General features: G+C 40.7%; 143 protein-coding genes, 1 tRNA gene and 7 pseudogenes. 133 read left to right on the top strand and 18 right to left on the bottom strand.

The window, feature by feature from the left end; translation table 11 throughout:
• Positions 1 to 10: 10 nt before the first annotated feature.
• From DXB15_RS07890 to DXB15_RS07815, 15 genes and pseudogenes are all read left to right on the top strand, one after another.
• Positions 11 to 1,198, top strand: coding sequence for a hypothetical protein (locus tag DXB15_RS07890; protein ID WP_118702562.1), 1,188 nt, complete (start codon positions 11 to 13; stop codon positions 1,196 to 1,198).
• Between the two features lie 17 nt (positions 1,199 to 1,215).
• Positions 1,216 to 1,416: a hypothetical protein gene (locus tag DXB15_RS07885; RefSeq protein ID WP_118702561.1), complete on the top strand. Its 201-nt coding sequence runs from the start codon at positions 1,216 to 1,218 to the stop codon at positions 1,414 to 1,416.
• Between the two features lie 282 nt (positions 1,417 to 1,698).
• Complete coding sequence (locus DXB15_RS07875; protein WP_118702559.1) at positions 1,699 to 1,962, top strand: hypothetical protein; 264 nt, start codon at positions 1,699 to 1,701, stop codon at positions 1,960 to 1,962.
• Between the two features lie 10 nt (positions 1,963 to 1,972).
• Entirely contained in the window at positions 1,973 to 2,359 is a 387-nt protein-coding gene (locus tag DXB15_RS07870) for a hypothetical protein (protein ID WP_118702558.1), read from the top strand.
• Entirely contained in the window at positions 2,359 to 2,871 is a 513-nt protein-coding gene (locus DXB15_RS07865) for a hypothetical protein (RefSeq protein ID WP_118702557.1), read from the top strand. The genes DXB15_RS07870 and DXB15_RS07865 overlap by 1 nt, the downstream gene beginning before the upstream one ends.
• A gap of 1 nt (position 2,872) precedes the next feature.
• Positions 2,873 to 3,136: a hypothetical protein gene (locus tag DXB15_RS07860; RefSeq protein WP_118702556.1), complete on the top strand. Its 264-nt coding sequence runs from the start codon at positions 2,873 to 2,875 to the stop codon at positions 3,134 to 3,136.
• A gap of 130 nt (positions 3,137 to 3,266) precedes the next feature.
• A complete protein-coding gene (locus tag DXB15_RS07855) occupies positions 3,267 to 5,606 on the top strand; it encodes a DEAD/DEAH box helicase (RefSeq protein ID WP_118702555.1) in 2,340 nt (779 codons plus the stop codon).
• 44 nt (positions 5,607 to 5,650) lie between these two features.
• Complete coding sequence (locus DXB15_RS07850) at positions 5,651 to 6,178, top strand: hypothetical protein (RefSeq protein WP_147404782.1); 528 nt, start codon at positions 5,651 to 5,653, stop codon at positions 6,176 to 6,178.
• A gap of 535 nt (positions 6,179 to 6,713) precedes the next feature.
• Positions 6,714 to 7,019, top strand: a complete 306-nt coding sequence (locus tag DXB15_RS07845; RefSeq protein ID WP_118702553.1) for a hypothetical protein — start codon at positions 6,714 to 6,716, stop codon at positions 7,017 to 7,019.
• A gap of 158 nt (positions 7,020 to 7,177) precedes the next feature.
• Positions 7,178 to 7,447, top strand: a complete 270-nt coding sequence (locus DXB15_RS07840) for a hypothetical protein (protein WP_118702552.1) — start codon at positions 7,178 to 7,180, stop codon at positions 7,445 to 7,447.
• Positions 7,422 to 7,559, top strand: coding sequence for a hypothetical protein (locus DXB15_RS16925; RefSeq protein WP_158582214.1), 138 nt, complete (start codon positions 7,422 to 7,424; stop codon positions 7,557 to 7,559). Before DXB15_RS07840 ends, DXB15_RS16925 begins: the two co-directional genes overlap by 26 nt.
• A gap of 36 nt (positions 7,560 to 7,595) precedes the next feature.
• Complete coding sequence (locus DXB15_RS07835) at positions 7,596 to 7,796, top strand: hypothetical protein (protein WP_118702551.1); 201 nt, start codon at positions 7,596 to 7,598, stop codon at positions 7,794 to 7,796.
• A 56-nt stretch (positions 7,797 to 7,852) separates the two neighbouring features.
• The gene (locus DXB15_RS07830; RefSeq protein ID WP_118702550.1) at positions 7,853 to 8,335 is read left to right on the top strand and encodes a GNAT family N-acetyltransferase; all 483 of its coding nucleotides are present in this window, start codon (positions 7,853 to 7,855) and stop codon (positions 8,333 to 8,335) included.
• A 210-nt stretch (positions 8,336 to 8,545) separates the two neighbouring features.
• Entirely contained in the window at positions 8,546 to 8,797 is a 252-nt protein-coding gene (locus DXB15_RS07825; RefSeq protein WP_243115615.1) for a helix-turn-helix domain-containing protein, read from the top strand.
• A 465-nt stretch (positions 8,798 to 9,262) separates the two neighbouring features.
• Positions 9,263 to 9,352: pseudogene (locus tag DXB15_RS07815) on the top strand (GGGtGRT protein); the annotation flags it as partial.
• 150 nt (positions 9,353 to 9,502) lie between these two features.
• Here DXB15_RS07815 and DXB15_RS07810 read toward each other — a convergent pair.
• A complete protein-coding gene (locus DXB15_RS07810; RefSeq protein WP_118702549.1) occupies positions 9,503 to 10,693 on the bottom strand; it encodes a tyrosine-type recombinase/integrase in 1,191 nt (396 codons plus the stop codon).
• Between the two features lie 158 nt (positions 10,694 to 10,851).
• Positions 10,852 to 11,295 carry a hypothetical protein gene (locus DXB15_RS07805; RefSeq protein WP_118702548.1) on the bottom strand — a complete coding sequence of 148 codons (444 nt, stop codon included), beginning with the start codon at positions 11,293 to 11,295 and terminating at the stop codon, positions 10,852 to 10,854.
• A gap of 59 nt (positions 11,296 to 11,354) precedes the next feature.
• On the opposite strand from DXB15_RS07805, the gene DXB15_RS07800 reads away from it, so the two are divergent.
• On the top strand, positions 11,355 to 11,555 hold the full coding sequence (locus tag DXB15_RS07800; protein ID WP_118510271.1) for a helix-turn-helix domain-containing protein: 201 nt from the start codon (positions 11,355 to 11,357) through the stop codon (positions 11,553 to 11,555).
• Positions 11,556 to 11,794: 239 nt separating this feature from the next.
• Here the strand turns inward: DXB15_RS07800 and DXB15_RS07795 are convergent, their stop codons facing one another.
• Positions 11,795 to 12,154, bottom strand: a complete 360-nt coding sequence (locus tag DXB15_RS07795; RefSeq protein WP_158582213.1) for a helix-turn-helix domain-containing protein — start codon at positions 12,152 to 12,154, stop codon at positions 11,795 to 11,797.
• Positions 12,155 to 12,431: 277 nt separating this feature from the next.
• Here DXB15_RS07795 and DXB15_RS07790 point away from each other — a divergent pair, with 277 nt between their 5' ends.
• The 3 genes from DXB15_RS07790 (at position 12,432) to DXB15_RS07780 (ending at position 13,084) form a co-directional block, all read left to right on the top strand.
• A complete protein-coding gene (locus DXB15_RS07790) occupies positions 12,432 to 12,665 on the top strand; it encodes a hypothetical protein (protein ID WP_118702546.1) in 234 nt (77 codons plus the stop codon).
• Positions 12,666 to 12,702: 37 nt separating this feature from the next.
• Positions 12,703 to 12,981 carry a DUF6874 family protein gene (locus DXB15_RS07785; protein WP_118510277.1) on the top strand — a complete coding sequence of 93 codons (279 nt, stop codon included), beginning with the start codon at positions 12,703 to 12,705 and terminating at the stop codon, positions 12,979 to 12,981.
• Positions 12,982 to 13,011: 30 nt separating this feature from the next.
• Positions 13,012 to 13,084: transfer RNA gene (locus DXB15_RS07780), tRNA-Ile, on the top strand.
• 272 nt (positions 13,085 to 13,356) lie between these two features.
• Here DXB15_RS07780 and DXB15_RS07775 read toward each other — a convergent pair.
• Positions 13,357 to 13,683 carry a hypothetical protein gene (locus DXB15_RS07775; RefSeq protein ID WP_118702545.1) on the bottom strand — a complete coding sequence of 109 codons (327 nt, stop codon included), beginning with the start codon at positions 13,681 to 13,683 and terminating at the stop codon, positions 13,357 to 13,359.
• A gap of 137 nt (positions 13,684 to 13,820) precedes the next feature.
• Between DXB15_RS07775 and DXB15_RS07770 the strand changes: the two genes are divergently transcribed.
• From DXB15_RS07770 to DXB15_RS07460, 65 genes are all read left to right on the top strand, one after another.
• Positions 13,821 to 14,042 (top strand): hypothetical protein, encoded by a 222-nt coding sequence (locus DXB15_RS07770; protein WP_154314712.1) that lies wholly within the window; start codon positions 13,821 to 13,823, stop codon positions 14,040 to 14,042.
• A gap of 49 nt (positions 14,043 to 14,091) precedes the next feature.
• Positions 14,092 to 14,253, top strand: coding sequence for a hypothetical protein (locus DXB15_RS16920; RefSeq protein WP_158582212.1), 162 nt, complete (start codon positions 14,092 to 14,094; stop codon positions 14,251 to 14,253).
• 226 nt (positions 14,254 to 14,479) lie between these two features.
• Complete coding sequence (locus tag DXB15_RS07765) at positions 14,480 to 14,710, top strand: hypothetical protein (RefSeq protein WP_118510285.1); 231 nt, start codon at positions 14,480 to 14,482, stop codon at positions 14,708 to 14,710.
• A gap of 1 nt (position 14,711) precedes the next feature.
• Positions 14,712 to 14,876 (top strand): hypothetical protein, encoded by a 165-nt coding sequence (locus DXB15_RS16915; protein ID WP_154314714.1) that lies wholly within the window; start codon positions 14,712 to 14,714, stop codon positions 14,874 to 14,876.
• Complete coding sequence (locus DXB15_RS07760) at positions 14,873 to 15,166, top strand: hypothetical protein (protein ID WP_118702543.1); 294 nt, start codon at positions 14,873 to 14,875, stop codon at positions 15,164 to 15,166. Before DXB15_RS16915 ends, DXB15_RS07760 begins: the two co-directional genes overlap by 4 nt.
• A 2-nt stretch (positions 15,167 to 15,168) precedes the next feature.
• A complete protein-coding gene (locus DXB15_RS07755; protein WP_118538821.1) occupies positions 15,169 to 15,459 on the top strand; it encodes a hypothetical protein in 291 nt (96 codons plus the stop codon).
• A gap of 6 nt (positions 15,460 to 15,465) precedes the next feature.
• Entirely contained in the window at positions 15,466 to 16,107 is a 642-nt protein-coding gene (locus DXB15_RS07750) for a single-stranded DNA-binding protein (protein ID WP_118702542.1), read from the top strand.
• Between the two features lie 222 nt (positions 16,108 to 16,329).
• Entirely contained in the window at positions 16,330 to 17,121 is a 792-nt protein-coding gene (locus DXB15_RS07745) for a rolling circle replication-associated protein (RefSeq protein ID WP_118702541.1), read from the top strand.
• Entirely contained in the window at positions 17,106 to 17,438 is a 333-nt protein-coding gene (locus DXB15_RS07740; RefSeq protein WP_118702540.1) for a hypothetical protein, read from the top strand. Before DXB15_RS07745 ends, DXB15_RS07740 begins: the two co-directional genes overlap by 16 nt.
• Before the next feature lie 61 nt (positions 17,439 to 17,499).
• Positions 17,500 to 17,700, top strand: coding sequence for a hypothetical protein (locus tag DXB15_RS07735; protein ID WP_147404781.1), 201 nt, complete (start codon positions 17,500 to 17,502; stop codon positions 17,698 to 17,700).
• Complete coding sequence (locus DXB15_RS07730; protein WP_118702538.1) at positions 17,687 to 17,875, top strand: hypothetical protein; 189 nt, start codon at positions 17,687 to 17,689, stop codon at positions 17,873 to 17,875. Before DXB15_RS07735 ends, DXB15_RS07730 begins: the two co-directional genes overlap by 14 nt.
• The gene (locus tag DXB15_RS07725; RefSeq protein WP_118702537.1) at positions 17,865 to 18,374 is read left to right on the top strand and encodes a VRR-NUC domain-containing protein; all 510 of its coding nucleotides are present in this window, start codon (positions 17,865 to 17,867) and stop codon (positions 18,372 to 18,374) included. The genes DXB15_RS07730 and DXB15_RS07725 overlap by 11 nt, the downstream gene beginning before the upstream one ends.
• A gap of 126 nt (positions 18,375 to 18,500) precedes the next feature.
• Positions 18,501 to 18,830, top strand: a complete 330-nt coding sequence (locus tag DXB15_RS07720) for a DUF3850 domain-containing protein (RefSeq protein ID WP_118702536.1) — start codon at positions 18,501 to 18,503, stop codon at positions 18,828 to 18,830.
• Positions 18,831 to 18,851: 21 nt separating this feature from the next.
• Entirely contained in the window at positions 18,852 to 19,625 is a 774-nt protein-coding gene (locus DXB15_RS07715; RefSeq protein ID WP_118702535.1) for a ParA family protein, read from the top strand.
• A 3-nt stretch (positions 19,626 to 19,628) separates the two neighbouring features.
• Positions 19,629 to 21,350 (top strand): ParB/RepB/Spo0J family partition protein, encoded by a 1,722-nt coding sequence (locus DXB15_RS07710; protein WP_118702534.1) that lies wholly within the window; start codon positions 19,629 to 19,631, stop codon positions 21,348 to 21,350.
• Positions 21,331 to 21,594 (top strand): hypothetical protein, encoded by a 264-nt coding sequence (locus tag DXB15_RS07705; protein ID WP_118510305.1) that lies wholly within the window; start codon positions 21,331 to 21,333, stop codon positions 21,592 to 21,594. Before DXB15_RS07710 ends, DXB15_RS07705 begins: the two co-directional genes overlap by 20 nt.
• A 123-nt stretch (positions 21,595 to 21,717) precedes the next feature.
• Positions 21,718 to 21,996: a hypothetical protein gene (locus tag DXB15_RS07700; RefSeq protein ID WP_118702533.1), complete on the top strand. Its 279-nt coding sequence runs from the start codon at positions 21,718 to 21,720 to the stop codon at positions 21,994 to 21,996.
• Complete coding sequence (locus DXB15_RS07695; RefSeq protein ID WP_118702532.1) at positions 21,996 to 22,331, top strand: hypothetical protein; 336 nt, start codon at positions 21,996 to 21,998, stop codon at positions 22,329 to 22,331. The genes DXB15_RS07700 and DXB15_RS07695 overlap by 1 nt, the downstream gene beginning before the upstream one ends.
• Positions 22,332 to 22,380: 49 nt before the next feature.
• The gene (locus DXB15_RS07690; protein WP_118702531.1) at positions 22,381 to 22,608 is read left to right on the top strand and encodes a type II toxin-antitoxin system HicA family toxin; all 228 of its coding nucleotides are present in this window, start codon (positions 22,381 to 22,383) and stop codon (positions 22,606 to 22,608) included.
• A 52-nt stretch (positions 22,609 to 22,660) separates the two neighbouring features.
• Entirely contained in the window at positions 22,661 to 23,005 is a 345-nt protein-coding gene (locus tag DXB15_RS07685; protein WP_118702530.1) for a type II toxin-antitoxin system HicB family antitoxin, read from the top strand.
• Positions 23,006 to 23,246: 241 nt separating this feature from the next.
• Positions 23,247 to 23,711, top strand: coding sequence for a hypothetical protein (locus tag DXB15_RS07680; RefSeq protein WP_118702529.1), 465 nt, complete (start codon positions 23,247 to 23,249; stop codon positions 23,709 to 23,711).
• A gap of 94 nt (positions 23,712 to 23,805) precedes the next feature.
• Positions 23,806 to 24,219, top strand: a complete 414-nt coding sequence (locus tag DXB15_RS07675) for a phage terminase small subunit P27 family (RefSeq protein ID WP_118109490.1) — start codon at positions 23,806 to 23,808, stop codon at positions 24,217 to 24,219.
• Positions 24,212 to 25,831, top strand: coding sequence for a terminase large subunit (locus DXB15_RS07670; protein ID WP_118702528.1), 1,620 nt, complete (start codon positions 24,212 to 24,214; stop codon positions 25,829 to 25,831). Before DXB15_RS07675 ends, DXB15_RS07670 begins: the two co-directional genes overlap by 8 nt.
• A gap of 12 nt (positions 25,832 to 25,843) precedes the next feature.
• Entirely contained in the window at positions 25,844 to 26,026 is a 183-nt protein-coding gene (locus tag DXB15_RS07665; protein ID WP_118702527.1) for a hypothetical protein, read from the top strand.
• Complete coding sequence (locus DXB15_RS07660; RefSeq protein WP_118702526.1) at positions 26,026 to 27,264, top strand: phage portal protein; 1,239 nt, start codon at positions 26,026 to 26,028, stop codon at positions 27,262 to 27,264. The genes DXB15_RS07665 and DXB15_RS07660 overlap by 1 nt, the downstream gene beginning before the upstream one ends.
• On the top strand, positions 27,251 to 27,931 hold the full coding sequence (locus DXB15_RS07655) for an HK97 family phage prohead protease (protein ID WP_118702525.1): 681 nt from the start codon (positions 27,251 to 27,253) through the stop codon (positions 27,929 to 27,931). The genes DXB15_RS07660 and DXB15_RS07655 overlap by 14 nt, the downstream gene beginning before the upstream one ends.
• Before the next feature lie 3 nt (positions 27,932 to 27,934).
• A complete protein-coding gene (locus DXB15_RS07650) occupies positions 27,935 to 29,044 on the top strand; it encodes a phage major capsid protein (protein WP_118702524.1) in 1,110 nt (369 codons plus the stop codon).
• A gap of 22 nt (positions 29,045 to 29,066) precedes the next feature.
• Positions 29,067 to 29,384: a head-tail connector protein gene (locus tag DXB15_RS07645; RefSeq protein WP_118702523.1), complete on the top strand. Its 318-nt coding sequence runs from the start codon at positions 29,067 to 29,069 to the stop codon at positions 29,382 to 29,384.
• Between the two features lie 2 nt (positions 29,385 to 29,386).
• Positions 29,387 to 29,692, top strand: a complete 306-nt coding sequence (locus tag DXB15_RS07640) for a phage head closure protein (protein WP_118702522.1) — start codon at positions 29,387 to 29,389, stop codon at positions 29,690 to 29,692.
• Positions 29,689 to 30,144: an HK97-gp10 family putative phage morphogenesis protein gene (locus DXB15_RS07635; protein ID WP_118109505.1), complete on the top strand. Its 456-nt coding sequence runs from the start codon at positions 29,689 to 29,691 to the stop codon at positions 30,142 to 30,144. The genes DXB15_RS07640 and DXB15_RS07635 overlap by 4 nt, the downstream gene beginning before the upstream one ends.
• 2 nt (positions 30,145 to 30,146) lie before the next feature.
• A complete protein-coding gene (locus DXB15_RS07630) occupies positions 30,147 to 30,563 on the top strand; it encodes a hypothetical protein (RefSeq protein ID WP_118702521.1) in 417 nt (138 codons plus the stop codon).
• Between the two features lie 3 nt (positions 30,564 to 30,566).
• Positions 30,567 to 31,232, top strand: coding sequence for a major tail protein (locus DXB15_RS07625; RefSeq protein ID WP_118702520.1), 666 nt, complete (start codon positions 30,567 to 30,569; stop codon positions 31,230 to 31,232).
• Between the two features lie 50 nt (positions 31,233 to 31,282).
• The gene (gene gpG / locus DXB15_RS07620; RefSeq protein ID WP_118702519.1) at positions 31,283 to 31,903 is read left to right on the top strand and encodes a phage tail assembly chaperone G; all 621 of its coding nucleotides are present in this window, start codon (positions 31,283 to 31,285) and stop codon (positions 31,901 to 31,903) included.
• A gap of 83 nt (positions 31,904 to 31,986) precedes the next feature.
• Complete coding sequence (locus DXB15_RS07615) at positions 31,987 to 32,442, top strand: hypothetical protein (RefSeq protein WP_118702518.1); 456 nt, start codon at positions 31,987 to 31,989, stop codon at positions 32,440 to 32,442.
• Positions 32,443 to 32,451: 9 nt separating this feature from the next.
• On the top strand, positions 32,452 to 35,853 hold the full coding sequence (locus DXB15_RS07610) for a phage tail tape measure protein (RefSeq protein ID WP_199670981.1): 3,402 nt from the start codon (positions 32,452 to 32,454) through the stop codon (positions 35,851 to 35,853).
• Positions 35,853 to 36,563, top strand: coding sequence for a distal tail protein Dit (locus DXB15_RS07605; RefSeq protein WP_118702517.1), 711 nt, complete (start codon positions 35,853 to 35,855; stop codon positions 36,561 to 36,563). Before DXB15_RS07610 ends, DXB15_RS07605 begins: the two co-directional genes overlap by 1 nt.
• Positions 36,560 to 39,010, top strand: coding sequence for a phage tail spike protein (locus DXB15_RS07600; protein WP_118702516.1), 2,451 nt, complete (start codon positions 36,560 to 36,562; stop codon positions 39,008 to 39,010). The genes DXB15_RS07605 and DXB15_RS07600 overlap by 4 nt, the downstream gene beginning before the upstream one ends.
• Before the next feature lie 12 nt (positions 39,011 to 39,022).
• Positions 39,023 to 39,724, top strand: coding sequence for a BppU family phage baseplate upper protein (locus DXB15_RS07595; protein WP_118702515.1), 702 nt, complete (start codon positions 39,023 to 39,025; stop codon positions 39,722 to 39,724).
• 24 nt (positions 39,725 to 39,748) lie between these two features.
• Entirely contained in the window at positions 39,749 to 40,198 is a 450-nt protein-coding gene (locus DXB15_RS07590; protein WP_147404780.1) for a hypothetical protein, read from the top strand.
• Positions 40,191 to 41,288, top strand: a complete 1,098-nt coding sequence (locus DXB15_RS07585; RefSeq protein WP_118702513.1) for a phage major tropism determinant — start codon at positions 40,191 to 40,193, stop codon at positions 41,286 to 41,288. Before DXB15_RS07590 ends, DXB15_RS07585 begins: the two co-directional genes overlap by 8 nt.
• 71 nt (positions 41,289 to 41,359) lie before the next feature.
• A complete protein-coding gene (gene avd, locus DXB15_RS17880; protein WP_118510343.1) occupies positions 41,360 to 41,764 on the top strand; it encodes a diversity-generating retroelement protein Avd in 405 nt (134 codons plus the stop codon).
• 297 nt (positions 41,765 to 42,061) lie between these two features.
• Positions 42,062 to 43,114, top strand: a complete 1,053-nt coding sequence (locus DXB15_RS07575) for a reverse transcriptase/maturase family protein (RefSeq protein ID WP_118702512.1) — start codon at positions 42,062 to 42,064, stop codon at positions 43,112 to 43,114.
• A complete protein-coding gene (locus tag DXB15_RS07570; protein WP_118702511.1) occupies positions 43,089 to 43,352 on the top strand; it encodes a hypothetical protein in 264 nt (87 codons plus the stop codon). The genes DXB15_RS07575 and DXB15_RS07570 overlap by 26 nt, the downstream gene beginning before the upstream one ends.
• A gap of 17 nt (positions 43,353 to 43,369) precedes the next feature.
• Positions 43,370 to 43,606 carry a hypothetical protein gene (locus DXB15_RS07565; protein ID WP_154314738.1) on the top strand — a complete coding sequence of 79 codons (237 nt, stop codon included), beginning with the start codon at positions 43,370 to 43,372 and terminating at the stop codon, positions 43,604 to 43,606.
• On the top strand, positions 43,603 to 43,959 hold the full coding sequence (locus tag DXB15_RS07560; protein ID WP_118510351.1) for a hypothetical protein: 357 nt from the start codon (positions 43,603 to 43,605) through the stop codon (positions 43,957 to 43,959). The genes DXB15_RS07565 and DXB15_RS07560 overlap by 4 nt, the downstream gene beginning before the upstream one ends.
• An 11-nt stretch (positions 43,960 to 43,970) precedes the next feature.
• Positions 43,971 to 44,387, top strand: a complete 417-nt coding sequence (locus DXB15_RS07555) for a phage holin, LLH family (protein WP_118702510.1) — start codon at positions 43,971 to 43,973, stop codon at positions 44,385 to 44,387.
• Positions 44,388 to 44,392: 5 nt separating this feature from the next.
• A complete protein-coding gene (locus DXB15_RS07550) occupies positions 44,393 to 45,193 on the top strand; it encodes an N-acetylmuramoyl-L-alanine amidase (protein ID WP_118702509.1) in 801 nt (266 codons plus the stop codon).
• A gap of 12 nt (positions 45,194 to 45,205) precedes the next feature.
• Entirely contained in the window at positions 45,206 to 45,943 is a 738-nt protein-coding gene (locus tag DXB15_RS07545) for a glucosaminidase domain-containing protein (protein ID WP_118702508.1), read from the top strand.
• 292 nt (positions 45,944 to 46,235) lie between these two features.
• Positions 46,236 to 46,820, top strand: coding sequence for a hypothetical protein (locus DXB15_RS07540; RefSeq protein ID WP_118702507.1), 585 nt, complete (start codon positions 46,236 to 46,238; stop codon positions 46,818 to 46,820).
• 182 nt (positions 46,821 to 47,002) lie between these two features.
• Entirely contained in the window at positions 47,003 to 48,418 is a 1,416-nt protein-coding gene (locus DXB15_RS07535) for an AAA family ATPase (protein ID WP_243115613.1), read from the top strand.
• Between the two features lie 3 nt (positions 48,419 to 48,421).
• The gene (locus DXB15_RS07530) at positions 48,422 to 49,045 is read left to right on the top strand and encodes a hypothetical protein (RefSeq protein WP_118702506.1); all 624 of its coding nucleotides are present in this window, start codon (positions 48,422 to 48,424) and stop codon (positions 49,043 to 49,045) included.
• 222 nt (positions 49,046 to 49,267) lie between these two features.
• Positions 49,268 to 49,660: a hypothetical protein gene (locus DXB15_RS07525; RefSeq protein ID WP_147404779.1), complete on the top strand. Its 393-nt coding sequence runs from the start codon at positions 49,268 to 49,270 to the stop codon at positions 49,658 to 49,660.
• A gap of 109 nt (positions 49,661 to 49,769) precedes the next feature.
• Positions 49,770 to 50,144, top strand: a complete 375-nt coding sequence (locus DXB15_RS07520) for a hypothetical protein (protein WP_242831190.1) — start codon at positions 49,770 to 49,772, stop codon at positions 50,142 to 50,144.
• 15 nt (positions 50,145 to 50,159) lie between these two features.
• A complete protein-coding gene (locus DXB15_RS07515; RefSeq protein ID WP_118702504.1) occupies positions 50,160 to 50,870 on the top strand; it encodes a hypothetical protein in 711 nt (236 codons plus the stop codon).
• A gap of 62 nt (positions 50,871 to 50,932) precedes the next feature.
• Positions 50,933 to 51,547: an SMI1/KNR4 family protein gene (locus DXB15_RS07510; RefSeq protein ID WP_118702503.1), complete on the top strand. Its 615-nt coding sequence runs from the start codon at positions 50,933 to 50,935 to the stop codon at positions 51,545 to 51,547.
• 56 nt (positions 51,548 to 51,603) lie between these two features.
• The gene (locus tag DXB15_RS07505; RefSeq protein ID WP_118702502.1) at positions 51,604 to 52,089 is read left to right on the top strand and encodes an SMI1/KNR4 family protein; all 486 of its coding nucleotides are present in this window, start codon (positions 51,604 to 51,606) and stop codon (positions 52,087 to 52,089) included.
• 156 nt (positions 52,090 to 52,245) lie between these two features.
• Positions 52,246 to 52,872, top strand: coding sequence for a hypothetical protein (locus DXB15_RS07500; RefSeq protein WP_109215217.1), 627 nt, complete (start codon positions 52,246 to 52,248; stop codon positions 52,870 to 52,872).
• Positions 52,873 to 52,891: 19 nt separating this feature from the next.
• The gene (locus DXB15_RS07495) at positions 52,892 to 53,329 is read left to right on the top strand and encodes a hypothetical protein (RefSeq protein WP_109215216.1); all 438 of its coding nucleotides are present in this window, start codon (positions 52,892 to 52,894) and stop codon (positions 53,327 to 53,329) included.
• A gap of 36 nt (positions 53,330 to 53,365) precedes the next feature.
• Positions 53,366 to 53,743 carry a hypothetical protein gene (locus tag DXB15_RS07490; RefSeq protein ID WP_118702501.1) on the top strand — a complete coding sequence of 126 codons (378 nt, stop codon included), beginning with the start codon at positions 53,366 to 53,368 and terminating at the stop codon, positions 53,741 to 53,743.
• A gap of 91 nt (positions 53,744 to 53,834) precedes the next feature.
• Positions 53,835 to 54,242, top strand: coding sequence for a hypothetical protein (locus DXB15_RS07485; RefSeq protein WP_118702500.1), 408 nt, complete (start codon positions 53,835 to 53,837; stop codon positions 54,240 to 54,242).
• 574 nt (positions 54,243 to 54,816) lie between these two features.
• A complete protein-coding gene (locus DXB15_RS07480) occupies positions 54,817 to 55,152 on the top strand; it encodes a DUF3784 domain-containing protein (RefSeq protein ID WP_040646272.1) in 336 nt (111 codons plus the stop codon).
• Positions 55,153 to 55,191: 39 nt separating this feature from the next.
• Positions 55,192 to 55,533 (top strand): hypothetical protein, encoded by a 342-nt coding sequence (locus DXB15_RS07475; RefSeq protein WP_109215213.1) that lies wholly within the window; start codon positions 55,192 to 55,194, stop codon positions 55,531 to 55,533.
• Between the two features lie 47 nt (positions 55,534 to 55,580).
• Positions 55,581 to 56,342 carry an ABC transporter ATP-binding protein gene (locus DXB15_RS07470; protein ID WP_109215212.1) on the top strand — a complete coding sequence of 254 codons (762 nt, stop codon included), beginning with the start codon at positions 55,581 to 55,583 and terminating at the stop codon, positions 56,340 to 56,342.
• Complete coding sequence (locus tag DXB15_RS07465; protein WP_118702499.1) at positions 56,329 to 58,098, top strand: ABC transporter permease; 1,770 nt, start codon at positions 56,329 to 56,331, stop codon at positions 58,096 to 58,098. Before DXB15_RS07470 ends, DXB15_RS07465 begins: the two co-directional genes overlap by 14 nt.
• 78 nt (positions 58,099 to 58,176) lie before the next feature.
• Entirely contained in the window at positions 58,177 to 58,554 is a 378-nt protein-coding gene (locus DXB15_RS07460) for a translation elongation factor Tu domain protein (protein ID WP_021748087.1), read from the top strand.
• Between the two features lie 627 nt (positions 58,555 to 59,181).
• On the opposite strand, the gene DXB15_RS07450 is transcribed toward DXB15_RS07460, so the two are convergent.
• Positions 59,182 to 59,937 carry a 4Fe-4S binding protein gene (locus DXB15_RS07450; protein ID WP_109215209.1) on the bottom strand — a complete coding sequence of 252 codons (756 nt, stop codon included), beginning with the start codon at positions 59,935 to 59,937 and terminating at the stop codon, positions 59,182 to 59,184.
• 103 nt (positions 59,938 to 60,040) lie between these two features.
• On the opposite strand from DXB15_RS07450, the gene DXB15_RS07445 reads away from it, so the two are divergent.
• The 8 genes from DXB15_RS07445 to DXB15_RS07410 all read left to right on the top strand — a co-directional run bounded on the left by DXB15_RS07445 (position 60,041) and on the right by DXB15_RS07410 (position 67,301).
• Positions 60,041 to 60,511 (top strand): RrF2 family transcriptional regulator, encoded by a 471-nt coding sequence (locus DXB15_RS07445; RefSeq protein ID WP_242979811.1) that lies wholly within the window; start codon positions 60,041 to 60,043, stop codon positions 60,509 to 60,511.
• A gap of 248 nt (positions 60,512 to 60,759) precedes the next feature.
• Positions 60,760 to 61,119 (top strand): ArsR/SmtB family transcription factor, encoded by a 360-nt coding sequence (locus DXB15_RS07440; protein WP_015512809.1) that lies wholly within the window; start codon positions 60,760 to 60,762, stop codon positions 61,117 to 61,119.
• Positions 61,120 to 61,178: 59 nt separating this feature from the next.
• Positions 61,179 to 63,533: a heavy metal translocating P-type ATPase gene (locus DXB15_RS07435; protein ID WP_118702498.1), complete on the top strand. Its 2,355-nt coding sequence runs from the start codon at positions 61,179 to 61,181 to the stop codon at positions 63,531 to 63,533.
• Positions 63,534 to 63,549: 16 nt separating this feature from the next.
• The gene (locus DXB15_RS07430) at positions 63,550 to 64,068 is read left to right on the top strand and encodes a DUF6921 family protein (RefSeq protein ID WP_008703789.1); all 519 of its coding nucleotides are present in this window, start codon (positions 63,550 to 63,552) and stop codon (positions 64,066 to 64,068) included.
• A 10-nt stretch (positions 64,069 to 64,078) separates the two neighbouring features.
• Complete coding sequence (locus DXB15_RS07425; RefSeq protein ID WP_009203875.1) at positions 64,079 to 64,618, top strand: hypothetical protein; 540 nt, start codon at positions 64,079 to 64,081, stop codon at positions 64,616 to 64,618.
• Positions 64,615 to 66,159 (top strand): FAD-binding protein, encoded by a 1,545-nt coding sequence (locus tag DXB15_RS07420; protein ID WP_118702497.1) that lies wholly within the window; start codon positions 64,615 to 64,617, stop codon positions 66,157 to 66,159. The genes DXB15_RS07425 and DXB15_RS07420 overlap by 4 nt, the downstream gene beginning before the upstream one ends.
• The gene (locus tag DXB15_RS07415; protein WP_330427487.1) at positions 66,156 to 66,866 is read left to right on the top strand and encodes a succinate dehydrogenase/fumarate reductase iron-sulfur subunit; all 711 of its coding nucleotides are present in this window, start codon (positions 66,156 to 66,158) and stop codon (positions 66,864 to 66,866) included. The genes DXB15_RS07420 and DXB15_RS07415 overlap by 4 nt, the downstream gene beginning before the upstream one ends.
• A 135-nt stretch (positions 66,867 to 67,001) precedes the next feature.
• On the top strand, positions 67,002 to 67,301 hold the full coding sequence (locus DXB15_RS07410) for an ArsR/SmtB family transcription factor (protein WP_118702495.1): 300 nt from the start codon (positions 67,002 to 67,004) through the stop codon (positions 67,299 to 67,301).
• 96 nt (positions 67,302 to 67,397) lie between these two features.
• Here DXB15_RS07410 and DXB15_RS17875 read toward each other — a convergent pair.
• From DXB15_RS17875 to DXB15_RS17245, 3 genes and pseudogenes are all read right to left on the bottom strand, one after another.
• A pseudogene (locus tag DXB15_RS17875) lies at positions 67,398 to 67,463 on the bottom strand (DUF3847 domain-containing protein); the annotation flags it as partial.
• A 185-nt stretch (positions 67,464 to 67,648) separates the two neighbouring features.
• A complete protein-coding gene (locus DXB15_RS07400) occupies positions 67,649 to 68,329 on the bottom strand; it encodes a DUF6619 domain-containing protein (RefSeq protein WP_118702494.1) in 681 nt (226 codons plus the stop codon).
• 71 nt (positions 68,330 to 68,400) lie between these two features.
• Positions 68,401 to 68,675, bottom strand: a pseudogene (locus DXB15_RS17245) (DUF6061 family protein).
• Between the two features lie 56 nt (positions 68,676 to 68,731).
• Here DXB15_RS17245 and DXB15_RS07390 point away from each other — a divergent pair.
• The 26 genes and pseudogenes from DXB15_RS07390 to DXB15_RS07265 all read left to right on the top strand — a co-directional run bounded on the left by DXB15_RS07390 (position 68,732) and on the right by DXB15_RS07265 (position 92,390).
• The gene (locus tag DXB15_RS07390) at positions 68,732 to 69,127 is read left to right on the top strand and encodes a hypothetical protein (protein WP_147404778.1); all 396 of its coding nucleotides are present in this window, start codon (positions 68,732 to 68,734) and stop codon (positions 69,125 to 69,127) included.
• A gap of 324 nt (positions 69,128 to 69,451) precedes the next feature.
• Positions 69,452 to 70,354 (top strand): annotated as a pseudogene (dnaN, locus tag DXB15_RS07385) (DNA polymerase III subunit beta); the annotation flags it as partial.
• A gap of 14 nt (positions 70,355 to 70,368) precedes the next feature.
• Positions 70,369 to 72,090: pseudogene (locus DXB15_RS07380) on the top strand (VirB4-like conjugal transfer ATPase, CD1110 family); the annotation flags it as partial.
• Positions 72,090 to 72,440 (top strand): hypothetical protein, encoded by a 351-nt coding sequence (locus DXB15_RS07375; RefSeq protein WP_118702491.1) that lies wholly within the window; start codon positions 72,090 to 72,092, stop codon positions 72,438 to 72,440. The pseudogene DXB15_RS07380 and the gene DXB15_RS07375, both read left to right, overlap by 1 nt.
• Positions 72,441 to 72,469: 29 nt before the next feature.
• Positions 72,470 to 74,161 (top strand): annotated as a pseudogene (locus DXB15_RS07370) (lysozyme family protein).
• Between the two features lie 92 nt (positions 74,162 to 74,253).
• Positions 74,254 to 74,595, top strand: coding sequence for an MmcQ/YjbR family DNA-binding protein (locus DXB15_RS07365; protein WP_118702490.1), 342 nt, complete (start codon positions 74,254 to 74,256; stop codon positions 74,593 to 74,595).
• Between the two features lie 75 nt (positions 74,596 to 74,670).
• The gene (locus tag DXB15_RS07360; protein WP_004614497.1) at positions 74,671 to 75,051 is read left to right on the top strand and encodes a hypothetical protein; all 381 of its coding nucleotides are present in this window, start codon (positions 74,671 to 74,673) and stop codon (positions 75,049 to 75,051) included.
• A 216-nt stretch (positions 75,052 to 75,267) separates the two neighbouring features.
• Positions 75,268 to 75,684, top strand: a complete 417-nt coding sequence (locus DXB15_RS07355) for a YjdF family protein (protein WP_118702489.1) — start codon at positions 75,268 to 75,270, stop codon at positions 75,682 to 75,684.
• Between the two features lie 55 nt (positions 75,685 to 75,739).
• A pseudogene (locus tag DXB15_RS07350) lies at positions 75,740 to 75,949 on the top strand (DUF6440 family protein).
• Positions 75,950 to 75,981: 32 nt separating this feature from the next.
• Positions 75,982 to 76,311 (top strand): cupin domain-containing protein, encoded by a 330-nt coding sequence (locus DXB15_RS07345; RefSeq protein ID WP_118702488.1) that lies wholly within the window; start codon positions 75,982 to 75,984, stop codon positions 76,309 to 76,311.
• Positions 76,312 to 76,436: 125 nt separating this feature from the next.
• Positions 76,437 to 76,574, top strand: coding sequence for a helix-turn-helix domain-containing protein (locus tag DXB15_RS07340; protein ID WP_243101056.1), 138 nt, complete (start codon positions 76,437 to 76,439; stop codon positions 76,572 to 76,574).
• Between the two features lie 208 nt (positions 76,575 to 76,782).
• Positions 76,783 to 77,475 (top strand): response regulator transcription factor, encoded by a 693-nt coding sequence (locus tag DXB15_RS07335; RefSeq protein ID WP_118512979.1) that lies wholly within the window; start codon positions 76,783 to 76,785, stop codon positions 77,473 to 77,475.
• Positions 77,472 to 78,503 carry a sensor histidine kinase gene (locus tag DXB15_RS07330; RefSeq protein WP_118512907.1) on the top strand — a complete coding sequence of 344 codons (1,032 nt, stop codon included), beginning with the start codon at positions 77,472 to 77,474 and terminating at the stop codon, positions 78,501 to 78,503. The genes DXB15_RS07335 and DXB15_RS07330 overlap by 4 nt, the downstream gene beginning before the upstream one ends.
• Positions 78,504 to 78,680: 177 nt before the next feature.
• The gene (locus DXB15_RS07325; protein WP_118512906.1) at positions 78,681 to 79,346 is read left to right on the top strand and encodes an ABC transporter ATP-binding protein; all 666 of its coding nucleotides are present in this window, start codon (positions 78,681 to 78,683) and stop codon (positions 79,344 to 79,346) included.
• A 14-nt stretch (positions 79,347 to 79,360) separates the two neighbouring features.
• Positions 79,361 to 81,775, top strand: coding sequence for an ABC transporter permease (locus DXB15_RS07320; RefSeq protein ID WP_118702487.1), 2,415 nt, complete (start codon positions 79,361 to 79,363; stop codon positions 81,773 to 81,775).
• Between the two features lie 281 nt (positions 81,776 to 82,056).
• Positions 82,057 to 82,491 carry a LuxR C-terminal-related transcriptional regulator gene (locus tag DXB15_RS07315; protein ID WP_022319836.1) on the top strand — a complete coding sequence of 145 codons (435 nt, stop codon included), beginning with the start codon at positions 82,057 to 82,059 and terminating at the stop codon, positions 82,489 to 82,491.
• 519 nt (positions 82,492 to 83,010) lie between these two features.
• Positions 83,011 to 84,978, top strand: a complete 1,968-nt coding sequence (locus DXB15_RS07310) for an ATP-dependent DNA helicase (protein WP_118702486.1) — start codon at positions 83,011 to 83,013, stop codon at positions 84,976 to 84,978.
• 155 nt (positions 84,979 to 85,133) lie between these two features.
• Entirely contained in the window at positions 85,134 to 86,258 is a 1,125-nt protein-coding gene (locus DXB15_RS07305) for a tyrosine-type recombinase/integrase (RefSeq protein WP_118702485.1), read from the top strand.
• A 28-nt stretch (positions 86,259 to 86,286) separates the two neighbouring features.
• The gene (locus tag DXB15_RS17870) at positions 86,287 to 87,804 is read left to right on the top strand and encodes a tyrosine-type recombinase/integrase (RefSeq protein WP_330427485.1); all 1,518 of its coding nucleotides are present in this window, start codon (positions 86,287 to 86,289) and stop codon (positions 87,802 to 87,804) included.
• Positions 87,795 to 88,112, top strand: a complete 318-nt coding sequence (locus DXB15_RS17865) for a tyrosine-type recombinase/integrase (RefSeq protein WP_420104714.1) — start codon at positions 87,795 to 87,797, stop codon at positions 88,110 to 88,112. The genes DXB15_RS17870 and DXB15_RS17865 overlap by 10 nt, the downstream gene beginning before the upstream one ends.
• Entirely contained in the window at positions 88,087 to 88,470 is a 384-nt protein-coding gene (locus tag DXB15_RS07290) for a DUF6262 family protein (protein WP_182466158.1), read from the top strand. The genes DXB15_RS17865 and DXB15_RS07290 overlap by 26 nt, the downstream gene beginning before the upstream one ends.
• A gap of 140 nt (positions 88,471 to 88,610) precedes the next feature.
• A complete protein-coding gene (locus tag DXB15_RS07285; RefSeq protein ID WP_006426953.1) occupies positions 88,611 to 89,354 on the top strand; it encodes a hypothetical protein in 744 nt (247 codons plus the stop codon).
• Positions 89,355 to 89,410: 56 nt separating this feature from the next.
• Positions 89,411 to 90,835: a hypothetical protein gene (locus DXB15_RS07280; protein ID WP_147404777.1), complete on the top strand. Its 1,425-nt coding sequence runs from the start codon at positions 89,411 to 89,413 to the stop codon at positions 90,833 to 90,835.
• Positions 90,836 to 90,894: 59 nt separating this feature from the next.
• Positions 90,895 to 91,506: a phage tail tip lysozyme gene (locus tag DXB15_RS07275; protein WP_118702482.1), complete on the top strand. Its 612-nt coding sequence runs from the start codon at positions 90,895 to 90,897 to the stop codon at positions 91,504 to 91,506.
• 171 nt (positions 91,507 to 91,677) lie between these two features.
• Positions 91,678 to 91,971 (top strand): type II toxin-antitoxin system RelB/DinJ family antitoxin, encoded by a 294-nt coding sequence (locus DXB15_RS07270; RefSeq protein ID WP_118702481.1) that lies wholly within the window; start codon positions 91,678 to 91,680, stop codon positions 91,969 to 91,971.
• 11 nt (positions 91,972 to 91,982) lie between these two features.
• Complete coding sequence (locus tag DXB15_RS07265; protein WP_118702480.1) at positions 91,983 to 92,390, top strand: putative toxin-antitoxin system toxin component, PIN family; 408 nt, start codon at positions 91,983 to 91,985, stop codon at positions 92,388 to 92,390.
• 138 nt (positions 92,391 to 92,528) lie between these two features.
• On the opposite strand, the gene DXB15_RS07260 is transcribed toward DXB15_RS07265, so the two are convergent.
• The 8 genes from DXB15_RS07260 to DXB15_RS07225 all read right to left on the bottom strand — a co-directional run bounded on the left by DXB15_RS07260 (position 92,529) and on the right by DXB15_RS07225 (position 98,810).
• Positions 92,529 to 93,164: an SdpI family protein gene (locus DXB15_RS07260; RefSeq protein WP_118702479.1), complete on the bottom strand. Its 636-nt coding sequence runs from the start codon at positions 93,162 to 93,164 to the stop codon at positions 92,529 to 92,531.
• Complete coding sequence (locus tag DXB15_RS07255; protein ID WP_181369303.1) at positions 93,148 to 93,426, bottom strand: autorepressor SdpR family transcription factor; 279 nt, start codon at positions 93,424 to 93,426, stop codon at positions 93,148 to 93,150. The genes DXB15_RS07260 and DXB15_RS07255 overlap by 17 nt, the downstream gene beginning before the upstream one ends.
• Positions 93,427 to 93,845: 419 nt before the next feature.
• Positions 93,846 to 95,021: an IS91 family transposase gene (locus DXB15_RS07250; RefSeq protein WP_118702478.1), complete on the bottom strand. Its 1,176-nt coding sequence runs from the start codon at positions 95,019 to 95,021 to the stop codon at positions 93,846 to 93,848.
• Between the two features lie 2 nt (positions 95,022 to 95,023).
• A complete protein-coding gene (locus DXB15_RS07245) occupies positions 95,024 to 95,866 on the bottom strand; it encodes a tyrosine-type recombinase/integrase (protein WP_118702477.1) in 843 nt (280 codons plus the stop codon).
• A 270-nt stretch (positions 95,867 to 96,136) separates the two neighbouring features.
• Complete coding sequence (locus tag DXB15_RS07240) at positions 96,137 to 97,045, bottom strand: radical SAM mobile pair protein B (RefSeq protein WP_118702476.1); 909 nt, start codon at positions 97,043 to 97,045, stop codon at positions 96,137 to 96,139.
• Complete coding sequence (locus DXB15_RS07235; RefSeq protein ID WP_118702475.1) at positions 97,033 to 97,722, bottom strand: radical SAM mobile pair protein A; 690 nt, start codon at positions 97,720 to 97,722, stop codon at positions 97,033 to 97,035. Before DXB15_RS07235 ends, DXB15_RS07240 begins: the two co-directional genes overlap by 13 nt.
• Positions 97,719 to 98,156 carry a radical SAM mobile pair system MarR family transcriptional regulator gene (locus DXB15_RS07230; RefSeq protein WP_005608550.1) on the bottom strand — a complete coding sequence of 146 codons (438 nt, stop codon included), beginning with the start codon at positions 98,154 to 98,156 and terminating at the stop codon, positions 97,719 to 97,721. Before DXB15_RS07230 ends, DXB15_RS07235 begins: the two co-directional genes overlap by 4 nt.
• A 117-nt stretch (positions 98,157 to 98,273) precedes the next feature.
• The gene (locus tag DXB15_RS07225) at positions 98,274 to 98,810 is read right to left on the bottom strand and encodes a hypothetical protein (protein ID WP_118702474.1); all 537 of its coding nucleotides are present in this window, start codon (positions 98,808 to 98,810) and stop codon (positions 98,274 to 98,276) included.
• Between the two features lie 185 nt (positions 98,811 to 98,995).
• Here DXB15_RS07225 and DXB15_RS07220 point away from each other — a divergent pair, with 185 nt between their 5' ends.
• From DXB15_RS07220 to DXB15_RS07175, 9 genes are all read left to right on the top strand, one after another.
• Positions 98,996 to 99,412 (top strand): hypothetical protein, encoded by a 417-nt coding sequence (locus tag DXB15_RS07220; RefSeq protein WP_118702473.1) that lies wholly within the window; start codon positions 98,996 to 98,998, stop codon positions 99,410 to 99,412.
• 233 nt (positions 99,413 to 99,645) lie between these two features.
• On the top strand, positions 99,646 to 100,002 hold the full coding sequence (locus tag DXB15_RS07215) for a hypothetical protein (protein WP_118702472.1): 357 nt from the start codon (positions 99,646 to 99,648) through the stop codon (positions 100,000 to 100,002).
• Positions 99,986 to 100,846: a DUF4300 family protein gene (locus DXB15_RS07210; RefSeq protein WP_243115612.1), complete on the top strand. Its 861-nt coding sequence runs from the start codon at positions 99,986 to 99,988 to the stop codon at positions 100,844 to 100,846. Before DXB15_RS07215 ends, DXB15_RS07210 begins: the two co-directional genes overlap by 17 nt.
• 90 nt (positions 100,847 to 100,936) lie before the next feature.
• Complete coding sequence (locus tag DXB15_RS07205) at positions 100,937 to 101,581, top strand: nitroreductase family protein (RefSeq protein WP_118702471.1); 645 nt, start codon at positions 100,937 to 100,939, stop codon at positions 101,579 to 101,581.
• 237 nt (positions 101,582 to 101,818) lie between these two features.
• On the top strand, positions 101,819 to 102,256 hold the full coding sequence (locus DXB15_RS07200) for a thymidine kinase (RefSeq protein WP_243115611.1): 438 nt from the start codon (positions 101,819 to 101,821) through the stop codon (positions 102,254 to 102,256).
• A 218-nt stretch (positions 102,257 to 102,474) separates the two neighbouring features.
• Entirely contained in the window at positions 102,475 to 102,735 is a 261-nt protein-coding gene (locus tag DXB15_RS07195) for a type II toxin-antitoxin system Phd/YefM family antitoxin (RefSeq protein ID WP_109215197.1), read from the top strand.
• Positions 102,725 to 103,039: a type II toxin-antitoxin system RelE/ParE family toxin gene (locus DXB15_RS07190; protein WP_118702470.1), complete on the top strand. Its 315-nt coding sequence runs from the start codon at positions 102,725 to 102,727 to the stop codon at positions 103,037 to 103,039. Before DXB15_RS07195 ends, DXB15_RS07190 begins: the two co-directional genes overlap by 11 nt.
• 405 nt (positions 103,040 to 103,444) lie before the next feature.
• Complete coding sequence (locus tag DXB15_RS07180; protein WP_147404775.1) at positions 103,445 to 103,693, top strand: hypothetical protein; 249 nt, start codon at positions 103,445 to 103,447, stop codon at positions 103,691 to 103,693.
• Between the two features lie 255 nt (positions 103,694 to 103,948).
• Positions 103,949 to 104,191, top strand: coding sequence for a polya polymerase (locus DXB15_RS07175; RefSeq protein ID WP_109215194.1), 243 nt, complete (start codon positions 103,949 to 103,951; stop codon positions 104,189 to 104,191).
• Between the two features lie 144 nt (positions 104,192 to 104,335).
• Here DXB15_RS07175 and DXB15_RS07170 read toward each other — a convergent pair whose 3' ends face one another.
• Together DXB15_RS07170 and DXB15_RS07165 are read right to left on the bottom strand one after the other, a co-directional pair.
• Positions 104,336 to 105,643: a sensor histidine kinase gene (locus tag DXB15_RS07170; protein ID WP_158582210.1), complete on the bottom strand. Its 1,308-nt coding sequence runs from the start codon at positions 105,641 to 105,643 to the stop codon at positions 104,336 to 104,338.
• Positions 105,640 to 106,359 (bottom strand): LytR/AlgR family response regulator transcription factor, encoded by a 720-nt coding sequence (locus DXB15_RS07165; RefSeq protein ID WP_118702466.1) that lies wholly within the window; start codon positions 106,357 to 106,359, stop codon positions 105,640 to 105,642. Before DXB15_RS07165 ends, DXB15_RS07170 begins: the two co-directional genes overlap by 4 nt.
• Before the next feature lie 658 nt (positions 106,360 to 107,017).
• On the opposite strand from DXB15_RS07165, the gene DXB15_RS07160 reads away from it, so the two are divergent.
• The 6 genes from DXB15_RS07160 (at position 107,018) to DXB15_RS07135 (ending at position 112,088) form a co-directional block, all read left to right on the top strand.
• The gene (locus tag DXB15_RS07160) at positions 107,018 to 107,818 is read left to right on the top strand and encodes a DUF6273 domain-containing protein (protein WP_118702465.1); all 801 of its coding nucleotides are present in this window, start codon (positions 107,018 to 107,020) and stop codon (positions 107,816 to 107,818) included.
• Between the two features lie 90 nt (positions 107,819 to 107,908).
• Entirely contained in the window at positions 107,909 to 108,964 is a 1,056-nt protein-coding gene (locus DXB15_RS07155; RefSeq protein ID WP_118702464.1) for a hypothetical protein, read from the top strand.
• A gap of 130 nt (positions 108,965 to 109,094) precedes the next feature.
• Positions 109,095 to 109,502, top strand: coding sequence for a hypothetical protein (locus tag DXB15_RS07150; protein WP_118702463.1), 408 nt, complete (start codon positions 109,095 to 109,097; stop codon positions 109,500 to 109,502).
• Between the two features lie 37 nt (positions 109,503 to 109,539).
• Positions 109,540 to 110,187 (top strand): hypothetical protein, encoded by a 648-nt coding sequence (locus DXB15_RS07145; protein WP_118702462.1) that lies wholly within the window; start codon positions 109,540 to 109,542, stop codon positions 110,185 to 110,187.
• 223 nt (positions 110,188 to 110,410) lie between these two features.
• On the top strand, positions 110,411 to 110,908 hold the full coding sequence (locus tag DXB15_RS07140; RefSeq protein WP_109215187.1) for an RNA polymerase sigma factor: 498 nt from the start codon (positions 110,411 to 110,413) through the stop codon (positions 110,906 to 110,908).
• Positions 110,895 to 112,088, top strand: coding sequence for a hypothetical protein (locus tag DXB15_RS07135; RefSeq protein WP_118702461.1), 1,194 nt, complete (start codon positions 110,895 to 110,897; stop codon positions 112,086 to 112,088). Before DXB15_RS07140 ends, DXB15_RS07135 begins: the two co-directional genes overlap by 14 nt.
• Positions 112,089 to 112,203: the final 115 nt, after the last annotated feature.

The raw sequence follows: 112,203 nt of genomic DNA, 5'->3' as shown, positions 1-112,203 counted from the left end.
TGAAAGGAAAATGGAAGAGGAGAAATATAACCTTTTAACGCAAAAGCTGTTGAAAATGGGGTATACGAAAGAATATCATCCAGATTATGTCAGGATTAATTCTTCTGCTTATGGCGAAGAACTCTGGCAGAATTTATCGAGTGGTTTTGAGTATGAACCTTCGTATCTGGCACAGCTTGTCTTTGAAACAGGATGCGGATTATGCATACAGGGATCGCATTTCATTACAGGACAACTAAGCTATCGGCAAATTGACTGGATTCCAGAAAATAATAATCCGGTAATTACCTGTCCTTATCGTTGCAGAGAATGTAAGAAAAGGAATCCTCTGCTGATCAATGATACTGGTTCTGTATCAGACATCATTTTTTGTGACTGCCATCAGACAACCAAAGGATATGATTACTACCACAGCGTAGATTATGTTCTCGATCAGAAGTCAAAAGAAAAGCAAAGACTTTTTGAGCAATTTTGTCAGCAACATCATAATCACGTATGCCATTGGCATATGAGATTTAATGAACAGATGAAGTCGTGGAAAATTCAGTATGATCCAATGACATGTGCTATGAACTGTCAGAATATCGGTGGTGTGTGTTCACTTACCGAAAAACCTGTCACCAGCAAACGCGGTAATGTTTTTTACGATGTATATATTGAATATGAACGTAAAGATGGAACCTTGTTTGATGGAGAAATAGTAAGATCTGCCAAAAAAGGTGTTCGTCTGTTTGATACTAACAAGTCATTATCAATCTGTGAAAGTGTTGCAGAACACTGTAAATCAGAAATTAAGCAAAAAGTGTATGACAGGTATCATTCAGAAATATTTATCCTGCATTGGAATGTATCAGTCCAAAATATTCGTGCAGAAGCAAGAGAAGGTCGTGATCTGATCAAAGATTTAGAAGATATAAAAAATGGGATTTCTATATCTTATGATTCAGATATACGCACGGCAGAAAAGATGATGAAGAAAAAACGTCGTTCTGCTGCCGATGGCAAAAAGAAAGAAAAATTGATGCATATCCTTATTGATCCAGCCAGAGGATATGAGTCACTAAAGGAATTTTCCGTGGAATATGTCCATGCAAATAAGTGGTTTTCAAAGGAAGAACTAGAATCATTCGAAAATCAGCGGCAACGAATGATTCGTGAAGCCAAGAATCAACCGATCCAATTGTCACTATTTAGTTAAATGAAAGGAGCTAAACGTTGGAAAAAGTACGTATGTTGAACAGATATTGCCATATCTGCGGTTCACAGATGACTTCATGGGATGGAAAGCTTACACAGGCTTTTCATACAAAAGATACCTGTGAACAATGTTTCTTACTGATTTACGATATGGAGCAGGATGCATTTCGTGACCGTATGGAAAATTACATGGGACTTAGACCATGTATTGGTATATAGCAATGGAAGAAAAAGAATGGATCTTACATTATATGTCCACGCATGTAAATGAACCGATTGATATGTACAATGAGAATTTTGTACTTTGTTACATCGGGCAATTTCATCCAGAAAACATCAAATGGTTTCCATATGGAGCGCCAAATGTGCCAGAGATAAATCAATACCTTGTTCAATTATATAAAGACAAAAAGGTAAAAAGATATCGGCATTACAACAATTGCTGGCGGGATGGTTACCCAAAGTGGTTCTATATTTATTATTTATGAAGGGAGCATTAGTATGTATCGTATTTTAGACAAATTTAACGGAAAACAATATGGCAAAGACTGTGCTGTGTTAAAAGAAGCGCAAAAAATAGCAGAAGAGCATAAAGGTTCCGTAATCGTAGATATGTCTATCAGTAAAGAAACATTGAAACAGGCAGCTCGTAACGCATGGAGCGAATTGAAAAATTGTACAGATAAGGAAGAAATTATAAAACTTCGTCGAAACTGGTTAGTTCTTGATGAGCAATATACAGCATTATATGACGAAGAATATTAGGAGGGACAAGATGAATACAACAAGCATCATTCAATTTGCCGTTTCAATTGAGAACGGTGTCGTAAAAAAAATCGGGAAAAGTATTGGTGTTTTCCCTGGGAAAAAATTTAAGGATAACGAACAGGAAGAACATCCTAAGATTTGTTATGTCTATATCGAAGTGGATCATTCTGTTGGCATTATAAAATGGGGAGAGCATGGCTATTACAAAACAGACTGGCCAAATAATTTTACTCCTGAATTGGTAACCAACCTAAATGCTAAGATTGGAGTAAATGAAAAGCAGGCAGCAGCCATGAAGCTATGCAGTATGAATAAAGCCATTTCCACACCAGCAGAATGGTATGAAAAATATTGTTATCTTTTAAAAAGGTTAGCGGAAAGGAAAAATAAATAATGATAAATTTTAAAAAAGTAACAGATGAAAAATATTATTGTGGCATTCGTGTGGATGATACCTATCAGATATTTATAGACCATATATATGCTGGTCTTCTCTATATCAATCACATGCCAACAAATAGCAGTATTTATCTTGAATTTGTTCAGTTAAACGATACATTTATTCATTCAGGATATTTTACTGAAATCCTGTCCGGAATTTTCACTCTATATCCTGCTGCGGATGCTATCTATTTCCGTTGTACAGATGATCTTTATCCAATGTATGAACATCTTCAGGCAGAGATTATAGAAAGAGATAAATTTGCAGAAGTAACAGAAATGAAGATTCGGAAAGATACTCTGGATTTAAAGAAATATCTATCTTCAATTCTTCCAGCTTTAGAAAAGATCAGAAGCTATGAGGAAAACGAAAACACTTCTTATGAATTAAATGAAGTTCTTGCCGACGTACAGAATTTATATGAAAGTATTCGGCGCTTATATCCACATAAAAAGGAGTCCTGACATGAAAGTATATACAGAAAATGAATTTGAATTTACTACAGCCTGCGTAGGAGATCTGGTAGAGCAAAAGGTCGTTGACAATATTGTAAATGTCTTGCCACCAGCATATATGACGTCACGCTGTACGCAATTAGGTGAACCGTATTCTCATGTGTTGCAGAACGGAAAATGGAAGGCAACATATGCTACTTTTAAGCGCATATCGGAAAATGTATGGGAATATTGTGGACACTGCTTTTTAGGAGAAAATATAGCGGTTCTTTAGATGATTTTACCATAAATTACATGGTATGCCGTATGGAGAAAACATAGAAATATGTTTTTTCCATGAATCTATAAATGTTTGTAGCTTCATGGAAGAAACATAATACTTCAAGATTAACAAGGAGAAAAACATGCAGACTAAATTTGTACTTCGTTCTTATCAGGAAGAATGTGTGAATATTCTCGACAATTTACCTTCCGGCTCAAAGGTAATTGTTGCACTTGCTACAGGATTAGGAAAAAGTGTTTGCTTTTCACATATTAAGAGAACCGGGAAAATGCTAATCCTCTCAAACAGGGATGAACTGGTATATCAACCACAAAAATATTTTACCTGCAGTTTTGGTATCGAAAAAGCAGGTACATATTCGAATGGTGAAGATGTTATATCTGCTTCCATCCAAACATTATCAATGGAAAATCGCCTGAACCGGTTTTGCCCAGATGATTTTGAAATTATCATTGTGGATGAATGTCACCATAGTACCAGTCCAAGTTATAAGCGTGTATTAAATTATTTTACCCCTGATAAATTAATTGGTTTTACAGCAACACCAACACGCGGAGATGGCACAAAACTGGACGATGTATACGATACCATTATATACAGCAAAGATCTTCTTTGGGGGATTCAAAATGGTTTTCTCTCTAAAATAAAGAGCTTGGCAATTACACCCAACATTGATATATCAAATGTTCAGATGTTAGCAGGAGATTATAATATTGCGTCACTGACACAAGTAATAGATAAGCCTGAAATGTATTATACAATAGCCAATACATACCGGGATTATTCTTATGCAGAAAAACGGCATTGTCTTATTTACTGTATTAACAAGAGAAGCTGTTATATTACATGTGAATATATCACAAAGCTTTTACCTGACGAAAGGGATCATATTGCAGTTATCACAGGTGAAACCCCCTCCGAAGAACGTAGGATGTTAGAAGAGTCCTTTTTAAAAGGTGGGATTCATTGCATTATTAACTGTATGGTTCTTACAGAAGGAGTAGACTTACCAATTGCAGATACAATTATTGTTGCAAGACCAAGCGCAAATCCAACCTTGTATACTCAAATAATCGGAAGAGGCACCCGTTTACATGAAAAAAAAGATTACTGTTTAGTATTGGATATATTACCGTCATCATCACATAAATTATGCAGCATTACAACACTGGCAGGCGTTGATTATAAGGATTTACCGGTTCGGCTTAAACAAAAATTATCTTCTGAGGAAATAGACCTGGAAGAATTGATTGAGCTGATAACTAAAAATACATTTGCTGAACAGAAAGATTTATCTGTGCTGGTCCATGAATACGATATTATAAATGGATGCTATCTGCAGCAGCAGAATTTATTACAAAAAAATATGAAAAGCGGTTTTTTTAATCTGATCCATGCATTATGTGAAAAAGAAAGAAATGGTAAAAAACAGTCTCAGGACTATGGTATTGATAACTTTTATGGCATTCACTATCAGATAGGTTTCAGTGAATCAGCCAGATTTATCATACAGGGAGATACAGACAACTATTTTTTCACAATTAGTGAACCGGACATATTAGATCAGGTTTACGTGCAGGCATTCATTGATCATACTTTATATAAAACGGAAAAACCGGTATCGTTGAATGTAGCTATGCCTCTGATCCGCAAAATCCTTCAAACCAAATGCCCAAAATTATTTTTATGGAATGAAGATATCATCGATGCATGGAACGACATGCCGGCAACTCAAAAGCAAATAGACTATATCTATCGGCTGTTCTGTAAACTTGATTTTGATACGGACAGAATTGATACAGAAATATCTAAATATATTGCTAACATATTGATCAAAAACCTGACACAATATGAGGCTCTCCGAAAGAGAAACGAATATTTAAAATGGTCTATTGAACATAATCAGGTCAATGGTAATCCAGAACAGGATAGTATCTATACACTTGTTTTAGGAAATGGCATTCAATTAATAAAAATCAATAAATCTGATGATTTTTTGAAACTTCGCAAGGAATATGGTCGCTATAAAATTAATGAAAATATGTTAGAAGAATTGCTCGCCCCAGGAACGATAGAAATTCCAACTACCAGCGGTTTAAGTCGTTCTGGATTATATAAGTTAAGAACATTATCTACCGCAACCTTAAAAATTTATTGGACGCAGTTGCTGAAAAAATATAAAACAGACATTGTTCTCTATGATATATCCCGCCTGATCATGATGCATCAAAATAACATTGTAATTATGACACGGTTATTCCTGATTGCACAGGCTATTATGACATGTGGGCTTCATATACAATATGAACCATATTTTTACCTATCAGAAGTATTATCGTCAATAGAAAAGCCAAAAGAAAAATGGAAATGGATTCGTATCAAATATAAGTACCTGTACTTAGATAAATGGGAAGAAAAATCGAAAGAGAATAGAAATACAGACAATATTATCCATCTATAGCATTTGAGTTGCAAAAATGCACTGATATTTAGTAAATATACACATTGGAAAAAACTGACGAAAGTGAATTTATCCTAAAAATGCCACTAAAAACGAATTATAAAACGTCTGTACAAAAACAGATAATAGAAAAAAACAATTGTACAACCTTCTTTTATACCGGTTTTCTCAACCCTAACCGGAAACCAGATTCCAACATAAAAAATATTTTCATTCATTGCCTGCTGCAACATATAATTGAAATAGAAGAGCAGGGGGATTTGGTTATTAAAGAGATTGTAATACACAATCGTCATGCAAAAACTGTAGCTGAAAGAAATACCAATATTATTTGGATGGACTATAACCAAGATATAAGTGCGATTGGCAAGACAATCATTGAGAAGAATGCCATCCTATTTAGCATTTATATCTTGTACCGAGGCTTTCCAGTACTATTAGGAGTAAATCTTAAAACTATTACGATATCCATTTTGTTCCGTAGAAGATGGCAAATAGATATGTTGACATTAGAAAAGAAGTTGAAATTTACTGATGTTGCAAAAATATTATGCTCAGCTATCATTTTATAATACATGCTTTATTATTAGTCGAGGATAATTTGTAAAGTAATCCAAAATATTTTAAATGAAATCTATTTTTAGATTGCAAAACATATAAAGTATTTGGTAGTTACATATGTATTTACAATCAATAAAAATTAGACACACCCGTAAGGGATAGACCGGAGAAATTCCGGTCTTTTTTATTATGAAAGGGGAAAGAAATGACAAGAATGTTATTGATAATTGGTACTTTAAAAATACCAATCGTAATCCTGTTAATCATGTTTTTTCATCAACTTCATTTGCTGTTGCATGATATAAGAGGTACCGTATAACACTAACACTTGCTTATCAAATCAGATATGCTAGGATGTGCAAAAAGGTAAAGGAAAACGAATTCAATACAGATAATCATGGAGCTTTGATGGAAATGAGTTATGCATTGATTGAAGTGTTTGGATTAACAAGTAAACAGGTACAAGAAGTCGAGAAGAATGGTGGCTTGACAGATATAGATATAAAAACAGACTAAATACGTATTTCATAGGAAAGGTATAATTGTATGACAGAAATTAAAGTTTTAAATCATTCCGTTGTGATTAAAGGAAAATCTTTTGATGAGTGTAAGTCGGAGTATGACAGAATTTGTACAGGTGTAAAAGAAAACTGCGCAACAAAATGTAGCTTAGAAAAGTTGATATTTTCGGATATGACGGTTACTGACGATGAATGTATTGCCGTTTTTCAGATGCCGGAAAGTCATAATACAAATCCGTGTACTTGTATAGGCGTAACTTTAAGCGGTAACTGGAAACAGTATTATGAAAAAACGAAGATATTAGATTTTTTTGATAACATAATCAAATGAAACTAAGATTTACAAGGAAGGAATAATGTAAATGATGACAGAAAATATACGAAAACAGCTAGTAGATTATAGAAAGCATGGTCAAAAGTTAAAATATCTCATCAAATATCTTATTTTCCAGTGTTTCCGGTAGCTGCATAGAAGAAAGGAGCAATGGAATGGTAAAAAAAGAAGAACTGTCCATTGGACAGGCACTATGGTGGGCAGTAGATGATCGTCCTGTTGACGGATGCTCAATACAGTCCATAGTGGTTACATCAATAGATGAAGACCACTATATAGCAAATTTAGATGATGACATTTCTTTATGGCTGGACTATGAAGAACTTGAATTATCATTATCGACAACGGCTGTTTTTCTTGATAAGTCAGAGGCAGAAAAATGGTTAAGGGAGCGAAAATATGGAAAAGTTAATAAATGCAATTGATGAAGCATTAAGTAACGCATACAAAGTTCTGAGCTGTGATCATGACACATTATATGTGTTTGAAAGAGAAACTCAGAAAGAATTTGCAATTAAGGTAACGGAAGTAGAGTAACCAGCATATACAAATAACAATAAAAGGAGAGAAAAAATGAACAAAAAAATACATATAATCAGTGGTGTTGATCTTGGCAGTTGTTTTGTAGGTAAACCGGCAAAAATATTCATGCCGGATGGAAGAATTTTAAAAACTTCACCTGTTGAGTCCTACTGGGCAAAATCTGGTGGAATTTGCATAGAAACAAGAAACAGCATTTATGTAGATCAGAAAAATGCTGAGTTATATAAATAAATTCATATTATGCTCTGGTATTCGTACCGGAGCATTTTTCATCAAGGAGAAAATTAATGAAAAGTAAAACAGTAGTAAGACCATTAACAGCAGTTGACAGAACAGCCGTAATGACATTAGACAATATTTCCGGCAACGATGTCGTCAATTGGATTGATGATCTGGAACCTAATGAAGTTCCGGATAAAACAGATGCCTATGCGTGGGGATGTTTCTGTGAAGACCAGCTGATCGGATATTGTACGATTGGTGGAGCCGTTGTACCGGATGACGATGAAGCTGTTGTCAAGTATCCGGGGTATGTAGCAGAGGAATCCCTGCTGTTAAGTGATGTGTTTATCGCGCCGAGATACCGGCATCAGGGGTATGCCTTGCGTATGGTAAAACATGTGATTGGAAAACGTACAAAAAAGAACAATGTTCTTGTGCTTCTCATGGTGTTGGATATCTGTGTCGGAAAACTCTATGAGAAAGCTGGGTTTCATTGGTTGAACAGCAATAGCTATATCATGGTAAAGGATAAAAAAGCCGAAGTATAGCGATAAATGATGATTCTGGTATTTGGAAAAATTTGCTCAGTTAATTGCATAAATGTTAGCAATCTTGGTAATTACACTGTGGAAGAAAAATTACGTTTTATCAATTACGAAAGAACATACATAACAAGGTGGTGAACTCTTTGCATTGACATGGGATGATATCAGCTTTAAGCGGAATACATTACATATTTCTAAGTCAAGGAGAATTAAATGGTTTTAGAAGTAGAGGAGAGTGAAGTAATGAAAGAAGATAAGATGCTATACACTGTAAAAGAAGCAGCTTCTGTTTTTGGTGTGAACGTGCATACAATTTACGAACTAATAAAAAAAGGATTGCTCCCAGCAATGAAGCTTGGTAGTTTAAAAATCCGTAAACAGACACTAGAATCTTTCTTAGAAAAATATGAAGGAATGGATTTGAGCGATCTAAATAATATATCAGAATTAAACAATATTGAATAAGACAATATGAGAAACGGTATAAAAATTATACTGTTTCTCATTTTTTTGTATGTCTGCTAACTTCCCAAGAATTGTCATACTTAATCTGATTTCTTATATTATCAAACAGAGATTTTCATTATAAAATCAACAACTTCAGAACTACCCGAGCAGTTGCGACGACCGCGGAAAAGAACAGCTTCTGGATTTGGCAGCGTATTCCATTATCAGTGAGAATAATTCAATTCAGTATTGTCCTGATTATGCATACAATCATCCAGTGAGGACTCCTAATCATAAGATATATAGTGATTCAACTAGCAATAACACTATCAAGTCCACTTCACGTCCACATTTGTAAAAAATATTGTGTTACGAAAAAAAATACAATATAACATAAAATAGTATTGACCATTTCGTGTAAACCCTTGATTTACAAGCGTTTCAAGGCATTCTATAACATAATTTAACAAAAATAATTTATTATTAATCGGAATGGGTAATAACCCAATGGTAGGAGCTACCGTTGCCGTTGCAGTTTCCGTAGAGGAAGCAGCAGACGCTGGCAAGTTCTAAGGAATATAGTATTTATGCGGGTTACAGGAATTGTAGGAAAGTGTGAAAAAGCCGAAAATAGAGTAGGTAACTAACACGAAACTAACAGGTAACTAACACGCGTAACTAACAAACAGGGGACACACTTTAGACGGTGCGCCCCCTGTTTTTCTATTCTATGATTTTCTCTATTTCCCGGCGTAGTTCTTCAATTACCCGGTGCGTATATGTCTTTTCTGTTACGTCGTTAATGGCATGTCCCACAATCATTTTTAATATATAGTCGTCCATTTGATAATACTTACCCTTAGTTATGAAGGTGTGGCGGGTATCATGCGGCTTATGGTTCTGGTTTACCCGCTTCATAACCTTCTTGAATCTGCCCCGGTACTTATCGTAGGTTAAGTAAGTGCCTTGCTGCCCGTTTTCATCATTAAACAGGTATTCACTACCCATAGCCAGGGCTTTTTTATAATTTGCTTCCACCAGGGAGAAAATAAACGGGTGTATTGGTACTACCCGGTCTATCCCGGCTTCTGTCTTAAGACCGCCTGTAAAGGTACGGGCTTCTAAGTCCACGTTTGCAAGTTTCAATATCGCCAGTTCTTGCGGTCGCCAGCCGGAGTAAATACCGATTAAGACCATATCCGTAAAAGGGAAGTCTATATTATCCCACAGGGTTTTTATTTCTTCCTGGGAAAACGGTATACGTTCTATAGTTGGCTTAGGCTTCTTAACGCCGTCACACAGGGCGGCGTAGTCTTTGTCTACTATTTCATGCTTCATAGCATAGCGGTACATGAGGTTAAAAAGGCTTTTCATGCGCGCCTTAGTGCTATCGCCTACGGTAGCGTCCTTTATAGTTTGTTCCAAGTGATTTACCCTTATATCACGCATACGCATAGAATAGATAGGCTTGCAGTATTTATAAGCAGCTATCACGGTGCGGGCGCTGGACTTACTCTTAAGGGTGGGGAAGTATTCGGCAGACCATTTATTATAAACTTCTTCAAAAGTGATATTGTGTACGTCAATATCGTAAGGATTTTCGTTATAGTTCGCCAGCGCGTCCAGGGCTTCCGACTTCGTAGGGAAGTAACCTATAGGGCGCTGTACCTGTTTTGCCGTTCCTTTTTCTTCATCCAGAATCCAGCCGAAAGTTTTAGCAGCTACCCAGGGTTTACGGCGATTGCCGGATAGCTTATATACAGAGCCGTAGCCGTTCGGCAGCTTAGAGCCGCCGCCTTTCTTCTTCGATTGCTTCTTAGGCTTCGGCGGGGTGTTAATGGGATAGCCACAGCCAGGGCAGCAGGCGGCAGCGCTGCTAATTTCCCTGTTACATTCCGGGCATTTAATAAGCATATAATCACAGCCTTTCTAAAAAAGGGTATAAAAAATAAGCCCCTTTCTAAATCGTTAGGCTTATGGTATAATCGTATGTGCGTTGAGATTATCTATAAGCCCTTGTTTATAGGTATCGCGTGAGCCGTTCCGGGTGGCAGCCTGGGACGGCTTTTTAATTATTTTTTGAAAAGCTTTGATAAAAAGCCAGCTTTCTTTACTGGTTTATTATCAATAGGGTTTGCTTCGGGTTCTGGTATGTAATCGGGATTTTTGAAAGTAACCGTAACCGAACAGCCGTAGGGAGTACCGTAGTATATATCTAAGTAAGGTACTTCGTGTATATAATCATAATTTTCTAATAGAAAAGGTAAATCTTGTCTGGAAATATGCCCTAATGTATCTTGCGATATTCCAACGTCAACCCGTATAGCGTCTTCGTTCTCAAATTTATATTTGACAAGGTTTACAGTTAAATTCCCCCTTTTATAATCATATCCATTAGAACCACGAAAAAGCTTTATATCTTCTAATAATTTCTGTCTGTTTGTTCCGTCTTCGTTATCAAAAGTGACCCCAACAAGGCGGAAAGTCTGGTTAAAATATTCATCTTTTGTATTCATAATGAACCGTCCTACTCATTTAGTACCATGAATCTATCACGCGGAAAGGCTGGTAGATTATGGTAATTATTAAGTTATGGGAAATCCGTACAGCTAAAGGCTTAAAGCTGGAAGCTGTAGCAGCCGTAACAGGTGTAAGTAAATCCACGCTTAACAATATTGAAAACGGGAAGACTTCGCCTACACTGGCTAACCTGGAAAAGATAGCCAAGGGGTTAGGCTGCCGTATTAGCGACCTGTACGAATCAGAATATAAGTAAGTATACCATAGTAAAACCTTTGAAGCCCTGGCAGTAAAAATATTTCCAAGATTCTGGAAATGTTTTTAGAATATAAGACAAGCCGGGCAAAATCTTTTATAATGGGTAGCACTAAGGAAGGGGGCTTAACTATAATGCGTGAGAAGCTGCACAACCTTATAGATACTATCCAGGAAGAAAGATTGTTAAGGAAGATATACTTTTATATCCTGGGGTTGAAGGGTGGACGTAAATAGCGTCTACCCTTCTTTCATTTCTGCAATGATTTTTTTAAGTACGTTCCATTCTTCATCCGTAAGCTTGCAAAGAGCCTTAAGCAGATTCTTTTTAAACTTATCTTCGCTGCCGGATATGCGACCTATGTACATATCTAATTCTTCGTCTTCGGACATAGGGTTAAACATATCGCCGTTGCCAGTCTTAAGCCATTCTTCATTAGCGTTGAATTTCAACGAGCAAATACTAATAATTCTATCAGATACTTCTTTACGTCCGTTTTCCACATCCGACAAGTGACCTTGTGAAATTGAAAGCGCAGCGGCAAAATCGCCTTGCTTCAAATTCAAAGCTTTTCTAAGCTGTTTTAATCTTCCGTTCAAAACAATGCCCCCTTTCTATGAAGTGATTTTACTATAGCACAAAAAATATCGCAAAGCAACAAAAATATTTGCGAAAAGTGTTGACAAGCAGTAGCAAAGCGATATATACTTATCGCATAGCAACAGAAAAACGAAAGGAAGGTAAAGGACAATGCAGCCGGACACTATTAAACGAGCATTACATAGCTTCATTGACAAAATGGACTATCGCTTACAGAGAAAAGTATATTTTTACATTTTAGGACTGAAACAGGGAAAGTAAAGGAGATTGCAAAAGATGAAGACATTTAAGGAACTAGGGTACAGGAAAATACAGGGCTATGAAGATTACGAAATCATGTACCGAGAAGAAGGAGAACAAAAGGGCGAAAAGATATATTGCCTTAATATGCGGGGCGGCACGGCGTGGAAAGGCTGGCATACAGCGCACAAAGTAAAAGAAAAAGACTTAAAGGAAACAGTTGATAAGTATATAGGCTGGGGAATGGTTGATAAAAGCAAACAAAACTAAGAAAGTTATACACCAACGGCGAAAGGAGAAAAGAAGAATGGCAGTAGAAGAAAAGAAGGAAAGAAATAGAAAATATGGCGCGATTTGCGCAAGAGCCAAAGCAATGGGAATTATGAAAGGCGACGCAATAGGCGCGATTATGGATATAGATAGCGCAGACCAAAAGTTTAATTTAAGACTGGACGAGTTTTTAGAAGCGGACAATTTTAATTTTGCACATGACTTTATAGGGATACAGGAAAATATTGTAAGGGAAAGCTTCCCGGCGACGGACTTCGGGTACTTTGTACCGAGATTCGCGGGAAGAGAAGCATAAAGCACCAGGGCGGAAGCAGCCGCCCGGCAAGTGCCGTTAGTTCAGTGGTTAGAGCGACCGCCTCATAAGCGGTAAGTCGTGGGTTCAAATCCCACACGGCGCATTAGTGGCAAGGGTGGCTACCTTGCAGCAGAGGAAGCAAGCTAATAGCTGATACTGCATACTGTGAAAAAATAGCAGCGGTTACGCCAGCTATAGAGCGTATGGAAGGCTAACAGGTTTTTAAGCAGCTTTTTTAATGAGAAAAAGCGCCTACACGGTAAAACAAGCCGGGAAGGAGTGTGGGAAAATGCCGCCAGACAGAAAAGAAGCCGCCGAAAGACTTCGGCAGCTTGCTAATAGTAATTTTGAAAATGAAATTGCAGTAAATGTAAGCTACGACATTTGCTTATCAAAGACAGACACAAGCTTATTGACAGTAAATAAGTAGCTGCTGCATTTCTGCTTTGTTTCCTGGTCTACTTCAAGTTCGCCCTGGTTGATAAGCTGGACGGCTTGAAGGGAAGCCAGGATAACGCGAAATTCATTAGGCGCTATGTTGGTATCGTGCTTAAGAAGCTTTTCACCAGCAGAACAACAGCACTGATAGTTAATAGCTGCCTGGGCTTCTGTTTCTTCGATACCCAGGGACGGAAGGATAGTAAGGGCAAAAGTGATAGCTTCTATATCAGAATTGCTAAAAGAATATGAAATGTGTTTCATGGTAAACCCCCTTAAGTTTTTTTAATAATTATACCACGAAAAAGAACAAAGAAAAAGCGTAATGCAGCCTACCAACGGTAGCCAGTCCTAAGCCTGGATAAATGCAGAAGGCGAATACACAAGAAAGGCGGGATAAATTGAGGGATAACAACATAAAGCCAGCGGAAGCAGCGGACATTTTAGGAGTATCGCCGCAGTTTGTCCGGGTGGCTATGCAGCAAGGGAAGCTAAACATAGGAATAGCTATACAGCTTCCGGGTTCTTCTTCCTGGGCGTATCAGATAAGCGAAAAGCTTTTAGCTGATTACACCGGAAAAGATATTAAGACAGAAATAGCGGCATTGAGAAGCAAAAGATAAAAGGCTGTGGCAGCAGTCGTAAAAGTCCTTGTTTAGAGGTATCAAAGTTTTGAGCGTGAAAGTATTTATCATTTTGGTAACAACGGTAGCATGTTTTATTTTACTGGCAGCGACAGTAATAGCATGTAAGGTTTTAAGCCTGGTATTAAAAGGCATGAAGAAAGGAAGGGAGCGCATAAGACGGATAACAAAGAAGCAGACCGTAGAATAGCTATTAGCAAATTCTATAGAGTGTACAGGCAAGCGCAGAGGGTTAGCAACTTGCGTATGCACAGCCGCTTTAGCTTATACGACGACGGCTTAATAGAAATCTGGGAATACCGGGGAGAACAGAAAACCCGTAGTATTTGCAAAATAAAAGAGGAAAGCGAAACGGAATGTTATAAGCGGGCGACGGAAGCGGTAGAAAATTACATAAAAAGTAGGAGTGAAAAACAGTGAAGAAATTTGTAGTAGAAGTAGAAACATTAGGCAGAAGGCAGACCCGGTTAGTCCCGGCGCGAAATGAGAACGAAGCCCGCAGAAACTGTACTACGGCAGAATCTAAGGTTATTTCATGTGTACCGTATACCGGGCAGAAGGTAGGCTTGAGCAGCCAGGAAGAAACGATAGAACGATTGTTCCGGGGCTGCCTGGCAGCGAACAGAAGGAAGAAAGGGGGCTGTTAATATGACAGCGGCAGTGGTTGAGAACATGGAACACAAAAAGGCAAGAGCCGAAGAAGCTAACTTACTTCTTGAAGGGTTGGACGAAGTAACACAGAAGGCACTTTATATCGCTACCAAAATGGTATTAGCAAAAAGAGACACAGAAGAAGGGACGAAGAAAAGTTGATATTAAAGAGAATTGCCAGCAAGGGGAATAAGAAGGCGCGGAACTGCCTTAAGTGTAACAGCCGCTTGCTGAATCTGAAAGACAATGTAGTTAACACCTGTGAGGTATGCGGGCAGCAGCACTTAGTAGATTTTTACACAAATAATACGATTGTGCTTACGGCAGCAGAACGACCGGAACTTAGAAAGCGCCCAGGAACACCGAAGCCGGAGCAGCCAGGGCGGGAGCATAACCAGGAAGCTTTTAATAAGCGCTTGGAAAAGTTTAGAGAAAAGTGGAAGGAGTATTAAAGATGTTTTTAAAAATTTTCTTAGCAGCAATTACCGTATGTTCTCTTTTGGGATGTATGGGAGCGAACCGGAAGGAAAATAAGCGCCTGGCAGCAGTTATAGCAGTGGTAGCCCTTGTCCTTTTTACAGTGGCAGCACTGACGGAAAGCAGCATAAAAGTACAGGAAGCCCAGGCGGCAGCAGTACAGAAAAGCGCAGAGATTACCGGAAACGGCGACGCATGGGGAACGATTACCATTAAAAGCGGCGGAGAAACAAAGGAATATTACTGGAAAGAGAAGGAAAAGGAGTAGGAGAGCATGAACAATTTTATTTCACTGTACGGGGAAGTCCTGGACTACCCACAACAGGCAAGCGTAGACAAAAAAGGAACGGAGTACTACAAGTTTAATATTGCAGTGCAGCGGGAAAGCGGAATTATTGATATTTTACCCATTGTAGTAGAAGAAGATACAGCAGCCTATAACGCCCTGGCAGACATTGACGAAAAAGGGGAAGTAGTAGGCGCGCAGCTTCTTATTACCGGAGAAATCAGAACCAGGAACATTAAGGACAAGCTGGATATTTCCGTAAGGGCGTTTTCTATCCAGGAAGACGACGATTACAAGGGAATCACGAACCAGGTAGTTATTACCGGGTTTGTATGTAAGGAAGTACCGATTAGAGAGACACCGCGCGGGCTGCTGATTGCAGACCTATTATTAGCAGTACATAGAGAGGACGGAAGCCAGTTAAGCGATTATATACCGTCTATCATGTGGAACGGCACAGCCACCAGGGCAACAGAAAAGCTGCATGTAGGGGACTGTATCGAAGCCGTAGGGCGCTTACAGAGCCGCGAATATATAAAAGACTTAGGGGACAGGGGAAAAGAGCCTAGAATGTGCTACGAACTGTCCGTAAACAAATACGAAGCACAGAAGAAAGAAGAAACTGCTTAACGGCAGAAAATACGCACACCCGAAGAAAGCCAAAAAAGACAATAAAACAGCCGCTAGACTATCGGGAAATAATCTAGCGGCTTTGCCGTACATATTGTACTTACTCACATAAATAAGTATACCAAAATGTACGGCGGAAGTCAACGAAAAAGCTTATTTTTCAAGGGGTTTCCGCCCCTTTTATGGCTTGATAAAAGTATTAACGATAGGGTGGGTTAGTATATGCCGTACATCATAGAGGTAGTGAAGGCTGGAAATACCATAGAGGTATCAAAGTATTATAGCAGCAGATTTAACAAGAAGGGAGTGAAGCGGGGAAAGAGGAAGCAGCTTACAACAGATGAACAGAGAGAAGTAAACAAAAGAGCAGCAGAGAAAAAACTAAGGAGATTGATAAACGAGAACTTCCAGGAAGGGGACACACACTTAGTATTAGATTATAAGCTTAGTGAACGTCCAGACGGAAAGAAGGAAATGAGAGCAGACGCGGACGACTTCTTAAAGGAAATGCGGAAGCTGTATAAATCCCTGGGACTGGTATTTAAGTATATACATGTTATGGAAATCGGTAAGAAGGGAGCGTTACATCATCACTTAGTTATAAATACACCAGACGAAGTAAGCCAGCGGGCAATAACGAAAGCCTGGAAGGGTAGAGGGCGGACACATTTTAACCCCCTGGATGAATCCGGGCAGTATGCTAAATTAGCGTCGTATCTGATAAAGCAAAGCGACGGCATGTTAAAAGACCCGGACGCTTTACAGGGCAAGCGCTGGAATAGTTCTAAGAACCTAAGAAAACCGACAATCTTAAGAAAAGAACCGATAAAGGATAAGGGCTGGTACAACAGAATAGCCAAACTGCCTAAGAAGCTGGAAAAATCGTATTACCTGGACGGCGACAGCGTTAGGGAAGGTATACACGAAAAGACAGGCTACACGTTCTTTACTTATACGTTCGTAAGAATCAATCAGACATGGAAGGAAACGGAATTAGAATGGGAAAAACTTTAGGAATCGACAGAGAGACAGCAAGACGCATTAAGAGAATGAGCCGCCAGGAGTTAGACGGGTACTTATCCAGGGTAACAGACCGAAGCTACGACAACGGCTACGAAGAAGGCTTAGTTAACGGTATCGCATTAGCGGGACAGGCTTTAGACGCGGTATTAAAGAAATACGAAGCAGACGGAGCATTAACAGCTTTAGCGGTAGAAGAAATTACGAAAGCCGTAGGGCAGTACATAGCAGAAACACCGGGCAGAGCGAAGAAGCAGCTTAAGGATAACACGGCAGCAGCCCAGGAAGAAGCGGTAAAAGACCATGAATAAGGTGTTACTTATCGCCGTTACGGTGTACCTAGTGGGTTATTGCATATGTGCGGTTATATCGGTGCCACTAATCATGTGGGCGGTGCGTAAGAACGACGAAGAAGAAGGGTATTACAGACCAATGGGAACACCGGAGTTATTCGGGAAAGCTTCGTTAACGGCATGGATAATTAGTACGGTGTGGTTTTTGGTTCTTCCGCTGTATGTTTTAATGCTGGCAGAGAAAATAACGGGAAAGGATAAGGACAATGAGCAGTACTAACGTAGTGTGCGGTATGAAAACCTGTAGAAATTACAGTGATAACGGCTGTATGAAGAAGGCAATTATATTAAGCGCAAAAGGCACATGCTTAAGCGTGGAACTGGAAACGGCAGCAGAAGCAGCCGCCCAGGCAGCCGAGGGAGCAGCGGAAAGGGTGTTAGAGTATGGAGCGTAAGGAAAGCGAAGCCCAGGCACAAGCCGCCGTTTTTGATTGGGCGCGCTGGGAGCAGTCACAAACCCCGGTACTTAAGGCAATGTATCATGCAGCCAACGAAGGAAAGCGAAGCACAAGAGCCGGGGCAGACCTAAAGCGCCAGGGAATGAAGCCGGGTGTATGCGATATATGCTTACCGTATGCAGCAGGCGGTTTTAATAATCTGTATATCGAATTAAAGGTAGGGAGTAACAAAGCAACAGAAGAACAGCTTACCTTTATCGACACAATTAACAGAATCGGCGGAAAGGCTGTTATAGTGTATGGTTCAGACGCTGCTATAGAAGTAATTAAGGCGTATCTGTGCGGAACTATCGAAAACCTGGATATTAAAAGCGATACATACCCGGCAGAAAAGGCAAAACTTACAGACCGGGTAAATGCGAAGCGGTTTATAGGATTTTGCGGGACGGATTGTAGGGCTTGCGATAATATGGGCTGCTTAGGAAGAAAAGAGTAACAAAAGATAAAGCGCCTACTTCTTTGGTCGAAGGCAAGGAAAAAAGTATATCACGAAGGTAACTGTAAACAATGCAACAGCGGCAGCGTTTATTAAGACTGCTGCCGCAGAAAGGACGGTTTAGGAATGGGAAAAATAAGAGAATTAGCAGAAAAGGTAGGAAAATGGCTGAATAGCTGGCTATTTTTTGGAATTGCAGCAGAGGAAGACGCGAAAACACATTATATCAAATGCGAAAAAGAGTTTTACCAGGATGTAGAAGAAGGTTATAAGTCTTTTGAAGTAAGAAAGAACGACCGGGACTACAGGGCGGGCGACGATATAGTACTAAGGGAGTACGACAAAGACTTAGGAGTACTTACGGGGAGAGAAAAAAAGGTAAATATCATTTATTTCTTAGATAAGTACCCAGGAATCGAACCGGGTTACTGTATTTTGGGAATCGAACCATATTAAGGGAAAGGACGGTTTAGGAATATGAGGACAGCAGCAATAGTTAACTTGAAAGGCGGAGTAGGAAAAAGCACGACAGCTATAAACCTGGCTTTGATTATGGCAACAGTCTATAAATACCGGGTTTTGCTGGTGGATAACGATATACAGGCGAACGTAAGTAAGTTCTTCGGGGTACATAGTTATGATTATAAGAGCATGGAAAACGTCTTACGCGATACAGATACAATGGCAGAAGACGTAATACGCAGCAGTGGACGCGTAGGGCTTGACATTATCCCGGCTAATATGAATATGGACGCGGCAGCAGTAGACCTTATGTTAGACCAGGAAGCGAACCAGATTGTAAGATTGAAGGATGTATTAGACCAGGTGGAAGAACAGTACGACTATTGTTTAATTGACTGCCCGCCTGGTGTCGGAATCAATGTACTTAACGCCCTGGCAGCAGCAGACGACGTTATTATACCGATTAAGGCAGATAAGAACGCCTTAGACGGAATGGAAGAACTGACAGAGGTTATAGAGGAAATTAGACCGTATAACCCCGGCTTATCTCTGGTTAAATGCCTGGTTACTATGTTTACGAACGACATAAGCGTAGTGAAGGGCGAAGAAGCCTTACAGAAAAGCGAGTACAGCACCTTTAATACACATATTCGCTACAGTAAGAAGGTTGTAGACTGGACGTATGAGAAGCGAAAGAGCCTTATAGAGACAACACCCAGGAGCGCGGCGACAAGGGACTATAAGAGCCTGGCAGCAGAATATATAAGATTAACAAGAAAGGAAGGGTAAACAATGGGTAGATTAGGAGTAGGCGACAGACTGAACCAGAACAGCCGCCAGGGCATTATATTTACAGAGGAATACCGGAAGATAAAGTTAGACCCGCGTACACTGATTCCCAGCGAGCATAATAAGTACGCCCAGGAAGATATAGAGGAACTGGCGGACAATATGTTACTGGTGGGGCAGCTACAGGAAGTTATAGTAGGACGGGTAGCGGGACAGGACAGAATTATAGTAGGACACAGAAGAACGGCGGCAGCAGTCCTTAATATCGAACGTGGACACGACAGCTTTAAGCTGATTGACTGCAAAATAAAGGAAATGTCCGAAGCTATGTTTATGCTTACGCTGCATAGCGCGAATATCTTTAGCAGACGCTTAAGCGATTGGGAGTTAACGGAAGGGGTAGCAGAGTTTAAGAAGTATCTGATTGCGGCGAAGGAATCCGGGGAAGTACAGATAGAGGGCAAAATGCGCGATTACATAGCAAGCGCTGTAGGCGTATCGACCGGAAAAGCGGCACAAATGGAAAGTATTACTAATAATTTGTGCGAGGAAGGAAAGGAAGCCTTTAAGAATGGCAAAATGAATTTTACCACGGCTTACGAAACTTCCAGGCTTTCAGAGGATAAGCAGAAAGAAGTAATTGAATCCGGGGAAATGTTAAGCGGCGAAGTTAAGAAAATGGTAGAGGAAGAAAAGAAGAAAAAAGAGCCGACACCAGCAGCCGTAAAGAAATTCTACGAAGCACACGCGAAGCGGTACGACGGGGACAGAAGCAAGCTTAAGGAAGCATGTATAGAACACCTGGGAAGAAGCCACGCGGGCGGAAATGGCGGCGGCGTAGATTATGATTGTAGTATAAGGGGCGTAAGGCTTGACGGGGCAGAGGAAATAACCTGGACGCGATTTGTACAAATGGTTAACGAACTGTACCCGGCAGAGGAAAAGACACCGGAAAAACAGATAAGCGGGCAGCAGGACTTAGATGATTACCCGGAAGTAACAGGCGGGCGTAGTATAAAGACCGATACAGCACATTTTAAAATTGGCGGCGTATTGAATCCAGATTATACGCCCAGAGGGCTTCCGTATAGCTGCTATATTACCGCTATCCTTCATTCCGGGGCGTTTAGTAAGGACTTCATAGAATCCTACAAAGGCAGCAGAGGAATTAACGCCCTGTTAAATATCATTGAGAACTACAGAAAGAAGCTTTGCTACGAAGACGGCAAATATACACCGGGGAAGACAAGCTTTAGCTTCAAACATGAAGGCGAAGGCTATACAGTGTACTTCGATAATCTGGGCTTCCACCTGGAAAGAGACGATAGGCAGTATACAGACTATCTTAGGGACTATGATTTAATGGAACTGCTGGAAGCTATGCTAGAAGCCGGATATTTTGGAGTAGTGGAAACACTGAAAAACACAATTAAGAAAACGTCTAAAAAGGTGTCAGAATCTGACACTACGAAAGAACCGCAAAGCCAGGAAAAACAAGGGCTTGCGGGTGCAATGAATAAACCGGAAACGGGAGCAGATGAAGACCAGGCGGCAGCAGACGACGAAGCGGTAGATATACCGGAAGCTACAGCAATTCTTACAGCGGATTTATTCAACTTAAGGGAATACATAAGTGAAGATGATTTTTACAATTTACAGGAAATCGTTATTAACTGTGAACTGGCAGCAAGAAAGGGCGGAGAGAATGAAAACAACAGAAGTTAAAAGCTTTGCAGATGTAGACACAAGCGAATTAAAGCAGCCTATTATATGCGTATTCAATCGCCCGGATGATTACCCGGACAAATGCGTAGCTCGGTTATTTGAAGGGACAGCGCCGACGAATATTATCATTACAAGGAACACGGTAGAAGAAATCCGGGAAGACATTACAAGGCGCTTCCCGGCTATGCTGCCTTTTGCAAGAAACAAGGAAGACCATAAAAGCGTAGTAGAAAGCTGGATTTAAAAATGGATATAAAGGATGTCAAGAAAATAGTAGACGATTTACAGAATAAGCCGTTTCTATGCAGCAAAGAAGCGATAGAAACAGATAGCGGATATGTAATAACACATAAAGGGGTAAAAGGAAATGGAGATAAGAAAAGGGCAGAAAGTACGGGTAACATGTACAGAAGCCAGGCTTAAGGAAGTGGGCGTTAAGCAGAAGCATATTAAGCATATCCTGGGGAAGATTGGAACGGTTAAAGAAGTTCGGAATATCCCGGATATGGAAATACTGGCGTACTTCGTACACTTCCCCTATGTGAATCTGAAAGCAGCGCCAGGAAACAAAAAGCCATATTATGTACTGCTGGAAGATATGATAGAGCCGATAAACCTTACAGTGATAGAAGGAAAGGGGAAGTAATGACAGAAGTACCGAAAGAATGGAAGGGAACGCCGGAAGAATGGAACGCAGTAGTAGAAGCGTTCGGACGCATAGCGAAAGCAATACAGGAAGCGGGAAGACAGATTGTAAACAGCTTTTCAGAGTTTTATAAAAGAATGGCGGCAGCTATGGGGAACGAACAGGTAAAGAAACGCCTACGGCAGCAGTCCATAAGAGACAGAAAGAAACAATTAGAACGAAGCCGGAAGCGGCAGCAGTTGGCAGCAGCAAATACGGACAAGTCTAATAACTGGCGGCGATTGCATGGACTTTGTACCAGAAGAAAGTATAAAAAACATGCAAAAAAGAATTGACTTATAGTACTAAATGTGGTACTATAATATCAGAAAGGAGATAAACCAAGTGCCAAGCGTAGAAAAGATAATTGAAAAAATGAAAAGACAGCCGAACGGAATACGCCCCGAAGAAGCTGACAAAGTACTAAAGGCTTACGGCTACGAAGGAGTAAGACAGAAAGGAAGCCACAAACAGTACTTGAACAAAGAGACAGGCGACCTTACCACAATCAAACAGGAAAGCCCATTAAAGAAGGCGTACATAGTAGACATACTTAACAGGATAGGGGAGTAAATCCCCTAACCTGGATATAATATAAAAGAGTAATGGAAAGGAGTAGGACAGAATGGAAGCAAAGGATTATATGAAGCTGCCTTATACAAGAATTGTAAAAGAAATGAACGACGAAAGCGGGCATTATTTTTACGGCAGAATCTTAGAACTGGACGGCTGCCAGAGTACGGGTGATACCATGGAAGAATTATATGAGAATCTTAACGAAGCTATGGAAGGATATTTAGAGGTTAAGTTAGAGAATAACTTACCGATACCCGTACCGGAGAAAACAGAGAACTATAGCGGGAAGTTTAATGTAAGACTTCCGAAATCATTACACCAGCGGTTAGCAATCCAGGCAGAGGAAGAAGGCGTAAGCCTTAATCAGTTGGTGTTATATAAGCTGGCACTGTAATATATAGGCTATCGGCTTCGGCTGGTAGCCTTTTTCGTGCCATAAACTCATAAAACTATATAGAAAAATAGAATAAAAGTGATTGAAACTATAAAAACTTTATGGTAATATTAAGGCACAAACACAAGAAGAATTAGGCAGAGGTAACGACCCCTTTGCCTGGTTCTTCTTTTTTGTTTGTCCTAAACCTCCAGGCGCTGCATGAAATCCAGGGCAGCGCTGATAGAAAGAAGGGCGGCACATGATAAAGAAGTTATGCAGTTATCCAGGCTGCCACAAGGTAGTAGAAGCCGGGGTTAAGTACTGTGATAAGCACAGGGAAACAGACCGGAAGAAGTACAGAGAATATAAGCAGCGCCGCATGAAGGACGAACAGGAAGCAAGGCGGCAGCAGTTTTATAATAGCAAAGCCTGGGAGCAGTTCAGAGCCGCCCAGGCAGCAGCACAGCTAGGCATAGACATTTACGAATACTATACGACTGGAAGAATTATAGACGCGGAGAATTACCACCACATACAAGAGATAACGGAAGCCTGGGCTAGAAGACTGGACGCGGCGAACGTGATAGGACTAAGCGAAGCGAACCATAGGCGCATACATAAGGAGTATGACCGCAGCTATAAGGCAAAGAAGAAAATGCAAAAGATTTTATACGAAATGTTAGAACAGTTCTATAGGGAGTTCGTTCTGACAGGGGGGATATAAAAACTTAAAAACACAAAATGAAAGTCCCGAGTTCAACTTTGCTTGAAAAAAAACGGCAATTTTTACTATAGGGGGGAGTGCATGAGGTGGAAGCATGGCAAAAGAAGAAAATGAAAAAGAAAAAAATAAGCCTAAACCATGCCCGAAGTGGTTAAATGATACCGCTAAAAAGGAATGGCGCAGAGTAGCCAAGATTTTAGCGGAAGAAGGAAAAGATTTTACAGACAAAGACTTAAAGGCACTGGAAGCCTATTGTATCAATTATGCAAAGTGGCAACGGTGCGAACAGATTATAGACGAAAAGGGCTACAGTATGCTTGTTGGGGACAACGGCTACGAGCAGCAACGACCAGAAGTAAGCATAGCAAACAAAGCGCAAACAGAATTAAGGGCATGGGCTAAGGAATTGGGGTTAACCCCGGCGGCGCGGCAGCGGATGAAGGAAGCCGGGAACGCTTCGGAGAGCGGCATAGACCCGGAATTAGACGGAATGGTAGCGCATGATTAAAAAGGAACTGCTATTAGCTTCCTGGTTGGAAAAGTTACAAAAGAAGTGGGACAGCGAAGAATATTATTACGACGTTGAAGAAGCAACGAAAGTATTTAAGTTCGTGTCGAAGTTGACTAATGACAGGGGCGCAAGCCGACAATTTGAATTACTAGAATTTCAGTTTGAGATTATAACCGAAATTCTTTGCGTAAAGAGAAGGAGCGACGGCAAGCGAAAACATAGAGAAGCACATATAAACATACCGCGAAAAAATGGTAAATCATTCTTAGCGGCAATCATTGTAGTGTATTTGTTCTTCTGTCAACGGCATATCTTCGGCGCGCTTTTTATTTTAACAGCAAATACGACGAAACAGGCGGGGGAATTATACGCAACTGTAGAACATTTCATAAAGACAAATAAGACCTTAAGGCGGTACTGCAAGATAACGAGCAGTACAAAAACCATTGTGCGGAAGGACAACGGCAATAAACTTATGGTACTGTCTTCTGACGCGGATAATGCGGACAGTTTTAACGACTATGTGGCAGTCCTGGACGAGATACACCAGGCAAAAAACGACGAAATGTACGGAAAGCTTAGAACCGGACAAGGTGCATGGGACGAACCGTTAATAATGACAATTACGACAGCTTCCAGCGGGGAAGACCCGGCAAACCCGGAAATGCAGCTTTACACAATGGCGAAAAAGATAGAAGCCGGAGAAGTAAACGACCCAAGCTTTTATTATCGGATATACGAAGCGGACAAAGATTGCAATGTAGAGGACGAAATGCAGTGGTATAAATCAAACCCGGCATTAGGGGTATTTAGAAAACTGGAAGACCTGGCGAACTACGCAAAGCGCATTAGGTTAATGCCATTACAGGAAAACATGTTTAGAAGAATGTTCCTAAATCAGCATGTAGCGTTAGACCATGAAAAAGGCGCTATCAATATGGATTTATGGGACACATGCACGAAAAAGGTAGATACAGAAGACCTAAAAGGCTGGAAGTGCTGGGGCGGGCTGGATTTATCCAGCAAGAACGATATTACGGGCTTTGTCCTGGTATTCTACGAAGAAACTACGGGGCGCTTTATAGTCGTTCCGTATCTGTACACACCGAAAGAAACCGTAGCATACAGACAGCATAAGGATAATAACCCCTATGAATACTGGATAAAGAAAGGCGATTTAATAGCGCTTGACGGAAAATACATAAACTTCGATAGGTTTTTAGACCATGCTACGGAACTGGACGAAACGTACAGGATAGAACAAATAGGCTTCGACCAGTGGGGAAGCCAGACGATTATTAACAGGCTGGAAGACCGCTGGGAAGTAATACCGTTAGGACAAGGAACGAAGACCATGACACAGGTTATAAATGATTTTGAAAACCTGTTAGTAGATGAAAGAATCATCATAGCAGAAAATGAGTGCTTCCGGTTCATGGCTAAGAACTGTATAGCGGTTTACGACGAAATGTTAGGCGTGAAGTACAGTAAGAAGAAATCGAAATTTAAGATAGACGGCATTATAGCTATGCTTATGGGCTTGCTATTGTGTATCGAAGAAAACGGTATTGAACATTATAACCCGGTTGAATACCTGGACGCTATGTAAAGAAGGTAGAAAATGCTTAAGAAAATAAAACAGATAAAAAATAAAAGGTTAATAGTCGCAGACGCGCTATTAGTGATAGCCCTGGTTATTGCTTTTGCAGTAACGTATGACATAAGCAAACACGCTGGATTATATCTACTAAGCGGCGAAATGCTGGTAGCGGCGGTTATGCTGGTTAGGAGTGGTAAGAAGTAATGTTTTTAGATTTTTTAGAAAAGAGGGAAGAAGCGACCGATAGCATAACGCTTACGGATGAAGAAAAGCTATTTCTAAAGGTGTTCGGGATAGATTCAGAGCAGCCAGCGGCAGCTATGAGAGAAGCAACGTACTTTACATGTATTAAGCAGCTATCGGAAGCGGTAGCAAAAACGCCGCTTTACCTGGTGCAAGACACAGAAAACGGAATAAGAAGGGCAACAGAAGAAAGATTGAACGAACTGTTAAGCCTTCGTCCTAACCCATACATGACAGCTATTGACATGTGGAAAGCGGTAGAAGCTACCAGGCAGCACGAAGGCATTAGCGCGATTGCGAAGCAGTACGGAAAAAACGGAGAAATAGAAGCACTGTACCCGTGTACGGTGGAAGGAATCACGATAGACGACGCAGGGCTATTAAAATCGAAGCTTAGGCACAAAGTTTTAGTAGATTACAGGATTGTAGGCAGCAGCTTTACAGATTCCGGCTTTTATGAAGACTTGCTTATATTCAAGGGTTTTACAATGGACGGAATCAACACAAAGCCGATTAGGGAAATTGTGAAAGGCACGATAGAAGGGCAGATAAAGGCGCAGAATTACCTTAATACGCTGTATGATAACGGGCTTACTAATAAACTGGTAGTACAGCTTACGTCTGATATTAAGGACGAAAAAGAGCTGAGGAAGACACAAGAGAAATTCGGGCGGCTTTACAGCAAAGGAAAACGAATTTTTACAGTTCCGGCGGGTTTTAGTGTGCAGCCTATCAATTTGTCACTGGCGGACGCGCAGTATGAACAGATTAGAAGAATGTCTATAAGCCAGATAGCGGCGCTTTTTGGTATCAAAATGCACCAGCTTAACGACCTTAAGGACACCAATAATAATTCCCTGGAACAACAGCAATTAAGCTTTTTAATTGACACACTGTTAATACTGTTTGAATCCATAGAACAGGAAACTACATGGAGCGCATTAACGAAAGAGAAACGGGACAAGGGCTACAAAGCGCGTTTTAATACGAACGTGATTTTGAGGACTTCGGCAGAAACACAGCAAAAGATACTTTGTGCTTATGTTTCTAATGGAATCTACACCCCGAACGAAGCCAGGCTAGAGCTACAGCGTCAAAAGCTGCCGGACGGGGACGAACTAATAGTAAACGCCGGAGTTTTGAAGCTAAAAGACATAGGCAAAAAAGAAGAAGGGAGCGGGAGCAATGCCAACGAATAGAGGAACGGAAGGAGAAAGCCCGGAAATTCGTAATTACTGCCGGAAGTGCCAGGGAATCGCCCTGGAAGTAAGAACGGCAGCAGAGGGAGAAGACAGCCGGACAATCGGCGGATATGCAGTTAAATACAATACCCCTGTTTTGATAGTAGACCGCTGGGGCGACAAATATTTAGAGGAAATCGCGGCGGGCTGCTTCGACGAAAGCTTAAATAGCTGTAAAGAAGTGGGGAAAGAGATAAAAGCCTTATGGAATCACGACACAAGCAGACCGTTAGGAAGCACAAAAACCGATACTTTGCGCTTCAATACGGCAGATACCACAGGGTTAGCGTATGACATTGATTTACCTAACAATACCTGGGGAAATGACGTAAAAGAGAGCGTACAGCGCGGGGATGTAGACGGTAGCAGCTTCGGCTTTATCTGCCAGGAAGACAGGTGGAGTAAAGTAGTACATGAAGGCGAAGAAATTTACAAAAGAAGCGTAGTAAAAGCGGTGCTGCTGGAAGTAAGCCCTTGCACATTCCCAGCTTATGACAGTTCAGAAATTAGCTGTAGAAGCTTTGAGAAGGTAAAAGAAGAAGCAAAAGAAGAAAAGAGATTAGAAAAATTAAAAATTGAAGCCCGGCTTATGCAGCTTAGGGAAGAAAATGAAAAGGAGTTTTAAGAAATGACAGTACAGGAAATCAGAGAGTTAATCGGAAAGAAAACAGAGGAGATTAACGGCTACCTGGAAAGCCGCGACGCGGATAAGGCAGAAGCGGCGTTAGAGGAAAAAAGAAAATTACAGCGCTTGCTTGCTGTAAGAGAAGCAGAAGACGACGAGGAAAAAGAGGAATTAAGAGGACAGAAGCATAAGAAAGAAGAAAAGCGTACAGCTTCCGCAGTAAGCGAGTTGAGAGCAGCCGTTAAATTTGCTCTTAAGGGCAAAGAAGCACTTACGGACGAGGAAAGAGCAGCCGTAACCATTGACAACAACGCCGCGATTCTGCCGGAGCAGTTCGTTAATGACATCCAGGTATTGCGTGAGGGCTTCCCCAGCCTTAAGGAACATTGCCACATTGTACGCGCAACTTCAAACCATGGAAAAATGCCTTTTGCAAAGATTGGCGGCAAAAAGCTTACTAAGTACAAATCTGGGACAAAATTAACCGGAGAAGCAGCGAATACAGAGGATATTAACTACAATATCGAGAACTACGGTGCGTTAGTTCCGATTGCAAACGACTTACAGGAAGACGAAGCTGTTAATATCATCCAGGATGTTATTAAGCCGGATTTTGCGGAAGCTGGCGTTAACAGCGAAAACGACGAAATCTTACAGATTGTCGAAGCAAACGCTGTAGACAAATCTACAGGTGTTACCGACTGGCGCGGGGTTAAAAAGGTAATCGACGGCGTATTACCGACACTTCGCGCAAAGACTGTAGTTATCACAAACCTTACAGGTTATGTATATTTGCAGTCCCAGGAAGATAAGAACGGTAGAAACCTGGATTTAGTAAAGACCGTAAACGGTAAAGACTACTTCCAGAATCGCCAGCTTATCACTTTGAGCGACGAAGCGGTAACAGCAAGCGCGACCGGAAAGGTAGTATTTTATGTAGTTAACCTGTATGCGCTGGTTAAGTTCTTTGAAAGAAAGGGCTACACAGTGTCTACAGATAAGTCTGTATTCTTTGAATCTGACGAAACAGCACTTAAGGTACAGGAACGCTTTGACTGTGAGAAGTTGGACGAAAGGGCAGACTTCAAGGTAGAATTTACCCCGGCTGCCTAATGCGTCCCGGAAGGGGTAGGAAATGGCAGCAGAATTATTAACGCTTGAACAGGCGAAGAATTATTTAAGGGTAGGCTACGACGAAGACGACGAGGAAATAAGCGGGCTTATTTTGACAGCTGAAGCCTATATAGATGGTTGCGTAGGTACTGGATATAAGGATAAGGCGAACTATGAAAACGACGAAGAATACGAAAAAGGGCGGAGAATCGCCGCCCTTCTTTTGAAGAGAATCGTAAGCGATATGTACGAAGTGCGTTCTACTACGGTAGGAAGTAACACGAAAACCGATAATATCACAAAAACCATATTAGACAAGCTGGCGAATGTGGGGGCGTGATTATGTATTTAGTAATTCAAAAGCGTAAAAAGACAGTAGAAAAAGGAAGACCAGTGGAAAGCTGGGAAGACTATTATAAGTGCTGGTGTGATGTAAAGAGCCTGTACGGAAAAGAGTTATATAGCGCCCTGGAAGCAAAATTAGAAAACGTAGTGAATTTTGAAACCAGGTTTTGCTTAAAACTGGAAGCATTAAATACAAAGGAATACCGGGTTAAATGGGGCGAAAGGGTGTTTAACATTATCGCGGCAGACTACGGAAAGTATAACCGTAGAAAAATCGTGATAAAGGCACAGGAAATAGTATGAGTTTTGATATTTCAATGGAGTTTTTAGGGCTGAATGAAATGCAGAAGGAAATAGAAAGACTTTCTACGGAATCAGAACTAAAGGCACTAAACAAGAAAATCATAAAACGTGCTGGCGAAATCGGCTTACAGGAAGCGGAAGGACAGATACGGAAGAAAGCATACAGCAGTAACCCTATGAAATCCGGCAGAAAAGGCAGCAGAACAGGGCAACACGCGGCGGACAATGTACCGAAGAAGGGAACGACGCAAAGCGGGAACTACGGCGAACTGGTGGGCTGGGACAGGGGCGATACTTCCCCGTTCTTTTATATGAAATTCCATGAATGGGGTACGACCATGCACAAGCCTAAACATTTCATGTTAGACGCAGCTAGACCAACATACCAGGCGCTAAAGGAAATTGCAGAAGAAGAATACGAAAAGACATTAAAGGAAAAGCTGGGGGAATAAGCATGGCACTTTTGAGCGAAGAAGAAAAAGAACAGCTTAATAGAGTTCTGGCGGAATACCCCAACAGTGAAGACCTGGACTTAACCGCGTTTATAGCGGAAGTGATAGGGATAACAGGGGTACACACGGAAGAAGGCTGGTATAACCAGAATATAAACGATACACACATAACATTTTATTTTATGAGTGATGAAGATATAGATTTTAGTGAAGACACAAACGAAAACGAAGAATACTACATACAGGTTGATATATGGAGTAAAGAAGACTGCTTTAAGCTGAAAAAGAAGGTTAAGAAGCTGCTGAAAAAGGCGGGCTTTACCTATTTTACCGGAAACGACCAGTACGAAGTAGAAACCGGAATTTATCATAAAGCAGCGCGCTTTTACTTTTCTATGAATGTGGAAGGAGATAATTAAAATATGGCAGCAGTAAAGGAAAATAAAGAAACTATTGTCAGAAGCCGCCTGGTAGGTTTAAAGGACATTTGCGTAGCAGCAGTTACAACGAACGACGAAGACGTATACGCGGCAGAACCGCCCGTAAGACTTGCTAAGGCAATCGCCGCAACGGTAAAAGATACCTTTAGCGTCGAATATACATATAGCGACGACGAGGTAGAAGACACCGTAGAGACATACGAAAAAACAGAAATCGAATTAGAGGTAAACAGATTAACGCCGGGAGACTATGCGTTACTGTTTGATACTCTTTATAAATACGGCTTCCTGGCAAAAGCGGAAGGGGATAAGGCAAAAGAAGTAGCGTTAGGCTTCCGGGCAAAACAGGGGAACGGCAAGTACGAATTTAGCTGGTACTATTGTGGAAAAGCGGAACACCCGGACGTTACATACGAAACGGTTAAGGACAAAAAGACAGCCCAAACAATTAAGATTACCTTCACTTTCTACGCCAGAAAGAAAGAAGATACTATCGAGGGAGAAAAAAAGAAGCTTTACGCCCTTATCGTGGACGAAAGTAACTTACTGGAAGAACACACGACAGCAAAAGAAGCTATCGCTGCATGGTTTAGCGAAGTCCAGGAGTATAAGGAAGTACCGAAAGTAGCAGGCGAAACAGGACACTAATAAAAGGTGAGGGTGTCAGATTCTGACACCCTTTACAGAAAGGGTATATTATGAAAATCAGCTTAAACGGCAAGGAATACGAAAGCGGAAAAATCACAAGAGAAAAATATAAAAAATTTGCGGAAGTATACGAAAGCCTGTTAGGAAAAGAAAAAACTGCACAGACATTTAGCGACGACGACTTAGACTGCATGGTAGAAGCGATTGTACAGGTGTTCGGAAATCAATTTACTTTTGAGGAAGCAAACGACGGCTTAGACGAAATCAGCAGCATTATTCTTAATTTTTCGCTTATCAATGCGGAAATTATGAATAAAACCAATATCCAGGCAGAAGAAGTAGCAAAAAGCTTAAAAACAAATGTGATTACGATAGGCGGTAAAGAATACGAAAGCGGGAAAATTGGGCGAAAGAAATACCGGGCATTTAGGGAAGTGTATAACGACCTGGTAACACCGGAAAAGCAGACATACACAGACGACGACTTAGACCGCATGGTAAAAGCGATTGTAGAAATCTATGATAATCAGTTTACTTTTGAGGAAGCAAACGCGGAATTGGCGGACGTATCACAGATTATTTTTAATTTTGCACTTATCAATGCAAATATTATTAAGCGCCTGGCAGAACAGACAGAGGACGCAAAAAAAAATTTGAGTTCACGCGCTTAATTGATACCCGTATCAAATGCGGCGGAAAACTTAAGAGTTTTTACAGTATCACGACATACGCATATAGGCGTTATATACAGCTTATGGAGTTGATAAGCAAAACCGAAGACGAAAACGACTTATTATACCTATATTCTGCTGTTATCCGGGTAGTGTTTAATGACAGGATAGAGGAAGAAGAAATAGAACAGCTGGACGTAGCAGAAGTTATTAGTACATTTAAGGCAATCGCCGAAATCGTGGACGCTTCCGTAAATGAAAAGATACGGAACATAAGCGACCTTTTGAGCGGCAGCCAGCAAGTAGAAGACCAGGGTAGCGCTTTTGATGAATACGACCGGGAAAACGGTTATATGGAAGAATATTCCCAGGAAGAAATATGGGAGACATACAGAAACGCCCTGGACAATATTTTACAGATATGTATTAAGAATATGCGAAACAGTTATAAGGACTGTTTGGAATCGGACTTAAGCGACCTTTTGGACTACGTTGTATTTCAAGTCGAATATGACAGAGAAACGCAAGCGAAGGAGTAAGTTATATAAATGGCTGGTGCTAGTCTACGAATAGGGGCTAATACAAGCGAGTTTACCAGTCAAATGAAGTCAATGCTTACGCAAATGAAGCTTGTAACCAGCGAATACAAAGTAGAAGCGGCACAGGCGAAGGCGTTAGGCAGCCAGACCGATTTACTTAAGGCTAAACAGACGGAGTTAACGGCTAAGATAAAGCTACAGACCGACGCTATTAAACTTCAACAGACGAACCTTGCGGCACAGAAGCAGAAGCTTACAGAATTACAGGGGGCGGCACAGAAGTTAAAAGAAAAGGTAGCGGAACTTACCAAGGCTTACGACGAAAGCGTTAAGACGACAGGTAAAGACAGCGAAGAAAGTAAAAAATTAAAGGCACAGCTAGAGGAAACGAAAGAAGCACATGCAAAGGCTGAAAATGCAGTTAAGAAACAGGAAGACGCGATAGCAAAAAATACTATTAAGGTTAATGAATCGCGGGCAGCCTTAGCAGACCAACAAACAGAACTAAAACGAACCGAAGAAGAATTAAACAGCACAGGTAAGAAATGGACGGTTTTCGGACAGGAGATAACAGCAGCCGGAAACAACATGGACGAAACCGGGAAGAAAACGGTAAGCCTGGGCGATATTATAAAAGCTAATTTAATATCCAGCGCTATCATAAGTGGCGTTAAAGCCCTGGCTAATGGCTTAAAGACACTTGCGACGGCAGCAGTTGGCGTAGGTTCGGATTTTGAAAGCGGAATGAGCCAGGTAGCGGCTACTATGGGAATCACGACAGAGGAAATAGCAGCCGGAAGCGAAGAATTTGATAAATTGCAGAAAGCGGCGAAGGAAGCGGGAGCAACTACGCAGTTTTCAGCAACACAGGCAGCAGAAGCACTTAACTATATGGCACTTGCCGGATATGACGCGGACAAGTCTATAGAGACGTTACCGACAGTCCTTAACCTTGCAGCAGCCGGGGGAATGGATTTAGCGACAGCTTCCGATATGGTTACGGATAGCATGAGCGCGCTAGGGGACGCAGCCGGGACGACGGAAGGCTTCGTTGACAAAATGGCGAAGACTTCGCAGAAAAGTAATACAAGCGTACAGCAGTTAGGCGAAGCAATTCTAACGGTAGGCGGAACTGCTAAGAACCTGGCGGGCGGCGTGGTCGAAATGAATACCGTCTTAGGTATTTTCGCAGATAACGGCGTAAAGGGAGCAGAAGGCGGAACAGCGTTACGAAATGTAATTCTAAGCCTTACAGCGCCTACAGATAAAGCTAAAAAGCAAATGGAAGCGCTGGGCTTACAGGTATTCGACGCAAACGGGAACATGCGCCCGTTAAATGAAACCTTTAACGACCTTAACGGAATCCTGGGAACAATGACCCAGGGAGAACAGACAGAAGTACTTAATAGTATTTTCAATAAAGTAGACCTTAAGAGCGTAAACGCTTTGCTGGCAAACAGCGGGGAGCGCTTCGACGAGTTAAGCGGCTATATTTCAGACTGTGACGGTGCAGCGGCGGATATGGCGGCAACAATGAACGACAACCTACAGGGAAAAGTTACAATACTAAAAAGTGGGCTGGAAGGCTTAGGAATTGCAGCCTATGAAAAATTCAAGACACCACTAACAAACGCCGTAGAAAACGTGACGGAAGTTATCGGGCAATTACAGACAGATTTAACAGACGGAAGCTTAAGCGGAGCGCTGGAAAAGATAGCTACAGGCTTCGGAAACATGGTAGAAAAGGCAAGCGAAATAGTAGCGGCTGTTCTGCCTACACTTCTGGAAGGGCTAGGCTGGATTGCAGACAACGGGGAAACGATAGTAAGCGTATTGGCTGGAATCGGTGCGGGCTTCGTAGCATTTAAGGTAGCTTCGGTTATAAATGCGGTCGTAGCAGCGCTGACAAGCTTTAAGGCGGCAGCGACAGCAGGGGCGGCGGTACAGTGGTTAGTAAATGCTGCTATGGCGGCTAACCCTATTATGCTGGTTGTAACATTGGTCGCTACGTTGGTGGCTGCTATTGTCGGATTTATCGCCACAAACGAGGACGCGCGGGCGGCTATCGCGAATGTGTGGGGAAAAATAAAAAATGCTATCGAAGTTGTGGTAACGGCAATCGTGAAATTTTTCACCCAGACGCTGCCGGATTCTTTCGCAAAGGTAATCGAATTTCTAGCGAATATTGTAGCAAAAATCGAAGCCGCCTTTAATGGCGTGGTTACATTCCTACAGCAGCTTCCTAGCAAAATCTGGAACGCTATTATAAGTACTGTAGACGCTATACGCGAGTGGGCGTTAGGACTTAGAACGGCAGCAGAAGAAGGAATAACCCAGCTTGTAACGAATGTCGTTACGTTCTTTTCAGAATTGCCGAACAAAATCGCTTACGTTATCGGTTTTTGTTTAGGCTATATTATAAAATTCGGAATTGATTTATACACCTGGGCTACGACGAAAATACCGGAATTTGTAAACAGTGTCGTAACATTCATGCAGCAGTTACCGGGCAAAATCTGGAACGCGATTATAGACGCAGTACAGAAGGTAGCGACCTGGGGCGAGAACATGAAGACCCAGGCAGTGACAAAAACGACACAGCTTATAACGAACGTGATTAGCTTCATGCAGCAGTTACCGGGTAAAATCTGGAACGCGATTATAGACGCGGTACAGAGGGTAACAACCTGGGGCGAACAAATGAGAAGCCGGGCAGTGACGGCAGCCACAAACTTACTGAATCAGACAATTACCACATTATCACAAATGCCTGGTAAAGTCTGGAACGCTATTTTAGGTGCGATACAGCAAGTAGTAAACTGGGGATTACAGTTAGCAGCGAAAGGAACGGCAGCGGCTAAGGGATTGTATGACGCTGTAGTAAACGGTGTAAGAAGCTTGCCTAGCAAAATGGCGGAGATAGGAAGTAATATTGTTTCGGGAATATGGAACGGAATAAGCAGCGGTTGGGACTGGCTGACCGGAAAGGTTAAGAGCCTGGCAAAAAGCTTATTAGACGGAGCAAAGGACGCTTTAGGTATTCATTCGCCGTCAAGACTATTTAGGGATTTAGTAGGTAAGATGATACCGCAAGGTATCGGGGTAGGTATTACGGCAGAAATGCCAACGCTACAGAGTGACTTGAAAGAAGAATTACAGGGCATGACAACTAAGGTAGCGGCAGAGGTTAACCCGGTAACGGCGGTAAAGAATACGGCTAAAATTTCTACTATCGGCGGAGAGGTAAGCACAAAGCAAATTGCAAAGGATAGGGATATTACAGTTATTGTATATACCACAAATACAACGACCTTAGACAAAAAAGTAATTGCTAAGGAAGTGAAGAAAGAAGTAGTTAAGGGAATCACAAAAGACCAGAACGATAAGGATAAGACGAAAGGGGCGGCATAATGCGGGCAACATTCCACATTTTCTATAATGGCGAATCATGCAAGGACGTAGGGTTAAGCGTAATAAGCCGCCCTACTATCCCTGTACCGGAACGGGAGTACGACACTATTAAGGTGGAAGGACGCGACGGGGAGTTACACAGGGATAAGAAGACGTACAAAGATATAGAAATACCGATAAGCTTTAACTTTGTATCGAAGACACCGGACGTATGGGCGCAGGACTTACGAAAAGTAAAAAAGTGGCTGTACAGCGGGAAAGATAACAGGCTGATACTTAGCGACGACCCGGAGTATTACTATAAAGTCAAAAAGGCGGTAATGAGTGATACGGAAAGAACGGCGAAGCGCAAGGGGAAATTTGAAATTGTTTTCACTTGTGAAAGTTATATGTATCGGGTAGACGGACAGGACGAAAAAGAAATAGGGGAATACCTGTATAACCCCTACATGAAATCACAGCCAGTATATAAGATATACGGCAATGGAGAAATAACCTTAGAAGTAAACGGAAACCAGGTAACGGCAGAAGTGACAGAGCAGCTAAACATAGATACGAAGTTAGAAATATGCTACAACGCAGCGAATGAGATTAGCAACGCGGCACTTACCGGGAAGTACGAAGGGCTTTACTTACAGGAAAGGGATAATAATTTTAAATACACAGAGGGCTTTAAGGTGGTGTTAGTCCCTAACTGGCGGGAATTATGATAGAAGTATATAGAAGTACTAATACAAATTACCAGAAGAACGGAGATATAACGCTTACGCCCTTAGAATGTATCTTTGAATGGGGGTTAGACGGAATCTGCCAGATAGAACTAACCCACGAATACGACGACCTGGGGCGCTGGGAATACCTGGTTAATGATAATGTTATAGCAGCACCTACGCCATATTCAGATAAACAGCTATTCAGAATCTACAAAAGAGAAAAGAGCGACGACGAAGTAACAGTATACGCAAGGCATATATACTACGACAACTTAGGAAACTACCTGGTTGATGTACGCCCAACAAACAAAAACGGACAACAGGCGCTTGATATTATATTTAGCGGGACGAAGTTTACACCCCACAGTGATATAACGACAGCGAATACGGCTTATTATGTACGGAAGAACATAGTAGAAGCAATAGCGGGCGACGACGAAAACAGCTTTATAAACCGCTGGGGCGGGGAACGGCTGTACGATAATTACGACGTATATATTATGCGACAGATTGGAAGCGACAAAGGCGTAAGAGCAGAGTTCGGGCATAATCTGGAAGCGATAGAAGAAAGCGTAAGCGACGAAGACGTAGTAACAAGAATTATTCCAGTGGCTTATAACGGGTATGTCCTGGAAGGGGCGAAACCGTGGGTAGACAGCCCCAAAATAGGAAGCTATGCAGAGGTAAAAGGCGCTGTAATAAACTTTGACGATATTAAGCTACAGGAAGATTGTAGCGAAGGGGAAACGGGCTACGCTAATTTAACAGCATTAAGGGCAGCGCTTGTAAAAGCCTGTAACGAGGAATATAAAAAAGGAATCGACGACCCTACGGTTAATTACACAGTTAATATGGTGGAATTGGCAAATACGGTAGAGTATGCGGAGTATAAGCAACTGGAAAGCGTAGAAGTAGGCGATACGATAACCTGTAGACACAAAGGGATAAAGATAGAGGTAAAAGCGCGCTGTATCCGTATCAAATGGAATTGTATAACAAAAGAAAACGAGGAAGTAGAGTTAGGGAACTTCTTAGAAAACTATTTTGATAAGACAAGCAGCAGCATACAGCGGGCGACGGCTTCTATAGAAGGGGCAAACAGCCAGGCTTTAGCAGCGAAGGAAGTAGCGGAAAAGGCAGCGAAAGAAGCAGCCAGCGCCCAGACAGCGGCGGAAACAGCCCAGGGAAAAGCAGAGACGGCAGCCGGGACAGCCAGTACGAAGGCACAGGAAGCCCAGACAGCAGCAGAAGCGGCAAATAACCAGGTATCTTTAGCAGCAGCCCAGGCGACAGCGGCTAAGGAATACGCGGCGGCAGCAGAAGCGGCAAAGACCGGAAGCGAAAAGGAAAAGACAGCAGCCGGAGAATATGCAGCCCAGGCAGAAAGTAAGGCGAAGGAAGCCAAGGGAGCAGCCGGAGTAGCAACAACACAGGCAACGGCAGCGGGAGAACATGCAGACGCGGCAGCTAAAGAAGCCCAGGCAGCAGCAGTAGCCCAGGGAGCAGCCGAAACAGCGCAAGCGGCAGCAGAAAGCGCCCAGGCAGCAGCGGAAACGGCAAAGACCGGAGCAGTAGCAGCCCAGGGGAAAGCAAAAAGCGCCCAGACAGCGGCAGAAACGGCGCAAGCGGCAGCGGAAACCGCCCAGGGGGAAGCAGAGACAGCCAAGACGGCGGCGGAGAACGCTAAGGCAGCCGCCGCTACAGCCCAAGGCAAGGCAGAGACAGCAGCCAGTACAGCAACAACGGCAGCGGCGACGGCAACGACCGCTAAAACGGCAGCCGAAGCAGCTAAGACAGCAGCAGTAACGGCACAAGGAAAGGCAGAAAGCGCCCAGGCAGCCGCAGAAACGGCAAAGACCGGAGCAACAGCAGCCCAGGGAAAAGCAGAAAGCGCCCAGACGGCAGCAGAGACAGCCAAAACGGCAGCAGAGACAGCTAAGGCGGCGGCAGTAGCAGCCCAAGGGAAAGCAGAGAAAGCCCAGACGGCAGCGGAGAACGCTAAGACAGCAGCCGTAACCGCTCAAAGCAAAGCGGAAACGGCTAAGACGGCAGCAGAGACAGCTAAGGCGGCGGCAGTAGCAGCCCAGGGGAAAGCAGAGAAAGCCCAGACGGCAGCGGAGAACTCTAAGGCAGCAGCCGCCACAGCCCAAGGAAAAGCAGAGACGGCAGCCGGTACGGCGGCAAAACAGGCACAGGCAGCAGCCAGCGCCAGGGGAGCGGCGGAAACAGCCCAGGGAAAAGCAGAGACGGCAGCCGGGACAGCCAGTACGAAGGCACAGGAAGCCCAGACAGCGGCGGAAACGGCAGCAGCCGGGGGAGAAAATGCACAACACTATTACGAATTAACTAAGGAACTATACGACAATGCAAGCATACAGGCGGGACAAAGTAGCGAAGCCTGGTTAGACTTGTCTTATGTAAATAATTGCTATTTGAGCGAGTAAGGACGGTGCAAAGTGGTAGTAGGAAGGCTAGTATTTGACTTCGCCCGTCACAGCGTAGAAAAGACTATAAGGGTTAAACAGTTTGATAGTGAAACGCGAAACCTGTTAGTAGTGCTGCTGAATGACGGCGAACCTTACGAAATGCCGGAAGGGGCAATAGTAAGGATTGAGTGCAAGAAGTCCGACGGGGAAGAAATCTTAAACGATTGTACTTACGTCGAAAATCTGATAACAGCAGAGATTACCGAACAAATGACAGCCGCCGCCGGATATGCAGAGTGCGCTATAAGCGTCTATGAAAAAGAAAGCTATATTGCCTCCTGGACGTTTAACTTAAAAGTAGACACGGCGGTAATTGTAGGCGATAAGATAGCCAGTACGATAGAGTATAAGGCAATCATAAACGCGTTACAGGAAGTGGAAAAATCAAAAGACACTGTAGAAGAAGCGACAGTTTTAGCTGCTACAGCTATGAAAACGGCAAACGATACTATAGGAATCGCGAACCAGGTAAAAGAAGAAGCTACAGCAGCGGCAGCAGCGAGCCAGGAAGCCGTAAAGGTTGCAACGGCAGCAGCAGCCAAGGCGGAAAATTACAAAGGACTAATAGAGGACATTTATAACAATATTGATAAGCTTAACGATTTTGCGGAAGAAGCGTGGTTAGATAAATCATACTTAGGAAGCGGGTACTTAAGCGAAACAACGGAATAAGGAAGGCGGGAGATTATGCGGAATATGCCTAAAGTAATCGGAACAGGGAAAGACATTTATAACCTGTTAGGAATGGTACAGGCTGGCACACTGGAAGCAGCAGAGTTAAGGGAAGTGATTAACGGAATCGAAGAAGAAAAGTATATCTTTGTTCCGGTAGTCGAAATTTCAGAGGACAAAAGATACATTACTACTAACTATCTGGCAGAAGCGGAAAAGGGCGCTAAGGTATTGTGTGAAGGCAAGGAATACACAATTAAAAGCGTAGAGCATGTAGCGGTTGAGCAGCAGAGCCAGGGAGAAGACACGGGAGAAGCAAAAGAGGAAAAGAAGACGGTAATAGGAGTTAACGCCGACCTGGAAACAACAGCAGAAAAAGTAGGGGTAGAAAGCCCGGTAAATATCTTAGACACTTTGGGAATTACCCAGGGAGAATTAGACAGTATCAAAGGAGTGTTAGCAAGATATGAGTAGATTTTTAAGTAATGATTTTATTAACAAAGACCCGCGGGCAAAACTTACGGTTGCGAAAATGGCGAATATTGGCGACCTGGTAACACCTTCGGCAGAATATTTAACCGCTTCCGGGCTTACGTCACTTACGGTAACGGCTGGGTGTGTGGTTACGGTCGGAAGTACAGGAGTATTCAAAACGGACGCTACAGTACTTAGTACCGGAAACCTGGACGCTGGTAGTGCGTTCGTGGTGGGAAAAGATTATTACGTTTATATTTGCGACCCAGGCAGCGAAGACCTGGACGAAGTATACAAAATCAGTCTTAACAGTACATACCCGGACGGCTACAATGCAGAGACAAGCCGTAAAATCGGCGGTTTCCATTATGGAAGGGTAAGACGGGTAAGTAGTAAGCTTATTCCTATCAATACTGCCGGAGCGGAGAAAGGCAGCGGTTGGGAATCTAATGTAGCGTCCGGTATCGTTCCGCGTTCTGTATGGACGTTAAAGCACCGCCCGAAATGCAGCCCGGAAGGCATGGTATACGCTGGTGGCGGCTTGTGGGTGGATATTTACTTAGCGTCCAGCAATGGAGTAGGCGGCGTGAAATCAGCGTACAATGCAACACCGCTTACAGGAACGGAAGGACATAATAGCTATGACTTTATCGACCTGGGCTTAAAATCCGGTAAGCGCTTGTTATCTTATTCGGAATGGCAGCAAGCAGCATACGGCAGCCCACAGGGAGCAGACGGCAATAATACAAACGCCTGGGCGGCTACAACGAATACCGCCAGAACTACGACGGGTAAAGTAGTTAATGCTGTATCTGCTATCGGTTGCGTAGATTGCGTAGGTAATGTGTGGGAATGGCTGGACGAATTAAGCTACAGATACGACGGTACGCAGTCCTGGGGATGGAAGGACGTATTAGGTGCTGGAAACGGACAGGCATATACAGAAGGAACTTACGGACTTGTTCGCCTTGTCGCGGGCGGCAGATGGAACTACGGCGTTCACGCTGGCTGCCGCGCTGTTAGCTGTAACGGTTACCCCTGGGATGTCTACGCTGACGTTGGCGCGCGCTTCGGCTGTGACAGTCTGTAATCTGTTTTGTGCGGGCGGAAGCCCGCACACGCGGTAAAAATTTAAGGTAAATTTCCAGGATATAGGAAACAATGAGGAACGGCGACACAAAACAAAATAGCTGTGATATAATCGCGAATCAGAGGAAGGGCGATTATATGAAAAGCAATTTAGAGATACAAGAAAAGCTGTACGATTTTATAAAGTACATATACCCGGTGCTAAGACAATATCCGAAAAGTGAAAAGTTTTCGCTACAGAAAGATACTAAAAATTGTATCATGGATATTTTACGGTACATCATTAGAGCCGGGAAAAGCACGACGAAGAAAAAGCTTTTATACGACGCGGACGTAGAATTAGTGATTTTACGGTATTATATCAGAATTGCCTACGACCAGGAGTACATAAGCGGGCATACATACGGAGTAGCCGCGAAGAAATTAACGGAAATAGGAAAAATGTTAGGCGGCTTCATTAAATCAGTACAAAATTAGGAATATGGGCTATACGTTGCTTCGCCTTATCGCGGGCGGCAGATGGAACAACGGCGTTAACGCTGGCTGCCGCGCTGTTAACTGTAACAATTACCCCTGGAATGTCAACGCTAACATTGGCGCGCGCTTCGGCTGTGACTTATGGACTTTTCAGACTTAGCAAGCTACGGCTTACTAGCAAGGACTATTTACATATAGTCAGAACGTATAGCCCGTCCTGGGACTACCAGGCAAACATAAAAAAGGACGCTTCCGGTTAGTAGCGAGAGCGAAGGGCGGAAGCAGAAACGGCAGAAGATGAAAAGAAGTAACATAGGAATAAAGGATATAGCGACCTTTGAAAATGCAGAAGACGCATACAGAAAGGCGCGAAAGTGCAAAAGATACCGGGAAGAAGTGCTAAGGTTCACGGATAACCTGGAAGAAGAATTATACGACCTGGTGGCAGACCTGGAAGCCGGAACATACCGACAAGGGGAAGCCCGGCGCTTTGTAGTGTATGAACCGAAGAAACGGGACATATACGCGCTACCATTTAGGGACAGAGTAGCGCAGCACATGATAAACAATAAAATAGAACCGATTGTAGAAAGACGGTTTTATTATCATAGCTACGCCTGTAGAACGGATAAGGGTATGCACAAAGCGGCAGATTACGCCCAGGAGTGCATAAGAAACCTATCTTTTGAAGGAAAACAGGTTTATATATTAAAAGCGGATATACACAAATATTTCAATAGTGTAGACCACGAAGTACTAAAGCAAATATTAAGCGGGATTTTCAAAGACAAAGACCTATTGAATCTGCTTTACTACATTATCGACAGCTACGGGGAAGACGGGCGCGGGCTTCCAGTGGGAAACTTATTAAGCCAGCTTTTCGCAAACCTGGTATTAAATGAATTAGATAACTTCGTAAAACATGAATTGAAGGAAGATAAGTATACACGCTACATGGATGATTTTGCAATAGTTAGCAATAGCCGGGAACACCTGGTAGAAGTGTTACAAAAGATAGACGCATTTTTAGGCGAGCGACTTAAGCTTACCTTAAATCCGAAAACGCAGATAATCAACGCTAAGAACGGCTTTGATTTTTGCGGGTATCGTATTTACAAAGATTACCGGAAGATAAGGAAGCGTAGCCCTAAACATATTAGGGCAACTATCAAAGCCTACAGAAGCGGAAAAATAACAAAAGAAAAATTGCTTATGAAATATGCAAGCTGGGAAGGACACGCGAAACACGCGGACACTTACAGGCTACGCATGAAGATTAAAGGGCAAATAGAAGCAGAAATTGAGAAAAAGGAGTTAATAGGCAATGGCAGTATTACGCCGGATAATTAACAGAATCAGAAGCCAGAGGGAAGAAGGCGAAGTACAGGCTACGAACGTAGCGCGTTACGACCTGGACGTAGTAGAGGTACAGAGCAGCATAATAGCAGACCTGGCAGAAGTAAATAGGCTGCTGCTGGAAGAATTAGAGAACTATAGGAGCATGGAAGACGAAGACAAGCAGTTACTAATGATGATAGAAGACATAAAAGAAGGTCGCGAAGACCTGGAACGGATGTTAGAGCCGTAGGAAGGAGTTAGTAAGGCTTGAGTAGTGAATTTTGGATAGGTTTACTTATTCAGTTAGTTGTGTACGGGGTGTCTATCGGCGCGATATACGGGACGATTAAGACCAGACTTAATTATATCGAAGCAAAATTAGACAAACACAACAACGTAGTAGAAAGGGTGTACAAATTAGAAAAAGACCAGGCGGTACTTGATGAAAAACAGGAAGTAGCAAACCATAGAATTAAAGACCTGGAAGGTTTAAGCGCACAGTGAGAGCAAAGAAGCGGGAATTTAAGAAAAAGGTAGTTTTAAGCACTGGTTCAATATTTGTATGCACTTGCATAGTAGCCCTTATATTTTCATGGAACGAAAAGCCTACAGAAGTATTTACTTACATAATTCCGACAGCCGGGGGCGTGTTCGGCGCTGCTGTAATATGGTATCTGAAAGCGGTACAGCTTGAAAATGGTATAAAAATACAGCTAGGTATGATAAAAAAACTTATCGACCTGGGCGAAGAAAATCCGGCGGAAGAAATCAAAGAAAGAACCATACAAAAGATGAAGGATAAAACAGAAGCACTTATAGACGAAGCGTTAGAGCCAACGGAAATACAGAACTTTTAGAGGTGCGAAGTATGGAGATTTTGAAATTGATTCTTGAAAACTGGTTAATTTTCGTAATTGTGGTTGTTTTACTGGGGCTTACCGTATATGCGGTATTGCGTTTTTTGAAACTCACACCACAGCAGCAGTTAGATAAAATTAGAATCGCGCTGCTGTACATGGTTACGGAAGCGGAAAAGGAGTTAAAGAGAAAGACCGGACAGGTAAAAAGGGCTATGGTATGGGACTGGCTTGCAGAAAGATTCCCGATTATTACCCTGTTTATTACGGAAGAAAAATACGACGAACTGTTAGACGAAGCATTAGAGAAGTTTAAGAAAATGCTGGAATCAAACAGCAGCTTATACGACTATGTGTATAATACGGTTACGGTTTCGGATGAAGATACAGAAGACGACATTTTAAGAAAAATCACAGAGGGAGCATAAGAAACATGAAGATTTTACTTATTAGCGGACACGGAGCGGGCGACCCTGGCGCTGTATCACAGTTCGGAAAAGAAGCAGACGAGACTATTTACATGGTCGAGGAAATTAAGAAGACTTTGAGCGCATACGCCCAGGTGGATTTATACCCGACGGAAAGAAACGCATACAAAGACGCAAAAGCCGGAAAACTGGCGGTTGACTTCGGAAACTATGGTTATGTACTGGAAGTCCATTTTAATTCCGGGGCAGCAGACCTTAAAGGAAACGGACGGACGACAGGTACGGAAATCTACGTTACTACAGCGGAAAAGACCGTAGGGGTAGAAACGAAGATTGTACAGAGTATCGCAGCCCTGGGCTTTAAGAACCGCGGAGTTAAGAGAACGAATTTTACAGTAATCTACAGAGCGAAGGCGGCGGGCGTATCTTCCGCGCTGCTGGAAGTGTGCTTTATCGACGATAAGGACGATATGAGCGCATACGCAGCTAAAAAGACACAGATTGCAGCAGCCGTAGCTAATGCAATCGCTGTACAGTTCGGGTTAAAGAAAGGCAGCCAGGAAGCGGGAAGCAGCCCGGCAACAGCCCCGGCAACACAGGAAATTAAAGCCGGAAGCGTTGTTACTATTAAGAGCGGTGCGGTATATGGCGGCTTGTCTTCGACCAGAGGAAAAGCAGTCCCGGCGGCACAGTTAGGCGGCAAAAGACACACGGTAGACAAGGTACAGACAAATAAAGGAGTACAGGAAGCAAAGCTTAAGGGAATCAACAGTTGGGTAGCTGTAGCAAGCTTGACGGCTGTATAAGGGGGCTTCGATATGAATACAGAACAGAAAAACTTTATTAAAACAGTGGGCGCGCTTGCGTCCGCTGATATGAAGAAAAGTGGAGTGCTGGCAAGTTTGACAATCGCCCAGGCTATCACGGAAACGGGCTGGGGAACGTCCGGGCTTGCCGCAGAGGGTAAAGCCCTTTTCGGAATTAAGGCTACAAAGTCCTGGAAGGGTAAAGTATATTGCAAAGATACAAAAGAGTGCTACGACGGGGTAAATCTGGTAGCCGTGAAAAGCGAAGCTTTCCGCGCTTATGATAGCTGGGAAGAATCCGTTACAGACCATAGCGCATTTTTGAAGGCAAATAAGCGCTATAAAGAAGTAATCGGAGAAACAGACTATAAGAAGGCTTGCAACGCTATTAAGGCTGCTGGATATGCGACAGACCCGGAATATGCAAACAAACTTATTGAGATTATCGAGCAGTATAAGCTTACAGAGTTTGACGGCAAGACAGAGAGCCAGGAGAACCAAGGAGCGGGAGTAGCCGGGGCGGATGCCGAAAAGTACTACAGGGTACAGGCTGGGGCTTACAGAAGAAAAGAAGGCGCTAACCTTATGGCGGAGCAGATTAAGAAGACCGGACATACGGACGTATTCGTAAGGCTGCTTAATGGGCTTTACAAAGTACAGGTAGGCGCTTATACTAAAAAGGAAAATGCGGAAGCCGCGGTAAAGAGACTAAAGGCGGCTGGTATCGTCTGCTTCATTACACACGCTTAAGCGGCACAAATAAGTAGAAAGTGTCAATAGTAACAGACTGGTAACTAACAAAACGACTTAGAAAGCCAGTAAAATAAGGGGCTACAGTTTCTGTTCAGGAAGCTGCTAAGGCTGGTAAGTTCTAAGAAAACCGCATAAATACTGACTTTTTGAGGGCTTGGTTCGTTTTGACAAGCCCTCAATTTTTGTATATAATACACACGTAATACACAGGTAATACACAATGCGTAATACACAAATAATACACAAATGGACAGTAGTTTCCATTTGAAAAGCGGAAGGATGGATTACGATGAAATTACCTAATGGATACGGCAGTGTACACAAATTGAAAGGAAAAAGGCGAAAACCATGGAGGGCTAGAATTACAGACGGATTTGTTTATGATCTGGTGGAAGATAAACAAGTTCAAAAGTATAAGACGCTTGGATATTATGAAACAAAACAAAAAGCGTTACAGGCGCTTGCTGCATATAATGAGAACCCGTATGATTTAAATGCTGACAAGATTACGTTTGCTGAATGTTATGAAAAATGGACGGAAGAATATTTTAAAAAAATCACTCCAGCTGCTATTAGAACCGTAAAAGCCGCATATAAGTATTGTTCTTCTTTGTATAATATGAGAATGAAGGATATTCGGGTATATCATTTGTCTGGTTGTATGGATGATGGATATATTATTCAAGATAAGGGAAAAGATAAAGGAAAGAAGAGAATGGCTTCAGCCGGAACGAAATCCAGAATGAAATCTATGTTCAATCTGATGTTTGATTATGCAATGGCGCATGAGGTGGTTTTTACAAACTATGCGAGAAATTATAAGATTGATGCTGAAATACTAGAGGAAAAAGAAAAGAATAAAAGACTTAAGTAGGAACTCCTATCTGGGATTCAGGCTCATGGATGGGAACCGGATGCGGAAAGTAGCGCATAATGAAAGAAAACTAAAAACTGTCATATAGGGAAAAATGAAGCTGCCGCTCCATGAATGTTTGTTCGTGGAAGCGGCAGTTTCCCTATGATGATGTGCGAATAATTTGAAAAAAGGGATGGCATATGGTAGTATTAAATGATAAAGATGTCAGGCAGAAAACAGGGGTTATCCTAGAGCAAAAAAGCAACCTGATGGGAGAGGAGACGGGAATGGATAAAAAATGGACACTCCACGTTGAAAATTTTGCAAAAATAAAAAGTGCAGATGTTACGATCGCACCGTTAATGTGTTTTGTGGGTGATAACAATAGCGGAAAAAGTTATTTGATGAGTATTTTATGGGGAATATTGACTTTAGGTAAAGATATTTTCCCAAAGAAGCACTCTGAAGCAAAGGCATACAAGCAGTGCGAAAGCTGGTTAAAAGAACATCTTAACACAGAAACTGCACTGACGGATGATGCGATAGACCTGTATATAACCTGGTTTAATGAATTACTGAGTACACAGAAAAAAGCTCTGGTAAAAAAAATTTTTAACTATGAGGTTGAGATTGAAAAACTAAAGATTACACATTATGAGAGGAATCATCCGATCAAGATGGTTTGGGATGCGTCTGCATCCAGATATTCTGTCACAGGCGGATATATTAAATTCCCAGAAGTGGAAGCGGCAAACCGGGAAGAACTGCTCCGTATGAATGCTTATATCTGCTGGAATTTATTAATGGAAGGAATTGCAGCACCATGGTATACGCCGATCGTAAAGGGCAGACGGAATGGGGAACCAATTTACTTACCGGCATCAAGAACCGGTTTTATGCTCACGTATGCCCAGTTGATTGAAAATTCACTGCAGATTAGTTTTTCACCGGAATTGCAGGATAACACAAGTACCCTGACACTTCCGTATGTAGATTTTTTGCAGTTGATAACAAAATTTGAGATCAATAAAAAAGACAGCAAAAAGTATGCAAAGATTATCGAATATATTGAAAAGCAGATGACGAAGGGAAATCTGTCCGTAAAGAAAGATATGTTGCCAGTGATCAAATATCAACCGGAGGGCAGTGAGAAAGAGCTTCCGCTGTATGTGGCATCTTCCATTGTTTCGGAGATTTCTCCGCTGCTGTTGGTGCTAAAATCCGGGATCAATTTTAATGCGATGATCATTGAAGAACCGGAAGCACATCTGCATCCAGAATTACAGCAGAAAATGGCACGATTGCTTATTAATATGATGAATCTTGGGATTCCGGTATGGATCACCACGCACAGTGATACGATTTTACAGCATATCAATAATATGATGAAATTGAAAAACCATGTGCGGAGTAGTGAACTGCAGAAAGAATATGGATACCGGAAAGAAGATCTGCTTTCCAGAGAAGATGTTCAGATGTATCAGTTTGTTCCAGACAGTAATGGAAAAACACACTTAGAAGCGTTGGAAGCAACAAAGTACGGATTCGTTGTGCCTACATTCAATAATGCCCTCGAAAAGATTGTAGAGGAAGTGTATGCATTTCAGGAGGACTGATAAATGGTAGAAGAACGGATTGCATATGGAATTGAGAAGTTTTTGGAAGAAGATTTTTTCCTTCCGGAAAATGATTCCTATTGTTTGGAGGAAAAGAGCGAATCTGGCAGAAGCGAGTTGCAGGTAACCATTCAGGGAGATAATTTATGCTGTGAAGATTATGATCACAAAGGGAAGTGTAATTTCCTTAAACGTGAAAGTCCCCTGAAATTACAAAGAAGTGTAGATCATGTGTTGCTCCAGAAAAAAGATGGAAAATGGATCTTGCATCTGATCGAAATGAAAAGTAAAGTTGATGATAAAAAGTGGCATGAGATAAAGCAAAAAACGCGTGCCAGCTATTTTAACGTCTGCGCATTGGAACGGGTGCTTGGGATACATATTGATGAGGTTGAGGTATATACAACCTATGAAACTACGGGATTTTGGCATTCGGAGCAAAGCGAAGATCCGAAAATCATTGTACCACTTCTTGGAAAACCGTTGCCACCAAAGCCGGAGAGCGAATGGGAGAATCATAGAATCAGTGTGTATGTTGGAGAAATCGTGCAGTTTCATCATCATGCCGTAAAAATGCAGCGGACAGAAGATGGGAGAAAACTGATCGGTGAACTAAACATTCAGTGATCAAAACACAAAGTAAATAAGCAGAAGCTATATTGAGAGGGTACTCACAAAGATGTGGGTACTCTTTTTTGTTTCTAAAAACACATAATTAGATCAACTTATGTCAAAAGCCAGGAATATTTATCAGAGTAATCAATGCACCATATTTGCCAAAAATATAGATGGAAAAAGGCAGGCAGTATGGTAAAATGAAAGTAACAAGCAGCGGCAGGTAAAGAGTTTTTGGAGCTTAAAAAACCGAAGCGTTTATGTGATCTATGCAAAAACCAGATTAGAAGGCCAGAACAGAAAAAGGGGGACAAGGCAGGTATGGTTATGAACAAAACAATTAAAAATGCAATGGAAGAATTGGAAGATTGGTTATCTGATCCAAGTGAATTGGGAAAGAAACCGGCGAAGATAGAATATACAAATGCATTTGCAGATGAGGACGGTATAAATTGTTTGGTTTTCAAGTATAAAAAGAATCTATTGGGGAAATGGTTATTGGGGATTGTAAGTGAATCCGGAACTTTCAGTGAAATGGGAGAATATAATCAGAAAACGGAAATTGATGATGCCAAAAGAATACTGGAAATGTTGAAGAACTATTGGAAAGAGATGGCGAAAAATTAGTAAAACAGAGAGAGGGAACATGATGAACAGGATTCCAGTATTTTATATATTTTTTTGTATATTGGCAGTCTGTTCCGTACTGATTATTGTCATGCGTTGGAAAAGATATGTGAAATATTCTAATGGAACATATAAAAATGTGGGACAGGATTTGATATTTCGGACGGAACTGTCGCGAGATGAAATAGTTCGAAAATTGAAAGTACATGATGTAAATGATACGTTGGATTATGATTTTTATGAAAAAAGTGGTGAATATTTTATTAAAGTAAAAGGTGTAAAACGCCTTGCGTTTAATGGAATATTGACTGCAGATTTCAAGGTTGACTTTTTCGAAAACACACAAAAGTATATTATTATCCATCAGTGCAATAATTTTCAAATGCTATATTCGTCAGGATATGAGGCTGAAATATTTGAGTTCATGGTGAAAAAATTAAATTGTATTCCGCAGAAATCGGTAAATAAAAATGTAGAATTGTAAAGGAGCTGGCATTATATGTTGCCACATAATAAAATAATCAAAACAACTGTTAAGGAATTTTTAGAGCCAGAAAATTTGTTTCAAATAGGAAGTTCAAGAAGTTGGGTAGATGATAATGGGTACTATTTCATTATCGTTGAATTTGCAACAAATGGTTATTCTAAAGGGGCAGGTTTGAATGCCGGAGTCTCATTTTTATGGGAATCTACAGAAAGCCTAAACAAAATGCTATCATATAACTATGGATGTGATGTTAGTACCGGTGTTGGTTATGTGGAATATAAAAACGATGATGAGGCGTTTCAGATTGTCATAGAAAAACTGGCAAAAAGTGCTTTGAAGGAAATAGACGAATATCGCAAATTTTCAGATATGGACTATGCAAAATTCTGTTTGCAGGAGCAAGTTAGTAAACTGCCAGAATATAGAAGATTCTGGGAGCTATATCATCTGGCAATGCTCTGTTTCTTGAAAGGGGATTTTGAAGAAGGAAAGGAAGTATTTGAACATTATCTGCAAAGATTAAAGGACAGTTTTTATTCTGGGGATTATTATATTGAATGGCATGAACAATTTTATAATTACTGTAGTGAGAATATTCAATGTCAGTTATCTTCAAAGGAATCTGCTCAACAAATGGTTGTTGATATGATTAACCGAAGACGAAAATCCTTTAGTGAGAAAGCATCGTATAAAAAGTTGAGTAAAGAACTGTATACATTATAAAGAGTTTGTGGCTTTAGGACAAATTACAAAAGAAAATGAAAGATTAAGCATGGGGTGTTTTTATGAATCTAAAGAATTTGGAATATATAGAAAAAAATAATCCTGTAACCAAAGAAGAAATTGATTTTGTGGAGAATCATATCAATGGCGAACTGCCAAAAGTCTACAAAGAATTTTTGCGTTATGCAAATGGGATGGTTATGAATTTGTGCGTATTATACGATACAAAAAGTATTATTGAAAATTATGAATATAATGAATTTGCAGAATATGCGCCCGGATACATAAGCATAGGAAATGATAATGGTGATCGGGAACTCATTATAAAAGCAGAAAAGGGAGCCGTACTGTGTGGATTTTTAGATGCTGCAGAAATTGGAAGCTCTGAACCAGAAGAATGGTTTAACTTTAAATCATGGGTAGAAAACGGATGTGAAATGGATGATGAGGAGGACGATACCGGATATGGAAATGTTTATATCACAAAACTGCCGGACGAAAAATTGAAATTTTTAGCAGAAACGAAAAAGATATTTGCGCTTTCAATATCAACGGGTGTTCTTTACAAACAGATAAATACCCTGCCATGTGTTATAGTGCAGCAGATTACAGAATCAAAAGCAGATATTTTGATGCAGAAGACATCGTATCCTAAATGCTATAAATTTGGAAAATAAAAATGATAATTCTGCTGCTATAGAAATTAAAAACGGTAGAGGGAGACAATGTAGGTATGGTATTGTTTGAAAAATTTAAAAAGAAGAACGAAACACACAAAGAAAGTTATTCAGAAGAACAAAAGGAATTAAAATTTATAATCCAACAAAATCAGGCTATATTTGGAAATGCTTTTTTAGGAAAAAGAGCAACAGATGCCGAAATAACACAGGCAGAACAGAAGTTAGCTTTAAAAATTCCAGATCCTTTTATATGGTTTTTAAAAGAATATGGCTGTGGTGGATATTGGTTCGACATAATGGGGTATTGTAAGAACGGGAAACCAAAATTTGTAGAAATAACATTGGAACAAAGAAAAAATGGTTTGCCAAAGAAGTATATCATTATAGAAGATTGTGATGAATTTTACTATTGTATTGATAGTGTGAGTGGAAAAATTTCATCATGGAGTCAATATGATAAAGATGGTATACGGGAGCGTTTTGATAATTTCTATGAGTTTTTTAAAGATAATTTGCAAAATGCAATGGATAATTTTTAGAAGACTGGAAGAAGCAATAGCGCATAGGGAAGCCGGAAAATATCCAATATCATCGGATATTTTGGATAAAACGATTGATGAGTTAAAAGAAATATTATCTGCTGAGAAATAAAGAGGATTGGATCGTAAGATATGGAATAAGAGAGGAATGGACCGGTGGCAACAAAAAAGAAGATAACAGATGACTGGCAGCAACTTTTTCCAGAATTAAAAAAGACAAAATTACTTGAAATGGATAACAGATTAGGACCATTGATAACAGGAATTTATTTAAAAGTAGTCAGAAATACATACTATACACCAGTTGCTTATGTACATAATTTATGCAGAGAATATTCTAGCATTACAACATCATTAGAGTGTACCAGTGAAACAATAGCGTTAGAAAAACATGAAGAAAGATATATGTTTTCGGCAGAAAGGTTAAAAAATAAATTGTTGATCCCGCTTAAAGGTGATGTCCCACTAGATAAAATTGTAGACGGATATAAACTTTTTTTGAGTAATCCAAAGAGAAAATCGTTTGAAGAATATAAAGATATTGCACTGGTGTGTGGCTGGTATGGAGAAAAGAAAATACTTGACGATATCCTTGAATATATTTGGAATAATGTGCAAAAGGATAAAAATCATCCTTTTTTTAGAAATAAAGATAGAGGAGTAGAAGGATGGTTTGAAAAAATTCGAGAGGAGTCAAGTGATTGTGAAAGGCTTCATGAAATATGTGAGAAAGAGATACAAAAGCATAAAGTAGGAAAACTGCCATATAGAAATATCATTTGAAAGAGGGGATGTTGTATTTATGATAGCACTTGAGGTATTCAAAAAAATATTAGAAGAAAATGGGGATAAGTTTCCATTATTAACGCTGGATGAATTTTTTGATGGAAATTCAGAAGAAGATTCGATTGCTCCAAACCAGTGGGAAAATGGCCGCCCAACACTGGATGAAATGTGGAAAAAGTTTCGAGAGATTGAGAAACTGCCAAATGTAGCATGGGTGCGTGTTGCGTTACATGATGATACAGAAATTGTGGAAGAGGACGGAATGGAACGTGTAAACCTTGTCGGGGATTCCGTCATAGTGTGTACAGACATGGAAGCTGATGAATTAGAAAATATTGTGGATTGCGACTGGCTGTGTTCGGATGGAGTAACAGAATCAGAACCTGCTTTGTATTATTCCTGTATACCGGAAATTCCAGAGAATTATCAATGTCTGGAAATTGTGTGGGATTAGGTTTGGATTGTGATTTATGGAAGAAGGCAAGCATAGATGAATTTTATAGATAAGGAATTGGCAGAATTTACAAATGGTGAAGATTTTGTACAGAAAATGGCGGACATTTATGAGTATCCAGAAGTAAGAGAAGAATTAGCAAATTATCCAACATGGATCAGAAATATCGTAACCGTTATTGATTATGACACAGAGCTGGCTATGGATGGTTTAGAGTTTAAAAGTTATAGAAATGTTATCGATGCTCTGACTGATATAGGGGTGACTACGGAAGCACAGGCTTTAATTGAATTGGAAGGTGACGTGTCGCAAGATGGTATAGATAGCTGTTATTCAAAACTAGCACTGAACAATGATTATGAGGCTTTCTGGGATAAGCTTTATTCGTATGCTGACAAGAACATGAAACAATAAGCAACATTTTAATAAAAAGCTTATTAGTGGAATAGTCCATGTTGTTATGAAATCAGAGAGAAAAACGGATTTTTAGAGGAGGTATGGATTTATGACGAAAGAGCAGATAATTGCTGGATTGAAAAATGCGGCAAAACCATGTGAAGAATATTATACAGAAGATGATCTGATAGCTGCTATCAACCAATATCCAGACCCTTTTGAATTAGTGGAGCCGATTTTAGAAATCATAGGTACAAATCCACTGGTCGATTTTGGAATGCCGGGGGATCTGGTTCATTTTGTAGAGCAATTTTATAAACATGGGTATGAAGAATTACTGATTTCTTCGGTAAGAAAAAATCCAACTCCACATAATATCTGGATGGTGCACCGCTGCTATAATGATATGAAAAATCCAAAGCGTGAAATGTTTGCTGAACTTATGCGCGATTTGAAAAATGATAGTTCTGTTTCAACGGAGATCAAAAACAGTATTGATGAATTTGATTGGGAATAAAGTAAATTACATAAAGTTATAACATATGGAAAAATCCATACCGAAAGGGTACTCACAAAGATGTGGGTACTTTTTTAGTTTCCGAAAAAATAGAATCGGCGTATATAAAAAGCATAAGTTATCACATTCTTTAACAAAGAATCTTCACAGATAGGCAGCAGCCTATGTCACAAGAGCAGGAATTTCTACCTGCAGTAATCAAAGGCAAAATAAAAGAGAAAGATTGGATCGAAAGCGGAGGAGAAAAGTAAACATAAGTTGAGATAAGGGAAGAAACCGATACCTGACAGGGCATAGTAAGCACTGCCAGTGTCGGTTTTTTCTTTTTCCCAAAATGCAAAGTCACTGAAAAAATGTAGCAATATGTGTGACAGTGGCTTATAATATGGTGATAAGTACGAGAGAGAAAGAGGTTTCAACGTGGCAAAATTGTATTTTCGCTATGGGGCAATGGGCAGCTCAAAGTCTGTCAAGCAAGTCGACAGGCAGTGTATTAAAATTAGGTGGATGTAATTGAAGAAAAAATATGATATCATGTGAGAACAAATCGGGATTTGTAAAGGAGGAATATACTATGAATATAGGGTTTTGGCTATGTGGAGTTTTGGTTATTCCATTTGTGATTATAGGAGTGTTATTTGCAATATTTAAAGAAAAAGCGGCTAAATTTGTTTCGGGATTTAATTCATTACCGAAAGAAGAACAGGCATTGTATGATAAAGCTCATATTTCTCGTGATATAAAAAATCAGTGTTTTACATGGGCTGGCATAATGTTAGTAGGAGCAGTGTTGTCTTATTTTTTAACACCATATATGGCTATTCCGGCTTTTATTATTTGGCTCGTTTTATTTTTCAAAGAGGTTCACTTTGACACGCACAAAGCATTTGAAAAATATTTATTAAAATAACTTCCAGATGATAAAGCAGAAGTATAGGGTTTGATTCATATGATTTCAGTAAAAAAACAGAGAATTGCTGCTATTATGGTTTTAAGTTCCATCATGCTGATTTTACTTTTGTCGCTAAATTTCCGAATCTGGAGTGGATATTATGCAGAAGGGGATTTGGAAAGTATAGTCATACAGCAGATGGAATGTTTGGAAAAGTCAAATAGTGAAAACGATATAAGCGAAAGTATATGTTTGCATTTCTATGAGTGTATATGTTTCGGTGGAATAGAAATAATGGTGCTCTGGGTATATGATGGCTTTAAATACCTCGGACAAGGTGAGTTTTCTTTCAGACCGGGAGTTACCCTTTGCAGTCTATCGGTTCGGATGGATGATTAAATACTTCTGATAATCAAATTTAAAATTTATTATCAGGAGGAATTTCGATGTATGTATTAAATGCAAATCATATTTCAAAAAGTTATAAAACCGCAGGAGAAACTATGCGGATTTTGCAGAATGTGAATCTGCAAGTTATGAAAGGAGAAATGGTTGCTATTATGGGACCATCCGGCAGTGGAAAGACTACTCTGCTCCATGTGCTGACCGGAGTTGACACACCGGACGATGGAGAAACCGTAATAGGAGGAGAAACGTTTTCACAGCTTACGGAAGAAGAGAAGGCATTTTTTCGCAGAAAGCATATGGGAATGATTTTTCAGGATTTCCAGCTTTTGGAGAGTTTGACGGTAAAAGAAAATATATTGTTACCACTCATTCTTGAACGAAAAGAAGCAAACATCCAGCAAGAGCGTTTTTCAAGAATAGCGGATGTGCTCGGCATTGAAAAATTAGCTGACAAAGGAATTACGGAAATATCGGGAGGTCAGAAACAGAGAGTTGCGATTGGCAGGGCGCTGATCAATGAACCGGATATTATTTTTGGAGATGAGCCAACAGGAAGCCTTGACCGAAAGACCACCGGGGATGTGATGCGATGTATGAAACAGATGAATCAACGGTCTGGCATCAGCTCTCTGCTTGTGACACATGATGCTTATACGGCATCCTTTTGTGACCGGGTACTTTTTCTACAGGATGGGAATCTGGCAAAAGAAGTAAAGAAAGAGAACACTGCCGATAATTTCAGAGAAGATATATGGAAAACGCTGTGCGGTTTGGGAGGTGGAAAAGATGACCTTTTTTGATATTTCCCGAAAGATGCTGAAAGCTGGTTTTTACAAATATCGATTGTACTTTCTATGCAATTTATCTGCAACGGCATTATTCTGTTGTTTTGCAGTTATTTCCACAAACAGGACGTTTATGAATGCGTCGATTGTAAATTCATCAATATCCAATAACATTTATCTTCCATTTTTTCTGTCTGCAGTGTTTCTGGTTTTTTTTCTTCCTGTTTCGTGTCAGGCATTTCTGGCATCAAGAAAACAGGAATACGGCGTGATGTTTTCTCTTGGCATGAGCCGGAAGGAAGCGTTTAGAAACTTACTTTTTGAAAATGTGATCATATCCGTGCTGGCATTAGCAATAGCACTTGTGGCAGGAACTGTGCTGTCATTTTTATTTTTTTCCGTTATCATTTATGCAATAGATGTTCACGGAGTGCAATGGCAGTTTTGCCCGGAAGCATATAAGCTTACAGCAGTTCTATATACAGTAGTGGTGGCAGTTGCTTTTATCCTGAATGCCGGGAGACTTATGCTGGATAAAATAGGAACCCTGCTAAAAGCACAATATCGGGCAGAAAAAACAGGAAAGATCAGTACGTTCTTATGCAGACTTGCACCCAACTACATGAGGTTTCATCTGGTGGAATGGTCATTTGTCCGCAGACACAAGAAAGAATGGGGATGTAGGTATGTTTTAGCCTCTCTCATAATAGCGGTATCTGTTATGCTTACGGGGGTATGTGTGACTTTATATCCGGCTTTTCTACAGGATGCAAAAAGTTATTCTCCCTATGACATGGTGTACTCAGAAATCTATGGAATGAATCAGGTTTCAGTACAGGATGTCCTTCATATATTGGAGAAAAATGGTGTTACTGTAGAACAGGTCATTCAGCTTCCCTATATCAGAGATGATGTTTTTAATTACCTTCCTGTGACAGAAATAAACCGGGATTTTGGATGTGATTATCAGATTCAGGAAGGCGAGTTTTTGAATTTGTTTCAGTACAATCTGGAAGATGGGTATGAACATAACATACAGCCAGTATCTACTGTAACGATTTCCGGGGACAGAAAACTGCAGTCTGTTGGAACAGATGTAAAGATACTGTTTAATCAAAATCCGACCTTTGCAGATAAAACACTGATCATCAACGATTCTGATTTCGAAAAATTAAGTGCAGATATAACAGGTAGTGCTGGTATCGCAAACTTGTTTCAGTTTCAGAATTGGGAAGATTCTTATGCGGGAGTATGTGAAGTAAAAGAATATCTGCAGGAAAGCAATCAGTTGAATGAAGATGAGCAGACATATTATGAATTGTCTTCGAAAGTGGAGAAATACCAGGATGCAAAGAAATCAGGACAATTTTTATTATTTTTGATGGCATTTGTGATAGGGCTTATGATAATGGCTGAGTTTCTGTTAATTCATTCACGTATCCAGGCAGAGAAGGAAGAAAATAGCAGGGTCATTTGTAGTTTGCGAATGTTGGGAATGATAGACAAGGAAATGGTAAAGTGCCTATGCTATAAGAATTTTCTAAGATTTATACCGCCATCGGTTGTGGGAACAATCCTTTCTTTCCTGCCATCTTATTATCTGAATGAGAGTTATGGAATGGGGACGAATGGAATTCTGGCAGGAATCGTATTTGGAGTGATTTTGACAGTCGGAATATTCGTAGTGATACGCAGGTATTCTGAAAAAGAAGAAAAACTTTATGAAAGCGGTTTTATAATACAAGGAAGAGGATTTTTTGATTATAGATAAGTAGAAAAAGATTCAAATCCTGTGTATAATTAAAAGATAAAGATAGAGACAACTCGGAAGTTATAAAGGAGAAACACTATGGGATTATTTGGTAAAAGCAAAAAAGAGCGTGAAAAAGAGTATATGAACAGATTAGATGTTCCATTATGTTTAAAAGAAGACTTTGAATTGATTATTGATGATGTATTTACAATTATGGGGGTTGGAACAGTTGCCACAGGAAACATATCAACAGGAATGTGTAGAGAAGGAGAAAATGCGTGTGTTTATAAAACAAATGGAGGTGTATTAGAGACTATAATTACTACCATCGATATACATACAAAAGAACGAAAATCAAATGGTTGTGGATATAAAACAGAACATGTTGGACTTGGGTTAAGAGGAGTTTCTAAGGAACAATTAGAAAAAGGAGATAGAGTGATTGTAAAGAATGCCAATATGTATGGAATGTAATTACAAATTCCGGTTGAACAAAATCGCTGCGCGATGGCCTGCCAAGGCTGTGGCGCAGCTTTCTTTTTCTCAATAATAAAATAGGCAATGACAATTCTTACCAGTATTTGATATTGTAAAGTTACCACACAAAACAATTCAATACAGAAAGACACCACTGCCTATGAAAAGAATACCATTTGACCGCTTTTCTGACAAGCGGTTTTATTATGCTAATGCATCTCCATGTAAGCAGGGTTTTTCATTAACTACTGATTTTACATGGAGGATTTTATTATGTAGGAAGGATAAAGAAGTTGCAGAGATGATATAATGAATCGAAAAGAGTTAGAAGAATATATACGAAGCAATTATAGTGCAGAGCCCGATCATCCGTGGGTAAAATATCCGAATTACATAGTTTTCCGACATCAGAGCAATAAAAAATGGTTTGCGATTATTATGGATGTCCCCAAAAATAAACTAGGTTTACAGGAAAACGATATTTTGGATGTGGTTAATTTTAAATGACAGCATCTAAAATTCACAGGAAGAAAATGTGAGAAATTATATATTTGTCGAAATATAATAGTTAACCCTTCCAGACTAAATTATAGAATGGAAGGGTTAAAAGCATATGTTTAAGCTTTAGATAAACAGCTCATTTTCTTTTTCAACTGAGCAGGTTTTTTTGAGTGCAGCGGCAGCGACCGAAGTCATAAGCTGGCTGACCTTTCTTGCATGAACTGGGCATATGGACACGCACCTCATACAGGAGATACATTTGCTTTTGTCGGAGAGCTTCAGTTGATCTGCAGAGATAGCTCCGGATGGACATTTTTGTGCGCATAGACCGCAAGCAGTACAGGTGGCATTTGCTTTAGGAATCATTCCGACTCCTGCTTTTTTGTACGGTTTGTTGCCGGGAACTACAGGTGTTGATAATGCGCCAGAAGCAGCTTTTTCAAGAATTCGATCACCAAATTCAGCGAGTTCTTTATAATCATTCAAATTAGGTCTTCCAGCTGCGTATTTGCGGATGATAGAGTGTTCTGCTACGGCTGAGATAGCTGTAATCACCTGGAATCCGGCTGTTTGTGCGTAATCCTGCATCTGCAACAGGGTATCCTCGTAAGCACGGTTGCCATATACTGCGGTAACAACACACATTGCACCGTTTCCTTTGAGCATAGAAAGCCTTTCTAAGGCAAGACTGGGTGCTACACCACCAAAAGACGGCATCGCAATCAGGACCAGCGAATCTTTTTCAAAAGAAATTTTAGCGTAATCAGTATCCAGAAGAGTCAGATCGATTGTTTCGATTTGTTTCCAGTTTTTCGTGATTGCATTTGCAACCTTTTCTGTTCCACCAGTTGGACTGAAAATAATCCTATAATATTTCATTTTATTCCTCCTTTGGTGTAAAAAATAAAACTACATCACGGGTTCAGTATAACAGCTACATGGTGTAGTGTCAATATTTACAGCAGATGAGTGCTATGATAAAATGGGAATGAAAAAACGGAGGATTGATTTTATGCATATCAGTAATAAGTGTTCGATTGCAGTTCATTGCCTGGTATTTATAAATGAATATGGAAAAGAAAAGAAAGTGACAAGTGAACTGCTATCCCTATCAACTGGATGTAATCCAGTTACTATCAGAAACATTATCAGTGCGCTGAAGAAAGACGGAATCATAGATGTAAAACCTGGAACAGGTGGCACAACGCTGGCAGTTCCGCTTCAGGATATTTCGCTCTATAGTATTTGTTCCTCCGTAGATCCTCAAGCAATTGATAAAATGATAGGTATTCATTCCAAACCATCTCCTTTTTGTCCAGTTGGTAGAAATATTAGAAATGTACTTGATCAAACATATGACATGCTAAAAGAAAACCTTATATCCAGCATGAAAAACATCTCAATGGAAAAAATTGTGTCAGACTATCATTCACTGCTTGACAGAGATAGTTGATTGTCTAAGTAATTCGACAGATTCCAGTTTATTGGGAAGTCGCAGAGAACGAAAAATCGGAATTTACAGGAAGTGTGACAAGAAAGCCAAAACGGTATACTGGGAAAAAAAGATTAAGAAAAGAATAAAGAGCTGGTTTTAATTGTAAAATTTATGGGGAACTAACATCAGCTTATTGACATAAATTTAAAAATAAGTATAATAATAGTTGAGTAGTTGTTCAACTATTATTATTTGGAGGTGAATATATGTCAAAAACGTCTTATATTTGTAATTGCGATGTAATTCATGAGGATATTGTGAATGATGTGAAATCCAAGATGCAGCCAAAAGATGATTATATCCAGTTGGCTTCTTTGTTTAAGCTATTTGGAGATGGAACTAGAGTACAAATCTTACACGCTCTAGAACAGAGTGAGATGTGTGTATGTGATCTTGCAGTGCTACTGGGGGTAACAAAATCTGCAATTTCGCATCAGTTAAAGGCATTACGCCTAGCGAATCTGGTAAAATTCCGTAAAGAAGCACAGATAGTTTACTACTCGCTGGCAGATGATCATGTGAAAGAGATTATTGACAAGGGATTTGAGCATCTTTGGCAGAAATAATATTTTTTAATATTATAGTTGAGTAATTGAACAATTAAACAAATTATAAGGAGATTATCATGAAACGCATATTTCTATTAAAAGGGTTGGACTGTCCAAATTGTTCCGCAAAAATTGAAAAAGAAGTCGGAGAGTTGGATGGAGTGCAATCCTCAGTGGTAAATCTGATGAAGCAGACGCTTACAATCAATGTTACTCAGACAGCCGCAGATACGATAGCCAGTCAGATTGAAACGATTGTTCATAGTCATGAGCCAGATGTGGAAGTTCAGGAAGAAACCGTTATGAATGTTACAAAGAGTTATTCGTTAAAAGGATTGGATTGTCCGAATTGTTCTGCAAAAATTGAAAAAGAAGTCGGAGAATTGGATGGAGTACAATCCTCAGTTGTAAATTTGATGAAGCAGACGCTGACAATCAATGTTGCTCCAGTTGCCGCAAATACAATAGCCAGTCAGATTGAAACGATTGTCCACAGCCATGAGCCAGATGTAGAAGTTTCCGAAATTGCACAGGAATACTATATACCTGCAAAAAAACAGGATACCAATACATCCTATAACAATGAGGACAAGAAGTTGACGATTCGTTTAGCGATTGGCGCAGCAATCTATGGTATTGGTATGGCATTGACAGTTTTTGCGAAAGTGCCACTGCCTGTCGAGTTAGTTTTTCTCATTGTCTCCTATATTATTCTTGGCGGGGATGTTGTATGGCAAGCTGTGAGGAATATTTCAAAGGGACGAGTGTTTGATGAACATTTCCTGATGAGCGTTTCTACGATTGGTGCTTTTGTCATTGGTGAATATCCGGAAGCAGTTGCTGTTATGCTGTTCTATCAAGTTGGTGAATTTTTCCAGTCATTGGCTGTTGAGCGTTCCAGAAAATCTATATCAGATTTAATGGATATACGTCCGGATTGTGCTACAGTCAGAAGGAACGGAGAATTGATTACCATATCTCCTGAAAGTGTTGCCATTGGTGAGATTATTATTGTAAAGCCTGGTGAAAAAATCCCATTAGACGGTGTGGTATTGGATGGAGATTCTATGCTGGATACAAGGGCTTTAACTGGAGAATCGGTTCCGAGAAGCGTTCATAAAGGAGACGAAGCACTTTCCGGTTGTATGAATCAGACGGGTGTTTTAACGATTAAGACAACGAAAGCATTTGGTGAATCTACTGCTTCAAAGATTATTGATCTTGTGGAGAATGCGTCCAGTAGAAAAGCACCAACAGAAAATTTCATTACTACATTTGCACGTTATTACACTCCTGTTGTTGTAATCTTAGCAGCTATTCTGGCAATTCTGCCACCGATCCTTCTTGGTGGAGGTTGGACAGAGTGGATTCGCAGAGGATTTGTTTTCCTTGTGGTATCTTGCCCATGTGCATTGGTCATTTCAATCCCGCTGACTTTCTTCGGAGGTATTGGTGCGGCATCTAAACGAGGTGTTCTTGTAAAAGGAAGTAATTATTTAGAGGCGCTTAATAATGTCAGCATTATTGTGTTCGATAAAACTGGAACACTTACAAAGGGTGTTTTCAATGTGACTGATATTCTGCCTGCAAATGGATTTTCAAAAGAACAGGTTCTGGAGTATGCGGCCCAGGCAGAGAGCTTTTCTAACCATCCTATTGCAAAATCCATTCTCTCTGCTTATGGAAAAGAAATTGACCAATCAGTTATCTCTGATTACAAGGAAATTTCCGGATATGGAATCAGTGCCATGGCAGGAAAGAAGAAAGTTTATGCTGGCAATACGAAACTTATGGATTCAGAGCATGTGGAGTACACAGCCTGTGAAAAAGTTGGTACAAAGGTTTATGTAGCAGTAGATGGTCAATATGCCGGATGCATTTTGATAACAGATGAAGTGAAGCCGGACAGTAAAAAAGCAATTTCTGACCTGAAACATATCGGCGTGGAAAAAACAGTCATGCTTACCGGTGATGATGAAAAAATAGGGAAGTCTGTTGCAGAAGAATTGCAGTTGGATGAATATTATGCACAGCTGCTTCCTGACCAAAAAGTGGAAAAGGTTGAGCTTTTAGACAGTAAAAAGAGACCGGGAAGCAAATTGACTTTTGTTGGTGATGGTATCAATGACGCTCCTGTCCTTGCCCGTGCAGATGTTGGTATTGCAATGGGTGGGCTTGGTTCGGATGCGGCCATTGAAGCAGCAGATGTAGTTCTGATGACAGATGAACCGTCTAAGCTGGTGGACGCGATTGAAGTAGCAAAAGCGACAAAACAGATTGTCATGCAGAATATAGTGATTGCTCTTGGGATTAAGAGTGTGTTCCTGATTCTTGGCGCTCTTGGTATTGCGGGAATGTGGGAAGCTGTATTTGGTGATGTAGGCGTTACCATAATTGCTGTTTTGAACGCAATGAGAATTTTGAAAAAATAGGAAATGAGGTGGGAATGTGAAACGAAAACTGATTCTGTTAGTTGTTACGATTGTTTTTCTTGTAGGTTTTGGTGTCATTTTACATTCACCGCCTTCTATGATTGATGCAGTCACAGGAGCAACACCGAAGTCAAAAAAGGCGGCTCAAGCCTCCGCACAGTTGGAAGGCTCTTATGTTCTCGGTATTAATATGATGTCAGATGGTCTCGACAACGAGAACACCCGGAATAAATTAAAAGAATTGGCACTGGACGATTCGGAAACAAATGAAACAGATCTCATGAAAACGGACATTAGTTTTCGGTTATATGTATCTGAGACGGATTATCCGCTTGTCAGTTATGCTAAGAAACTCTGTGACAGGTTGAAACAGGCCGGTTTTTCCGTAGATCTGAAAGAGTACAGTAACACAATGATGTTATCAAGAGTGGTAAGTGGAAAGTATGATGTATTCCTGGCATCGGATGATTTTATTGACGTTACAACGCTAACACAGATGGACTATATGATCATGGACAGCGAAGAAATGAGGTGAGCGGGAATTTATGAGAAAATGGAATACGATTTTGTCTGTTTTAATGCTTCTCATTTTTATGATTCATGGAATCATGGGCAGCTTTATGCTGAACGGAGTTGGAAGTAGTGCAGGGAAACTTCTTGCATGGATTGGTGTTGGTATTCTTGTTGTGCATACGGTGATTGGTGTCATCCTGACAGTTCAGAGTTTACAGACAGCGAAGCAATCAGGAAAAATGTATCTGAAACAAAACGTCATATTTTGGGCGAGACGAGCCAGTGGGATGGCAATACTGATTCTGCTGTTATTCCATATTGGCTTGTTTGGAAAGGTGCAGAATGGGACATATATTTTGTTCCCTTTTACAACGGTAAAGATGGTAACTCAGCTTTTGTTCGTAGCGGCAATCTTTGTTCATATTTTTATCAATATCCGCCCATTGCTCGTATCACTGGGAATCATCAGTTATAAAGAACGAAGGAGTGATATTTATTTGATCCTTTCGGTGCTTCTTCTTTTTATAGCGGGAGCGGTTATTTTATATTATATTGGGTGGCAATATCTATGAGTAAGACAATTATTATTATAGGTGCTGGACTGGCAGGACTTTCAGCGGCTTTGCAGGCAGCGGAAAATGGATGCAATGTAAAACTGGTTTCCTCCCTTCCGTCAGAGCGGGCACAGTCTGTTATGGCGGAGGGCGGTATCAACGCAGCTTTGAATACAAAAGATGAAAACGACAGTCCCGAAGAACATTTTACAGATACAATAAAGGCAGCATGTGGTCTGGCTGATCCAAATGCAGTTTGGGGAATGACACAGGCAGCACCGGAGCTGGTGCACTGGCTGCTAAAACTTGGAGTTAAATTTAACATGAGTGGCTATGATGATGTGGATCTGCGGAATTTTGGCGGGCAGAAAAAGAAACGGACTGCTTTTGCACAGAGCGATACCGGGAAGCAGATCATGACAGCTATGATAGACGCTGTTCGCAGGAAAGAAGCATCTGGTATGGTAGAACGGTTCAGCCATCATTCTTTCCTAACACTTCGTCTGTGTGGCAATATTTGTTGTGGCTGCGTAATCAGGGATGAATACAGTCAGGAGACTGTGGAATTACCGGGGGATGCGGTTATTGTTGCCACCGGTGGTATGCACGGATTGTTTGGGAATACAACGGGTTCGCTGAGCAATACAGGAGAAGTCACCGCAGAATTGTTCCGGCTTGGTGTTCCTCTGGCAAATGGCGAGATGATCCAGTATCATCCGACAACTGTGAAATGTGGTGGAAAACGCATGCTCATCAGCGAGGCGGCCAGAGGGGAAGGTGGCAGGTTGTTTGCCATGAAAGATGGAAAACAATGGTATTTCATGGAGGAAAAATACCCGGAGCTTGGAAATCTGATGCCACGAGATATTACCGCCAGAGAGATATGGAAGGTCAGCCATGAATCAGAGGTATTTCTTGACATGACGGAAATATCGGAGGAGATTATTTCAAATAAGCTATCTGGTCTGGCAGACGATTGTATGACCTATCTGCATAAAGATATACGAAAGGAACCGGTGTCTGTTTTACCGGGAATTCACTATTTTATGGGAGGCATTCTGGTGGATGAGCAGCACAGAACGCCGATTCAGAATCTTTGCGCTGCCGGAGAATGCTGTGCCCAATATCATGGTGCCAACCGCCTTGGTGGAAATTCTCTGTTAGGAGCGTTATACGGAGGACGTGTTGCGGCAAAATCAGCATGCGAACAGGCAGATGTAGTAGATCTATCTTGTACGACACAGATAGATTTTCCACCAGCGTCTCAAATTTCAGAAATAAAGCAATTAAACAAAGTGATGCAGGAGACTATGGGCGTTGTCAGAAATGAGAATACGTTGTTAAATGGGATTCAAACGGTACAAGCGCTGACAGGAAATCTTCCATTGCTTGGCATGGCAGTTCTAAAGAGTGCTCTTGCAAGAAAAGAAAGCCGTGGTGCACACTGGCGGGAGGATTATCCGAAGAGCAATGACGATGATTACCTTAAAACAACGGTAGCCAGATTTGATGGAAAGCAGATACAGATTTCCTTTGTACCTGTTCCAGAAAGGCGGTGATTCACTTGGTATATAAAATAAGAATCAGGCGGCAGGAGAGTCAGAAATCAGACAGTTATTGGCAGGAATTTGAGTATGACGGAAGCAAAAGCAGCTCTGTTGCCACTGTTCTAAAGGAATTGAACAGTAGAACCCCTTTGAAAGATAACTCAGGAAATATAGTTACTCCAATCAGCTGGGAATGTAGCTGTATGGTGCGAAAATGTGGGGCTTGCGCCATGCTGATTAACGAACGTCCGAGGTTGGCATGCTCTACATTTCTACATACGTTAAAAGGTTCTACAATCATCTTGGAACCTTTAAGCAAATTTCCGCTTGTAAGAGATTTGACCGTTGACCGGTCAAATCTGTTTGAAAATTTGAAAAAACTGAACCTTTGGCTTGAAAGTGAAGCTTATATGAGTTCGTGGACACATGAACCGAGATACCAGTCGGCACGCTGTCTGATGTGTGGCTGTTGCCTTGAAGTGTGTCCTAACTTCTCTGCAAATGGGGCTTTCGCAGGCACTGTTGCTGCAGTCAACGCATTTCGGATTCTGAATGAAGAACAGGAAAGCACTCATTTGAATGAGATTTCTGCTGAATATAAGAAGAGATTTTTTGAAGGATGCGGGAAGTCGTTATCTTGTCATGATATTTGTCCGATTGGTCTGCCTGTGGAAGAACTGCTTGTAAGGTCGAATGCAGCGGCTGTTTGGGGTAAATAAAATGGATGATAAAAGCTATAATGAATGTATGAAGAGAATCAAAAACTTGATTCTCTTTTTTAAAATACATACATTTACAAATATCTATGTATATATCATATTGAACATAGACAATGATCAATGTGAGGTGTCAATATGAATGCAATGGATGTGGCTTTGATATGCAAGGCTTTGGGCGATGCGAACCGGCTGGAAATTGTACAGATGCTGTCGGATGGAGAAAAGTGCGGGTGTAAACTTTTGGAAAGATTTGAAATTACCCAGCCAACTTTATCCCATCATATGAAGATATTGGTAGGATGCGGCCTTGTGAATGATCGTAAGGAAGGAAAATGGCATCACTATTCTTTGAATTGTGGGACATTGATGAATTACAAACACTTTATAGAATCCCTTACTTGCCTTGGATGCGGTGACGGGGATTGTTGTAAATAATTTAAGGAGAGCAGATATCATGAAAAAAGAATCAAATTCAGGAGATTCCTCGTTGGTCATGCCCTTTGCTTCTGGCACAATACTTTCAAAGACTGCGCCCCGGACGATAAGGCGGTGGCTGCGCGTTCTGCGTTCCTCTTTGAATAGCTTCTGACGCAACATCTTTTCCCGATTTTCAAACTGCCGGATTTTCTTCTTTTCCCCCCTCAATCTCGGCTTGCAGCTCCTCGCGGGTTTTCTCTCTTGGCTTTGTCATGGGTGGTCGCTCCTTTCTGCTCATAGGCATAGAAAAAGGACAGTCGATTTTCTCGACTGTCCTCTCGGATTGGTTATGTAATTGTAAAATGTTATTTTTCATTAAACTTTTGAATATCTCCGTAATCTTTAAGCTCACTATTTTCAAAAGCTTGTTGTAAATTATCGCTATCCAAAAACAACACATTTCCACTTGAGGTCAAGGGCAACATACAAGAATCAGCTTTCAGTATTTCCGCCGGATTGTCTATTAGCATAACCAGAGGATTTTTTGCTTCTATCGGCTTCGCTGATCCAAGAGTTACATTTACAGGAAATGCAAGCAGACCGCCACCTTCGTATTCGTATAACCCTGTTCCTTCTGGCAATACACTTCCGTCGTTTGTCAATATCGGCATTTGACTGTCTAAAAACTCTTGCATACTTTTTGATAAGCTGCTATATTCTATGGGTTTTAATTTGCCAGAATCGCCAAAGTTTTCAATCCATTTGGGATTTGTAAACACCAAATGGTCATAATCTCCCAGCACGGCAGAAAGTTCAATAGCGCTATCTACTACATAGGAGAGGAGCAAATTGTCCTCTTGGTCAGATAGCAAATTGCTTCCAGCAGTTATCAGTTCTTCATCTTCGCATACTGTATCTATGTCAGTATATTCTATATAGCTAATTCCGGTCATGTCATATTCGGAAAGCTTATTTGTATTTCCGCACCCGGTTAAACTAATCACAAGTGCTAATGCAGACATGATTATAATGTTGTTATATTTCATAGATTCCTCCATTTTCTGTTTGTTGCCCATTAATTAAAGAAGTATAACACAAACTTATGAACAAATCCACATCATTTCAGCCTGTCGGCAGCATCGTGTTCTCTGGCATACTCCCACGCCGCCTCTCGGCGTTCTTCACTGTATGAGGCGGTCAGATGGAAAGAGAAAACGTCAAGATATAACTGGGCATATTCTAATGGCTCATCAATGGCAAGTGCGTTTAATGTGCACAATCCGATCCGGGAGTGGTCTTTAAGTTCTTCTCAGCTTCCTAACAGTCAATGCGAAGCGTATAACCATCAATGCTGTTCCTGTGTGGATTGTATTCTGCAAATATTTTTATCATCGTATCGAATCTCCTTATCATTCAATCAAGAGGAAGCATTAGAAAAAGCATCTACGTTGTTGGAGCAGTTGTATGGGATTGATACGGATACGCTTGCAGTCGAAACAGAATATGATCAGGCATTAGACGGAAATGGAGAGATATTTACAACAGATCATATTACTTATCGGGATGAAGCGGCAGGTATTTCCTATATGGTATCCGTAAATCTGCAGAATGGAGAAATAAAGACTGTTTCAGCAGAAAAAGACACTGGTTCAAATTATTCCAAAGAAATAGCGGAAAATGCAGCACAGTACCAGGGACTTTCTTTGGATGCAGAGAAGATGGCGCATGCATACATGGGAGAAAATGCTGTGTGGACTGCAAAACAGATCGAATATATGCGAGATGAAAAGCAGATGCTTGGAACAGATAATAGCAGACGTAAAGTAGTAAAAAACATTATATGAAAATACGACAAAAAGTGGCAGGAGATAAAAAACTTCTGTCACTTTTATTGTCGAATAAGCGTTAAGTTTCCTCCCAGTTCAAATCAACGTATATATCTATTAAGAGTCAATAATACATTCGATACAGAATGATTCAGTCAGGAGCGATGTCAGTTGCAGACAATAAGCTCAGTCAGTTAGAAGCAAGGTTCTCTTGCAAACAAACCCATGTGGATATAACAGGAGCAATTCTGTTCATATTAAAAAGAAAATATTCGGATATCGGAAAGCAGGGCATCATGCTCTGCTTTTTCGTATTCCCCAAAAGAAGGAGGAACAGAAAAAATGAAGATCACAATTCAAAATGGCGAGCTGGAGCAGAAAGTTGGCATTGCGCTCAAAGGTGTAAATGGCAGGAATAGCACAAAGCCAATCTTAAAATGCATCATCATCAAAGCGAAAGAGGATGAAATCCTGCTGGAAGCTACCAACCTGGAGATTGGATTACGGGTGAAGATAGACGGAACGGTAGAAGAGGAAGGATGCTGTGCGATTGATGGAAAATCACTGGCAGACATTTCCAGAAAAATGCCTGACGGTGATGTGGTAATTCAATCGGATGAAAAAACGGCTGTGATATCCGGGAAAAAGGTGAAGATCAAACTGCCAGTCAGCGATGTCGAGAGCTTTCCAGGACTTCCGGATCTGACAGAAATGAAAGTGAGTTGCAGCGTTTTACAGGGAGCGTTGAAAGATGCCTTAAATGGTGTACTATTTTCGATTGCAGTTACAGAAGTAAATCAAATGCTGTCGGTGGTACATGTTAAGTGTGAGGAAGGGCAGATGCGTCTGACCGGACTGGATGGTCATCGGATCGCAATCCGGGCGCTGGAGGTACAGACCGAGGAAATGGAATTAAATCTTCCGGGAATCCCATTAAAAGAGATCGCCAAGCTGTTAAATAGTGAGGAGCAGAAAGTAGATCTGTGTGTGACGGAGCATCTGGCTTGCTTTCTGATGCCAGATGTCTGGGCATCTATGCGGCTGGTTGAGGGAAAATATTTTGATCTTTCTGCATTCCTGCAGGATAAGACAAACAGGAATATCAGAATCGATAAGACACAGTTAAAAGACAGTGTTTCCAGGGCGTTACTGCTGTTGGCAGATAAGGTGCAAAAGCCATTGGTCGTACAGGTTGCGGAGAATAAAGTGACACTGGAAGCTGCGACCACAGCAGGGGAAATGTCAGAGTCAATCAATGCCGTAAGGGAACAAGTTTCAAGGACTGGATGTGTCCGGATTCTATGGAATTTGAACGTGACCATTTTAAAATCGGTGACAGGTACGGAAGAGTCCTGTATATGCAGGATTATGCAAGTTATGTCAAAGATGACATGATTTCAGAACTGTGTGACTTCAGCCGGAATCTGATGTTGTCGATTGACATCCTGCCAGTCCCTACGGATGAAGCAGTAAGGGAAATCCAGAACCGACTGCTTGGTGTGGAAACAAATGTGACCAACTGGCAGAGAAGACAGAATGCAAACAATAACTTTTCTGCCATCGTCCCATACGATATGGAGTTGCAGAGGAAAGAGACAAAAGAAATGCTCGATGATCTGACAACCAGAGACCAACGGATGATGTTTGGAATTCTGACGATGGTACATCTGGCAGACAGTAAAAAACAGCTGGATTCCGATACAGAACTGCTCCTGTCGGTGGCAAGAAAGCATCTGTGCCAGATGTCAACACTGAAGTGGCAGCAAGTGGACGGACTGAATACAGTGCTCCCGTATGGACTGCGTAAGATCAATGCGCTGCGTACACTGACAACGGAATCTACGGCTGTTTTAATTCCGTTCCATACACAGGAAATCCTGCAGCCGGGAGGCATCTATTACGGGCAGAATGCAGTCAGTAAGAATCTGTTGGTAGCCGACCGGAAGAAACTGATGAATGGAAACAGTTTCCGATTAGGTGTCAGTGGATCAGGAAAGAGTTTCTCGGCAAAAGAAGAGATCGTGCATCTGGCATTGAGTACCGATGATGATATCCTGATCCTTGACCCGGAGTCCGAATTTACAAAATTAGTAGAGGCTCTGGGCGGACAGGTTGTAAAAGTATCTGCGACATCAGACAATCACCTGAATGCAATGGATATGGACGCAGCCTACGGCAATGAAAAGAATCCACTGATTGAAAAATCGGAGTTTATCCTGTCTGTGTTCGAGCAGTTGGTTGGAGCAGGAAATCTGTCGGCAAAAGAAAAGTCGATTCTGGACCGCTGTGCTGCAGATGTGTACCGGGATTATATCCGAAGTGGTTATACCGGAGAAGTTCCGACATTGAAAGATATGTACCGACAGCTGATGTTACAGCCGGAAGAAGAGGCAAGAGGACTGGCATTATCATCTGAACTTTTTATCAATGGAAGCCTGAACACCTTTGCACAGCCGACCAATGTGAATAAGAAGAACAGGATCATGGATTATGACATCCGAGAACTGGGGGAACAGCTGATGCCGCTTGGAATGCTGGTTACCTTAGACAGTATTTTCAACAGGGTAATTCAGAACTGGAAAGAAGGAAAAACGACATGGATATTTGCCGATGAGTTCTATCTGTTATTCCGCTATGAATACAGTGCAAATTTCTTCTACCGACTTTATAAGAGAATCAGAAAATACAATGGATTCGTGACAGGTTTAACCCAAAATGTTGAGGAACTTCTGAAATCGGACACTGCAAGACTGATGTTGGCAAACAGTGAGTTTTTGATTCTTTTGAATCAGGCAAGTACAGACAGGGAAGAACTGGCAGCTCTTTTGAATATTTCCGAAAACCAACTGTCCTATATTACAAATGTATCGGTTGGTAGTGGTCTGATCCGTTGCTCTGGAAATATCGTACCATTTGAGAATACGTTCCCAAAGAATACAGACCTTTATAAACTAATGACAACAAAACCGGGAGAATCATAATGAAGAAAAAAGAAGAAGTAACGATAACTTTTTATGCTGCAGAGTGCGGTGAGTTCCATGATTTAGGAGAATATACAAAATGCAGAACGTTGGAAGAGGCATATAAAAAGTACCAGAAATATTGTAGAACATCTGCCAATATGTGTCCGGCTATTGAGTTTTCTATCCATGATCCGTACTCTATTTATTCGGATATGGAATATCCATTGCCGTTGTCATCAAAAGACAGGGGTGATTTGGAGCTTGTGCCATATTACAACGAGCATCCACTGGTAAATGAAGCAATCAGACAGTTGGAGCAGTTGCAGAAACAGCAGGAAAAAAAGAAACATCGGGATGTTGCCCGATGAGATAAGAGATACGGAAAGAGGGTGACCGGATGAGAGATATCAAGGAACGGGTAAGGGATAAGAATCCGAAGATTCGAAATCCGGCTGCCCGGCTTCCGAAAGAACTGGTACGCTCGGCTGTACTGGAAGCAAAAGAAAAGCCAAGGGAACTACATGAGAAAAGCAGTGGTCAGTCAGACTCTCCAACACAGTATGGCATTGAAAAAATAGAATCCGTACAGTACAGGGCGGCGAGTGTGGCAGGAAAAACCATAGGGAAAACCACATATCGAGGTGGGAAAAAACTTGCCGGAGTGACCTACAGGAAGATAAAGGAAAGAAAACGCAGACAGGAAGAAGCGAAAGCTGCCGAAGAAGCAATGGAGCAGGGGGCAGAAAGCGGAAAGAAATTGATCAAGCTGAAACCGGAGCAGGCAGCACTTGCCAAAGAAAACGGTAAACGGCAGGTAAAAGCAGCACCGAGAGTGGTAAAAGTATCTGGTCTGTCTCAAGAAAAAATCAAGACACAGGCATCCGTACAGACACAGCAGGTGGAAAAGAGCCTTCAGGCGATGCAGAAAGCAAGAGCAGTCCAGATGGCAAGAAAATCAGCACAGGCATCGACAGAAAGTGGAAAAGCAGTCCTTCAGGTAACAGGAAAAGGCTCAAAGTTATCCGTAAAGGGAATTACAGCAGTGATTCAAAAAGGGGTAGTAGCTCTTGAAAAAATGGGAAAATGGATTGCTGCCGGAGGCGGTGCATTTCTTCTGGTATTTATTCTGATTGCAGGAATCATTGCAGGAGCAGCCTTCAGCAGTAGTTCGGAAAACTCCGAATCTCTAAGTGATGAGGTGCTGGCTTATACTTCGGTGATACAGCAGTATGCATCCCAATATGGCATTCCAGAATATGTGTCTGCGATACAGGCGATTATGATGCAGGAATCCGGGGGAAGAGGAACAGACCCGATGCAGTGTTCGGAAAGTCCGTACAATACAAGGTTTTCACACAGCCCCGGTTCTATTACCGATCCGAATTATTCGATAGAGGTGGGAGTACAGACCTTTGCAGACTGTATCAGTCAGGCAGGATGCAGCAGCCCACAGGATATGGACAAGTTAAAACTTGCATGGCAGGGATATAACTATGGAAACGGATACATAGTATGGGCGTTGCAAAGAGGCGGATACACAGAAGCCAATGCTTTACAATTTTCACAGGAGCAGGCAGCTTCGCATGGATGGAGCAGCTATGGAGATCCCGAATACGTTCCCCATGTGATGCGGTATTATTCCGGTGGCAGCCTGTTTGCTGGTTTGTTTGGAAGTCAGCAGATTGTATCGGTAGCAATGGGGCAGATCGGGAACAGTGGCGGCTAGAAGTTCTGGAGCTGGTATGGATTCGACAGCCGAGTAGAATGGTGTGCCTGTTTTGTGAGCTGGTGTGCAGATCAAAGCGGTCTGATAGCAAGTGGGAATGTTCCAAAGTTCTCATTGTGCCGTGATGGAGTGTCCTGGTTTCAGGGAAAGAATAAGTGGCAGAGTGGCGGAACAACACCGACAGCCGGAATGATCATTTTTTTTGACTGGGATCATGATGGAAACTCGGACCATGTAGGAATCGTAGAGAAATGTGAAGGTGGAAGAGTCTACACAGTGGAAGGAAACTCCAGTGATCAGGTACGGCAGAGAAACTATGTGATGGATTATGCCTCCATCATGGGATATGGGGTGATAAATTGATGGAATTGGAGAGATAAAAAATTATACTTGTAATCTGGGGAAAATTGCGACAAAATAAAGAGAAGAACTAGTGAAAAAGAAGGAATCCTCTCATGAATCAACAAGAAATATTTGAATACATCAAAAAGCAATATCCAGCCACCCCGGAGAGAATCACACAAAATGGAAAGCAGATCACAATCTTTAAAAATCAGAGAAATAACATTCCCTATGCTATTTTTTATCAATCAGACGAATCTGTAATGTCAATCATGGAAGTTCAGACAGAGTCAGATATGATAAGCAATTATATCGAAATGTATCACCTTGCTCCGGCAAAGTACATGAATCAGAAACACTGGCTGACAGTTCCAATGGATGGAACTGTCAGAGATTCGAAAGTTTTAGATATGCTTGATATGGGCTACGATATCGTTGATGAACAGGAAAAATGACAGAGAAACAAGAAATGGACAGTCGAATAGAAGAAATAAAGTGGGATGATAAATCGTGATTTAGGAGTGATATAAATGATTAAAGATTTAATGTATATTGAACTAAAAACAGGATATTCTGATGATGGTCCAGCATGGATTGGATATGTGAAAACTTCAAAAACCAAGAAAACCATTTACTTTAATGACCATGCTTTTCAAAAATATAATGGTGGTTATTCTAACTATGTAGATATTGAAAACGGCGATGAATATTGGATTTCTGGCTTGAAAAAGAGAGAGAGCAATCGTCATTGGGCCGGTCATGGGAAAATTATGATTGACCGCAGAGCTGTTAATGAATATCTTACTCTGATTGGAGAGAAAGAATTACCCCTAAATTTGTTTGAAATAATTGACATTGAAGACAGATTTCCAGTTGAAAGAGTAAATAATCTTTTGAACGACAAAGAATAAAATTTCAGTTGTCTTAATTGGATAAATCGTTGTTTGACATTCTAAGTTAATCGCGCCATATGGCTTGATTATAAATACAAAGATAAAAAAGCAATGTACATTCAGCAATGTACTAGAGCTGGTAGGTAGCCCAGCCGTCCTATGTAAATAGGGTAAGTAACCTGCCCCTCCGGGTTGTCCATTCTTTGTTCAACAATTATTTTGGGAGGGATTCTTATGGACAAAGTAAATGGAAAACTGACGGTGTATTTTGAAGAACCATTCTGGATAGGCGTATTTGAGCGTATCGAGGACGGTAAGTTGTCTGTAGCAAAAGTAACCTTTGGTGCAGAACCAAAAGATTATGAGGTGCAGGAATATATCCAAAAACATTATGCCAGTTTGAAATTCAGTCCGGCTGTTGATGCTGTTGTAAAGGATATAAAGAGAAATCCAAAAAGGATGCAGCGTGAAGCGAGAAGGCAAATGCAGGAAACCGGTATTGGAACAAAATCGCAGCAAGCATTGAAATTACAACAGAAACAGAATAAACAGGAATGTAAGATCAGAAGCAGAGAGAAAAAAGAAGCGGAAGAACTGCGAATGTTTGAAATGAAACAGCAAAAGAAAAGAGAAAAGCATAAGGGGCATTAGCCCCTTGCTGGACTCGTTCAAATCGAAAATTAACACTTAACGAGGAGAAATAAACATGGCAAAGAAAGAAGAAAGATTTGAAGTTATATTTAGAGATGGAAGTTCGCTTAAGGATGATGGGGTTCGCCAAATTCTTGTAGATAAGGAGACTGGTGTTAATTATCTTTGTTGAAAATCTGGATACGGGGCTGGTATTACACCTCTTCTGGATTCTGAAGGAAAAGTCATAGTTACAAAGTCAAATTCAAGTTTGCATAACAGTTGAGCTAAGTAGAAAATCATAAGTGGAGACATTATATGCTTATAGACTTTAATAAAACGAAGGAAATTACAGTACCGGGAATGAATAATGGAACAGGAATGATGACAGCGAAGATGTATATGGATGCGCAGGGCAAAGTTATTCCATGCGCAATTCATAAGGGTGGTTCTATTGGCGTGCATAAGCATGAAACAAGTGATGATATTAACTATGTCTTATCCGGTAATGGGAAAGCAACCTGTGACGGGGAGGAAGAAATTCTGAGTCCGGGAACTTGCCACATCTGCAAAAAGGGTTCTGAACATAGCATCGAAAATACAGGCGATGAAGATTTGGTTTTGCTTACCATTGTGGTGGAACGCTGACTCGGAAGTTGTAAATGAATAGTGCAAAAAAGTATCAACTACCAGTTGAATGGCATAAATCAACCAGCGGTTCGTTCTATACAGCTTCTTTTTTGGTATATGATGATTGCAAGGAGGTAAGATAAATGAATCAAGAAGTGATAGGAAGTTTTATTGCAAAATGTAGAAAAGAAAAAGGCTTGACACAAATGCAGTTAGCAGAAAAATTGAATATTACAAATAGAGCAGTTTCGAAGTGGGAAACTGGAGTTTCCCATAGTTAAAGATACCACACCAAATATGATGAACCCACGCTTATACACTACCAGCTATAATAAACCGCAAGGACAGCAATTTGATACTGCTGTCCTTTCTTTTATAAAATTGCAGTACACAGAAAAAAGCTGTAAAATGATAAATATATTTGTCCTTGTAACATTTCGCGGACATTTGCCTGTTATACTATCTGCAAAAAGCAAAGGAAGTGAGGATATGAAGCAGATTTTAATTGTCGAGGACGACAGTTTTTTGAATAAGATGTTAGACTATAACCTGACCGCAGACGGCTACGGCGTGACTTCTGCCCTAAATGCCAGAACCGCAGCCGACGCCATCCGCCAGCGGGAATTTGATTTAGTGCTGCTGGACATTAACCTGCCGGACGGGAATGGTTTTGAGCTGTGCAAGCTGATAAAGCCCCAGCACCCGGACACCATTGTAATTTTCCTGACCGCCAACGATCAGGAGAGCGACCAGATACGGGGCTATGAGGTGGGCGCGGTAGACTATATCACAAAGCCCTTTGTGATCGGGGCCTTGCAGCGGAAAATCAAAGCCATGTTCGCCATGCTGGAACACCACAAACCGGCCAAGGACATTTACGACGACGGGAGGCTGTTTCTGGACTTCTCGGAGCAGACGGCTTCCCTAAACGGCAAGTCCCTGACCCTATCCCCGATGGAGTACAAAATGCTGAACCTGTTCCGCAAAAATCCCCGGCAAGTGCTGACCCGTGGGCAGCTTTTGGAAAAGCTGTGGGATATAGACGAGAGGTTTGTGGACGAACATACCCTGACAACCTCCATCAGCCGGATTCGCAGCAAGATTGAAGCCGACGGAGGTGTGCCATACATCAAGACCGTTTACGGCATGGGCTATCAATGGACGGGAGGCGAGGCAAAATGAAGTTTCAGAACCTCTCGGTAAAGCGGCTATTTGGCCGGGTGGCAATAGGGCTTGTCCTCTCCATGTCCGGAATCACCATAGCCCTGTTTTTTGTGACAAAACAGACGGCGGTGCTGCTGACGGGCGGGGCGCTGCTGTTGTGCGCCCTTGTGGGGATTTTTGTACTGACGCAGGCGTTTGGAAAGCGGTTGTCGCAGTTTACCGCTGACCTGTGCCAGACCTTAGACCACATGATCGCCGGAAATGAAGCACCCCAGCGGCCAGAGGACAGCGAAACCCAGCTTGCCAGAATTGGACACCGGCTGGCAAGGCTTTACCAGATCATGCAGGAGAACCGCCGCCGGGTGGACGAGGAACGGCAGGAGTTACAGACCCTTGTATCGGATATTTCCCATCAGGTGAAAACGCCGGTAAGCAATCTGAAAATGGCGACGGACACGCTGCTGGAAAAGCCTATGACCGAGGCGGAGCGCACCGACTTTATCCGGGGAATCCGCAGCCAGACGGATAAGCTGGACTTTCTCTTTCAGGCCCTTGTGAAAACCTCCCGGCTGGAAACGGGCGTGATCCAGTTGGACAAGAAACCGGGCCGCCTCTTTGATACCGTGGCGCAGGCCATGAGTGGGATCGTGTATGCAGCGGAGAAAAAGGAAATTGCCGTGTCCGTGGACTGTCCGGAGGATTTGGCCGTTTTCCATGACAGCAAGTGGACATCCGAAGCCCTCTTTAACCTGCTGGACAATGCAGTGAAGTACACCCCGGCAGGCGGGAAAATCGCTGTGTCGGTGGTGCTGTGGGAAATGTATGTGGAGATCAAAGTGACCGACACCGGCAAGGGCATTTCCGAAAGCAATCAGGCCGCCATCTTCCGGCGCTTCTATCGTGAGGAAGAAGTACACGAACAACAGGGCGTGGGCATTGGCCTGTATCTGGCCCGCGAGATCGTAACGCGGCAGGGCGGCTATATCAAAGTGGTTTCGGAGCCGGGCAAGGGTTCGGAATTTTCCATTATGCTGCCGACAAAATAGAATGCGGCGGACGGCCATTTCCGGCTGCCCGCCGTAAATTTTTTTGAAATGTCCGAGCATTGTAACATTTCACCCCGATTTTCAATGAAATTTTTTGGCCGCTGTAACATTTCGCGGACATTTGGGTTTTACAATAGCCTTATCAACAGGCAGAAAGCCTTGAAAGGAGTTTTGAGTATGAGCGTTTTACAGACGATTGATCTGAAAAAGTATTACGGCACAGAGCCGAACATCACCCGCGCCCTTGACGGCGTGAACTTCTCCGTGGAGGACGGCGAGTTTGTGGCTGTTGTGGGAACCTCCGGCAGCGGCAAGTCTACCCTGCTTCACATGATGGGCGGGCTGGACACCCCTACTTCCGGCAATGTCATTGTCCGGGACAAAGAGCTGTCAAAAATGAACGACGAGCAGCTTACCATCTTCCGCCGCCGCAACATCGGCTTTATCTTCCAGAACTATAACCTTGTTCCCATCCTGAATGTGTATGAGAACATCGTCCTGCCGGTGGAGTTAGACGGGGACACGGTGGATCAGAAGTTTTTGGACGAGATCGTTCGCCTGCTGGGACTGGAAGATAAACTGAAAAATATGCCGAATAATCTTTCTGGCGGCCAGCAGCAGCGTGTGGCTATCGCCCGCGCCCTGATTACTAAACCGGCTATTGTGCTGGCCGACGAACCAACCGGCAACCTTGACAGCAAGACCAGCGCCGAGGTGCTGGGGCTTATCAAGCGTACCAGTGCGGAGTTCCGGCAAACCGTTGTGATGATTACCCACAATAACGACATAGCCCGTCTTGCAGATCGGATTGTCCGCATTGAGGACGGAAAGATTGTGGAGTAAGGAGGTGGCAGACTATGACATGGCCTTTTGAGAATGATACAAGTGCCATTGTAAAAAAATTGGCAGGTAGGAGTATGCAAGCGGATAAGAGAAACAAGGCATTTCTGCTTTTGACAATCGCCATCTCTGTCTGTATGGTTTTTTCGATTCTCCTAATATCAACAGGTACACAAGAGAAATTCAAGAACACACAGAGGAATAAAGCGCAGATTGGCATTTTGGGAGTTACAGACGAACAAACGGCTCAGCTGCATCAAAACGAAAATATTACATGGGTTGGCGAATATTCCGCTATAGGTGTGTTTTATGTTGAAAATAAAACAATCACTGTTGCTTATGGAAATGAAGATTATTTTTTACATCAGGAAGAAAAAACTTTTCAGGGAAGTGTGCCGCAGAAAGCGGATGAGATTATGCTCCCCCAGAACTACCTTGATTTTTTAGGAAAATCCTATCAGACTGGCGATACAATTTCTATTGACCTGACTGGAACAGGACAGAAAGCAGAATATACACTTTCAGGTGTTTTGAATAATACGAAAGAAAGCAACGGATATTTTATTTATGTTAGTAAAGAGCTTGCCCAAGATTTGGCAAAAGATTCTTTTCAGGTTACAGCATATACGCGGTTGAATACAGACGCCATAAGTTCCACGGCTATTCTTAATTTTGCCGGCAAAGCAATACAAAATACAGGCATTGTCGAGGAACAGGTAATGCTTACAGAATATTCTGCTGTTATGTCGGGTGTGATAACATCGGGTATTCCGATTCCAGTACCACTACTGGCGGCGTTGACGGCTATTTTGGCGGCAACGATTGTCTATGGTGTTTTTTACACAAAGATTGTAAAAAATGTTCAGATGTTTGGGCAACTGCGGACAGTTGGCATGACAAAAAGACAGATTAAACGGATGGCAAGTAAAGAGGGACGTTTATATGCCTTAGCTGGTATTCCTTTGGGGCTTGTCATTGGTGTACTGATTGGATTTATTGGCTGTCCTGATGGATTCCGGCTAAAAACAACAGTTATTTATACTGTACTGATTGCCGCAGTAGCCTTTGTAACAGTGAATATTGCCATTTTTAAGCCTGTCCGAGTAGCAATGAATACTTCCCCGGTAGAGGGTGCTAAATACCTTGCGTATGCTGGAAAGGCAAAAAGCAGCTCAAAACTGCATCGGAAACTTACGCCGTTTAATCTGGCGAAAATAAATATACAAAGAAACAAACAAAAAGCAGTTCTGACGCTTTTAATGCTTGGAGTAAGCGGAGCTCTTTTACTGGTTACTTCTACGGTTGCTGGTTCTATTGATCCGGCAAAACAGGCAAGTTTCAAATATTATCCTGCCGGTAACATTCTTATACAAATAAGAAATACAGTTGGCAGCTCTTTCGATAACGAAGCGGAGCCATACGGAAGCGCAAAATTGCAACTGGAAGAAAATCCACTTGAAGATCAGGCATTGATGCAGGAATTAGAAAAGGTAGATGGGATAGAAAAAATTACCGCATTTGACAGCGTTTATATGACAGCTACTTTTTCGGGCGAAAGTGGTTCTATCACGAGCATTTCAGACTTCTTTCCAACCTTAAATCGGGAACAGACAGAAGAAAAGCAGGCGGTGTTATCCTCTGGAACAGCAGATTACGACGATATGGTTGAGAAAAATGGAATATTGGTTGCAGAAGATATGGCACAAGTTGGCGATGCTTTGAAGATTGAGGGCAGAGCTTTTGATGGTAGAACCTTTGATGTGGAAGCCGTTGTTGTAGGCACATACAATAGGTCTGATTTAATGGAGGATAGCCCGGTTGTTCCCGGAAGCCCCTACTTCATTATGACTTATGACACAGCAAAGAAACTGACAGGGATAACGGAACAGACGGGGATTCTGGCGGTTAAAAATTCAGAGGGCCGTTTTGATGAAGTTTTGACCGCAGTTCAGAAGATTGCGGATAAAAATGAAAAAATAGAAGTAAATACGATTGAACAAACGATTAAAAATATTCAGCATCGATACAGTGCATCTATAAATGCTCTATATATGACTTCTGCTATTCTGTTCGTCTTTGGAAGTATCAGTCTTGTGAATATGCTTATGGTTGATTTTCAGAATAGAAAGCGTGAATTCGGTTTGCTTGAAGCTGTTGGAACAACACGGCAACAGTTGAAAGCAATGCTGGATAGGGAGATAGGAATTTACCTCGGAGGTTCGTTGGTAATAGCTCTTGTATTTGGAAGCATTTTAAGTGCAATTGTTTGTAGACGATTGGATGCGGTGAACCATTGCATTACGTTGGTATTGCCGTGGCTGTTTCTACTGGCGTTAGTCGTTGTTTTAGCAATTATATATTTGATTTTCACTGTATACGCAAAATCCGAGTTGAAGAAAACAAGCATCTTGTCTGCCATTAGGGAGGAATGATCTTTTGTATAGATATCACTTAAAAGGTAGTTAATTTCAAAATAATAGAAAAAATTATAATAAATAATGGATGACAAGAGACTTTTATTCATTATGAGAAAAAGAAGGAATCTCCTATGAACCAACAAGAAATATTCACATAAGAGAGAAAAAAGTGCTGTAATCGAAGAGGTTGCAGCATTTTTTCTTTGATATTTTTCAAACATTATAACGTACATATCCGGTCACCGCCATGCTCCGATTTGATTTCTATACCAAAAATCAGATCGGAGGAAAGATAAATGGCTTATAACAAGACAAGTGAAGAACGAAAGTGGAATTATTGGAAAGAACAGGAAGAAAAGAAATTGCGTGAACTGGGAATGGAAGAAGAGAAAATCCAAAAGCTGCGCCAGATGGACCGGGAAGATTTTCTGGAAGAGCGCAGATACCGGGAACATCTGGATGAAATGATGCAGGATATGGATTCCATAAAACAAAGGGACAGAGGACGGTTTGCACAGGATATCCGAGAACTTTTAGACAACATTGGAGATCGACGGATCTATGAATTATTAAAGGGCATAGAACATCAGACATTAGAGATACTTTTGCTTAGTACATGGGGATATTCGGGAAGAGAAATCGCTAAGATTATGGGACTTGCAGAGCAGACTGTTTACACAAAGAGAAACCGTTTGAGAAATAAATTAAAAAATTTGTTGAAAATTGAATAATTATGGCGGTTTTCATCGGCTATTTAATAGGCAGGTAAATTTTGCCGGTGTACTTTGACAACTGCATACCAGCATTACAGGTACGTTCCCGTAAGTAGAAGCGTGTCAGGAAGGCGCGAGGACAAATGAAAATGACAGGAAAGAATATAAAAAATTCTTTGCTGGTGTTTTTGTTTCGAGCGAATCCACTTTAACTGAAACAGGACCGTGGCGGTCTTTTGCGAGGATCACTTACGAGGGGATAATGATACATAGGAACTGCCAGTGAGCAGAGGATGGACTTTAGGTTGTAATCAGCAAGACCTATAGAAAATCCATGAGCGGTGCAATGCCAAGCATCCGCCTGTAATGTTCCCGTAAGGCAATTGGGGGGAGTCGAGGACAAATACAACGCCAAAAAACAAAAGTATAAGAAATCAAGGAAGAATGTGTCGTTGATATCAGATACATGCGGCTGTAGGGAGAAATCTTTTACAGCCGTATTGATGTGGTATCAGCACGCATATCAGGTAACAAATTATGTATTACACAAAAGAATATTTAAAAAGAGCACATCGTGAAATTGATACAATCTTTCGTGTGCTGTTCCCGGAACATGGAATGGCAGTAAGGGAAGAACAGATTATGTTATGCCACGAAATGCTGGATAACCTGCTGGGAAGAAACATAGCACTGTGTGACGCAGGTGTCGGTATCGGCAAGACGTATGCCTATCTGGTGGCCTGTGTTCTGATGAGAAAATATTCTCTCCTTGCAGAAGAATGTTCCCCTTATGAACAGCGTCCGGTCGTGATATCCACTTCCAGCATTGCACTCCAGAAAGCAATTCTTACAGAATATATCCCTTTTCTCTCCCGGATTCTTCAGGAGAACGGGACGATTCAGGCCCCCATTAAAGCTGTGATACGAAAAGGAAAAGAGCATTTTGTCTGCGATGAGAGGCTGGAGCAACGAATCGTTGCAATCGAAGAGAAAAACAAAAATGCGTTGCAGAAAGAAGCTCTGCTGTCGTTAAAAGAACATTATGATATGGACGAAGTGTCCAACTTAAGTGGGTTTGACAGAAGGATGGTGAGTGTACCGAAGTTTTGTTCTGGAGACTGTCCGAAAAGAGGTTCATGCAGGTATCAGCAGTATCTGGAGCGTTCCAGAGATAATGAAATGTTCATTCAGATCTGTAATCACAATTATCTGCTGGCTGATGGTTATCACAGGCTGCAGGATTACCGCCCGTTATTGAAAGATTACAGGGCATTGATTGTAGATGAAGCACATAAGCTACCGGATGCGGCAAAGCAGATGTTCGGGAAGAGCCTGTGTTATGACGATATCAGGGAAATCTGCTTTTATCTTGGAAAAGAATATCAAGGACCGGAGATAAGAAAACTGTCCGGCACGATCCGGATGGTGCTGGAGATCATAGGAGAAAATCACAGAACCAGATATGGGATAAAAGAAGAATTCCACATGACAGAAGAGTGTGCAATGTATTTATATGAGGGGATACAGACCATGAATAAGATCATAAAAAAATTAGAAAAGAAGATTCCAAAGTGGATCAGAAACAAGCTGGAAGAAACCAGAAGTGTGCTGGAATGCTTTTTCCATCAGGATAAGAAGTATGTGCTGCATCTGAAGCAGGACCATGACCACCGGATTATATTGTGTGCATCCAGCAGACGGATTCCGCAGTACCTGGACCAGATGTTATGGAGCAGAGGTATGGGAGCGATTCTTACAAGCGGAACTTTAAAAACCGGACAGGGATTTTCCCACATTCGGAAAATGACAGGATTACAGAGAGTGTGGAGAGTCCGGGAATATGTGGCAGACTCCCCGTTTGAATATCAGAAAAACTGTTTGTTATATCTGCCAAAGGATTTGAAAAAATGCAGAAGAGGAAGTCAGGAAGAGGCAGAGATGATAGCAGGCCATATCCATTCACTAATCTGTTCGACTTACGGGCATACGCTGGTGCTGTTCACATCTTATCATTTGATGGGAAACGTTTACCAGATGTTAAGGGATGAAATTCCATTCCCGATGATAGAGGTGTGGAGACATTCACCGGAAGAAATCACAAGATTTAAACAGATGGATAATGCTGTCCTTTTTGCAGCCGGCTCCTGTTGGGAAGGAGTAGACTTCCCTGGAGATATGGTATCTTCGCTGATTATAGTAAAACTGCCCTTTGCTGTTCCTGATCCCATCAGCGAAGCACAGAAGAAGGAATATGCCAGCCTGAAAGATTATATTCAGGCAGTGATTGTTCCAGACATGCAGAAAAAACTAAGACAGGGATTCGGACGGGCTCTCCGCACCGAGACAGATACTTGTGTCGTGTCTATTTTAGACGAACGTGCAGGAGAAGGTGGCAGGTATCATGAGGAAGTAATGTGTGCGCTTCCGAGCTGCAAGATGGCAAAAGATATCAAGGATGTCCAGCACTTTATCCGAAACCGGAAAGGCGTGGAATACTACCTGTAACCGTTCGTGGTTCTGCTACAGGAAAAGCAGATTTTGAACGAAAAGTTTGGTGGTATTTCAAGGGCGTTTTCGGTGGGATTGTTGGTATTGATGAATAGCTATTTCGGCATGAAGTGGGTATACTGTGTATAGCGTTAGAGGAAAGGAGACAGCTTATGATATACAAGGTGGAAACGATAAAAGATGGAACAGAAAAATATTTTTTCATCAGAAATCTGGAAACAATGAGTATTGAAGAACTGCCAAGTAAATATCTAATGCATAAGATTAAATGTAAACGTTCACCAAATACAGTGAAACGCACAGCATTTTCAATCTGCTATTATATGAAATATATGGCAGAGAAAGAAATGGAACTCACAGAAGTCTATCAGTTAGATTATGAAAAACAGACAGAACACTTTGTGGAATTTTTATACTGGCTTAAAGCCGGAAACCATACAGAGCAAACGGCTGGAGAAAAGAAGTGTCCGAATGAAGGAACCTGCAACGCATACTTAAAAGATGTGTTCAGGTTCTATTTATTTATAGAGACAGAATATGAACAGTACGGAAGTCTCAAAACCTTATCGTATAACCAGATTATAGCGGTTAATCAGGTGGGAGTAAAAAAGGTACTGCGGAATCATTCTTTTAAAGCCTATCTGAAGGAAGAGGAACATCGTGGGAGAACAGCAAAAGAAAATCAGATTATTACAATTTTACAGGCCTGTACGAACCGAAGAGATCAGCTTCTGTTGCTTATGTTAGCAGAAACCGGATACAGAATCGGGGAACTACTGGGAGTAAAATATGTCAAAGATATTGATTATAGGAATCACATGATAAGGGTATGCTTCCGGGAAGATAATGAAAATGAAGCGAGAGCCAAAAATGCGGAATACAGAAGTGCCAAGATAAGTAATGATACGTTTGAATTTCTCATGGATTATCTGGCAAAATATCGGAAAATCCTGCAACATCAGGATTACCTGTTTGTGAATATCATGGGTGAGAACATTGGAAAGCCATTAAGAGTGGACAGTGTATATGATATGTTGGACCGAATGGAAAAGAAAACCGGAGTTAAAATCACACCCCACATGTTACGTCACTATTTTGCAAATATGCGAAAGCAGGCAGGATGGGAACTGGAAATGATCAGTCAGGCATTGGGGCATAAACATTTGGATACGACTATAAAGTATCTGGACTGGCTGGATGATGAACTGATAGAAGCAAGTAATGAGTTTTATGCACAACACACTGCTATTTATGGGGCGGAACGTCTGCTGGAGTAGGGAGGTGTGAGAAATACCTATATATTTATTGCAACAGGCAGAACGCATAACAGAATCTGAAGTAGATATTGAGAAGAAAAAGCAGGAATTATATTCAGAAATTGATGCACTTGGAATAAAAAGCGATTCAAGAATTAACAAATTGAAAAAGTTCTTGGCGGATAGAAAAATCTGGCATCTGGAAGAAATGGATTATCCTTTGCGAAATTCGTATGAACAATATTTAAGAGGACAGATACGATCACAAATTGTATCTTTCTATTTGAAAATATATGATACGGTAAAACAACAACATATCTATCAACAGATGCAGACGCTAAATGGAAAGCGGATATATGAATGGAAATATCAAAATAAAATTTATTTTCTGAAGTATTATCCGGAAAAGGAAATAGCTGAGACCTTTGAAACTTCTTATAAAACAAACCTATTGGTGTGGGATTTTACACAAAATTGTTCAGAAGTTTTAAAGAAACAAATTTTTTATACGTTGAGTCGTATCATTGCAAATACTTCAATGTCTAAGGCTTATAGAAATGTCAGGTTAAAATCCTTAAAACTTCTTTATGATTCTTGTGTTCAGTTAAATATTACGGATATTGGATTGCTGGAAATGGAACAAGTGGAAACTATTTTAAAGAATTTTCCCGAAACGAGTCAACGAAGTATTTTAGGTGAATGCAGAAGAGATGCGTTTATGCAGCAGGAACAGATCCAATGGGAAGCAAATGTATGGTATCTGGAACGATTACATCTTGGAAAACATCGAATAGACGAAAGTAAATCCTTAATTAGCATTTCTTTTATGGAAGTCAAGGAAATACAGAATCGAGAAATTTTACAGGCATACATGAAATATGAACTGGGAATTACTAGACAGGCAGTCAGCACGATTGTACGAAGATTTGTATGTATTAGAAATTTTATTGAACTGCTGGAACAAGAAAAGATACTGGCGATTCATGCAACTGTCGCAGAAGTAAAAAAGTATGCAGACGGCTTGCGAGAACGGGGAATACAGGCAAAGGGATTTAATGAAAGAATTTTCGGTATCGGTCATTTTTATAAATTCATGGAAGTTAAACAGTATATTACAAGAATGCCATTCCGAATTGAATATTTCCAACAAAAAGAAGTAGTAGTACATCATGATCGTAGCGTTGAGGAAACAGTATATATGGAAATTTTGAAAAAATTATATCTTTTTCCAGAGCGATTACGATGTATGTTCCTACATCTGTGGTGTCTAGGATTACGGGCGAGTGAAGTGTGTACATTGAAAGGAAATGCTTATTATCAGCAGGGCGAGGATTATTGGATTCAGGTGTATCAGGTCAAAATGAAGAATTATAAAAGGATTCCAATCCCACAGGCACTTTATCAGATTATGAAAGTATACTTGAAAAAACATGAAATTCAGCCTGAAGAATTCATTTTTAAAAACAGCAGAGTTCTATTGAATATACACAGGAAAAGTTCGGTGATACAGAATACATATTTGTTAATGAAAAAGAACCTGATCGCCCGATGCAGTATATGGCTATAAAAACAAAAGTCATGTCCATGATACAGGAAAAGCAGTTGAAAGATGATCATGGCGAATTATTCGGGTTTGGAACGCACATGTTCCGGCACTACTATGGCGTCAAACTTACAGAAATGCATCTGGATGACTGGACGATAGCGAGACTGTTGGAGCATAAAAGACTGAATAATGTACAGCATTACCGGAAAATGAGCAATCAAAGAATGGCAGACGAAACCAGAGAAGTAAGACAGATGATGAGTGACATTATATATATGAGTCTGGCAGGATGGGGTGAAGAATATGAGCAAATACGACAAGATGATTGAGGAAAATCAGAGAAAAAGTAAAGAGAAAATTGAACTGGCACTGCAAGCAATACAAGATATGCTGGCAAATAAAGAACATATCAGCGTTCCAAAGCTGATGAAGAAAACTGGATTGTCGAGAGGATTCTTTTATAAAAATCTAACCGTCCGGGATACATTGAACCAAGCAGTAGAGCAACAGGCCGGAATGATAGATCCAAGAAGAGAAATCCTGAACATGGCGATGGAAAAGCAGATTGAACTGCTGAACCAGAAGGTGGCAGCTCTGAGCAGAGAAAATAAGGAACTGAAGAGAAAGAACGAAAAGTTACAGAAGGCATTACGGAAACAGGATTTGAATTTTATTAAGAACTTATAACATTGAAAATAATGAGATGGAAGAGATGTGTGCAGACACATCTTTTCATCGTTGAGGATAAAATATATAGAATGAGAATGGGATTGTTTTATGGTATACTAAAAGTGAAATGCTAACTTTGATATGAGGTATAAAACAATATGACAGAAATACAAATTAAAAATTTAATTAAAGAATATGAAAAAGAATATATTGAGTTTATGGAAATTGAGAAATTACCACAGTATAAGATAGATTTTTTTGAAATTAATGTTGAGGAAAGCGATGCAGCAGGATTCGCTTCAGCCGCCCAAGCTTACTATAATACGAAAACAGATGAACATATATTAAGGATATGCAAAAGTTCGGAAATACCAAGGTATATTGTGTTTCATGAATTTACGCATATTTTAGATACGGAAATGTATGCAAAGCAAGATTCTTGGAAATATATGGCTTTGTCTGGTTATACAGAATATCATGCAGCACAAGTTGAATTGATGATAATGTTAGGAGCAGATAGTATACAAACTCAAGATTTTTCATTTACAGTTGATGTTGAAATAGGTAATAGTACAGTTAGGAATTACCTAAACTCAAGACATCAATTAGTAGTGAATATGATGAATAGAACAGATTTTCCAAGAGATATTGAAGCATTAAAAACAACGGTAGGTGTGCTATATAATTATTTTGGAGTGCGTTCTATATGTAAAATGTATGCGAAAGATTATACTGAAGAAGTGGATAACACAATTATTATTCAGAAACTTTCAAAAGTATTATTTGAAGAGATAAATAGCTTTATGGTTGGATGGTTTAATGAAGCACAAGTAGAGCTGAGCTTTGTGTCATATATGAAAATAATGTGGCCTATGCTTCAAAGCTATTTTGGAAAAGAATGAAAGATAGTAACAGTAAACACAGTTTTGTATACAGTTAAACCCAGTAAAATCAACGCATGAGGGGAACTGGCTACATTTTAATACCCTTTGTGGTTGGGAGCCTGTTTGGGGTAATCTTTTCACAATTAGGATTTTCAAATTCTGCTGATTATACCAGTGAGATGTTTCAGATCGAAACGGAAAACCTGACGGCTGCCATGGATACCTATTTTTCAGATGCCGGGCATGTAGCTTCCATTTCTGCCCTGCTGGCAGATTTTGACGGGAACCGGTATGGAACGTATGATACTTCCCATATGCTGCCCTCGGCAGGCACATTAAAATCCCTCTATGATGCGGTAGATACAGATTATAATGGGGTATATGAAGCACATACGCAAGCAACCGGGGAAGGACGGGAGCCGCTGGTGGATGCAGATGGGACAAAAGTCGTATATGAAGGCTATACGCTGGTGTCCGATTATGATACCTTTTGGAGTAATGGAACCTATCAGAAGTATTTTCTACCACTGATCCAAAATTCCTGTACGACAGAGGATATTACGAAAATGGAAAATGGGGACGGGAGCGTGTTGGAAGCAGACTTACCCGTTCTGATCGAGAGCATCCCATGGGGGAGTTGGGCGAGAGGGGAAGATCTTGTGCGGGAAGAGACGACACAGGAAGTGACTACACGCGCCTATTACCGTTATTGCGGACCGGAAGGGAAAAAGTTTCAGTACCTGGATACAGGGAAACGCTATTATTTGGACGAAATGGATCAGCTTGTGGGGATCGGTGGAAAAACAAAAGAGCAGTGGGAAACTTTATTTCAAAAACATATGGAAAATGGGGATGGTATGCTTTCCGATGGGGAATGGTGGCATCTTGAAAGTGAGAGCGTAACAACAGAGAAAGCCATCCGTTACATCACTTGCCAATATACCATATCCCTGCAGGAACCGGTGGCATCCATGGTACAGACACAGTCCAGGGAGTATGCGTTTGTTACAGATGAAAATAGCTTAAACCTTGCAATCCGGTTGCTGAGATTCCTTGTGGGTGATCCGGCACCGGAGGACCAGAGTGTGTTTGGCTTTTTTAGTATCGCCAAGGACTTCCTGCTCCAGTGGAGTCCGGAAAAGATCCACAAGCAGATGACAAAAGAGGATTTACAGAGCATTAATAAGATCATTTCCTGGCGGGATGCCACCGCCAGCAGCACATCATTTTCCGTAGGCGGCGGGGAAGCAATTCTTGGGGATTACACCCTTGGAGCAACTGCGGCGCAGTGTGCACTGTCAAATCACAGTACAGATATATACAGTCAGGAGCGCCGGCTTTTGGCCGGTTTTTCCGACTGTTCTTCCCTGGTGACAAAAAGCTATCAGGAGGCGGGATATGCTACCCTTTATGGCATGACAGCGGCAGACCTGGGGCAATATTGTGACACGAGCGGTACGGCACTGTCCGGGCCTGGAGATCTCGTCCGGGAGACCTGATCTTTTATCAGTATGCCACGTCTGGGAACGGGAGATATAAAAACATTGACCATGTGGCGATGTATGCAGGTGACATTGATGGGGATGGTCAGGCAGAGATCATCCAGGCATCGTATAGCCGGGGACGGGTGTGCATTGATAAGTTCCAGACCAATAACCGCATCGTTGGGTATGGACGTCCGTATGTGGCGGCTCTGGCAGGCAGTGTCGGGGATGAAAATGCACTGTATGAATATCTGACCAAAACATGTGGGTTCAGTAAGGCAGGAGCCTGCGGTGTGCTGGCAAATATCTATGTGGAGAGTACCTATGATCCGACCAATGTAACGGGAAGATATTATGGCATCTGCCAGTGGGGAGATGACCGTTTACGGAATATGAAAAATTACTGTATCCAAAACGGATATTCCCCGGATTCTTTCCAGGGACAGGTCAGCTTCATGGTATATGAGCTTGCCGATTACCCGGAACTGGTAACTTTCCTAAAAACAGCAACAGATCCACAACTGGCAGCACAGGAATTTTGTGCCGGCTATGAGCGGGCTGTGGATTCCAGTGGGGCAGGGGCAAAGTATACGGGAAATCTTTACCCGGCACGCCGGAAGAATTCGTACCAAGCCTTGAAGAAACGAATGAACGAAGCAGAACGGCTGTTCCAAAGTAAAGGATAAGCAAAAAGCCCGGTCGTGGAAACTGACCGGGCTTATATTGCACATGAAGATTTGAACCTATTGTGTTATTTTTGCAACTATTTGTGTTCTGATTGTTGGTATTTTGGCTTTTTCTGTGTATAATAAATATAACAAATCAATCGATTATATTTATGAAAGAAGGTATGTTTTATGGCTCAGGCTACATTTAGTGTCCGCATGGATGAATCACTAAAAAATCAGTTTGATAATTTATGTAAAGAGTTTGGCATGAATGCTTCGACTGCATTTAATATTTTTGCACGTGCGGTTGTCAGAGAACGTAAAATCCCATTTGAAATCTCGGCACAGTCAAGCATTTCTTTAGAGGATGGACGCGCTGCCTTTAATGCCTTGCGTCGTTCTGCTGAACAAAATAACCTGCAGGAGTTATCTTTAGATGATATAAATGCAGAAATACAACTTGCCCGTAATAGTAAAGCATAAGGAGATGCTATATGAATTATCTAGTCGTTATTGACACAAATGTTCTTATATCCGCTTTACTATCCAAACATAGTGATTCGGCAACGGTTCAGGTGCTTAATGCTGTTTTTGACGGAACAATTATTCCTGTATTCAATGATGAGATTCTTGCAAAATATGATAATGTACTTCACCGTCCAAAGTTTAAGTTCCCGGATGCAAACATTCAATCACTCTTAGATACAATGAAAACCTATGGTGTATTTGCAAAGCAGCTTATTACAAATGAAATTTTGCCAGAACCTAAAGATCTTGTGTTTTACGAAGTTGTTATGGCGAAACAGAATGAAAATGCATACCTTGTGACTGGAAACAGCAAGCATTTTCCGAAAAAACCTTTTATTGTTACAGCAAATGAATTACTGGATATTATGAAATGATGCTTATTATTATGAATAATCTGTGAAAATGTCAAAAAATTTTGAACTGTATATTTCATAAATACTGGGAATGCTTCAATTACAAACTATAAATTGAATTTATTGATGCGTTGTTATGTTTATTATTTTGATGTTGTGTTAATCCATCGTCTTTCGATAATACAGATACGAATAGATTACTGGCAAAATGCACGGAATAATGGCAAACACCAGAAGTATCCACACATTTTGAAATGGCGATGTTGCAATCAAAACAATTCCCCCGATCACCATACATTTTCCTCCGAACCGATGGGTATGATACCAGTTTTCAGAATCGCATAATGCCCATGGAACACGAAATCCAATGCTATAATTCGGTTTTATTTTTGGAATAAAGTTACCTAAAATGAGATAAAGAATTCCAATGAGTAATCCACCAATAAATGCTGTATTCAGCAGGTATCCTAAGTTGTACACATAAATCATGTTACAAACAACCAGAGAAACCAACGGGCAAATCCACAAAACACCCCGAAATACTTTTTTGCTAATATTTTTTGATTTCGGATCAATGTTTGTTATAACTGCACAACTAAAATGAAGCAGCAGCAGAATGAACGGAAGTCCAAACACTGCAAAGATTTTGGAACTATATCCATTTGGCTGACCATCTGCTCCAAAATGTATTGCAACAGAAGCTGGTAGATGTTTCCATAAAAGCAAACCTATAACGATTGGCAATAACGTTACGATAGATGTAAACACTAAAATTTTTTTATGATGTCTGATCATGATCTTTTTCTCCTTTTAATTCACTGATCCACAAAAAAATTTCTTCAAGCACAGTGGCATTTAGCTCATAATAAATATATTTGCCTTCCCGTTCGTCACGAACTAAATCCGCATCCTTCAAAATAGATAGATGACGCGAGATTGCCGCTCCCGAAATGGAAAAATGATTACAGATCTCACCGGCAGACAAGCGCGACTGCTTGAGTAAATTAAGTATTTCACGTCTTGTAGAATCCGCAAGCGCGTGAAGTGTATCCTGCATTCCCAAATTTATCCCCCATCATTTAACATTTCAGTTAATTGTTAAATGTACTATAACATGATAACTCTGTTTGTCAAGAGACATACGCTTATTTCCAGAAATACTGCAATATAATCTACTTTGATTTACTTTTTTCTCTCCAATAAACTGTTAAGGAAACAATCAGAGTTGGTGTAAACGAAAAAGCAGTCTTGCGGTTTTATCAAACTGCCCTTTCGTTTACATCAATTTCGATTTTTCCTTGGTGAACAAAGTCGCGTCCCTTTAGCCGATAGCTATGGGGATTCAATCGTTGCTCTTTTCCTTAAGTTTATCATACCGGATGTTTTGGTAAAAGTTTTTTTATTCAAGAAATCAATTTCAGGCATGACAAACAAACCTCCTATGCGGAAGTCATTTATTCTATGCAATTGTAGATTTTAACATCTCATATGTGCACGAAAAGAAGAACTGTATTTATCTTTGCGGGGTGATACCATATTCCCTCCGCAAGAAGAACATTTGCATACATCGATGTGATATAAAACCCTTATCATTTCTACTGCATTTAGATTTTTTAATGTAGAAATGTATTTCTTACATCCTAGCAGGTTTCTGCAGTGAGTTATCTTTTTTCTCTTGTTTCTACATGATAGCAGACCATAGTGCCGGATTCTGACAAATCGTTTGGGAGGAACATGCATCATGAATCGACGGATGAATTCTTCTCCTGAAATTGTTTTCTCTTTCCAGCAGCCTTCGTTTTTATAGTCTTTTACTACATATGTAACTGTCGTATCTGTCATGGATTTGATTCGATGATTACTGATTGCTATCCTGTGGGTATATTTTCCAAGATAATTGATAACCGACTGTGCACCATTGAAAGTTTCTTTACAGTAAGTGACCCAGTTCTTTTCATAACATTTATCAAGAAGTTCTTTAAAACGATAGCTGTTCTGATATTTCTCTGCTGTACCATGAAATTTAAGTTTAGAATCATTCCACAGGCTTTTTAACTCATCCATATATTTTCCACGAAACACTTTTGAGATAACACCATATGGGAGAAAAAATTTTCCACCTGTATCTTTCCATTTGTTTTCATCATCAAGTCCACCTCCAAGAACTATGGTATGAATATGCGGATGATAATTCATTGCAGAACCCCAGGTATGAAGAATACAGATATACCCTATATTAGCTCCTAGATACTTTGCGTCTTTTGCCAATTCATTCAAGGTTGCTGAGGCAGCATGATACAGTGCATCATACAACAGCTTCTGGTTGCTGTAAATGATGGAATTCAATTCATCAGGAACTGTGAATACTACATGATAATAAGGTGCATCAAGTACGTTCTCTTTTTGTGCATCAATCCATTTCTCTTTCGGAAACTCCTGGCACATGGGACAGCATCTGCTTCTGCAGGAGTTATTATGAATGCTGATACATCCGCAGTCCTCACAAACACTGATGTTTACACCAAAAGCGCCCGTTTTACAGTTCATGATATGATAAGCTGTTTTTCTATGATGAGCAGGAGGGCTATTCCTCTTTTCATAAGAAGAATAAAACCGTTCAAATACATCTTGTATCGTACATGATTTCTCCATAATTACTCACCGCCCATCTCATCAAATGGACTCCTAATTCCAAGCAGAGTTTTATTGCTTACATGCAGATAAACCTCTGTTGATTTTGGATCGCGATGTCCCAGAAGCGCTTGAATATATTTTACATCACAGCCTGATTCAAACAGATGACTTGCAAAGCTGTGACGTAAACAATGCGTGGAGACGTGTTTCTGAATGCCTGCTCTTTTGGCACTTTCACGAAAAAACTGAATGACACTATCTTTTGTAAGATAATCCCCTGTCCATGAACTTGGGAACAAAATCCCTCTTGGTCTGCCACATTGAAGCCAGTATTCTGTCAGTATCTCGAGCGTCCGGTCTGCAAGCAAAGTATAACGATCAGAGCGACTTTTCCCATCACGGATGTGTATGGTTTTGTTCTTGCGTGAAATATCATCATAATGAAGATGTGTGACTTCTGAAACACGTAGTCCGCCTGAATACATAGTAGCAATCATAGCTTTGTGTTTCAGATTTGGCGTAGCATCAAGAATAGCCGATATTTCTGCTTTTGTAAGCACTGTCGGTAACTTCCTGTCCCTTTTCATACGAGGTATGTCATCATCGTCCCAATTCATCTTCAATACTTTCTTGTAAAAGAAGCGGATTCCTGAATGGTAGTGATTGTATGTTTCTGGTGAAATCCCGGAAAGTTTCTTTTCAGTTAGGAATATATCAACATCGTCAGTTGTTAATGCATCTATATCCTTGGCTGTGTGGTTCAAAAAATGAGCAACACTGGTACAGTATGCATGAATCGTAGAATCCTTGAGATTCCGTTTATTTGCAGCAGATCGAATCTGATTAAAAATTTCTTCGTACATAATAAAATCCTCCATGTGAAATCAGTAGTTAATGAAAACCCTGCTTACATGGAGGCGCATTAGCATAATAAAACCGCTTGTCAGAAAAGCGGTCAAATGGTATTCTTTTCATAGGCAGTGGTGTCTTTCTGTATTGAATTGTTTTGTGTGGTAACTTTACAATATCAAATACTGGTAAGAATTGCCATTGCCTATTTTATTATTGAGAAAAAAGAAAGCTGCGCCACAGCCTTGGCAGGCCATCGCGCAGCGATTTTGTTCAACTGGAAGTTAGCGATTTCTTTTTCCGGTATTCTCTGTCCCACGGATTTCCTCATGATAGAAATAATCTACGATCACCGGATGCCCCTGCGGGACTCTGCCATAAGGCATTTCATTATCCGCAAAGACACAATCATACTTCTTAGCCATTTCCTCAGCTTTTACTTCAAGTGCTTCAAAGTAGCTACGGTTATGCTTGTTATAGATCTCGTCGTAAAGTGGTACAAGATCAGGATATTTTCCAGCGATATAATCCATAATTGTCTTTTTGAAACCGCCTCGAAGATTGAGATTTTCGAGCCAGAACAGATCGCACTGATCCTTTACCCGCTCAAAGATTGCTTCAAAATCCGTGATACCGGGGAATACCGGGGATACGAAACAGACTGTACGGATACCTGCCTCATATACCTGCTTCATAGCAGCGATACGGCGCTCAATGCTCGAAGCAGAATCCATATCATTCTTGAAATTTTCATCTAGTGTGTTGATCGACCATGAAACGGTTACACGTCCAAGCTTCTTCAGCAGATCAATATCTCGTACCACAAGATCCGACTTTGTGCAGATCAGAATATCTGCGTCACTGCCGATCAGCTGCTCCAGAAGTTTTCTGGTATTCCCGAATTGCTCCTCCTGTGGATTGTAGCCATCTGTCACAGAACCGATGACCACCCGCTGTCCGGCATATTTCTTCGGATTTTTAATTTCCGTCCAATGCTTCACATCAAGGAAAGTGCCCCATTCCTCCTTGTGCCCGGTAAAGCGCTTCATAAAAGAAGCATAGCAATACTTGCAGGCATGTGTACAGCCCACATAGGGATTGACCGAGTAACCGCCTACCGGCAGACTAGACTTAGTCATGATGTTCTTTGTTCCCACCTCACGAATGAGGATTCCATTTATTACTTCTTCCATGATTTCTGTACCTCTAACACTTTATTAAATTCTTCCGGCATTTCCTGAATCATATTTTCATCCCCTATGATAGGGACAAGGTCTTCCTTCATAAACACCGGAATGCCGAGCTTATGTGCCTGGTCCGCCAGAGACCATGCCCATTCCGGCTCCGTATGAATCTTCCTGCTCTGAGCTCCGGTCATGGTGCCCACAACGATCCAATTGATTCCGGAAAGGTCAACTGTGCCGGGATCGTCGAATAACGGCTCAAAGGTAACATGGTAATGTTTTGCTCTGACGTTTTTCCGAAGGGCGTCGATACGCCACAGTTCTGCTTTCCTCGTCACCGTAACGCCAAACCATGCGTTTTCCAGATCGGTATCAAAATCCAGCAAATCAGGTCGCTTGGTAAGGAACAGGAACTGATGCTGTGGATTTTCACGGATTTTTGCAAATACCTCTTCGCTCCATTCCGGCTTCCATCCGGAGAGATCGCTCATCCCGGTAAGAAGAAAGTTCTGCGGACGTTTCTTTTCCATCATCTTGAGCTTACTCGGAAAGAATTCAGGGTCAGCGAAGTCATCAATCATATGCCAGCGTTTCACGTTGTTGCGGGCATAGCAATATGTACACCCCACTGTGCAGCCAATGACGATATTCATGTTCTGAATCTGATCTTTGATACAAATACTCATGACTTCTGCCACTCCTCAAGATTCTTTCTGATGCGGTCGAGACATTTCTCAAACCGGGTAATTTCTTCCTCTGAAAAACCTTTGTAGTAAATACTGCCCATCTCATCAGATACAGAATCGTACTCGCCCTTTAAGGCATGTGCTTTCTCAGTCAGAAACAGGAGTGTTTTCCTTTTGTCCGTTTCAGACTGAACACGGCTTATCAGCCCTTGATTTTCCATTCTTTCTAGCATCGTAGTAAGAGATGTTATCGCTAATCCGCATTTAGTCGAGAGTGACCTGATTGAGATACCATCCTCCTGCCACAGCACATAAAGAATACGTCCCTGGGCTCCATTAAACGCATCAATATTCTTTTCACTGAGAATCTTCTCAAAAATCCGGTCTCCAAGCTGTTTTATTTTTGTGACAAGAAATCCTCCATTCATTTCCATACAAAAGCTCCTATATAGTAGTTTGTTAAAAACATACTATATAGGAGCTTTATTGTCAAGAATTTATATGTCTTAATAGGTAAATTCCATTTTTTTCAATTCTCCAAACCGGAATTTTCACATCGGTGTAATAAAATTTTTTAACTCTTCTTTCAGTCTAATAAACTCATCTTCATCTTCTTGAAAAATTATATCATCTATAATAGGTTTTCTACCTTTTGTTCTTGCAAGAATATGCCTGTTATTTTTTGAAACAGAGTATCTATATTTTAACTCGCCTAAACATATTGGTTTAATAATAGGTTCCAAACCACTTTCTTTATTATAAAAAACCCATGTTACACCATCTGTAAGAATAACCTTTGCATTATTCTTTGCTTTTAAATGTCGTTTAATTTCAGTTAAACACTTATATTTAGAAGGGGCAAATCCTGTTATATAATCCAGTATAGGTGATTTAATTTCTACAACTCCTCTATAATTAACTGGAACTTCCAAATTGTTCCAGTGCCATTCATCAGTTATGCATAAATCAGGTGTAGCAGGAAGAAGTTTTATTATCTCATTGTTAGTTTTTTTATCTTTATACTTCTTTTCATATGTTCCACAATATTGTTCATATTGGTGTATTTCAGAATTAATCTTAATATCCACTGGTTCTATATCCAAATCACCAAATACAAGATAAAATCAATACATATATAAACTAGATAGTTGCTGACATATGCAGTAATAAATGATATTATTGGTTCATCAAATGAAGGAGGAGGGGAGTCCAGTAGTGACTGAAGAAGAGGTGACGAAAATATAATTGTAAAGATAAAAATGGAGGTATGAATATGAGAAAATTTAAATATATGTTAATGTGTGGTATGTTACTTGGTTGTTCGATTATGTCTTATCCGGCTATGGCTGCTAATGCTCAGGATATTGTTTCTAATAGCGAAAATATTATTTGCGATACAAAAGATGATTTACAACAGAAAAGTGTAAATCCATTGGACTATGAAGAAAACACAAGAGAGCGCTTCGTGGCTAGTATGGCAAGTGATTATAATATTAGCTATGAAATGGCAGACAAAATGGAAAGGGAACAGAGCAAAAGTATAGCTACGGTTATAGGCATTGTTAAGGCAGAAGGTGATGAAAAAAATGATTTAGATACTTCTAGTACGTGGTCTGAACAGTATAGGGCATATGTAATTACAAAAGTAAAGACTTATTCAACTAAAGTTTTATATTCAGAATTGCAGTGATTGCTTTTTAGAATACAAGCGGAATATTACATAGTTAAAGACAAAAAGTGGCAGGAGATAAAAAACTTCTGTCACTTTTTTGAGTCATATAGGCATACTATTTACAACAACAAAAAATAAATATTTCTTTAATTTTATTGGTATTCTATTTACATGGTATAAAGAGTAATATACTCTGAAAAAGTACATGCGAGTACTAATAATAAAAAAATACTAAGAAGAGAGGTATTATAATGAAGAAGAAACTAATTACGATCATAATTGGCATGGTGTTTTGTATCGGATGGATTGGAGGCTGTGCAAGTAAAGAGACAAATCACGATAATGTTGCAACAAGTGTTAATGAAGAGTCTAAACAGGAAGGCATAAAAAAAGAAAAGGAGCTTACAGGAACAATCGATGAGATTAAGGATTTTCAATTTGTTATTATAGACGATGAGAACACACCATATAGTTTTACTTTTGAAGAAAAGCCGGATGGATTAGAGAGCGTTTGCAACGGAGATACTGTGATTGTAAAATATATAGGAACAATTTCTGAAGTTGATCCATTTGAAGGAGAGGTAATATCTGTTGAAAAGACAAAGTAAAATAAGAGCAGCTATTAAATTATCGGTTTTTATTATTCTTTTATGTATGATGTTGAGTGGATGTACAGAAAAAAAAGAAAAACTGCCAACAGCAACTTATATGGGAGGAAACAATACTATTACAGAGATTTGCAAAGAACTTAGTTCTGCGGGAGCTTCACATGTAGATACATTTCAAGAATGGGTGACTGATTTCGCAGATTCTGCAGGAAAGAATGCAAAGTTAAAAGATAGCTGGTCAGATCCTGAAAAAATGAATACTGATACCGGTAAATGTATGGAGGGTTGGGAAAAAACTCATGACTATTCAGACACTGATTGCAGAATGACAGCCTTTCTTCTGCTGGATGGGCTGCTTCACGCGGAATCAACAGAAGCTGACTATAACGGCACGTATTTGATGTTCGATACGGAAGCAATAGATAATGCAGACAGATATAAAATAATAAAACAGAAGATAAACATGTTTACTACACTATATGGGGAAAAGCATGTTACGGATGAGAAACATCCGGAAACAACATTTTCTGATAGCTGGAAGCAATATGGATTTCAAATAGATAGTGACAGGATTTCACTGCTTAGTATTGCAATATACGACCCGGATTCTGATGTTATTTTCGTAGGACATACCGGTTTATTAATAAAATACAGTGACTATTATTTATTTGTGGAAAAAATTGCATTTGAACAACCGTATCAGGCAACAAAGGTGCATAATATGGATGAATTGCTTAATATCCTTTCACTGAGACCAGAGTATTTCGGAGAAGAGGGAGAAGCCGGTCCATTTGTATATAATAATGGAGAATATGTGGGAACATTAACGAATAATAATAATTAACAGAGGATAAAAAACTGGTAAACTGTCGTTATAGACAGACATTGGTTATTTCTGGTACAATAAATAAAAATTGAACGTGAGGGATAAAATATGTTTACAAAAGAAGATAATCAGGTATTAGATCGTATATTAAATGCCAGAAAAACTTGTCGTGCATTTGCGGAGAATGTGCCGACTGATGATGAAATCAAAGAAGTAATCCAGGCTGGATGTATCGCACCATATGCGTCCATTGATGCAAAAGCAGTTACACCGTTCCGCCATTTTTTTGTAATTAAAAAGGATGATCCGAAAATGGAACAAATAGATGCGTTTATCAGGCAGCAGAGCCAGATAGATTTAGATTCAAGAATCAAAGAAGAAGAGACAGATCCTTTTTTGAAAGAAAATGGAGAAGGTGTCAAAAAATTGTGGAAACATGTTGCGGAATGCGGGGAAAGCACCTTCCCAAATCCACCCTGTCTGATCATTGCGGCCGAGTGGCGTGGCGCCAGAAGAGCAGAACATCAGAGTCTTGCACATATGATGCAGAATATGTGGATTAAAGCTACTGCATTAAATCTGGATTTTCAGCTTATTTCTGTTACAGAAAATATGGTAAATAATCAGGATTTCTGCGATATGCTTGGACTTCAGGTTGGTAGGTATGGATTTCTTGCATGTGTGCTTGGATATGCAAAAGAAAATAATGCACCGCAGCATCCAAGGGCAACGACACAGATTCATTGGCTGTAATCAGATGACAGAGTATAATATTTAGACAATTACAATTCGTGAAGGCGTAAAACAAAGTGTGTGAGTTAAGAAAAGTATTGTCAATTTACCCAAAAACTGTAATATCTTGAAAACTGAAAAAACCATATTTTAAGCGGTCTCGCGAGAGGCTGCTTTTTCTTTCCTTTCTTTTTACACTTCATTTTTTTAGCTTCTAACCTGTAAGAAGTTATCGGTTTTATCCTGAAAGTGTAGGAAGTGGATACACTGTCGGATATCGTTGATTTTTATGAGATACCGGTTCTCTGCTATGGGTTACGAACAGATTTTTTGAATCACTTGTTTCCGGGCTCCAGATGGTTGATGGATATCGCTGACGTGATAGAAGAAGTTCCGACGGTCTGTTGGTGTGGCAAACGGACACAGTGTAATACCAGATATGCAGATGGGAAGATTGTCCGGGAAGGTGCACAGATTATGCTTGGTTCCAATGAGAGTTATGTGGCTTTGTGCAGGAAACATTATAAAGAAGGAACATTGTGGAAGCCGACGGATGACGATGTGAAAAATCATTTAAGAGATATAAAGACTAAAATATATGGTGATATAAAAATATCTGAGAATCAGATTAAGGAAGGGCAGGTAAAAGATGCACAAATTACACTAAAGTCAATGCGAGATAAGTATGGCTTATGAATAGATGATTTGAATGCATTTTTTCTGTAATAAATTTGGTTATTATTTCCATATAAGTACTTCCTTTCAGTAATAAAGTATCACTTTATAGTGAAAATAGTTATAAAAGACGTAAATGAACTAAAAAGATATTAATTTTTATTTTTAACAAAAGAAATTGCAAATGTGATAAAATTAAGATAAAATAAAGATAATATAAAGCGAAAGGAGAAATAAAAATGATTCAAATCAGACCTGTTTCTGACCTCAGAAATAAATTTCCGGAAATTGAGACAATTGTTAATAACGGAAATCCGGTATATTTAACAAAAAATGGTTATGGTGCTATGGTGGTTTTAAGTTTAGAAGAATATGCTAGTCTTACTGATAATATAGAAATGAAGCTTGATGAGGCGGATCGGCAAGCAGCAGTGACTGATGAAAGACTTTCTCATGAAAGTGTATTTAAAAAAGCAAGGAGTGCAATATATGGAAAATAAATCTTATTCACTCCGTTATCTTCCTATATTTGAGACAGATTTGTTAAGTACAATAAATTATATTACAAACGTTTTGAAAAATGAAAGTGCAGCACTTCGCTTAGTGGATGATATAGAAACTTCTATATTAAAAAGACTAGAAAATCCTCTTGCCTTTGAACCGTATCGTTCTGCAAAAAAGAGGGATTATCCTTATTATAGGATTTATGTGAGGAATTATGTTGTATACTATGTAGTTATTGGAGATGTTATGGAAGTACGACGCCTGATATATGGTGCGCGTGACATAAATCGTCATTTATAGCAGTATACTACGGATATAGTTTTACATGGTTTAGTGGCAATATTCAAAAGGAAAATGTATTACATCTCCTGCATGAAAAATATCGTAGGTGTTTTTCGTGCAGGAGGTATTTTTATTCTTCAGCTAAAGATTTATCCGTATTGTGGGTATCCCATGTGCCAGTTTCAGTACCCCAAAGGAATAATAAAATCACCTTCTGACTTAGTAGCTGACTGCTCAATAGAAATACAATCCGACAAATCAACAATATGATTCTGATCTGTAATTCCAAAAATACGATAGGATCCATCTGCAATAATTCCGGTTTTTCGAGTGGAGAATGGAATTTTTGTCAATTCGTTTGTCTGGCAGTGTTAAAGCAGATGGATATTGTAGAAGATGAGGGCAAAGTGAAACTGACGGCGCATGGAAAAGATTCTTTATTCCGAAAAGCTGATGAAGCTGGAATATGAGACAAAATCGGATGTATTTGTTCCGGCAAGAAGACAGAGGGATTATTATGAAATACCGGCAAATGCGCTGCAGTATACTTATCATAAGCCGGAACGATTGCTGATCGGAAGTGTGAAGCTGAAAATGTATGCGCCGCTTGCAAATAAGCAGCTGCGTGTAAAGACGGCGATTCTCAGTATTCTGATGAATGGGTTCTGGTAAAAGTGAAGAAATAATTAAAGAGTAATTGTAATGTAAGTAAAGGAATTTTCAAAAGATTTTTCTTGCTAAGATGTAAATTATCTTGTTATAATATAAGCATAAAAAGAAGGTTCTTACATATAATAAAAAGGGAATCTTGGTATAAAATATGGTGTCACTCCGCTATTGACAAATACATAGCCAGATAGTATGATTCAATCAATGAGATAGGGTTTTCGCAACGTAAAAAGGCTTAGAAAAAGAGAGGAAACACGTATGAAAATCAAAAATGTCAAAGATGTAAACGTATTTTTAGGAGTTGTTAATGAGTGTACTGGAGATGTAATCTTAACATCAGAGTATGGTGATAAATACAATCTGAAATCTACATTATCACAGTATATTGCAATTGCAGCACTTCTTGGTCAGCACGGAGAGGAACTTGAGTTATGGTGTTCTAACCGTGAGGACGAAGCAAAATTCCTGCATATGTTCCAGGATAACCCGGAGATGATGTAATTACTCCTTTTCGTTGGAAAGGTTTCCAATTTTGTGAGTGGAGAAGCATTACAGATTTATCCAACAAAGAATGAAAACGAAATAAAAATAAGGGCAGACAAAACGGTACGTTCCAAGTAAGGAGCGTACCGTTTTGTTTGTGATTTATGAAACATCGTCATTGTTTTGCGGAAAGAACAGCATTGCAGAGGCGGTAAAAATTCCATTTTCATATTCAAATAAAATTGTTCCATTATATTTTTCTACTGCCTGAGTGACATTATGCAGTCCCCATCCATGAAAAGATGATTTGCGTGTTTTTAGTGGAAGTCCATCATCCGTAAATTTGATTTCTTTGGATGGATTGGAAATTTCGATCAACACAAATTTCTTAATGCTCTGGATACGGATTTTTAATGGAGCAGTCTGTTCCGGGAGTTTACCGACAGCTTCAATGGCGTTATCCAGTAAGTTTGCCAGTATCGTACAAAGGTCGGCGGCTTCGATTCCGGTTTTATCCGGAAAATCGGTTTGAATCTCATAGTGGATGTTTCGATTTTCCATGAGCTGTATTTTATTGTTTAATACGGCATCTACTACATCATCGCCGGTCCAGTGGGTTTTCTTTAAAATCTGGACGGGTTTCTGAATCGCGGCGATATACGTTTTCGCTTCCGGTATATTTCCATCGTCCAGCAAATGATCCAGAGCAATCAGGTGGTTGTTCAGATCATGATATAATCTTGCATTCTGGCTGTATACTTCGTTTAGGTTCTGATATTTTTCTTCCAGAAGATGTTTACTCAACGCTTCCTTTTCCAGTAAATGCTGTCTGTTTCGCAGGTCAATTTCAAAGAGCAGAACGGTAAACAGCAGCAGTAAAAAAGCGATGAGGATCACCCAGAACTTTGGAGCCTCAAAATAGTTGCTGAATGTTTTATGCATCAGGTAGATCATAACAAAACATCCAACAACAGTAGCGATAAGCAGTTTCCAGACTTTCTTTTTTCCATCACTCATGCGACGGATGATTGCAGCTGTAATCAGGACAAGTGCAAGTTCACATCCTTTTGTAATCAGAGAAAATGCAACCGTTGTCCGGTCAGGATAGGAATGAAGAACCGAAAGGAACCTTGCGCCGTGACGCGAGAAGTTTAGCATCATTGTGATATAAAAAAGTTCAATACATCCCGCCATCAGCACATAAAAAGTGGATAGGAAGATTATAACAAAAAACTTCTTACGAACCAAAATGCATCCGCTGATAAAAAGAATCAGAATATACAGCAAAACGGAAAGCATCGTATATAGCAGATAGTCATTGATCTGTATATAAAATGGTGCCGCAATGCAGGAAACAATGACGGCATACCGGTATTTGAACGTAGGATAAACCGCATGGAGCAATATAAAAAATATAAACACTTTCAATATGGCAAAGCCGTAATCGGATATCATGAAGAATGTTGTCATAAAGAATTCCTCCATATTTTTTGTAGCAGTAATTTGAGTTCCTTGATACGTGCAAGACTGGCAGGAAGAAATTCACCGTTATCCAATTCGATCGTCGTGTCCTGAATGGAGACGATATGGATCAGATTTACGATGATGCCTCTGTCAGCAAAAACAAAATCAGAACTGTTCAGTCCTTCCATCACCGGATTTAAACTTTTGCGTTCTTTTACTTCGGTCTGGTTTGTTAAATGAAAAACACTGTTTTTTCCTTCGCGGGATATGTACAAGATGTCTTTCAGTAATAATTTTCGATACATGCGTGTATTGGAGAGCAGATAATACTGGTCGGCCTGCATATGAAGAATCCGAAAGGCATCTTTGATGGCTGTCGGCAGCTTTTCCGGGATCATTTCTTTGTCAATGTAGCGGAACGCGGACAGTTCAAAGGCATCCAGTGCGTATTTCGTATAAGCGGTAATGAAAATGATCAGCGCGCCTGGCAGATGCGTCCGGATCGTTGCGGCTAATTCCATTCCGTTCATATGTGGCATTTCAATGTCTGTCAAAATCAGGTCAAAAAAGTGACCTTCTTTGATGTCATAACTCAGGTTTTTACTGTTGCTGTATAACGTGATATCTGCAACTTCCTGATTGGATTGTAATATAGTAGTTACTGCCTGATTCAGATGTTGCAGTGTTACTTCTGAATCGTCGCAGATTGCGATTTGAATCACTGATAAAACCTCCCAAAAACAATAAATTCAAGTCGAACAAGTGTGAATTCTGGTATATAAATCCGGTCTGTATAAATTAGTATGTTTTCCTTAGAATCATTGTGTAATTACTTATTAAGGATAACGGAAAAAGAGGTTGATGACAACCCCAGATTTTAGCATGGATTTATCTCAGTCTGAGTTGAGACTCCCACTTCTGCAAGTGGTGAGTAGTAACAAGTATTTCTCAGTGGGAGTTCAATCACCGACTGAGATAAATGCTCCGCGAGGGCGCACATTGTCTGGGAGACAATGGTTTTGCGCCGACCGGAATGGAGTGTAGAGTGCAGTGATTCTGAAAAGAAGATGTCAGCTTGCGCTGACCAGAATCACGCACCAAGTCTCACGTGCGTTCGACTTGAACTATAATCATTATAGCAATCAGTATCAATGTGTGTTGGTTTTGCCCATGAATACGAGTTTTTTGTCCGTAAATTTTTATAAGTAATAGCAAGCATTAATTGATGGACAGATATTGTGAATTGGCGGACAAAATTGCACAGATGTAAAAATGTGTGTCATAATGCAAATGTAACAAGATATGGGATGTGTTGTAAGAGAAGCAGATGGAAACTGAAAGTAAGATATTATGGTTGATGGAATGGAGACGAATTAAGTTATGAAAAGAAAATTACAAAAATGTTTGACCATTTTAGGAATGATTGGATTGTGTATCGGTTTAAGCGGCTGCGGAAATGATAAAGATACTGCAGCAAAGAGTACCGTTCCATTGGAACGTGGGCAGCATATTATGTATGGAAGTTATCAGGGAGAAGTTATTGAGTGGCGTGTCCTTGATAAAAAAGGCGATGAAGTGCTATTGATCAGTGAGTATGGTCTGGATGCACAGCCCTATGATACCAGTGGAAAAAATCGTGTACTCTGGGAAGATTCAACAATCCGTGAATGGCTGAATGATGATTTTTATAACAGTGCATTTTCAGAGGACGAAAAAGCAAACATTGTGTTATCTTTTTCAGAAGGTTTTGAGGCAAAGAATAGTTCAACAAGACTGTTAGGTGGAAAACCTTATTACCATTTGGAACGAGGAACAAAAGATAAAATATTTCTATTGAGTTATACAGAAATGTGTCTGTATTTTGACCCTGATCCGAATCCAAATCCAAAAGAAGGAAGTTGTTTTGATTTTCAGTATGGTCATGATGAAGTTTTGTGTTATCCAACAGAATATGCAAAACAGCGGTTGTATATGCTCAATGTAAAAGATGCTTGTGGATGGTGGATGGCTGATTGTTTTTATGATACTGATGGAGTTGGTGTTATTTCAGGTTATGGGCAGGCTCAGAGAGAAATATTATTAAACAGCAGCCGTTACGCAGTTCGCCCGGCAATGTGGGTTACCTGGCAGAGTGATATGCAGGTAATCGAAGAATCAAGGAGTTACAATAATAAAGGATAAACAAACGTAAGTTTAAACAGACACGATGTGAATGGGTTTTTACATGGAAGCATCTCATATTGAGATGCAGCAGAAATGGAGGCGGATTACATGAAAAAGGTATGGGGACTGATCGGGATACTTGGAATGACATTTTTTATGCTGGCAGGATGTGGTCAGGATAAAAATACAGCACAGGATGCGTCATTAAGTGCAGAAAATGAAACACCGATTGAAAATGACGTTGGACTGGCTTCGGTTATTAACATGGAAGACGCTTATTACTATAACGATCTGTTGACAACCGATGCAGGTGAACTTTATGCAATGACGGATGGAACTTCTGAAGAAGGAACAGATCCGGTATTGGTATGGAAAAGCACCGATCAGGGAAAAAGTTGGGAGAAAGTAATAAAACTTCCGGATACGATATCTGCCGATAGTTATATTTCGACAGGTGTACTGCAGAAGAAAAATGACGAGCTGAGTGCGTTTGTTGTTGTATCAGATCCTGAGGATGGCACATCAGATTCCGGTGTAAGCCGGCTGCTTCGAATTACAGAGAAAGGCAGTGAAGAACTGAATACCGGAGATGTATTTGAAAAATTGGGCGGAAGTGCATGGAGGATTACTGTAGTGAATGACCATGTGCTGTCAATTGCAGGAATAGACAAGTGTGTTTTATATGATATTACACAGCAGAAAGAATTAAAAAGCCTATCCTACGATTATGGTAGAGCTGGTTTTCTGTCAATGAAAGATCAGTTTATCGTGTACTGCGACGAGATCAAATATTGTCTGAATGCAGATACACTTGAGGAGCAGGAGCCGGAGGACGGTCTGGAACAATTTGTGGAAGATATGTGGGAAGCAAATGCCAGAGAAGTATTTGCGCCGATGAAAGCATGGAATGATACCGTGGTATGCGTTACAAGAAAAGCCATTTATGAATACAGAGACGGAAGGACAGTAAATGTGTTGTCCGTTCCAAAGACCGTTCATAGAGGAAACAGTTTTAACGGCATGTTACCCGTATGTAAAGGTCACCAGAATACTTACTATCTGAGCGTATTTTCAGCAGGAAACACGACTTTGTGGCGGATGGAACCGGATTTGGAAAAAGAGACAGCAGCAACTTCTTACGCACCTATTCACAAAAAATATTAAGAATTTTATCTGTGTGATTAATATTGTCTTACGCTCACTAGCTATGATATAATTAATTTATCAGAAAAATTCGCAAAAACGCATTATTTGTTCCGAAAGAAGGTTGAAATATGCGAAAGGAGGATGAAGCATGCGAAAAAGAGTCATAGGAATTTGTATCTGTCTGGCATTTGCATTGCTTTTGGGAATTGGAGCGTATCAGGCAAAGACAATAAAAACACCTGAAGTTACATCTGATCTGTATTCCCAAGAAGAAATTACAGATGCAATTAATGTGGCGAAGCAAGAAATGAATATGAATTGGAAAGGTTGTGACCTTCAGGAGATTTATTACGCAGGGGATGAGACATCAAAGGATTGCTTAGATTGGGCAACCAGAAATGATGCAGATGAATCTCTTGTGTTACTGTCAACATTTTATGTCGGAAATGATTGCGAAGATGGTTCGCTGGAACCAGATTCCATGTATGAGAATTGGATGTGGATATTAGTCAGATCAAAAGATGGTCAATGGAAATGTGTTGATTGGGGATATTAATGATTGGTTAAGCATTTAGATGATATGGGGGGGAATGATGATAAGTAAAAGATTAATAATTGTTGGGCTCATAGTATCGATATTGCTTATTTTTTCAGGGTGCGGAACTGAAAAGAATACAGAAACGACGAATGACCAGTCGATCACTGATTATTACATTGAATCACTCTCTGTAAATGGTCTTTCACGTAGTCAGAAAAAAGAATATCTGAGCCGAGATGATATCTATGCAGTTGGAAATAATATCGCTGTTTCTAAGGCGGAAGTTCAGCAGTATACAGATTTTTACCTAAATAATGGTGAAAGCGAAGAAAATGCACAGAAGTTAGCCGAGAAAGACGCTATGGAACGAAATGCTTTATATGTTGCGGCGATTCAGAACGGATATGAGGTTACAGAGGAAGATATCGATGATTGGCTGAAGGAACTTCGCACAATGTTGGAAAATGATACGACAGGAGCATATCAGTCAGCGATGGAAGGATTTGAATCGGAGGATGCATATTGGGAATATGAGTATGAAGTGTATCATGTAGATTTGCCGATTCAAAATTATGTATCATCGCTTCAGATAGATACAAACGTGTCAGCTGATTCTGAAAATGGTAATTCAGATACTGATGCATTTAGTGAATTGAAGCAGCGTTTGGCAGATGAGCAGGACTTTAAATTGACGAATTTATAGTGAGTGTATGATTACAGAGGGCATTTGCCCTCTGTTTTTGTGTGTAAAAAGAATCAAAAAACATGCATATTCGACTTGAAATAAATTTTAGAAAACCATTTGTATGTTTCAATTGTCTTATATATATCAGATGAAAAAATGATTTCTGCTGCGATGGATAGCAGTATTTTTTATTTCACATCTGATACAGGGAAAAATATAGAGAATTGGTGGACAAACTTATATGAGTGTAATAAACAAGGAAGAATTGTCAAAGCTGATCTTGGAAAATCAAAAAGAAATGTATGTGCTGGCTTATTCCATACTGCAAAATCAGGCGGATGCACAGGACGCAGTGAGTGAATGTATTGTGCGTGCCTTTGAAAATCGTACAAGTCTCAGAAAACGTACAAGTGCAAGATCATGGCTGATGAAGATTCTGATCAACGTTTCCCGTTCAGCAATCACGAAAAGACAGAAGGTCGTGCTTTTTGCTGATCCGGAACAGTACGAACAGGTGACAGAAGTGCCACAGGATCATTTGTGGTCAGCGATTCTGGAACTGTCAGAAAATGTGCGGGTTATCATGGTTCTCTATTACTATGATGGTTTATCGGTGAGGGAGATCAGTGCGATGTTGAACATTCCGGAAGGAACGACAAAGACCAGACTCTCTGCCGGGAGAAAACAACTGGCAAAATGGATGGAGAACGGAAAGGAGAGCGGACATGTTATCAGATGAGCAGATGGACCGAAAAATCCGGGAGCATGTGAAGGCGCATCCGGTGATTCTGCCGGAAGATTACCAGACCATGGTACAGGAGCAGATCAGAACGTGTTGTGAAGAGGAAGTGCAAATGAATACGAGTGTGAAAAAACAGCGCAAAAAGAGAATAGCAGCGGCAGCGTGCATTGTGTTATGTATCGGAGTGTGTGGCGCAGGCGGTGTACGCGCGGGAATGAATTATGCAAAACAGCGTGCGGAGCAGACGTTGGAGAAAGAACAGGAATCTTTCTGGAAGGATGCTGCCAAAGCAGATGCGGATACATTTTCCAGAGAATTATCTGAAAAGGAGCAGAAGCGCTTGAATGAATTGGCAGAAAAGTATAAGACAGAAGGGCTGTTTCCGGAAAGAAATATTTTGCAGATTTCGGATAAGTCAGAGATCGTATCAGATCAGATCTGTTTTCTGGCGCAGGACAGCACTTTTTATCTGCCGGAGATGGCATTGAGTGATGAGCAGATGTTGGAACTCATTGATTTTTATGCAAAGCGGGATTACAGTGTAACGGCACAGGGACAAAAAGATGCAGAGGAAGCGGAAAATTCTGTTGATGTGACAGAGATCTTGCAGGAAGAAGCCGTAGAAAAAGCTTCTGATTTGTTAAGCCGGTTATATGGGATTGATGCTGATACATTGGCAATTGAAACGGAACATGATCAGACGTTAGATGAAAATGGCGAGACATTTACAACAAATCGCATTTCTTACCGTGATGAAACTGCTGGCATTTCTTACCTTGTATCAGTTGATCTGCAGAATGGAGAAATAAAAACGATTTCCGCAGAAAAAGATGCCGGTTCGAATTATTCCAAAGAGATAGCGGAAAATGCCGCACAGTACCAGAATTTTTATTCAGAAGCAGAAAAAATGGCAAATGCTTATATGGGAGAAAATACCATATGGACTGCAAAAGAGATGGAATACATGCGGGATGAAGATCATATGCTTGGAACCGGAATCGTGAATTATATTTTTGAAACAGATACGAACTCCTGTGTTATAAGTTATAGCTGTGCACAGCAGCATTTTTATCAAGTGCGGTATTTTACAAAGGATGAATTGGATAGTTATCTGGCAGATGAAAAAGAGCAGGGTGCAAAGCGGAGTCTGGAACGGGTAATTTTGGATGTAAAGTAGAAGATCAATAAAATTGAATACAAATTAGCCATCCAAGTCGAAAACAATTTGGATGGCTTTTTTACTTTATAGGAAAGTTCGATTTTTGCCGACCTCTTGAACGAAAATAGCCCGC

The organism is Roseburia sp. OM02-15 (assembly GCF_003481835.1).
Lineage (GTDB): Bacteria > Bacillota > Clostridia > Lachnospirales > Lachnospiraceae > Eubacterium_I > Eubacterium_I ramulus_A.
Note: the sequence above shows the minus strand (reverse complement) of the source record. Positions and strands in the feature narration are given on the sequence as shown.

Coding starts and splice junctions, on each gene's coding strand:
- DXB15_RS07140 (WP_109215187.1), top strand. CDS start 110,411: ATGAGTGTAATAAACAAGGAAGAATTGTCAAAGCTGATCTTGGAAAAT.
- DXB15_RS07890 (WP_118702562.1), top strand. CDS start 11: ATGGAAGAGGAGAAATATAACCTTTTAACGCAAAAGCTGTTGAAAATG.
- DXB15_RS07825 (WP_243115615.1), top strand. CDS start 8,546: ATGGTTTTAGAAGTAGAGGAGAGTGAAGTAATGAAAGAAGATAAGATG.
- DXB15_RS07685 (WP_118702530.1), top strand. CDS start 22,661: ATGGAAGCAAAGGATTATATGAAGCTGCCTTATACAAGAATTGTAAAA.
- DXB15_RS07550 (WP_118702509.1), top strand. CDS start 44,393: ATGAAGATTTTACTTATTAGCGGACACGGAGCGGGCGACCCTGGCGCT.
- avd (WP_118510343.1), top strand. CDS start 41,360: ATGAGGAACGGCGACACAAAACAAAATAGCTGTGATATAATCGCGAAT.
- DXB15_RS07190 (WP_118702470.1), top strand. CDS start 102,725: ATGGAAAATAAATCTTATTCACTCCGTTATCTTCCTATATTTGAGACA.
- DXB15_RS07155 (WP_118702464.1), top strand. CDS start 107,909: ATGAAAAAGGTATGGGGACTGATCGGGATACTTGGAATGACATTTTTT.
- DXB15_RS07340 (WP_243101056.1), top strand. CDS start 76,437: ATGAATCAAGAAGTGATAGGAAGTTTTATTGCAAAATGTAGAAAAGAA.
- DXB15_RS07835 (WP_118702551.1), top strand. CDS start 7,596: ATGAACAAAAAAATACATATAATCAGTGGTGTTGATCTTGGCAGTTGT.
- DXB15_RS07615 (WP_118702518.1), top strand. CDS start 31,987: ATGGAGTTGATAAGCAAAACCGAAGACGAAAACGACTTATTATACCTA.
- DXB15_RS07345 (WP_118702488.1), top strand. CDS start 75,982: ATGCTTATAGACTTTAATAAAACGAAGGAAATTACAGTACCGGGAATG.
- DXB15_RS07510 (WP_118702503.1), top strand. CDS start 50,933: ATGAATCTAAAGAATTTGGAATATATAGAAAAAAATAATCCTGTAACC.
- DXB15_RS07575 (WP_118702512.1), top strand. CDS start 42,062: ATGAAAAGAAGTAACATAGGAATAAAGGATATAGCGACCTTTGAAAAT.
- DXB15_RS07645 (WP_118702523.1), top strand. CDS start 29,067: ATGGCAGCAGAATTATTAACGCTTGAACAGGCGAAGAATTATTTAAGG.
- DXB15_RS07540 (WP_118702507.1), top strand. CDS start 46,236: ATGAAATTACCTAATGGATACGGCAGTGTACACAAATTGAAAGGAAAA.
- DXB15_RS07320 (WP_118702487.1), top strand. CDS start 79,361: ATGACATGGCCTTTTGAGAATGATACAAGTGCCATTGTAAAAAAATTG.
- DXB15_RS07195 (WP_109215197.1), top strand. CDS start 102,475: ATGATTCAAATCAGACCTGTTTCTGACCTCAGAAATAAATTTCCGGAA.
- DXB15_RS07755 (WP_118538821.1), top strand. CDS start 15,169: ATGTTTTTAAAAATTTTCTTAGCAGCAATTACCGTATGTTCTCTTTTG.
- DXB15_RS07150 (WP_118702463.1), top strand. CDS start 109,095: ATGCGAAAAAGAGTCATAGGAATTTGTATCTGTCTGGCATTTGCATTG.
- DXB15_RS07310 (WP_118702486.1), top strand. CDS start 83,011: ATGTATTACACAAAAGAATATTTAAAAAGAGCACATCGTGAAATTGAT.
- DXB15_RS07570 (WP_118702511.1), top strand. CDS start 43,089: ATGGCAGTATTACGCCGGATAATTAACAGAATCAGAAGCCAGAGGGAA.
- DXB15_RS07435 (WP_118702498.1), top strand. CDS start 61,179: ATGAAACGCATATTTCTATTAAAAGGGTTGGACTGTCCAAATTGTTCC.
- DXB15_RS07215 (WP_118702472.1), top strand. CDS start 99,646: ATGAAGAAGAAACTAATTACGATCATAATTGGCATGGTGTTTTGTATC.
- DXB15_RS07750 (WP_118702542.1), top strand. CDS start 15,466: ATGAACAATTTTATTTCACTGTACGGGGAAGTCCTGGACTACCCACAA.
- DXB15_RS07205 (WP_118702471.1), top strand. CDS start 100,937: ATGTTTACAAAAGAAGATAATCAGGTATTAGATCGTATATTAAATGCC.
- DXB15_RS07460 (WP_021748087.1), top strand. CDS start 58,177: ATGGGATTATTTGGTAAAAGCAAAAAAGAGCGTGAAAAAGAGTATATG.
- DXB15_RS07670 (WP_118702528.1), top strand. CDS start 24,212: ATGATTAAAAAGGAACTGCTATTAGCTTCCTGGTTGGAAAAGTTACAA.
- DXB15_RS07465 (WP_118702499.1), top strand. CDS start 56,329: ATGACCTTTTTTGATATTTCCCGAAAGATGCTGAAAGCTGGTTTTTAC.
- DXB15_RS07220 (WP_118702473.1), top strand. CDS start 98,996: ATGAGAAAATTTAAATATATGTTAATGTGTGGTATGTTACTTGGTTGT.
- DXB15_RS07800 (WP_118510271.1), top strand. CDS start 11,355: ATGGTAATTATTAAGTTATGGGAAATCCGTACAGCTAAAGGCTTAAAG.
- DXB15_RS07665 (WP_118702527.1), top strand. CDS start 25,844: ATGCTTAAGAAAATAAAACAGATAAAAAATAAAAGGTTAATAGTCGCA.
- DXB15_RS07680 (WP_118702529.1), top strand. CDS start 23,247: ATGATAAAGAAGTTATGCAGTTATCCAGGCTGCCACAAGGTAGTAGAA.
- DXB15_RS07160 (WP_118702465.1), top strand. CDS start 107,018: ATGAAAAGAAAATTACAAAAATGTTTGACCATTTTAGGAATGATTGGA.
- DXB15_RS07365 (WP_118702490.1), top strand. CDS start 74,254: ATGAATCAACAAGAAATATTTGAATACATCAAAAAGCAATATCCAGCC.
- DXB15_RS07290 (WP_182466158.1), top strand. CDS start 88,087: ATGAGCAAATACGACAAGATGATTGAGGAAAATCAGAGAAAAAGTAAA.
- DXB15_RS07810 (WP_118702549.1), bottom strand. CDS start 10,693: ATGCTTATTAAATGCCCGGAATGTAACAGGGAAATTAGCAGCGCTGCC.
- DXB15_RS07245 (WP_118702477.1), bottom strand. CDS start 95,866: ATGTACGAAGAAATTTTTAATCAGATTCGATCTGCTGCAAATAAACGG.
- DXB15_RS07700 (WP_118702533.1), top strand. CDS start 21,718: ATGGAGATAAGAAAAGGGCAGAAAGTACGGGTAACATGTACAGAAGCC.
- DXB15_RS07260 (WP_118702479.1), bottom strand. CDS start 93,164: ATGATCAGACATCATAAAAAAATTTTAGTGTTTACATCTATCGTAACG.
- DXB15_RS07790 (WP_118702546.1), top strand. CDS start 12,432: ATGAAGACATTTAAGGAACTAGGGTACAGGAAAATACAGGGCTATGAA.
- DXB15_RS07710 (WP_118702534.1), top strand. CDS start 19,629: ATGGGTAGATTAGGAGTAGGCGACAGACTGAACCAGAACAGCCGCCAG.
- DXB15_RS07230 (WP_005608550.1), bottom strand. CDS start 98,156: ATGGAAATGAATGGAGGATTTCTTGTCACAAAAATAAAACAGCTTGGA.
- DXB15_RS07705 (WP_118510305.1), top strand. CDS start 21,331: ATGAAAACAACAGAAGTTAAAAGCTTTGCAGATGTAGACACAAGCGAA.
- DXB15_RS07240 (WP_118702476.1), bottom strand. CDS start 97,045: ATGGAAGAAGTAATAAATGGAATCCTCATTCGTGAGGTGGGAACAAAG.
- DXB15_RS07480 (WP_040646272.1), top strand. CDS start 54,817: ATGAATATAGGGTTTTGGCTATGTGGAGTTTTGGTTATTCCATTTGTG.
- DXB15_RS07725 (WP_118702537.1), top strand. CDS start 17,865: ATGGAGCGTAAGGAAAGCGAAGCCCAGGCACAAGCCGCCGTTTTTGAT.
- DXB15_RS07585 (WP_118702513.1), top strand. CDS start 40,191: ATGAGTAGATTTTTAAGTAATGATTTTATTAACAAAGACCCGCGGGCA.
- DXB15_RS07590 (WP_147404780.1), top strand. CDS start 39,749: ATGCCTAAAGTAATCGGAACAGGGAAAGACATTTATAACCTGTTAGGA.
- DXB15_RS07840 (WP_118702552.1), top strand. CDS start 7,178: ATGGTAAAAAAAGAAGAACTGTCCATTGGACAGGCACTATGGTGGGCA.
- DXB15_RS07745 (WP_118702541.1), top strand. CDS start 16,330: ATGCCGTACATCATAGAGGTAGTGAAGGCTGGAAATACCATAGAGGTA.
- DXB15_RS07775 (WP_118702545.1), bottom strand. CDS start 13,683: ATGAAACACATTTCATATTCTTTTAGCAATTCTGATATAGAAGCTATC.
- DXB15_RS07640 (WP_118702522.1), top strand. CDS start 29,387: ATGTATTTAGTAATTCAAAAGCGTAAAAAGACAGTAGAAAAAGGAAGA.
- DXB15_RS07660 (WP_118702526.1), top strand. CDS start 26,026: ATGTTTTTAGATTTTTTAGAAAAGAGGGAAGAAGCGACCGATAGCATA.
- DXB15_RS07275 (WP_118702482.1), top strand. CDS start 90,895: ATGTATGCAGGTGACATTGATGGGGATGGTCAGGCAGAGATCATCCAG.
- DXB15_RS07440 (WP_015512809.1), top strand. CDS start 60,760: ATGTCAAAAACGTCTTATATTTGTAATTGCGATGTAATTCATGAGGAT.
- DXB15_RS07420 (WP_118702497.1), top strand. CDS start 64,615: ATGAGTAAGACAATTATTATTATAGGTGCTGGACTGGCAGGACTTTCA.
- DXB15_RS16925 (WP_158582214.1), top strand. CDS start 7,422: ATGGAAAAGTTAATAAATGCAATTGATGAAGCATTAAGTAACGCATAC.
- DXB15_RS07360 (WP_004614497.1), top strand. CDS start 74,671: ATGATTAAAGATTTAATGTATATTGAACTAAAAACAGGATATTCTGAT.
- DXB15_RS07490 (WP_118702501.1), top strand. CDS start 53,366: ATGAATTTTATAGATAAGGAATTGGCAGAATTTACAAATGGTGAAGAT.
- DXB15_RS07675 (WP_118109490.1), top strand. CDS start 23,806: ATGGCAAAAGAAGAAAATGAAAAAGAAAAAAATAAGCCTAAACCATGC.
- DXB15_RS07485 (WP_118702500.1), top strand. CDS start 53,835: ATGACGAAAGAGCAGATAATTGCTGGATTGAAAAATGCGGCAAAACCA.
- DXB15_RS07715 (WP_118702535.1), top strand. CDS start 18,852: ATGAGGACAGCAGCAATAGTTAACTTGAAAGGCGGAGTAGGAAAAAGC.
- DXB15_RS07530 (WP_118702506.1), top strand. CDS start 48,422: ATGGTAGAAGAACGGATTGCATATGGAATTGAGAAGTTTTTGGAAGAA.
- DXB15_RS07170 (WP_158582210.1), bottom strand. CDS start 105,643: ATGACAACATTCTTCATGATATCCGATTACGGCTTTGCCATATTGAAA.
- DXB15_RS07400 (WP_118702494.1), bottom strand. CDS start 68,329: ATGAAATATAACAACATTATAATCATGTCTGCATTAGCACTTGTGATT.
- DXB15_RS07375 (WP_118702491.1), top strand. CDS start 72,090: ATGAAGAAAAAAGAAGAAGTAACGATAACTTTTTATGCTGCAGAGTGC.
- DXB15_RS07450 (WP_109215209.1), bottom strand. CDS start 59,937: ATGAAATATTATAGGATTATTTTCAGTCCAACTGGTGGAACAGAAAAG.
- DXB15_RS07235 (WP_118702475.1), bottom strand. CDS start 97,722: ATGAGTATTTGTATCAAAGATCAGATTCAGAACATGAATATCGTCATT.
- DXB15_RS07870 (WP_118702558.1), top strand. CDS start 1,973: ATGAATACAACAAGCATCATTCAATTTGCCGTTTCAATTGAGAACGGT.
- DXB15_RS07145 (WP_118702462.1), top strand. CDS start 109,540: ATGATAAGTAAAAGATTAATAATTGTTGGGCTCATAGTATCGATATTG.
- DXB15_RS07425 (WP_009203875.1), top strand. CDS start 64,079: ATGAGAAAATGGAATACGATTTTGTCTGTTTTAATGCTTCTCATTTTT.
- DXB15_RS07495 (WP_109215216.1), top strand. CDS start 52,892: ATGATAGCACTTGAGGTATTCAAAAAAATATTAGAAGAAAATGGGGAT.
- DXB15_RS07610 (WP_199670981.1), top strand. CDS start 32,452: ATGGCTGGTGCTAGTCTACGAATAGGGGCTAATACAAGCGAGTTTACC.
- DXB15_RS07865 (WP_118702557.1), top strand. CDS start 2,359: ATGATAAATTTTAAAAAAGTAACAGATGAAAAATATTATTGTGGCATT.
- DXB15_RS07695 (WP_118702532.1), top strand. CDS start 21,996: ATGACAGAAGTACCGAAAGAATGGAAGGGAACGCCGGAAGAATGGAAC.
- gpG (WP_118702519.1), top strand. CDS start 31,283: ATGAAAATCAGCTTAAACGGCAAGGAATACGAAAGCGGAAAAATCACA.
- DXB15_RS07475 (WP_109215213.1), top strand. CDS start 55,192: ATGATTTCAGTAAAAAAACAGAGAATTGCTGCTATTATGGTTTTAAGT.
- DXB15_RS07535 (WP_243115613.1), top strand. CDS start 47,003: ATGGTAGTATTAAATGATAAAGATGTCAGGCAGAAAACAGGGGTTATC.
- DXB15_RS07860 (WP_118702556.1), top strand. CDS start 2,873: ATGAAAGTATATACAGAAAATGAATTTGAATTTACTACAGCCTGCGTA.
- DXB15_RS07410 (WP_118702495.1), top strand. CDS start 67,002: ATGAATGCAATGGATGTGGCTTTGATATGCAAGGCTTTGGGCGATGCG.
- DXB15_RS07470 (WP_109215212.1), top strand. CDS start 55,581: ATGTATGTATTAAATGCAAATCATATTTCAAAAAGTTATAAAACCGCA.
- DXB15_RS07650 (WP_118702524.1), top strand. CDS start 27,935: ATGACAGTACAGGAAATCAGAGAGTTAATCGGAAAGAAAACAGAGGAG.
- DXB15_RS07730 (WP_118702538.1), top strand. CDS start 17,687: ATGAGCAGTACTAACGTAGTGTGCGGTATGAAAACCTGTAGAAATTAC.
- DXB15_RS07325 (WP_118512906.1), top strand. CDS start 78,681: ATGAGCGTTTTACAGACGATTGATCTGAAAAAGTATTACGGCACAGAG.
- DXB15_RS07270 (WP_118702481.1), top strand. CDS start 91,678: ATGGCTCAGGCTACATTTAGTGTCCGCATGGATGAATCACTAAAAAAT.
- DXB15_RS07330 (WP_118512907.1), top strand. CDS start 77,472: ATGAAGTTTCAGAACCTCTCGGTAAAGCGGCTATTTGGCCGGGTGGCA.
- DXB15_RS07785 (WP_118510277.1), top strand. CDS start 12,703: ATGGCAGTAGAAGAAAAGAAGGAAAGAAATAGAAAATATGGCGCGATT.
- DXB15_RS07175 (WP_109215194.1), top strand. CDS start 103,949: ATGAAAATCAAAAATGTCAAAGATGTAAACGTATTTTTAGGAGTTGTT.
- DXB15_RS07315 (WP_022319836.1), top strand. CDS start 82,057: ATGGCTTATAACAAGACAAGTGAAGAACGAAAGTGGAATTATTGGAAA.
- DXB15_RS07265 (WP_118702480.1), top strand. CDS start 91,983: ATGAATTATCTAGTCGTTATTGACACAAATGTTCTTATATCCGCTTTA.
- DXB15_RS07180 (WP_147404775.1), top strand. CDS start 103,445: ATGGAAAAGATTCTTTATTCCGAAAAGCTGATGAAGCTGGAATATGAG.
- DXB15_RS07355 (WP_118702489.1), top strand. CDS start 75,268: ATGGACAAAGTAAATGGAAAACTGACGGTGTATTTTGAAGAACCATTC.
- DXB15_RS07505 (WP_118702502.1), top strand. CDS start 51,604: ATGGTATTGTTTGAAAAATTTAAAAAGAAGAACGAAACACACAAAGAA.
- DXB15_RS07335 (WP_118512979.1), top strand. CDS start 76,783: ATGAAGCAGATTTTAATTGTCGAGGACGACAGTTTTTTGAATAAGATG.
- DXB15_RS07845 (WP_118702553.1), top strand. CDS start 6,714: ATGACAGAAATTAAAGTTTTAAATCATTCCGTTGTGATTAAAGGAAAA.
- DXB15_RS07135 (WP_118702461.1), top strand. CDS start 110,895: ATGTTATCAGATGAGCAGATGGACCGAAAAATCCGGGAGCATGTGAAG.
- DXB15_RS07545 (WP_118702508.1), top strand. CDS start 45,206: ATGAATACAGAACAGAAAAACTTTATTAAAACAGTGGGCGCGCTTGCG.
- DXB15_RS07830 (WP_118702550.1), top strand. CDS start 7,853: ATGAAAAGTAAAACAGTAGTAAGACCATTAACAGCAGTTGACAGAACA.
- DXB15_RS16915 (WP_154314714.1), top strand. CDS start 14,712: ATGACAGCGGCAGTGGTTGAGAACATGGAACACAAAAAGGCAAGAGCC.
- DXB15_RS07630 (WP_118702521.1), top strand. CDS start 30,147: ATGGCACTTTTGAGCGAAGAAGAAAAAGAACAGCTTAATAGAGTTCTG.
- DXB15_RS07515 (WP_118702504.1), top strand. CDS start 50,160: ATGTTGCCACATAATAAAATAATCAAAACAACTGTTAAGGAATTTTTA.
- DXB15_RS17865 (WP_420104714.1), top strand. CDS start 87,795: ATGGCTATAAAAACAAAAGTCATGTCCATGATACAGGAAAAGCAGTTG.
- DXB15_RS07855 (WP_118702555.1), top strand. CDS start 3,267: ATGCAGACTAAATTTGTACTTCGTTCTTATCAGGAAGAATGTGTGAAT.
- DXB15_RS07635 (WP_118109505.1), top strand. CDS start 29,689: ATGAGTTTTGATATTTCAATGGAGTTTTTAGGGCTGAATGAAATGCAG.
- DXB15_RS07445 (WP_242979811.1), top strand. CDS start 60,041: ATGGGAATGAAAAAACGGAGGATTGATTTTATGCATATCAGTAATAAG.
- DXB15_RS07555 (WP_118702510.1), top strand. CDS start 43,971: ATGGAGATTTTGAAATTGATTCTTGAAAACTGGTTAATTTTCGTAATT.
- DXB15_RS07875 (WP_118702559.1), top strand. CDS start 1,699: ATGTATCGTATTTTAGACAAATTTAACGGAAAACAATATGGCAAAGAC.
- DXB15_RS07605 (WP_118702517.1), top strand. CDS start 35,853: ATGCGGGCAACATTCCACATTTTCTATAATGGCGAATCATGCAAGGAC.
- DXB15_RS07250 (WP_118702478.1), bottom strand. CDS start 95,021: ATGGAGAAATCATGTACGATACAAGATGTATTTGAACGGTTTTATTCT.
- DXB15_RS07255 (WP_181369303.1), bottom strand. CDS start 93,426: ATGCAGGATACACTTCACGCGCTTGCGGATTCTACAAGACGTGAAATA.
- DXB15_RS07740 (WP_118702540.1), top strand. CDS start 17,106: ATGGGAAAAACTTTAGGAATCGACAGAGAGACAGCAAGACGCATTAAG.
- DXB15_RS07805 (WP_118702548.1), bottom strand. CDS start 11,295: ATGAATACAAAAGATGAATATTTTAACCAGACTTTCCGCCTTGTTGGG.
- DXB15_RS07280 (WP_147404777.1), top strand. CDS start 89,411: ATGAGGGGAACTGGCTACATTTTAATACCCTTTGTGGTTGGGAGCCTG.
- DXB15_RS07655 (WP_118702525.1), top strand. CDS start 27,251: ATGCCAACGAATAGAGGAACGGAAGGAGAAAGCCCGGAAATTCGTAAT.
- DXB15_RS07625 (WP_118702520.1), top strand. CDS start 30,567: ATGGCAGCAGTAAAGGAAAATAAAGAAACTATTGTCAGAAGCCGCCTG.
- DXB15_RS07720 (WP_118702536.1), top strand. CDS start 18,501: ATGGGAAAAATAAGAGAATTAGCAGAAAAGGTAGGAAAATGGCTGAAT.
- DXB15_RS07285 (WP_006426953.1), top strand. CDS start 88,611: ATGACAGAAATACAAATTAAAAATTTAATTAAAGAATATGAAAAAGAA.
- DXB15_RS07305 (WP_118702485.1), top strand. CDS start 85,134: ATGATATACAAGGTGGAAACGATAAAAGATGGAACAGAAAAATATTTT.
- DXB15_RS07600 (WP_118702516.1), top strand. CDS start 36,560: ATGATAGAAGTATATAGAAGTACTAATACAAATTACCAGAAGAACGGA.